This is a genomic window from Roseovarius azorensis, from assembly GCF_900109455.1.
Taxonomy (GTDB): Bacteria; Pseudomonadota; Alphaproteobacteria; order Rhodobacterales; family Rhodobacteraceae; genus Roseovarius; species Roseovarius azorensis.
Genome location: NZ_FOAG01000001.1, coordinates 392,337 through 506,613, shown reverse-complemented (window position 1 = coordinate 506,613; position 114,277 = coordinate 392,337). Strand labels below are relative to the sequence as shown.

Annotated in this window: 109 protein-coding genes (1 of these 109 running past the window's edge); 57 read left to right on the top strand and 52 right to left on the bottom strand. The window is 64.2% G+C overall.

Translation table 11 applies throughout. From position 1 onward, the window contains the following. Both BSG08_RS02535 and BSG08_RS02530 read right to left on the bottom strand, forming a co-directional pair. Positions 1-406, bottom strand: partial view of an EcsC family protein gene (locus BSG08_RS02535; RefSeq protein ID WP_093031456.1) — the 5' portion only. Its footprint begins 356 nt before the window's first position; only the first 406 of its 762 coding nucleotides appear in the window; its start codon is at positions 404-406; its stop codon lies off the left edge, out of view. A gap of 54 nt (positions 407-460) precedes the next feature. After that, on the bottom strand, positions 461-943 hold the full coding sequence (locus BSG08_RS02530) for a GNAT family N-acetyltransferase (protein WP_093031453.1): 483 nt from the start codon (positions 941-943) through the stop codon (positions 461-463). 87 nt (positions 944-1,030) lie between these two features. On the opposite strand from BSG08_RS02530, the gene BSG08_RS02525 reads away from it, so the two are divergent. The 4 genes from BSG08_RS02525 (at position 1,031) to BSG08_RS02510 (ending at position 5,472) form a co-directional block, all read left to right on the top strand. Continuing rightward, the gene (locus BSG08_RS02525; protein WP_175544666.1) at positions 1,031-1,642 is read left to right on the top strand and encodes a flavin reductase family protein; all 612 of its coding nucleotides are present in this window, start codon (positions 1,031-1,033) and stop codon (positions 1,640-1,642) included. Positions 1,643-1,740: 98 nt separating this feature from the next. Beyond that, on the top strand, positions 1,741-2,751 hold the full coding sequence (gene pdhA / locus BSG08_RS02520) for a pyruvate dehydrogenase (acetyl-transferring) E1 component subunit alpha (RefSeq protein ID WP_093031447.1): 1,011 nt from the start codon (positions 1,741-1,743) through the stop codon (positions 2,749-2,751). Between the two features lie 15 nt (positions 2,752-2,766). Beyond that, positions 2,767-4,143, top strand: a complete 1,377-nt coding sequence (locus BSG08_RS02515) for a pyruvate dehydrogenase complex E1 component subunit beta (RefSeq protein WP_093031444.1) — start codon at positions 2,767-2,769, stop codon at positions 4,141-4,143. A 12-nt stretch (positions 4,144-4,155) separates the two neighbouring features. Further along, on the top strand, positions 4,156-5,472 hold the full coding sequence (locus BSG08_RS02510) for a pyruvate dehydrogenase complex dihydrolipoamide acetyltransferase (protein ID WP_093031441.1): 1,317 nt from the start codon (positions 4,156-4,158) through the stop codon (positions 5,470-5,472). 111 nt (positions 5,473-5,583) lie between these two features. Here BSG08_RS02510 and BSG08_RS02505 read toward each other — a convergent pair whose 3' ends face one another. Then, positions 5,584-5,937: a DMT family protein gene (locus BSG08_RS02505; RefSeq protein ID WP_093031438.1), complete on the bottom strand. Its 354-nt coding sequence runs from the start codon at positions 5,935-5,937 to the stop codon at positions 5,584-5,586. Between the two features lie 5 nt (positions 5,938-5,942). Continuing rightward, positions 5,943-6,770 (bottom strand): serine O-acetyltransferase, encoded by an 828-nt coding sequence (cysE, locus tag BSG08_RS02500; RefSeq protein WP_093031435.1) that lies wholly within the window; start codon positions 6,768-6,770, stop codon positions 5,943-5,945. A gap of 85 nt (positions 6,771-6,855) precedes the next feature. Here cysE and BSG08_RS02495 point away from each other — a divergent pair, with 85 nt between their 5' ends. Next, complete coding sequence (locus BSG08_RS02495; RefSeq protein ID WP_093031983.1) at positions 6,856-7,194, top strand: TraR/DksA family transcriptional regulator; 339 nt, start codon at positions 6,856-6,858, stop codon at positions 7,192-7,194. Between the two features lie 21 nt (positions 7,195-7,215). Here the strand turns inward: BSG08_RS02495 and BSG08_RS02490 are convergent, their stop codons facing one another. After that, positions 7,216-8,013, bottom strand: a complete 798-nt coding sequence (locus BSG08_RS02490; RefSeq protein ID WP_093031432.1) for a helix-turn-helix transcriptional regulator — start codon at positions 8,011-8,013, stop codon at positions 7,216-7,218. Between the two features lie 93 nt (positions 8,014-8,106). Between BSG08_RS02490 and speB the strand changes: the two genes are divergently transcribed. Both speB and BSG08_RS02480 read left to right on the top strand, forming a co-directional pair. After that, the gene (gene speB, locus BSG08_RS02485) at positions 8,107-9,069 is read left to right on the top strand and encodes an agmatinase (protein ID WP_093031428.1); all 963 of its coding nucleotides are present in this window, start codon (positions 8,107-8,109) and stop codon (positions 9,067-9,069) included. Between the two features lie 41 nt (positions 9,070-9,110). After that, the gene (locus BSG08_RS02480) at positions 9,111-10,205 is read left to right on the top strand and encodes an extracellular solute-binding protein (RefSeq protein WP_093031426.1); all 1,095 of its coding nucleotides are present in this window, start codon (positions 9,111-9,113) and stop codon (positions 10,203-10,205) included. A gap of 146 nt (positions 10,206-10,351) precedes the next feature. Here the strand turns inward: BSG08_RS02480 and BSG08_RS02475 are convergent, their stop codons facing one another. Continuing rightward, positions 10,352-11,038, bottom strand: coding sequence for a response regulator transcription factor (locus BSG08_RS02475; protein WP_093031423.1), 687 nt, complete (start codon positions 11,036-11,038; stop codon positions 10,352-10,354). 159 nt (positions 11,039-11,197) lie between these two features. On the opposite strand from BSG08_RS02475, the gene ribA reads away from it, so the two are divergent. Further along, positions 11,198-12,289 carry a GTP cyclohydrolase II gene (gene ribA, locus BSG08_RS02470; protein ID WP_093031420.1) on the top strand — a complete coding sequence of 364 codons (1,092 nt, stop codon included), beginning with the start codon at positions 11,198-11,200 and terminating at the stop codon, positions 12,287-12,289. Positions 12,290-12,307: 18 nt separating this feature from the next. Here ribA and BSG08_RS02465 read toward each other — a convergent pair whose 3' ends face one another. Beyond that, positions 12,308-13,087: an SDR family oxidoreductase gene (locus BSG08_RS02465; RefSeq protein WP_093031417.1), complete on the bottom strand. Its 780-nt coding sequence runs from the start codon at positions 13,085-13,087 to the stop codon at positions 12,308-12,310. A 196-nt stretch (positions 13,088-13,283) separates the two neighbouring features. Here BSG08_RS02465 and BSG08_RS02460 point away from each other — a divergent pair, with 196 nt between their 5' ends. Continuing rightward, a complete protein-coding gene (locus BSG08_RS02460; RefSeq protein WP_093031414.1) occupies positions 13,284-14,297 on the top strand; it encodes a Hint domain-containing protein in 1,014 nt (337 codons plus the stop codon). 51 nt (positions 14,298-14,348) lie between these two features. Beyond that, on the top strand, positions 14,349-15,956 hold the full coding sequence (locus BSG08_RS02455) for a peptide chain release factor 3 (RefSeq protein WP_093031412.1): 1,608 nt from the start codon (positions 14,349-14,351) through the stop codon (positions 15,954-15,956). A gap of 57 nt (positions 15,957-16,013) precedes the next feature. Here the strand turns inward: BSG08_RS02455 and BSG08_RS02450 are convergent, their stop codons facing one another. The 3 genes from BSG08_RS02450 to BSG08_RS02440 all read right to left on the bottom strand — a co-directional run bounded on the left by BSG08_RS02450 (position 16,014) and on the right by BSG08_RS02440 (position 20,465). Beyond that, positions 16,014-18,371, bottom strand: a complete 2,358-nt coding sequence (locus BSG08_RS02450; RefSeq protein WP_093031409.1) for a TRAP transporter large permease — start codon at positions 18,369-18,371, stop codon at positions 16,014-16,016. Between the two features lie 14 nt (positions 18,372-18,385). Further along, the gene (locus BSG08_RS02445) at positions 18,386-19,276 is read right to left on the bottom strand and encodes a TRAP transporter small permease subunit (protein ID WP_093031406.1); all 891 of its coding nucleotides are present in this window, start codon (positions 19,274-19,276) and stop codon (positions 18,386-18,388) included. Between the two features lie 106 nt (positions 19,277-19,382). Continuing rightward, positions 19,383-20,465: a TRAP transporter substrate-binding protein gene (locus BSG08_RS02440; RefSeq protein WP_093031403.1), complete on the bottom strand. Its 1,083-nt coding sequence runs from the start codon at positions 20,463-20,465 to the stop codon at positions 19,383-19,385. Between the two features lie 234 nt (positions 20,466-20,699). Between BSG08_RS02440 and BSG08_RS02435 the strand changes: the two genes are divergently transcribed. The 4 genes from BSG08_RS02435 to BSG08_RS02420 all read left to right on the top strand — a co-directional run bounded on the left by BSG08_RS02435 (position 20,700) and on the right by BSG08_RS02420 (position 25,004). Beyond that, on the top strand, positions 20,700-21,962 hold the full coding sequence (locus tag BSG08_RS02435; protein ID WP_093031400.1) for a SulP family inorganic anion transporter: 1,263 nt from the start codon (positions 20,700-20,702) through the stop codon (positions 21,960-21,962). A 40-nt stretch (positions 21,963-22,002) separates the two neighbouring features. Continuing rightward, the gene (locus BSG08_RS02430; RefSeq protein ID WP_093031397.1) at positions 22,003-23,451 is read left to right on the top strand and encodes a cache domain-containing protein; all 1,449 of its coding nucleotides are present in this window, start codon (positions 22,003-22,005) and stop codon (positions 23,449-23,451) included. Next, the gene (locus BSG08_RS02425) at positions 23,448-24,095 is read left to right on the top strand and encodes a response regulator transcription factor (RefSeq protein ID WP_093031394.1); all 648 of its coding nucleotides are present in this window, start codon (positions 23,448-23,450) and stop codon (positions 24,093-24,095) included. Before BSG08_RS02430 ends, BSG08_RS02425 begins: the two co-directional genes overlap by 4 nt. A gap of 99 nt (positions 24,096-24,194) precedes the next feature. Next, positions 24,195-25,004 (top strand): DUF2189 domain-containing protein, encoded by an 810-nt coding sequence (locus BSG08_RS02420; protein ID WP_093031392.1) that lies wholly within the window; start codon positions 24,195-24,197, stop codon positions 25,002-25,004. 29 nt (positions 25,005-25,033) lie between these two features. Here BSG08_RS02420 and BSG08_RS02415 read toward each other — a convergent pair whose 3' ends face one another. From BSG08_RS02415 to BSG08_RS02390, 6 genes are all read right to left on the bottom strand, one after another. Next, a complete protein-coding gene (locus BSG08_RS02415; protein WP_093031389.1) occupies positions 25,034-25,246 on the bottom strand; it encodes a hypothetical protein in 213 nt (70 codons plus the stop codon). Continuing rightward, positions 25,243-26,400, bottom strand: a complete 1,158-nt coding sequence (locus BSG08_RS02410; protein ID WP_093031386.1) for an aromatic ring-hydroxylating oxygenase subunit alpha — start codon at positions 26,398-26,400, stop codon at positions 25,243-25,245. The genes BSG08_RS02415 and BSG08_RS02410 overlap by 4 nt, the downstream gene beginning before the upstream one ends. 96 nt (positions 26,401-26,496) lie before the next feature. Further along, positions 26,497-27,057 (bottom strand): acetolactate synthase small subunit, encoded by a 561-nt coding sequence (ilvN, locus tag BSG08_RS02405; RefSeq protein ID WP_093031383.1) that lies wholly within the window; start codon positions 27,055-27,057, stop codon positions 26,497-26,499. 88 nt (positions 27,058-27,145) lie between these two features. After that, positions 27,146-28,900: an acetolactate synthase 3 large subunit gene (locus BSG08_RS02400; RefSeq protein WP_093031381.1), complete on the bottom strand. Its 1,755-nt coding sequence runs from the start codon at positions 28,898-28,900 to the stop codon at positions 27,146-27,148. 327 nt (positions 28,901-29,227) lie between these two features. Further along, positions 29,228-32,680 carry a transcription-repair coupling factor gene (gene mfd, locus BSG08_RS02395; RefSeq protein ID WP_093031379.1) on the bottom strand — a complete coding sequence of 1,151 codons (3,453 nt, stop codon included), beginning with the start codon at positions 32,678-32,680 and terminating at the stop codon, positions 29,228-29,230. Between the two features lie 36 nt (positions 32,681-32,716). After that, entirely contained in the window at positions 32,717-33,244 is a 528-nt protein-coding gene (locus tag BSG08_RS02390; protein ID WP_093031377.1) for a component of SufBCD complex, read from the bottom strand. Between the two features lie 117 nt (positions 33,245-33,361). Between BSG08_RS02390 and hemB the strand changes: the two genes are divergently transcribed. Together hemB and BSG08_RS02380 are read left to right on the top strand one after the other, a co-directional pair. Then, positions 33,362-34,363: a porphobilinogen synthase gene (gene hemB, locus BSG08_RS02385; RefSeq protein WP_093031980.1), complete on the top strand. Its 1,002-nt coding sequence runs from the start codon at positions 33,362-33,364 to the stop codon at positions 34,361-34,363. A gap of 126 nt (positions 34,364-34,489) precedes the next feature. Beyond that, the gene (locus BSG08_RS02380) at positions 34,490-35,050 is read left to right on the top strand and encodes a lipid-binding SYLF domain-containing protein (protein ID WP_093031375.1); all 561 of its coding nucleotides are present in this window, start codon (positions 34,490-34,492) and stop codon (positions 35,048-35,050) included. Positions 35,051-35,063: 13 nt separating this feature from the next. On the opposite strand, the gene arsJ is transcribed toward BSG08_RS02380, so the two are convergent. From arsJ to BSG08_RS02360, 4 genes are all read right to left on the bottom strand, one after another. After that, positions 35,064-36,323, bottom strand: coding sequence for an organoarsenical effux MFS transporter ArsJ (arsJ, locus tag BSG08_RS02375; RefSeq protein WP_093031373.1), 1,260 nt, complete (start codon positions 36,321-36,323; stop codon positions 35,064-35,066). Continuing rightward, positions 36,320-37,318: an ArsJ-associated glyceraldehyde-3-phosphate dehydrogenase gene (locus tag BSG08_RS02370; RefSeq protein WP_093031371.1), complete on the bottom strand. Its 999-nt coding sequence runs from the start codon at positions 37,316-37,318 to the stop codon at positions 36,320-36,322. Before BSG08_RS02370 ends, arsJ begins: the two co-directional genes overlap by 4 nt. Next, complete coding sequence (locus tag BSG08_RS02365) at positions 37,315-38,160, bottom strand: arsenate reductase/protein-tyrosine-phosphatase family protein (protein WP_093031369.1); 846 nt, start codon at positions 38,158-38,160, stop codon at positions 37,315-37,317. Before BSG08_RS02365 ends, BSG08_RS02370 begins: the two co-directional genes overlap by 4 nt. A gap of 76 nt (positions 38,161-38,236) precedes the next feature. Then, positions 38,237-38,506, bottom strand: a complete 270-nt coding sequence (locus tag BSG08_RS02360) for an usg protein (protein WP_093031366.1) — start codon at positions 38,504-38,506, stop codon at positions 38,237-38,239. Between the two features lie 221 nt (positions 38,507-38,727). Between BSG08_RS02360 and gyrA the strand changes: the two genes are divergently transcribed. From gyrA to BSG08_RS02335, 5 genes are all read left to right on the top strand, one after another. Next, on the top strand, positions 38,728-41,448 hold the full coding sequence (gene gyrA / locus BSG08_RS02355; protein ID WP_093031364.1) for a DNA gyrase subunit A: 2,721 nt from the start codon (positions 38,728-38,730) through the stop codon (positions 41,446-41,448). Positions 41,449-41,602: 154 nt separating this feature from the next. Beyond that, positions 41,603-42,187: a hypothetical protein gene (locus BSG08_RS02350; protein WP_139274527.1), complete on the top strand. Its 585-nt coding sequence runs from the start codon at positions 41,603-41,605 to the stop codon at positions 42,185-42,187. A gap of 89 nt (positions 42,188-42,276) precedes the next feature. Next, positions 42,277-43,128: an NAD-dependent epimerase/dehydratase family protein gene (locus BSG08_RS02345; protein WP_245770575.1), complete on the top strand. Its 852-nt coding sequence runs from the start codon at positions 42,277-42,279 to the stop codon at positions 43,126-43,128. Then, positions 43,095-43,811: a sugar transferase gene (locus BSG08_RS02340; RefSeq protein WP_342742580.1), complete on the top strand. Its 717-nt coding sequence runs from the start codon at positions 43,095-43,097 to the stop codon at positions 43,809-43,811. The genes BSG08_RS02345 and BSG08_RS02340 overlap by 34 nt, the downstream gene beginning before the upstream one ends. A gap of 116 nt (positions 43,812-43,927) precedes the next feature. Further along, complete coding sequence (locus tag BSG08_RS02335) at positions 43,928-45,811, top strand: polysaccharide biosynthesis protein (RefSeq protein ID WP_093031356.1); 1,884 nt, start codon at positions 43,928-43,930, stop codon at positions 45,809-45,811. Between the two features lie 6 nt (positions 45,812-45,817). Here the strand turns inward: BSG08_RS02335 and BSG08_RS02330 are convergent, their stop codons facing one another. From BSG08_RS02330 to prfA, 6 genes are all read right to left on the bottom strand, one after another. Further along, on the bottom strand, positions 45,818-47,287 hold the full coding sequence (locus BSG08_RS02330) for a carboxypeptidase M32 (RefSeq protein ID WP_093031353.1): 1,470 nt from the start codon (positions 47,285-47,287) through the stop codon (positions 45,818-45,820). 1 nt (position 47,288) lies between these two features. Then, on the bottom strand, positions 47,289-48,434 hold the full coding sequence (ctaA, locus tag BSG08_RS02325) for a heme A synthase (RefSeq protein ID WP_093031351.1): 1,146 nt from the start codon (positions 48,432-48,434) through the stop codon (positions 47,289-47,291). Between the two features lie 56 nt (positions 48,435-48,490). Next, entirely contained in the window at positions 48,491-49,234 is a 744-nt protein-coding gene (locus BSG08_RS02320) for an RNA methyltransferase (RefSeq protein ID WP_093031349.1), read from the bottom strand. A gap of 157 nt (positions 49,235-49,391) precedes the next feature. Beyond that, positions 49,392-49,979 carry a DUF4167 domain-containing protein gene (locus tag BSG08_RS02315; protein ID WP_093031347.1) on the bottom strand — a complete coding sequence of 196 codons (588 nt, stop codon included), beginning with the start codon at positions 49,977-49,979 and terminating at the stop codon, positions 49,392-49,394. A gap of 225 nt (positions 49,980-50,204) precedes the next feature. Next, entirely contained in the window at positions 50,205-51,041 is an 837-nt protein-coding gene (gene prmC / locus BSG08_RS02310) for a peptide chain release factor N(5)-glutamine methyltransferase (protein WP_093031345.1), read from the bottom strand. Next, positions 51,038-52,084 carry a peptide chain release factor 1 gene (gene prfA / locus BSG08_RS02305; protein WP_093031343.1) on the bottom strand — a complete coding sequence of 349 codons (1,047 nt, stop codon included), beginning with the start codon at positions 52,082-52,084 and terminating at the stop codon, positions 51,038-51,040. The genes prmC and prfA overlap by 4 nt, the downstream gene beginning before the upstream one ends. A 66-nt stretch (positions 52,085-52,150) precedes the next feature. Here prfA and BSG08_RS02300 point away from each other — a divergent pair, with 66 nt between their 5' ends. Beyond that, positions 52,151-52,438 (top strand): hypothetical protein, encoded by a 288-nt coding sequence (locus BSG08_RS02300; protein WP_093031341.1) that lies wholly within the window; start codon positions 52,151-52,153, stop codon positions 52,436-52,438. Here the strand turns inward: BSG08_RS02300 and BSG08_RS02295 are convergent. From BSG08_RS02295 to BSG08_RS02285, 3 genes are read right to left on the bottom strand one after another with little or no spacing between them, the layout of a single operon-like run. Then, a complete protein-coding gene (locus tag BSG08_RS02295) occupies positions 52,373-52,774 on the bottom strand; it encodes a DUF1499 domain-containing protein (protein ID WP_093031339.1) in 402 nt (133 codons plus the stop codon). The two genes, BSG08_RS02300 and BSG08_RS02295, sit on opposite strands and share 66 nt — an antisense overlap. Positions 52,775-52,790: 16 nt before the next feature. Further along, positions 52,791-53,186, bottom strand: a complete 396-nt coding sequence (locus BSG08_RS02290) for a cell division protein ZapA (RefSeq protein WP_093031337.1) — start codon at positions 53,184-53,186, stop codon at positions 52,791-52,793. Beyond that, a complete protein-coding gene (locus BSG08_RS02285; RefSeq protein ID WP_093031335.1) occupies positions 53,186-53,689 on the bottom strand; it encodes a hypothetical protein in 504 nt (167 codons plus the stop codon). The genes BSG08_RS02290 and BSG08_RS02285 overlap by 1 nt, the downstream gene beginning before the upstream one ends. A 202-nt stretch (positions 53,690-53,891) precedes the next feature. On the opposite strand from BSG08_RS02285, the gene tkt reads away from it, so the two are divergent. Continuing rightward, positions 53,892-55,907, top strand: a complete 2,016-nt coding sequence (tkt, locus tag BSG08_RS02280) for a transketolase (RefSeq protein ID WP_093031977.1) — start codon at positions 53,892-53,894, stop codon at positions 55,905-55,907. Positions 55,908-56,585: 678 nt separating this feature from the next. On the opposite strand, the gene BSG08_RS02275 is transcribed toward tkt, so the two are convergent. Beyond that, positions 56,586-57,548: a DUF808 domain-containing protein gene (locus BSG08_RS02275; protein WP_093031333.1), complete on the bottom strand. Its 963-nt coding sequence runs from the start codon at positions 57,546-57,548 to the stop codon at positions 56,586-56,588. 201 nt (positions 57,549-57,749) lie between these two features. Between BSG08_RS02275 and gap (BSG08_RS02270) the strand changes: the two genes are divergently transcribed. From gap (BSG08_RS02270) to gap (BSG08_RS02260), 3 genes are all read left to right on the top strand, one after another. Beyond that, on the top strand, positions 57,750-58,748 hold the full coding sequence (gene gap / locus BSG08_RS02270) for a type I glyceraldehyde-3-phosphate dehydrogenase (RefSeq protein ID WP_093031331.1): 999 nt from the start codon (positions 57,750-57,752) through the stop codon (positions 58,746-58,748). Between the two features lie 75 nt (positions 58,749-58,823). After that, complete coding sequence (locus BSG08_RS19400) at positions 58,824-58,967, top strand: hypothetical protein (RefSeq protein ID WP_093031329.1); 144 nt, start codon at positions 58,824-58,826, stop codon at positions 58,965-58,967. 107 nt (positions 58,968-59,074) lie between these two features. Then, the gene (gap, locus tag BSG08_RS02260) at positions 59,075-60,136 is read left to right on the top strand and encodes a type I glyceraldehyde-3-phosphate dehydrogenase (protein ID WP_093031326.1); all 1,062 of its coding nucleotides are present in this window, start codon (positions 59,075-59,077) and stop codon (positions 60,134-60,136) included. A gap of 10 nt (positions 60,137-60,146) precedes the next feature. Here gap (BSG08_RS02260) and coaD read toward each other — a convergent pair whose 3' ends face one another. From coaD to BSG08_RS02245, 3 genes are all read right to left on the bottom strand, one after another. Continuing rightward, positions 60,147-60,638: a pantetheine-phosphate adenylyltransferase gene (gene coaD / locus BSG08_RS02255; protein ID WP_093031323.1), complete on the bottom strand. Its 492-nt coding sequence runs from the start codon at positions 60,636-60,638 to the stop codon at positions 60,147-60,149. Positions 60,639-60,700: 62 nt separating this feature from the next. Beyond that, positions 60,701-61,135 (bottom strand): CBS domain-containing protein, encoded by a 435-nt coding sequence (locus BSG08_RS02250; RefSeq protein WP_093031321.1) that lies wholly within the window; start codon positions 61,133-61,135, stop codon positions 60,701-60,703. 60 nt (positions 61,136-61,195) lie between these two features. Beyond that, entirely contained in the window at positions 61,196-62,092 is an 897-nt protein-coding gene (locus BSG08_RS02245) for a LysR family transcriptional regulator (RefSeq protein WP_093031318.1), read from the bottom strand. A 102-nt stretch (positions 62,093-62,194) separates the two neighbouring features. On the opposite strand from BSG08_RS02245, the gene BSG08_RS02240 reads away from it, so the two are divergent. From BSG08_RS02240 to BSG08_RS02225, 4 genes are all read left to right on the top strand, one after another. Then, on the top strand, positions 62,195-63,694 hold the full coding sequence (locus tag BSG08_RS02240) for a CoA-acylating methylmalonate-semialdehyde dehydrogenase (RefSeq protein ID WP_093031315.1): 1,500 nt from the start codon (positions 62,195-62,197) through the stop codon (positions 63,692-63,694). Positions 63,695-64,054: 360 nt separating this feature from the next. Further along, positions 64,055-64,612 (top strand): VPLPA-CTERM sorting domain-containing protein, encoded by a 558-nt coding sequence (locus BSG08_RS02235; RefSeq protein ID WP_093031312.1) that lies wholly within the window; start codon positions 64,055-64,057, stop codon positions 64,610-64,612. A 136-nt stretch (positions 64,613-64,748) separates the two neighbouring features. Continuing rightward, positions 64,749-65,879: a carboxylate-amine ligase gene (locus BSG08_RS02230; RefSeq protein ID WP_093031310.1), complete on the top strand. Its 1,131-nt coding sequence runs from the start codon at positions 64,749-64,751 to the stop codon at positions 65,877-65,879. Between the two features lie 118 nt (positions 65,880-65,997). Then, positions 65,998-66,561 (top strand): L,D-transpeptidase, encoded by a 564-nt coding sequence (locus tag BSG08_RS02225; protein ID WP_425439256.1) that lies wholly within the window; start codon positions 65,998-66,000, stop codon positions 66,559-66,561. 123 nt (positions 66,562-66,684) lie between these two features. Here the strand turns inward: BSG08_RS02225 and BSG08_RS02220 are convergent, their stop codons facing one another. From BSG08_RS02220 to BSG08_RS02205, 4 genes are read right to left on the bottom strand one after another with little or no spacing between them, the layout of a single operon-like run. Then, entirely contained in the window at positions 66,685-68,817 is a 2,133-nt protein-coding gene (locus tag BSG08_RS02220; RefSeq protein ID WP_093031304.1) for a molybdopterin-binding protein, read from the bottom strand. Next, positions 68,814-69,305: a molybdopterin-guanine dinucleotide biosynthesis protein B gene (mobB, locus tag BSG08_RS02215; protein ID WP_093031301.1), complete on the bottom strand. Its 492-nt coding sequence runs from the start codon at positions 69,303-69,305 to the stop codon at positions 68,814-68,816. The genes BSG08_RS02220 and mobB overlap by 4 nt, the downstream gene beginning before the upstream one ends. Further along, entirely contained in the window at positions 69,302-69,937 is a 636-nt protein-coding gene (gene mobA, locus BSG08_RS02210) for a molybdenum cofactor guanylyltransferase MobA (RefSeq protein WP_093031298.1), read from the bottom strand. The genes mobB and mobA overlap by 4 nt, the downstream gene beginning before the upstream one ends. Further along, a complete protein-coding gene (locus tag BSG08_RS02205; RefSeq protein WP_175544665.1) occupies positions 69,934-70,824 on the bottom strand; it encodes a formate dehydrogenase accessory sulfurtransferase FdhD in 891 nt (296 codons plus the stop codon). The genes mobA and BSG08_RS02205 overlap by 4 nt, the downstream gene beginning before the upstream one ends. 57 nt (positions 70,825-70,881) lie before the next feature. On the opposite strand from BSG08_RS02205, the gene BSG08_RS02200 reads away from it, so the two are divergent. Next, complete coding sequence (locus BSG08_RS02200; RefSeq protein ID WP_093031295.1) at positions 70,882-71,604, top strand: AzlC family ABC transporter permease; 723 nt, start codon at positions 70,882-70,884, stop codon at positions 71,602-71,604. Next, positions 71,601-71,927, top strand: coding sequence for an AzlD domain-containing protein (locus BSG08_RS02195; protein ID WP_093031292.1), 327 nt, complete (start codon positions 71,601-71,603; stop codon positions 71,925-71,927). Before BSG08_RS02200 ends, BSG08_RS02195 begins: the two co-directional genes overlap by 4 nt. A 250-nt stretch (positions 71,928-72,177) precedes the next feature. Here the strand turns inward: BSG08_RS02195 and BSG08_RS02190 are convergent, their stop codons facing one another. Beyond that, the gene (locus tag BSG08_RS02190) at positions 72,178-73,125 is read right to left on the bottom strand and encodes an L-threonylcarbamoyladenylate synthase (RefSeq protein ID WP_425439255.1); all 948 of its coding nucleotides are present in this window, start codon (positions 73,123-73,125) and stop codon (positions 72,178-72,180) included. Positions 73,126-73,251: 126 nt separating this feature from the next. Between BSG08_RS02190 and BSG08_RS02185 the strand changes: the two genes are divergently transcribed. The 5 genes from BSG08_RS02185 to BSG08_RS02165 all read left to right on the top strand — a co-directional run bounded on the left by BSG08_RS02185 (position 73,252) and on the right by BSG08_RS02165 (position 77,364). Further along, a complete protein-coding gene (locus BSG08_RS02185; RefSeq protein ID WP_093031286.1) occupies positions 73,252-74,970 on the top strand; it encodes an acyl-CoA dehydrogenase in 1,719 nt (572 codons plus the stop codon). Further along, positions 74,970-76,013, top strand: a complete 1,044-nt coding sequence (locus tag BSG08_RS02180) for an MBL fold metallo-hydrolase (RefSeq protein WP_093031283.1) — start codon at positions 74,970-74,972, stop codon at positions 76,011-76,013. The genes BSG08_RS02185 and BSG08_RS02180 overlap by 1 nt, the downstream gene beginning before the upstream one ends. A gap of 15 nt (positions 76,014-76,028) precedes the next feature. Then, on the top strand, positions 76,029-76,481 hold the full coding sequence (locus BSG08_RS02175) for a hypothetical protein (RefSeq protein WP_093031281.1): 453 nt from the start codon (positions 76,029-76,031) through the stop codon (positions 76,479-76,481). 86 nt (positions 76,482-76,567) lie between these two features. Beyond that, positions 76,568-76,702, top strand: a complete 135-nt coding sequence (locus tag BSG08_RS02170) for an aa3-type cytochrome c oxidase subunit IV (protein WP_093031278.1) — start codon at positions 76,568-76,570, stop codon at positions 76,700-76,702. 38 nt (positions 76,703-76,740) lie between these two features. Then, positions 76,741-77,364, top strand: a complete 624-nt coding sequence (locus BSG08_RS02165) for a hypothetical protein (protein WP_093031276.1) — start codon at positions 76,741-76,743, stop codon at positions 77,362-77,364. 38 nt (positions 77,365-77,402) lie between these two features. Here BSG08_RS02165 and BSG08_RS02160 read toward each other — a convergent pair whose 3' ends face one another. From BSG08_RS02160 to BSG08_RS02145, 4 genes are read right to left on the bottom strand one after another with little or no spacing between them, the layout of a single operon-like run. Then, positions 77,403-77,882 (bottom strand): DUF6505 family protein, encoded by a 480-nt coding sequence (locus tag BSG08_RS02160; RefSeq protein ID WP_093031273.1) that lies wholly within the window; start codon positions 77,880-77,882, stop codon positions 77,403-77,405. Further along, the gene (locus BSG08_RS02155) at positions 77,879-78,586 is read right to left on the bottom strand and encodes a biotin/lipoate--protein ligase family protein (RefSeq protein WP_093031270.1); all 708 of its coding nucleotides are present in this window, start codon (positions 78,584-78,586) and stop codon (positions 77,879-77,881) included. Before BSG08_RS02155 ends, BSG08_RS02160 begins: the two co-directional genes overlap by 4 nt. Then, complete coding sequence (locus BSG08_RS02150) at positions 78,583-79,647, bottom strand: Mrp/NBP35 family ATP-binding protein (RefSeq protein WP_093031267.1); 1,065 nt, start codon at positions 79,645-79,647, stop codon at positions 78,583-78,585. The genes BSG08_RS02155 and BSG08_RS02150 overlap by 4 nt, the downstream gene beginning before the upstream one ends. A gap of 1 nt (position 79,648) precedes the next feature. Further along, positions 79,649-79,843 carry a DUF6494 family protein gene (locus tag BSG08_RS02145; protein ID WP_093031264.1) on the bottom strand — a complete coding sequence of 65 codons (195 nt, stop codon included), beginning with the start codon at positions 79,841-79,843 and terminating at the stop codon, positions 79,649-79,651. Positions 79,844-79,959: 116 nt separating this feature from the next. On the opposite strand from BSG08_RS02145, the gene BSG08_RS02140 reads away from it, so the two are divergent. After that, complete coding sequence (locus BSG08_RS02140; RefSeq protein WP_245770573.1) at positions 79,960-80,676, top strand: hypothetical protein; 717 nt, start codon at positions 79,960-79,962, stop codon at positions 80,674-80,676. On the opposite strand, the gene BSG08_RS02135 is transcribed toward BSG08_RS02140, so the two are convergent. After that, positions 80,670-82,625: a 4Fe-4S binding protein gene (locus BSG08_RS02135; protein ID WP_093031258.1), complete on the bottom strand. Its 1,956-nt coding sequence runs from the start codon at positions 82,623-82,625 to the stop codon at positions 80,670-80,672. The genes BSG08_RS02140 and BSG08_RS02135 overlap by 7 nt on opposite strands. Before the next feature lie 350 nt (positions 82,626-82,975). Here BSG08_RS02135 and BSG08_RS02130 point away from each other — a divergent pair, with 350 nt between their 5' ends. The 10 genes from BSG08_RS02130 to BSG08_RS02090 all read left to right on the top strand — a co-directional run bounded on the left by BSG08_RS02130 (position 82,976) and on the right by BSG08_RS02090 (position 92,835). After that, positions 82,976-83,566, top strand: a complete 591-nt coding sequence (locus BSG08_RS02130) for a DUF3305 domain-containing protein (RefSeq protein ID WP_093031255.1) — start codon at positions 82,976-82,978, stop codon at positions 83,564-83,566. After that, on the top strand, positions 83,563-84,189 hold the full coding sequence (locus tag BSG08_RS02125) for a DUF3306 domain-containing protein (protein ID WP_093031252.1): 627 nt from the start codon (positions 83,563-83,565) through the stop codon (positions 84,187-84,189). The genes BSG08_RS02130 and BSG08_RS02125 overlap by 4 nt, the downstream gene beginning before the upstream one ends. Then, positions 84,186-84,815 (top strand): TorD/DmsD family molecular chaperone, encoded by a 630-nt coding sequence (locus BSG08_RS02120; protein ID WP_093031250.1) that lies wholly within the window; start codon positions 84,186-84,188, stop codon positions 84,813-84,815. The genes BSG08_RS02125 and BSG08_RS02120 overlap by 4 nt, the downstream gene beginning before the upstream one ends. A 53-nt stretch (positions 84,816-84,868) precedes the next feature. Further along, positions 84,869-85,060: a ubiquinol-cytochrome c reductase iron-sulfur subunit N-terminal domain-containing protein gene (locus BSG08_RS02115; RefSeq protein ID WP_093031247.1), complete on the top strand. Its 192-nt coding sequence runs from the start codon at positions 84,869-84,871 to the stop codon at positions 85,058-85,060. A gap of 107 nt (positions 85,061-85,167) precedes the next feature. Further along, positions 85,168-88,053 (top strand): formate dehydrogenase subunit alpha, encoded by a 2,886-nt coding sequence (locus BSG08_RS02110; protein WP_093031245.1) that lies wholly within the window; start codon positions 85,168-85,170, stop codon positions 88,051-88,053. Between the two features lie 12 nt (positions 88,054-88,065). After that, positions 88,066-88,662, top strand: a complete 597-nt coding sequence (fdh3B, locus tag BSG08_RS02105; RefSeq protein ID WP_093031242.1) for a formate dehydrogenase FDH3 subunit beta — start codon at positions 88,066-88,068, stop codon at positions 88,660-88,662. 143 nt (positions 88,663-88,805) lie between these two features. Continuing rightward, entirely contained in the window at positions 88,806-90,020 is a 1,215-nt protein-coding gene (locus BSG08_RS02100) for a formate dehydrogenase subunit gamma (RefSeq protein WP_093031239.1), read from the top strand. Between the two features lie 2 nt (positions 90,021-90,022). Next, positions 90,023-91,333, top strand: a complete 1,311-nt coding sequence (locus tag BSG08_RS02095) for a c-type cytochrome (protein ID WP_093031236.1) — start codon at positions 90,023-90,025, stop codon at positions 91,331-91,333. 3 nt (positions 91,334-91,336) lie between these two features. Then, positions 91,337-91,474, top strand: a complete 138-nt coding sequence (locus BSG08_RS19395; RefSeq protein WP_175544664.1) for a hypothetical protein — start codon at positions 91,337-91,339, stop codon at positions 91,472-91,474. Continuing rightward, positions 91,471-92,835: a sigma-54-dependent transcriptional regulator gene (locus BSG08_RS02090; RefSeq protein WP_093031233.1), complete on the top strand. Its 1,365-nt coding sequence runs from the start codon at positions 91,471-91,473 to the stop codon at positions 92,833-92,835. Before BSG08_RS19395 ends, BSG08_RS02090 begins: the two co-directional genes overlap by 4 nt. A gap of 27 nt (positions 92,836-92,862) precedes the next feature. On the opposite strand, the gene BSG08_RS02085 is transcribed toward BSG08_RS02090, so the two are convergent. The 5 genes from BSG08_RS02085 to BSG08_RS02065 all read right to left on the bottom strand — a co-directional run bounded on the left by BSG08_RS02085 (position 92,863) and on the right by BSG08_RS02065 (position 98,087). Next, positions 92,863-94,833, bottom strand: a complete 1,971-nt coding sequence (locus BSG08_RS02085; RefSeq protein WP_093031230.1) for a sensor histidine kinase — start codon at positions 94,831-94,833, stop codon at positions 92,863-92,865. A 79-nt stretch (positions 94,834-94,912) separates the two neighbouring features. Then, positions 94,913-95,929, bottom strand: coding sequence for a Fe(3+) ABC transporter substrate-binding protein (locus BSG08_RS02080; protein ID WP_093031227.1), 1,017 nt, complete (start codon positions 95,927-95,929; stop codon positions 94,913-94,915). A 123-nt stretch (positions 95,930-96,052) separates the two neighbouring features. After that, a complete protein-coding gene (locus BSG08_RS02075) occupies positions 96,053-96,865 on the bottom strand; it encodes a metal ABC transporter permease (RefSeq protein WP_093031971.1) in 813 nt (270 codons plus the stop codon). Beyond that, positions 96,865-97,608, bottom strand: a complete 744-nt coding sequence (locus BSG08_RS02070) for an ATP-binding cassette domain-containing protein (RefSeq protein ID WP_093031224.1) — start codon at positions 97,606-97,608, stop codon at positions 96,865-96,867. The genes BSG08_RS02075 and BSG08_RS02070 overlap by 1 nt, the downstream gene beginning before the upstream one ends. After that, the gene (locus BSG08_RS02065) at positions 97,599-98,087 is read right to left on the bottom strand and encodes a Fur family transcriptional regulator (protein ID WP_093031221.1); all 489 of its coding nucleotides are present in this window, start codon (positions 98,085-98,087) and stop codon (positions 97,599-97,601) included. The genes BSG08_RS02070 and BSG08_RS02065 overlap by 10 nt, the downstream gene beginning before the upstream one ends. Positions 98,088-98,186: 99 nt before the next feature. Here BSG08_RS02065 and BSG08_RS02060 point away from each other — a divergent pair, with 99 nt between their 5' ends. The 6 genes from BSG08_RS02060 (at position 98,187) to BSG08_RS02035 (ending at position 105,700) form a co-directional block, all read left to right on the top strand. After that, positions 98,187-99,245: a zinc ABC transporter substrate-binding protein gene (locus tag BSG08_RS02060; protein WP_093031968.1), complete on the top strand. Its 1,059-nt coding sequence runs from the start codon at positions 98,187-98,189 to the stop codon at positions 99,243-99,245. Between the two features lie 112 nt (positions 99,246-99,357). Beyond that, positions 99,358-101,250, top strand: coding sequence for an acyl-CoA synthetase (locus BSG08_RS02055; RefSeq protein WP_093031219.1), 1,893 nt, complete (start codon positions 99,358-99,360; stop codon positions 101,248-101,250). Between the two features lie 4 nt (positions 101,251-101,254). Further along, the gene (locus BSG08_RS02050; protein WP_175544662.1) at positions 101,255-101,602 is read left to right on the top strand and encodes a cupin domain-containing protein; all 348 of its coding nucleotides are present in this window, start codon (positions 101,255-101,257) and stop codon (positions 101,600-101,602) included. Positions 101,603-101,708: 106 nt separating this feature from the next. Beyond that, positions 101,709-103,223 (top strand): 2,3-bisphosphoglycerate-independent phosphoglycerate mutase, encoded by a 1,515-nt coding sequence (gene gpmI, locus BSG08_RS02045; protein WP_093031213.1) that lies wholly within the window; start codon positions 101,709-101,711, stop codon positions 103,221-103,223. Beyond that, the gene (locus tag BSG08_RS02040) at positions 103,220-104,356 is read left to right on the top strand and encodes a murein hydrolase activator EnvC family protein (protein WP_093031210.1); all 1,137 of its coding nucleotides are present in this window, start codon (positions 103,220-103,222) and stop codon (positions 104,354-104,356) included. The genes gpmI and BSG08_RS02040 overlap by 4 nt, the downstream gene beginning before the upstream one ends. Positions 104,357-104,359: 3 nt before the next feature. Beyond that, positions 104,360-105,700, top strand: coding sequence for a S41 family peptidase (locus tag BSG08_RS02035; RefSeq protein WP_093031207.1), 1,341 nt, complete (start codon positions 104,360-104,362; stop codon positions 105,698-105,700). A 145-nt stretch (positions 105,701-105,845) separates the two neighbouring features. On the opposite strand, the gene ispG is transcribed toward BSG08_RS02035, so the two are convergent. The 3 genes from ispG to hemA form a co-directional block, all read right to left on the bottom strand. Further along, positions 105,846-106,973, bottom strand: coding sequence for a flavodoxin-dependent (E)-4-hydroxy-3-methylbut-2-enyl-diphosphate synthase (gene ispG, locus BSG08_RS02030; protein WP_093031204.1), 1,128 nt, complete (start codon positions 106,971-106,973; stop codon positions 105,846-105,848). Between the two features lie 86 nt (positions 106,974-107,059). After that, positions 107,060-108,304: a helix-turn-helix domain-containing protein gene (locus BSG08_RS02025; protein ID WP_093031201.1), complete on the bottom strand. Its 1,245-nt coding sequence runs from the start codon at positions 108,302-108,304 to the stop codon at positions 107,060-107,062. Positions 108,305-108,418: 114 nt separating this feature from the next. Further along, positions 108,419-109,642, bottom strand: a complete 1,224-nt coding sequence (hemA, locus tag BSG08_RS02020) for a 5-aminolevulinate synthase (RefSeq protein WP_093031966.1) — start codon at positions 109,640-109,642, stop codon at positions 108,419-108,421. 232 nt (positions 109,643-109,874) lie between these two features. Here hemA and BSG08_RS02015 point away from each other — a divergent pair, with 232 nt between their 5' ends. Both BSG08_RS02015 and BSG08_RS02010 read left to right on the top strand, forming a co-directional pair. Continuing rightward, positions 109,875-111,251, top strand: coding sequence for a M20/M25/M40 family metallo-hydrolase (locus tag BSG08_RS02015; protein WP_093031199.1), 1,377 nt, complete (start codon positions 109,875-109,877; stop codon positions 111,249-111,251). Beyond that, positions 111,248-112,102: an alpha/beta fold hydrolase gene (locus BSG08_RS02010; protein ID WP_093031196.1), complete on the top strand. Its 855-nt coding sequence runs from the start codon at positions 111,248-111,250 to the stop codon at positions 112,100-112,102. The genes BSG08_RS02015 and BSG08_RS02010 overlap by 4 nt, the downstream gene beginning before the upstream one ends. 166 nt (positions 112,103-112,268) lie before the next feature. On the opposite strand, the gene BSG08_RS02005 is transcribed toward BSG08_RS02010, so the two are convergent. Then, entirely contained in the window at positions 112,269-113,180 is a 912-nt protein-coding gene (locus BSG08_RS02005) for a LysR substrate-binding domain-containing protein (protein ID WP_093031194.1), read from the bottom strand. Between the two features lie 106 nt (positions 113,181-113,286). On the opposite strand from BSG08_RS02005, the gene BSG08_RS02000 reads away from it, so the two are divergent. Further along, positions 113,287-113,727 carry a cupin domain-containing protein gene (locus tag BSG08_RS02000; protein ID WP_175544661.1) on the top strand — a complete coding sequence of 147 codons (441 nt, stop codon included), beginning with the start codon at positions 113,287-113,289 and terminating at the stop codon, positions 113,725-113,727. Positions 113,728-114,277 lie beyond the last annotated feature (550 nt).

Here is a 114,277-nt window from a genome sequence, read left to right as displayed (position 1 = left end):
CCGGCTCGTTCGGGTCGAACCCATGCTCGACCGCGACATCCTGAATGGCGCGCAACAGCACCGTCGTGGTCACCGGCAATTCGGCCAGCGCCGTGGGCAGGCCGCCCATGCCGCCCGCCGCCCCCATCACCGTGGTCAGCGCACGCATCCGCCAGCCGGGCATCTCGCCCAGCGTGCCGCGCGAGCGGTGCGCCGCCTCTGCAGCATAGGTCAGCGCCTCCTGCGTCGCGGTATCGAGCCGGGCGCGCACCTGCCCCGGCAGCCGGTCCAGCAGCCCCTCCGCGTGCCCGCCGATCAGATTGAGCAGATCAATCGCCGCATTGCCCGCCTGCGCATTGCGCCGCACCAGCGCATCAAGCCGCGCGTCCAGCGCGCGCTCGTCAATCGGTCGGCCCAATAGCTCCATTTCCCTGCCCCGCATCCATGTCCGGGATCAAACTGACCACGCACCGCGCCGAATTCAAGCTGCGCGCGTCACTTTGCCGGTGACATCCTCCCACGCGCCGGGTTGCAACTCCAGCCCCAGCACACGCTCGGGGTTGGTCGGCGGCGGCATCTCGACGCCATCCAGCCTGGCGAACCCGAACCGCCCGTAATAGGGCGCGTCGCCCACCAGCATGACCCGCTCGCAACCCAGACCCCTTGCCCGCTCCACGCTCTCGCGAATGAGCCACGCGCCCAGCCCCTCGCCCTGATGGGTTGGGTGCACCGCCACCGGCCCCAGCAACAACGCCCCTGCCCCGCCGACCCGCACCGGCCAGTAACGGATCGCACCCGCGACGACACCCTGCTCTCGCGCCACAAGACACAACGCCGCCACGGGTGCCACGCCATCCCGCAGGCGATACGATGACAATGCCTCGCGCCCCGGTGCGAAGCACAGGTCGTAGAGGGCTTCAACCTCCCAGTAATCCTCGGCTTTTTCGGGCCTCAACTCGAACATGGCGCGGTGGACCTTTGCGAAAATCGACTGGCCAAGCGCCTAGCACGACGCTAGGTCTGGCACAAACCGATGATGCAGGAGAGGCAGATGTTTTACAGACCCGAGGACGGCCACGGCCTGCCGCACAACCCGTTCAACGCCATCGTGACGCCGCGGCCCATCGGCTGGATCTCGACCCGCGATGCGCAGGGCCGTGACAACCTCGCACCCTATTCGTTCTTCAACGCCGTGGCCTATGTGCCCCCGCAGGTGATGTTCGCCTCGACCGCGGCCAAGCCCGACCGCGGCGATACCAAGGACAGTGTCGCCAACATCCGCGAGACGGGCGTGTTCTGCGTCAACATCGTCAGCGAGGCGCTGCGCGATGCGATGAACCAGACTTCCGGCCCGTGGGACCGCGAGGTGGATGAATTCGCCCATGCCGGGCTGGACAAGACGGAGTGCGAAACGATCCCCTGCGCCCGTGTCAGCGCCGCTCCCGCCAGCCTTGAATGCCGGCTGACGCAGATCGTGCAACTGCCCGGTGCCGCGAATTACGTCGTCTTCGGTGAGGTGACCGGCGTGCATATGCAGGACGATTGCATCATCGACGGGGTGTTCGACGTGCTGCGGTTCAATCCGCTGACCCGGCTCGGTTATCAGGATTATTCGGTGATCCGCGAAAAATTCGCTCTCAGGCGACCGGGCGAGAAAGCATAGCCCAAATTCATACTCGCAACCGGGGCCCGATTGGTGTATTGGATAGTTTAACGCTAAACTATATTTGCCAACAAGGACCAACAAGGAGTCGCTCGCCCATGGTTGCCCGGAAAAGCACAAAAAAATCAAATATTTCCGCCGATGACCTCAGCAAATATTACCGTGACATGCTGCTCATCCGGCGATTCGAGGAAAAGGCCGGGCAGCTTTACGGGATGGGTCTGATCGGCGGGTTCTGTCACCTCTACATCGGGCAGGAGGCCGTCGTCGTCGGGCTCGAAGCCGCTGCGGACGAAGGCGACCGGCGCATCACCACCTACCGCGATCACGGTCACATGCTGGCCTGCGGCATGGATCCCAACGGCGTCATGGCCGAACTGACGGGCCGCGAGGGCGGGTACAGCCGCGGCAAAGGCGGTTCGATGCACATGTTCTCGACCGAAAAGCGGTTCTACGGCGGTCACGGCATCGTGGGCGCCAACGTGCCGCTGGGCGCCGGGCTGGCCTTTGCAGACAAGTATCTGGGCAACGATCGCGTGACCTTTACCTATTTCGGCGACGGGGCCGCCAATCAGGGGCAGGTCTACGAGACCTTCAACATGGCGGCCCTCTGGGCGCTGCCGGTGATTTTCGTGATCGAGAACAACCAGTATGCGATGGGAACCTCGCAGAAACGCTCGACCTCCTCGCCCGACATCTACACGCGCGGGCAGGCATTCGGCATTCCCGGCGAGGCGGTCGATGGCATGGACGTGCTGGCCGTCAAGGAGGCGGGCGACAAGGCCGTCGCGCACTGCCGCGAGGGCAAGGGGCCATATATCCTGGAAATCAAGACCTATCGCTATCGCGGCCACTCGATGTCCGACCCCGCCAAATACCGCACCCGCGAGGAGGTGCAGAAGATGCGCGAGGAGAAGGACGCCATCGAACATGTGCGCGAATTGCTGATTTCCGGCGGCCATGCGAGCGAGGATGACCTCAAGGCGATCGACAGGGAGATCAAGGAAATCGTCAACGCCAGCGCCGAGTTCGCCAAGGAAAGCCCCGAGCCTGCCGTGGATGAACTCTGGACCGACATCATCGCCGACGTGGCGCCGCAGAACGCCTGAAGAGGAGAGACGACAATGGCAACCGAAATCCTGATGCCCGCCCTCTCCCCCACCATGGAAGAAGGCACGCTTGCGAAATGGCTGGTCAAGGAGGGTGACACCGTCAAGAGCGGCGATATCCTGGCCGAGATCGAGACCGACAAGGCGACGATGGAATTCGAGGCGGTCGATGAAGGCGTGATCGGCAGGATCCTGATCGCCGAGGGCACCGAGGGGGTCAAGGTCAACACCCCCATCGCCATGATGCTGGAGGAAGGCGAAAGCGCGGATGACGTCGACGCCGCCCCGGCCCGCGAGCCAGCGCCCCAAAAAGCCAGCACCCCGACAGAACCCAAATCAACCCCCGCCGCCGCAAAGGCCCCCGAGGCGCCCAAGGCCGACACCAGCCCCGACTGGCCCGAGGGCACCGAAATGCAGACCATGACGGTGCGCGAGGCGCTGAATTCCGCCATGGCCGAGGAAATGCGCCGCGACGAGACGGTCTTCATCATGGGCGAGGAGGTCGCCGAATATCAGGGCGCCTACAAGATCACCCAGAACCTTCTGGATGAATTCGGCGCGAAGCGCGTGATCGACACGCCGATCACCGAACATGGCTTTGCCGGGATCGGTGTCGGGGCCTCATGGGGGGGGCTGCGCCCGATCGTGGAATTCATGACCTGGAATTTTGCCATGCAGGCGATCGACCAGATCATCAACTCCGCCGCCAAGACGCTCTACATGTCAGGCGGGCAGATGGGCAGCCCCATCGTGTTCCGTGGTCCGAACGGCGCCGCGGCGCGGGTCGGCGCACAGCACAGCCAGGATTACGCGGCATGGTATGCGCAGGTGCCCGGCCTGCGCGTGGTTCAGCCCTATTCGGCTGCCTGCGCCAAGGGTCTGCTCAAGACCGCGATCCGCGACCCGAACCCGGTGGTGTTCCTTGAGAACGAGATCCTCTATGGCCGCTCGTTCGAGGTGCCCAAGATGGATGATTTCACCATCCCCTTCGGCAAGGCGAAGATCTGGCGCGAGGGCACGGATGTCACCATCGTCAGCTTTGGCATCGGCATGACCTATGCGCTGGAGGCGGCGGACAAGCTGGCCGAGGATGGGATCAGCGCCGAGTTGATCGACCTGCGCACCCTGCGCCCGATGGATACCGACACGGTGATCGCCAGCGTGATGAAGACCAACCGCTGCGTGACGGTTGAAGAGGGCTGGCCGGTGGCCTCGATCGGCAACCACATTTCGGCGGTGCTGATGCAAAAGGCCTTCGACTATCTCGATGCGCCGGTCATCAACTGCACCGGCAAGGACGTGCCGATGCCCTATGCCGCCAATCTCGAAAAGCTGGCGCTGACCTCGACCGCCGAGGTGATCGACGCCGTGCGCCAAGTGACCTATCGCTGAGGGAGAGACGCGATGCCAACCGAAATCCTGATGCCCGCCCTCTCGCCCACCATGGAAGAGGGCACGCTTGCGAAATGGCTGGTCAAGGAGGGTGACACCGTCGCGGCGGGCGACCTTCTGGCCGAGATCGAGACCGACAAGGCCACGATGGAATTCGAGGCGGTGGATGAGGGTGTTGTCGGCAAGATTCTGGTGGCCGAAGGCACCGAAGGGGTCAAGGTCAACACCCCCATCGCGGTCATGCTGGAAGAGGGCGAGAGCGCCGAGGATATCGCGAGCGATGCGAGCGCCCCGGCCCCCGAGCCAGAGCCTCAGGCTGCCAAAGCCACCGAGGGAAAATCGTCACAAGGTCCAGCATCGGGCACGTCCGAGGCCCCCGCCGCGCCTAAATCCGCCGATGGTGGCCGCGTTTTCGCTTCGCCGCTCGCCCGCCGGATCGCGGCAGACAAGGGCCTTGATCTCACGCGGATCAAGGGTTCCGGTCCGCATGGCCGGATCGTCAAGGCGGATGTCGAGGGGGCCAAGCCCTCTGCCGCCCCTGCCAGGGACGCCGCAAAACCTGCCGACAAGGCCCCTGCCCCGGCGGCGGCGCCCGCCGGCCCCTCCGCGGATGCGGTCGCCGCCATGTATCAGGGCCGCGATTACGAAGAGGTCAAGCTAGACGGGATGCGCAAGACCATCGCCGCGCGCCTCACCGAGGCCAAGCAGACCGTGCCGCATTTCTACCTGCGCCGCGAAATCCGTCTGGACGCGCTGATGAAATTCCGCGCCGAACTGAACGCGCAGCTTGAATCGCGCGGTGTGAAACTCAGCGTCAACGATTTCATCATCAAGGCCTGCGCGCTTGCCCTTCAGGCGGTGCCGGACGCCAATGCCGTCTGGGCGGGCGACAAGGTGCTGCGGCTCAAGCCGTCGGATGTGGCGGTGGCCGTGGCCATCGAGGGCGGGCTGTTCACGCCCGTGCTCAGGGATGCGGAAATGAAATCGCTCTCGGCACTCTCGTCCGAGATGAAGGACCTCGCCAAACGCGCCCGCGACCGCAAGCTCGCGCCGCAGGAATATCAGGGCGGGACATTCGCCATTTCCAACCTCGGCATGTTCGGGATCGAGAATTTCGACGCGGTGATCAACCCGCCGCATGGCGCGATCCTCGCCGTGGGCGCGGGGCTGAAAAAGCCGGTGGTCGGCAAGGATGGCGAGCTGACGGTGGCCACGGTCATGTCGGTCACGCTGAGCGTGGATCACCGGGTGATCGACGGCGCGCTCGGTGCGCAGCTGTTGGAGCAGATCGTCGGAAACCTCGAAAACCCGATGGTGATGCTGGCCTGATCCTCATGCCCCGGCGTTTGGCCGGGGCGATTTGGCCTGAAGATGCGGTCGATCACCGGGCGAGGTGCCGCGCGATTGGCAGGCGCAAGGCCGCGCCGTACCAAGCCTCCCTCACAACGGCGCGCGAAAGATCACGAATGCCCCCGCCGCGATCAGCGAGAACCCGAGCGCATGGTTCCAGGTGATCGGCTCTTTTAGCCACATCACCGAAAACCCGGCAAAGACCACCAGCGTGATCACCTCCTGCATGGTCTTGAGTTCCGCCGCCGAATAGACCCGGTGGCCCAGCCGGTTGGCCGGCACCGCGAGCATGTATTCGATCAGCGCGATGCCCCAGCTGATCAGCACCACGGCCCAGAGCGCGACATGGGGAAATTTCAGATGCCCATACCACGCGAAGGTCATGAAGATGTTGGAAATGCTCAGCAGGACGACCGGCGCGAGCCACAGCCAGAGGCTGCCCATTCAGGTCAATCGCTCTCTTCCGCCGCGCCGCGCACACCCAAAAGCTGATCCATGCTGACCGACGGCTGATCGCATCCCGCCTCACCGACGATCTTTGCCGGCACGCCGGCGACCGTCTTGCAGGGCGGCACCTCCTGCAGCACGACCGATCCCGCCGCGATGCGGCTGCAGTTGCCGACCCGGATATTACCCAGCACCTTGGCCCCAGCCCCGATCAGCACGCCATTGCCGATCTTGGGGTGGCGGTCCTCTTCTTCCTTGCCGGTGCCGCCCAACGTCACCGAATGAAGCATCGAGACATTGTCCCCCACCACCGCCGTCTCGCCGATGACGATGGAATGGGCGTGATCGATCATGATGCCCTTGCCGATCCGTGCGGCGGGGTGAATATCGACGCCGAAGACCTCGGAGCAACGCATCTGGAAGAACCGCGCCAGATCGCGGCGCCCGCTGACCCAGAGCCAATGCGCGATGCGATAGGCCTGGATCGCCTGAAAACCCTTGAAAAACAGCAGCGGCAGGATGAAACGGTCACAAGCCGGGTCGCGGTCGTTGACCGCCACGATATCGGCGCGCGCGGCCCGTCCGATCTCGGGATCGCTGGCCAGTGCCTTGTCACAGATTTCACGCAGGATCTGTTCGGGCATCTCGTTCGAGGCGAGTTTCAGCGAAATCCTGTAGGCCAGCGCCGATTCGAACGTCCCGTGATGCAGAACGCTGGAATGAATGAGACCGCCCAGAAGCGGCTCGTCGGAGATTGCGGCCTTGGCTTCCTGGGCGATCTGCGCCCAGACCGGATCAAGTTCGGCCAGTTTTGTTCGTGTATGCGCCACGGGTCATGCTCCTCTGGATCGGATCGAGTATAACAGATAGGCAGAGAGGGTAAAATGCCAAGCGGTGATCGGGAGCATCATCAAAATGAATGACACGGCACAGGCCCGGTTCCGGACGCAGATCGAGGCGCTGCTGGCCGGTCTCGATGCCGAGGATACGCGCGGACGCGACGGCCAGGCGACGGTAGAGCTTGACCAGCAGGCGATCGGACGTCTCAGCCGGATGGACGCCCTGCAGAATCAGGAAATGGCCAAGGCGGGGCATGCCCGGCGGCAGGCACAGCGCAGGCGGCTGATTGCTGCGCTGGCGCGGTTGGATGAAGGCGAATACGGATATTGCGAGGATTGCGGCGAAGCCATTGCCGAGGGGCGGCTGGCGCTCGATCCGGCGGCGACGCGCTGCATTTCCTGCGCCAACGGCTGAAACCGCAGGGCAACGGATGACTCAGTCTGTATCCGAGACCAGATAGCGCGTCGCCATCGAGAAGAGTTCGCCTTGCGAGGATATGCCCAGCTTTGCATAGGCGTTGCGGCGATGCACCTTGACCGTGCCCTCAGCCAGCCCCAGCGAGGCGGCGATGGTCGGGCTGGAGTGGCCGCGCAGCACCAGATGGATGATCTCGGCCTCTCGCGGGCTGAGGCTGACCGCCCCCAGAAAACCCAGCAGATCCTGCGCCCGGCCCGGTCGCGCATCGGCATCGGACTCCGGCCTGCCCCAATGGCGCCGGATCGCGGCCGCCAGCGGCGGCAGACCGCTGCGCACGCATGCAAGGGCCGCTTCGTCAAACTCCGGGCTGCGCAGGCTGCGCGCCAGCGACAGGATGATCCAGCCCTCCGCCCCGTCGGGCAAGAGCAGGCCCAGTTCGTCCCGGATGCGCACCCGGCGATAGAAACGCCGGTAATATTCCGACAGCAGGAACGACGGCGGAACCAGATCCTGCAACCGCCAGACGCCCGGCGTGCGCCCCTCGCGGCAGGCCAGATAGAACGGATCCAGCAGGAAAGGCCCGGTCGCGTAGAACGACACCGAGATCGCCGCCTGAACGTCGTCGAGATCGTGAAACAGGCAGACGGGTTCAGAGGTGCCGCGGTAGCGGGTGACAACCATCGACTCGAACCCAGTGCAGACCGACAGCGCCCGGCGCAACGTCAGGGCAAATCCCTCCTGTCCGATCTGCCCGATCAGATCGCCCAGCGCTGCGTTCCAATCCGCCAGCGTCGCGTCGCCTACCACTTTAGACATACCTCTTTGGATGAATTTACAGCGTTATACGTTATGCGCATCCTGCGCCGCAACGTCTGATTTCAACCAGAACCATCCCCGAAAGGACCGCCGATGACCGATACCACCAGCGTCAACCCCGTCGCCTCTGATCTTGCCTTTACCCGGCGCGACCCGCGCGGCAGCATTTCCGAGCCAAGCTATGCCGGCGCGCTCAGCTTCATGCGGCGGCGCTATACCAAGGATCTGACCGATGCCGACGTGGCGGTGATGGGCGTGCCGTTCGATCTGACCGTCTCGGGGCGGTCGGGTGCGCGGCTGGGGCCGCGCGCGGTGCGTGCCGCCTCGGCGCATATCGCCTGGTCGGCGCCCTGGCCATGGGCATTCGATCCCTACGAGAAACTGGCGGTGGTCGATTACGGCGACTGCTTCTTCGATCCCGGCTATCCGGCGCGGATCCCCGATGCCATCGCCGAGGCGGCGCGCACGGTGCTGGCCACCGACACCGCCCTGCTGTCGGTCGGCGGCGATCATTTCATCACCTACCCGCTGCTCAGGGCGCATGCCGAAAAGCACGGACCGCTCAGCCTGATCCAGATCGACGCCCATTCCGACACATGGCAGGACGAACCGGGTCGGATCGACCACGGCACGATGCTCTGGCATGCGGTGCGCGAGGGGTTGGTGGCGCCGGACCGTTCGGTGCAGGTGGGCATCCGCACCCATAACCCCGATCCGCTGGGGTTCCACGTGATCGACGCCCGCGAATTCCATCGCAGCGGGCCCGAGGCTGTGGCCGCCCGTGTCCGGCAGATCGTGGGCGACAGCCAGACCTATCTGACCTTCGACATCGACGCGCTCGACCCCTCGGCGGCACCGGGCACCGGCACGCCGGTGATTGGCGGGCTCAGCACCTGGCAGGCACAGGAATTCCTGCGCGGGCTGGAGGGGATCCGCCTCGTCGGTATGGACATCGTCGAGGTGGCCCCGGCCTATGACACCGCAGAGATCACCGCATTGGCGGCGGCAACGCTGGCCAATGACCTGTTGTGCCTCTACGCGGCGGCCCCCGCCTAAACGGGCGGCTGCGCATCACACCGGCAGCAAGGGAGAAACCGATGACAGCCAACCGATTCACCCGCACCCTGCGGGCGGCGGCGCTTTGCGCAATGACCGCAGGCGCGGCCCCGGCCGGGGAACTGGCGATCTACAACTGGGCCGATTATTTCGGGCCGGACACGATCAACAACTTCGAGGCCGAAACCGGCATCCGCGTGACGCTCGATCATTTCGACTCCAATGAAATGCTGGAAACCCGGATGCTCACGGGCAGGTCGGGCTATGACGTGGTGTTTCCCGCCGCCTCCAACGCGGCGCGGCAGTTCAGGGCCGGAGCGTTGATGCCGATCGACCCTGCGCGGCTGACCAACCACGGCAATCTCGACCCCGAGGTGCTGTCCGCCCTGAACCGGGTCGAGGGCGGATCGCACCTGGGCGTGCCCTATACCTGGGGCACCATCGGCATCGCCTATAACGTCGCGTCGGTCGCCGAACGGCTGGGTGATCACCCGATGGACACGCTCGACGTGCTTTTCGATCCCGAGATCGTCGGCAAACTCGCGGGATGCGGCATCGCGGTGCTCGATTCGCCGGTCGAAATGTTGTCGGTCACGCTGAACTATCTCGGGGCCAATCCCTATTCCGGCGAAGAGAACGATCTGGCGCGCGCCCGCGACCTGCTGAGCGCCGCCGCACCCCATATCCGCTATTTCAGCAACCAGAGGGCCACGGGCGATCTGGCGGCGGGCAATATCTGCGTGGCGCTGATCTACAGCGGGGATGCCGGCATCGCACAGGCGCGCGCGGTCGAGGCAGGCAATATGGTCGAGATCGCCTATGCCATCCCGCGCGAAGGCACGTTGATGTGGATCGACCTCATGGCAATTCCGCATGACGCGAAAAATACAGAGGCCGCCTATCGTTTCATCGATTACATGCTGCGCCCCGAGGTGATCGCCGAGGTGACCAACACGGTCTATTTCGCCAATGCCAACAGGGCGGCGGCGGCGCATGTCGCGGCGGACATCCTGTCCGATCCGGGCATCTATCCCGATGCCGAAACCCGTGCACGGCTGTTTCCCGATCTCGATGTGGACGCGCGCATGCTGCGTCAACGCACGCGGGCCTGGACAGCGGTCAAGAGCGGGCAGTAAGCCCTTATCGACGAAAAAGACCCCGGCGCGATGCCGGGGCCAGTCCAACAGGGAGGTACATGCGTCAACCGCACATATTCATAAGGATAGCAGAATAATCGCGACTCGCGGATAGGGCTGTGATCGAGGCCGCTCAACCGTGTCCTTTAAACCACAAGGCGATACCCCCCCGATTCCGTCACCAGCAGGCGCGCGTTGCCCGGATCGGGTTCGATCTTCTGCCGCAGGCGGTAGATATGGGTTTCGAGCGTATGGGTTGTCACGCCCGCGTTATAGCCCCAGACCTCATGCAGCAGGATATCGCGCGGCACCACACCCTCGGTGGCGCGATAGAGGAATTTCAGGATGTTGGTCTCCTTTTCGGTGAGCCTCACCTTGCGTTCGTTCTCGGTGATCAGCATCTTCATCGCCGGCTTGAACGTGTAGGGCCCAAGCTGGAACACCGCGTCCTCGGACTGTTCATGCTGACGCAACTGCGCGCGGATCCGCGCCAGAAGCACCGGGAACTTGAACGGCTTGGTGATATAGTCATTGGCCCCGGCATCGAGCCCCAGGATGGTGTCGGCGTCGCCGTCATGACCCGTCAGCATCATGATCGGCGCCTTGACCCCCTGCTTGCGCATCAGCCGGCAGAGTTCGCGCCCGTCGGTATCGGGCAGGCCAACGTCAAGAATGACCAGATCGTAAATCTGGTCCTTGATCTTGGACATCGCGCCACTGCCGCTGGAGGCCTCGAACACATCGAAATCCTCGGTCATCACCAGTTGTTCGCTCAGGGCCTCGCGCAGGTCGTCGTCATCGTCGACGAGAAGAATTTTCTTGACTTGTGCCATCTCGGTTTCCCCTTCCTTTACCGGAACATGAGCTACAAGCGGGCTTGCGGCAAGATGTGCAACACAACCTTCACGCCCACGTGTTGCCATGCGAGCGTTTCTTTCAATTCGTTACAAAAACATCTACATGAGGTTGAACAGTTCCGGAAATCCACCGTCATGACCCTTGCCCCTGACATAACCGAGATTCTCGCCCGCGCCCGATCCGATCTGAGAATGGGGGTGCCGGTAATGCTCGCGGCGCCGCAGGGCGTGGCGCTGGTCATGGCCGCCGAGACGCTCGACCCGCAGCGGCTGGCCGATCTGCGCGCGCTTGGCGGCGCGCCGGTGCTGGCGATCACCGCGCGCCGCGCCGAGACGCTCAAGGCGCGACCCTATGACGGCGATCTGGCGCGGATCGTAGTGCCGCCCGACGCCACCCTGCCCTGGGTGCTGGGGGTGGCCGACCCGGCGGATGATCTGAAAACCCCGATGAAAGGTCCGCTGATCAGTGAACGCGACGGCGCGGCGGATCTGCACCGGCTGGCGATTACGCTGGTGAAATCCGCGCGGCTCTTGCCGGCGGCGCTGGTCCTGCCGCTGTCCGGCGGCCCGGGGTTTGCCATGCGCAATGGCCTCACGATGGTTGATACCCCACGGGCGGCGGAATACCTGATGCAGGCCAGCCCGCTGCACCCGGTCGTCAGCGCCCGCCTGCCGCTGGAGGTCGCCGAGGCGGGCCGTCTGCATATCTTTCGTCCCGAGGATGGTGGCGAGGAACATTATGCCATCGAGATAGGCCAGCCCGACCGCGACGCGCCGGTGCTGGCGCGGCTGCATTCGGCCTGTTTCACCGGCGATCTGATGGGCAGCCTGAAATGCGACTGCGGCCCGCAACTGCGCGGCGCGCTGGCGCAGATGGGGGCCGAGGGCGCGGGCGTGCTGCTCTATCTCAACCAGGAGGGGCGCGGCATTGGTCTTGCCAACAAGATGCGCGCCTACAGTTTGCAGGATCAGGGTTTTGACACGGTCGAGGCCAATCATCGCCTTGGCTTCGAGGATGACGAGCGCGATTTCCGCATCGGCGCGCAGATCCTGGCGCAAATGGGCTTTTCAGCGGTGCGTCTGCTCACCAACAATCCCGCCAAGATCACGATGATGCGCCACAACGGAATCGAGGTGGCAGAGCGCGTGCCACTGAAACTGGGCGGCAACGCGCATAACCATGCCTATCTGGCGACCAAGGCGGCAAAATCGGGACATCTGCTGTAGCCCCGCGCGGATGGCGCGTCAGAGCGTGCTGTTCATCGCGCCGCCATCCAGAAGCAGGTTCTGGCCGATGATGAATCCCGCATACTGGCTGCACAGGAACGCGCAGGCGGCACCGAATTCCTCGGGCGTGCCATAGCGGCCTGCGGGGATGCTGGCACAGCGCCGCGCCCTGGCCTCTTCCATCGTGATGCCCTGCGCCTCTGATACGCCCTTGTCCAGCGACACGGCCCGATCCGTGGCGTGGATGCCGGGCAGCAGGTTGTTCATCACCACCCCCTTGCCCGCCACCTGCCGTGAGGTGCCCGCAACATAGCCCGTCAGCCCCGCGCGCGCCGTGTTGCTGAGACCCAGCACCGCGATCGGCGACTTGACAGATTGCGAGGTGATGTTGACCACCCTCCCCCAGCCGCGCGCCATCATGTCCGGCACCAATGCCTTGATGAGCGCAATCGGCGTCAGCATGTTGGCATCGAGCGCGCGAATGAAATCCTCGCGCTCCCAGTCGGTCCACATCCCCGGTGGCGGGCCGCCCGCGTTGTTGACCAGGATATCGACGCCCTGTGCGGCCTGCAGTATCCGCGCGCGCCCCTCGTCGGTGGTCACATCGGCGGCGACGGTCACAACGTCCACGCCGAAATCGCCGCGAATGGCCTCTGCCGCCGCCTCCAGCGCCTCGGCTCCGCGCGCGTTCATCACCAGATCCACGCCCGCCTCGGCAAGCGCCCGCGCGCAGCCCAGCCCCAGCCCCCTAGAGGACGCACAAACCAACGCCCGTTTTCCCCTGATCCCCAGATCCATGTCGCGCTCCCTTGCTGTTTCAACCCCGAATTAACACTGACCTGCGCAGAATGGCCAGAGAGCCGGTATTCCACGGTGGCCGGAATGCCACCGGGCCGGACAACCGATTGTCCGCTCGTTGACCACATACTGCCGCAATTCTAGACTATACTATCACCCGGCCACGGTTGCCGAACTTGTCAGGAACGCCCCCGCGATGCACCACAAAAGCCCGCGCAACGCCCATTCGCTGCCCGTCTACCTGGCGCAGGATTTCTGCGTCTCGAACGGCGCGAACCTGGGAGATTGCCTGTCTTTTGCCGATGAACTGGACCTTCACGACACTTATGAACTGCGCGGCACCGCGCGGCTGCACCAGATCTCGCTGACGATGGACGGGGCGGGACCGTTCACCATCGCCCGCGATAGCGCGGTGGGCCGTCCGGGCGCGCAGGTTCATCTGGATTGCTGCCTCACGCTGATGTCGGCGGCCGGGCGAACCAAGGAAATGCTGGTGCTGGTCGAAATCGACGCGACCGGCCATGTGGCCGAGATCTACGCCATGCCGCTGGCGTCGCTGCATCCCAAGACCGGCTATGCGCTGGTGGGCATCGACCGCGAAGCGGCGTTGCAGAAATTCGCGCAGGCGGCCTGTGTGTCCTTCACGCGCGGCACGCATATCACAATGGCCTCGGGCGCGCAGCGCCGGGTCGAGGAATTGCAACCCGGCGACCTGGTGCTCACCCGCGACGACGGGGCGCAACCCGTCCGCTGGATCGGCCAAGCCACCCTGCGCGCGGTGGGTGAATTCGCCCCCATCCGTATAAAGGCTGGTGCGTTGAACAATGAAAACGACCTGCTGGTCTGTCCCGATCACCGGCTCTTCATCTATCAGCGTTCCGATGCGCTCGGGGTCGGGCGGCACGAGGTGCTGGTGCGCGCCCGCCACCTGATCAACGGCGGCACGGTGCAGCGCGAAAGCGGCGGGTTCGTCGATTACTATCAACTCCTGTTCGACGCCCATCAGATCATCTATGCAGAGGGTATCGCCGCCGAAACGCTGCTGATCGATCCGCGCACCCGCGCCGCACTGCCCGCCGATCTGGGCGATGACCCGATCCCGGATGCAGAGGCGCATGGCTCGCGCGCGCATCTGCGCTATGAGGTGGGTCCGGCCCTGCTCGATCATCCCGACACCGCCGCCCTGCTCAAGCGCGCATCAACCCGTTAGCACCACAGAGCCGTGTTGCGCGCGCACGCGCACGGCTCTATATGCGGCCTCATGTTGGACATTCGCACAAACCGCCCCGATCTGCCGGTCGAGATCGCCCGTCGCCGCACCTTTGCGATCATCTCGCACCCCGACGCGGGCAAAACCACGCTGACCGAAAAATTCCTGCTCTATGGCGGAGCCATCCAGATGGCCGGACAGGTCCGCGCCAAGGGTGAGGCGCGGCGCACGCGCTCGGATTTCATGCAGATGGAGAAGGATCGGGGCATATCCGTCTCGGCTTCGGCCATGTCTTTCGATTTCAAGGATTTCCGCTTCAACCTCGTGGATACGCCCGGCCACTCGGATTTCTCCGAGGACACCTATCGCACACTGACCGCCGTCGATGCCGCCGTCATGGTGATCGACGGGGCCAAGGGCGTCGAGAGCCAGACGCAGAAGCTCTTTGAGGTCTGCCGCCTGCGTGACCTGCCGATCCTGACCTTCTGCAACAAGATGGACCGCGAGGCGCGCGACACTTTTGATATCATAGACGAGATTCAGCAGAACCTGGCCATCGACGTGACCCCGGCAAGCTGGCCCATCGGCATGGGGCGCGATTTCGTCGGCTGCTATGACATGCTGAACAACCGGCTGGAACTCATGGACCGCGCCGACCGCAACAAGGTGGCGGAATCGATCAAGATCAACGGGCTCGATGATCCGAAACTGGGCGAACATGTCCCCGCTGATCTGGTCGCCAAACTGCGCGAAGAGATCGAGATGGCGCGCGAACTTCTACCCGCGCTCGATCCGCAATCGGTGCTCGAGGGGCACATGACGCCCATATGGTTCGGCTCCGCGATCAATTCCTTTGGCGTCAGGGAGTTGATGGACGGAATTGGCTCCTATGGCCCCGAGCCGCAGGTGCAAAAGGCCACCCCCCGCGCGATTGCACCCGAAGAGACGCAGGTAACCGGCTTTGTCTTCAAGGTGCAGGCCAACATGGACCCCAAGCACCGCGACCGCGTGGCCTTTGTCCGGCTTGCCTCGGGACATTTCCGCCGGGGGATGAAACTCACGCATGTGCGATCGAAGAAGCCGATGACGGTCTCGGCGCCGGTGCTCTTTCTGGCGGCTGACCGCGAACTGGCCGAAGAGGCCTGGGCTGGCGACATCATCGGCATCCCCAACCACGGGCAATTGCGCATCGGCGACACGCTGACCGAGGGCGAGGCGCTGCGCGTGACCGGCATCCCGTCCTTTGCCCCGGAATTGCTGCAACAGGCCCGCGCCGGCGATCCGATGAAGGCCAAGCATCTGGAAAAGGCGCTGATGCAATTTGCCGAAGAGGGCGCAGCCAAGGTGTTCAAGCCCGCCTTCGGCTCGGGCTTTGTCGTGGGCGTCGTCGGCGCGCTGCAGTTCGAGGTTCTGGCCAGCCGGATCGAGCTGGAATACGGGTTGCCGGTGCGCTTCGAGGGGTCACAATTCACCTCTGCCCGCTGGGTGAGTGGACCGAAGGACAAGGTGGACGCCTTCACCGCCGCCAACAAGGCGCATATCGCGCATGACCATGACGGCGACGTGGTCTATCTCACGCGCCTGCAATGGGACATCGACCGGGTGGTCCGGGATTATCCCGACATCAGGCTGACCGCGACCAAGGAGATGATGGTCTGACGGAAAAACGCCGGGGCATCGACCCCGGCGTTTTCATTCGTCCCCGTGTCCGACCGTTCAGTTCGGCATCAGCGCGGGCAGGATGGTCACGATCTGCGGGAAGAACCACAGGATCGCCAGCCCCGCAACCTGGATGAGCACGAAGGGCACCACGCCACGGTAGATATGGCCCGTCGTCACCTCTTTCGGGGCGACCCCTCTCAGATAAAATAGCGCGAACCCGAATGGCGGCGTCAGGAACGACGTTTGCAGGTTGACCGCGATCATGATCGTCACCCACTTCGGATCGAACGTGCCGCCATAGATCACCGGGCCCACGATCGGGATGACGATATAGATGATCTCAAGGAAATCGAGCACAAAGCCGAGGATGAACAGCACCAGCATCACGATCAGGAAAACCTTGACCTCGTTGTCAAAGCTCTTGAGGAACTCCTGAATGTAATGCTCGCCGCCAAAGCTGATGACCACGAGGTTCAGCAGTTGCGAGCCGATCAGGATGGTAAACACCATCGAGGTGACCTTGGCCGTCTCGCGCACCACAGGTGTCAGAACCCCGCCAGTGTAGAGCACCCAGCAGGCAAACAAGAGACCGAAGACGGCATAGAGATAGGCCGCATAGGCGATAAAGAACGCCAGCCAGGATTCAAAGCTGACGCCCGACTGATTGATCCGCAGGTCGAAATTGATCCCCATCAGGATGGCCAGCCCCACCGCCAGCGTGGCGATGATGATGATCCTGGGCGAGCGGTCCTGATCGCGCAGCTTGCGATAGGCCGCCAGCATGATCGCGCCGCCCGCACCAAGCGCGGCGGCGGGCGTCGGGTTGGTGATCCCACCGAGGATCGAGCCGAGAACCGCCACGATAAGAACCAGCGGCGGAAAGACGACGCGGATCAATTCGTTCTTCGCCATGCGCACCGCGCCATGGGCGCAGCCATAGAATGTCATGCCGAACGGAATGAGCAGCAACAGAAACGTGGCCCCGGAGGAGGTCGAGGGCTGGATCAGCAGGATATCGACCAGCAGGGCCAGAACGATCCCGAGACCGCCCACAAGCAGCGGCGCCCGAGAGGCCGAAGGTGCGACGCCGCGCGCCACGACCAGCACCAGGCCCAGCATCACGGCGATCGTGGCGACGCCGGTGCCGATGGGGGCGGCATTCGCCTCTTTCTCGATGCGCAGCTGCGCGATCTCTTCGGCGGTGAGGCGCACGCTTTCCACCACGCCACCAGCGGCGTCGATCGCCGCCTGTTGCGCTACCGCCGCATCCCATGCCGACTGTCCGTGCAGTTCGATCATCGCGGCCTTGCACATTTCGCTCACATTGGTGCGCAGCGACGCCGACTCACCCTGATCGGTAAAGCTGTCGATGATCAGATCCTGCGGGCCAACGATGCCGAGCGACGACAGCAGGATCACCCCCGCAATGATCGCCACCGGCACGCCGAGGAACCAGGTGAAGCTTTCGGAGCGTGTGATCACCTCGCCACGAACCCCGGCCGCTATCTGCACCGCAGGGGCCTTGGACGGGTTCACCAGCGCATAGCCAAAGGCATAGAGCCCGTAGAGCAGCGCCAGCAGAACACCCGGAAGCAGGGCCGCCTGAAACAGCGTGCCGACGGAAACGACCGCGGGCTCGCCCAGATAGGTCAACGCATCGGTGCAGCCTGCCAGTTGCGCACGGTTTTCCTGCGCGACGGAATAAAGGTCTGCCGCCAGCGTGCCAAGCAGGACGATCACAATCGACGGCGGGATGATCTGGCCCAGGGTCCCGCTCGCCGCGATCACGCCGGTGGCGAGTTGCGGCGAATATCCCGCACGCAGCATGGTGGGCAGACTGAGCAGGCCCATGGTCACAACGGTTGCGCCGACAATCCCGGTCGACGCCGCCAGGAACGTGCCCACGACCACGACCGACACGGCAAGTCCCCCTGGCAGCGGGCCAAAGACCCGCGCCATGGTGGTCAACAGATCATTGGCGATCTTGGAGCGTTCCAGAGTGATCCCCATCATCACGAACATCAGAACCGCCAGCAGCGTCTCGATCGACGTGCCTGCCAGCACCCGTTCGTTGATCCGGTTCACAACGAACGACACATTCCGGTCAAGCGCGACTTCCCAGCCCAGCGGAAATACCGGTTGTGCCACGCGTGGCAAATCCGGGTATCGGAAAATCGAGATTGCATCGGGTCTCACGCCGCTTGCGACGACGGATCTGTAGCCCTCGCTGCCGGTATCTATCGCCTGATGGACCAGGATTCCCGCGCTGTCGAGCCCGGCGATGATGGCAAAGGCCACAACCCCAGCCCCGCCAATAGCAAAGGCCACCGGAAACCCCGAGAGAATGCCCCCGAAGAGGCAGAGAAATACGATGATCAGCCCGATCTCGACGCCGTCAAGTCCGAATAGCATTGGTTCCTGCCCTTTTAATGGGTGCCTTCATAGGCTTGTTCGCCCTCGCCCAGCGTATCGCGGTCGAGGTATTTTCCTGCGCTCTCCGGTCCCTCTTTCCATTCGAGATAGGACCGCCAGAAGAACGCAATCGCATGCACAAAAACCATTCCTGCAAACAGCACCAGCAGCACCTTGAAGAGGAAATAGCCGTTGAAACCGCTAGGGCTGAAGCCGATGGTTTCCACGTTCCAGCGCAACGCACGCGATTTCATCAGCAGTTTCTCAAGCGACTCGCTGGCCGAGGGGTTGGGAACGATCAGATGCCGCCACATGAAGAACCAGCCATACATCCATGTCAGCACCGCCATCGGCATCATGAAAATCAGGCTGCCAAACATGTCGATGATCCGCTTGGTGGCGTGGCTGACCGACGCATAGATCAGATCGACCCGCACATGACCGCCCTGAACGAAGGTATAGGTCGCGCAAAGCGTCACGATCAGCGCGTTGTAGAGCTTGAGTTCCTCGCTCCACCAGCTCATATCGAATTGCAGCGGGATGCCAAAACCCAGCGTGATATCCGGCCGGGCAAAGATACGCTGGATAAAGACGATGATGATCTGCTGGACCACCATGATCAGACCGGCCCAGGCGGTGAAACGTCCGACCGTATTGGCAAACCCTTCAAGCACGCGCGCACAGCCCCACATGAAGCTGTTTCTCCACATGCCGATGCCGGTCAGAACCAGAAAGGTGGTGAATACGACAAAGAATAACTCGACCGACCCGCCATAATAGACGACCCGCGTGATCGCCTCTTTGTCGGACCAGTCGAGCCAGAGGCCCGGATGGCTGATGGCGTAGGCCAGATTGTAAAAGGCCATACCGATATTCTGAAAAATCCAGAGGATTGCGTCGAGCATATCTTCCCCCCAAGCGCGCCGGTTCGGCAGGGGCTTCTTGGCCCCTTTTGGTTATACGTGCAGGCCCCGGCGAACCGGGGCCTTCGTCGTAACAGGCAGGACGATCTCAGGCCTGCGTGCGGTCACGTTGCGCGGTATAAGCCCCGTCCGACATCTTGATCCATGCCGAGGAGGATTTCATCGACGCGTTGTAGCTGTCATAGACGCGCTTGTAGAGGTCATCCCCCATGTTCTCGTCATGCACTTCCTGCGTGGCGCGGGCAAAGGCATCCCAGACGTCATTGGGGAATTCGAGCGTCTTCACACCGCCCGCGCGCAGCCGGTCGAGGGCCGCGCCGTTGTTGGCGAGGAATTGCGCAAGGTTCCACTGATGCGCCTCGGAACAGGCGATGTCGACGATCTTCTGCTGCGCAGGCGTCAGGCTCTCGAAGACTTCGCGGTTCATGCCGACCGCCAGACCGGCGCCCGGCTCGTGGAAGCCGGCGGTATAGTAGACCTTGGTGATTTCCTGAAAGCCCATCTTCTCGTCAGCCCACGGACCGATCCACTCGGTTCCGTCGATGGCCCCCGAGGACAGCGCCTGATACACTTCCGCCCCGGGCAGGTTCTGGATTGATGCACCCAGCTTGCCAAGCGCCTTGCCACCCAGACCGGGCATGCGGAACTTGAGTCCGTTGAAATCTGCGGCAGAGTTGATTTCCTTGGCGAACCAGCCGCCAGCCTGCGCGCCGGTATTGCCCGCGAGGAAGGATTTGAGACCGAAGATCTGCCCCAGTTCGTCGTGGAAATCCGCACCACCATCGTGGTAGTACCAGTTCACCAGCTCCTGCGCGGTCATGCCCATCGGCACACAGGTAAAGAACGCATAAGCCGGGTGCTGACCCACAAAATAGTAATCCGCCGCATGATACAGGTCGGCCTGACCGGCGGTCACGGCATCGAACACCTCGAATGCGCCCACCAGTTCGCCAGCGCCCTTGACGTCGATCGTCAGGCTGCCGTCCGACATGGCGTTGATGCTGTCCGCCACGCGCTGAGCCGCGTCAAACACGCCCGCCAGACCGCGACCCCAGGTGGTGACCATGGTCAGCGTGCGAGCGCCCTGCGCATAGGCCGGCGCGGCCAGCGCGGTTGCAGCGGCAGCACCGCCACCCAGAGTCGTGTTTTTCAGAAAAGAACGGCGATCCATATGGTATCCTCCCCATTTTATCAGATGCCGTCCTCTCTCCGGCGGCATCCGGATCATTAAAGTGCGCAGACCTTAGACGCGGATTTTTGATCTGCAAATACCGATTACTGCGTAGGCAAGGCCTTTCGCAGGTAAAATTGTTGTGCGCCGGTTTTTCGGCGCGGCTGCGTTCTTCCGTGTCCGGAACGATAATCCCCTTGAACGCGGCATGGCGCCGGTGTTGAGATTTGCCGCATGACGCCCAAGATTCTGTCCACCCTGCCCCATTATACCGGCGCTCTCCTGCGCGCCGATCTCTTTGCCGGGCTGACCGTCGCCATGGTTGCGCTGCCGCTGAGCATCGCCATTGCCATCGCCTCGGGGGCGGACCCGGCAACGGGGCTGACCACGGCCATCGTGGGCGGATTCCTGATCTCGGCGCTTGGCGGCAGCCGGGTGCAGATCGGCGGGCCGACAGGGGCCTTCATCGTGGTGGTTTATGGCGTCATCGCCGATCACGGCCATGACGGGCTGATCCTGGCCACGCTGATGGCGGGCGCAATCCTGCTTGTCGCGGGGTATTTCCGGGCAGGCAATCTGGTGCATCACATCCCCGAAGCGGTGATCAGCGGCTTTACCATAGGTATCGCGATCATCATCGCGACCAGCCAGATCAAGGATATCTTCGGCCTGAGCATCGAAACGCTGCCCGGCGACTTTCTGGAAAAGGCCGAAGCGCTCTGGCAGGCGCGCGACACGCTCAATCCGCTGGCGCTGCTGCTCGGGCTTGCCACAATCGCGCTGATCGTCGCGCTACGCCGGGCGGCACCGCGATATCCGGGGCTGATTCTCGCCGTGGCAGTGACCTCGACGGCGGTGGCGATCTGGACGCTGCCGGTGGACACGCTCCAGTCCCGCTTTGGCCCGCTGCCCAGAACGCCGCCCCTGCCCGCGCTACCCGCGCTCAACCTTCAGCGGATGATCGACCTGCTGCCGTCGGCAGTGATCATCGCGTTTCTGGCCGGGGTGGAATCGCTTTTGTCCGCGTCGGTGGCGGACCGGATGATTGGCGGCCGCTATCGCCCCAATGCCGAGATTGTTGCCAATGGCGCGGCCAATATCGGATCGGCTCTCTTTGGCGGGCTGCCCGCGACGGGCGCCATCGCCCGCACCGCCACCAACGTGCGCGCGGGCGGCAGGACGCCGGTGGCGGGCATGATCCATGCGGTGACGATCCTGCTGGTGATGCTGCTGGCCGCCCCGCTGGCGGGATATTTCGCCATGCCCGCACTTGCCGGGCTGTTGCTGCTGACCGCATGGAACATGAGCGAGCCGCACAAATGGCGCGGCTACCTGCGCGAGCGGACCTCGGACAAGGTGCTGCTGGTGTTGACGCTGGTGCTGACCGTGCTGGCCGATCTGACGGTGGCGATCGGCGTGGGTGTGGCGCTGGGGCTCGCCATACGCCTGCGCCGCCGCAAGGTACCGGAGGCCGAGTGGCACCCGCCGGACGCCTGAGACACTGGATATCGCGCGCGTTTGGCCGTATCGCTAGGGAATGCGACACCTGCTTGACCGCGTCCGGCTGAACTATGGCCAAAAAATCTTTCTGGTCGCCACCCTGCCGCTCATCCTGACGGCGGTGGCGATTTCACTCGTGGTCACCCTGCAATCGCGGCAATTGGCCGAGCGCGAGATCGAGACGCTGGAGGCGCAGCTGATCGAGGCAAAGCGCGCGGAGCTCAAGAATTACCTGTCCATCGCACGCACGGCCTTTTTCAACATATATGGCCGGGCGGCCCCCGACGACGAGGGGGCGATGCTGCATGTGAGCCAGATCCTCGCCGGCATGATCTATGGCCAGGACGGATATTTCTTTGTCTTCGACTACGACGGCACCAACCTTGTCAGCCCACGTCATACGGCGCTGATCGGCAGGAACTGGACCGGACTGGAGGATCCCAACGGACAGCCGATCACCGACACGCTCATCCAACTGGCGCGCACGGGCGGGGGTTATCACAACTATGAATGGCCCAAGCCCTCGACCGGCGAACGCGCGCAGATGGTCACCTATGTGATCGGCCTGCAGGACTGGCGATGGGCGATCGGCACCGGCGTGTTCACCGACGATGTGGTCGCCACCGTTGCCGCCTCGCGCGAAAAGGTCGAGGCGCGGGTGCGACGGACATTTCTCTATATCGGCGGGGCGATGCTGACGGCGCTTCTGCTGGTCTTTGTCTCGGGCATGTTCATCAACATCCGCGAACGGCGGCTGGCCGATGCCAAGCTCAAGAAGCTGACTCAGCGGGTGTTTGACGCGCAGGAGGAGGAGCGCGGTCGGGTGGCGCGCGAACTTCATGACGGGATCAGCCAGATCCTCGTCGGCGTGCGCTATGCGCTCGACACCGCCAAGCGGCGACTGGCGGCAGGCGATGCGCGCGCCGCCGATACGCTGGAACGCGGCATCGAACACCTCTCGGGCGCCATTCAGGAGGTGCGCCGCATCAGCCGCGACCTGCGCCCGGCGGTGCTCGACGATCTGGGGCTGGGTCCGGCGCTCAAGGCGCTGTCCGAGGATTTCGGCAAGCGCACCGGGATCAGGACCGACTTCAGCACCGTCGTGTTTCGCAACCGTCTGGATGACGAGGCCAAGATCGCGCTCTACCGCGTGGCACAGGAGGCGCTGACCAATATCGAGCGGCATTCCGGCGCGACCCATGTCGGCATCGACCTTCGCGGCCATGCGCGCGGCGCAACACTGAAGATATCGGACAATGGCTGCGGGCTTGACCATGCCCAGGCGATGCAGGGCAGCGGCGGCGGACTTGGCCTGCGCAACATGCAGGAACGTATCGACCAGATGGACGGCACGTTGCGCATCCTGTCGTCGAAATCCGGCACGCTGATCGAAGCCTCGGTGCCGCTCAGCCACCTGTTGCAACCACAGGGCCAGGCGGATAACGCACCCCTGCACCAGCCCCAAGAGAAAAAGGCCCAGGCATGACGCCCTCGCCCATCCGTATCGTGATTGTCGACGACCACCCGATGGTGGCCGAAGGCATCCAGTCCATTCTCGAAAGCTATGACGATGTCGAGGTGATCGCTGTCTTTGGCACCGGGCAGGAGGTCATCGACCGGGTTGAAGAGTTGCAACCGGATGTGATCCTGCTCGATCTCAACATGCCGGGTATCGGTGGCCTCACCACCACCGAGATCCTTCTGGAGCGCCGCCCCGACACGCGCATCCTGATCCTGAGCATGCATGACAGCCCCGAATATATCTCGAGCGCACTTAGCCACGGCGCTGCGGGCTATGTGCTCAAGGATGTGCCCACCGATGAAATCAAGCGCGCAGTCGACGCGGTGATGGCCGGTCAGCGCTATCTGTGCACCGGCGCGCAGGGTTCGCTCGCCCCGTTTCGCCCGGGCGAGCGCGAGCAACTGACCAACCGCGAGCAGACGATCCTGCTTCAACTGGCGCAGGGCAAGTCCAACCGGGACGTGGCGCAGGCGCTCGACATCTCGGTGCGCACGGTAGAGACGCACCGCAAGAACATCAAACGCAAGCTGGGCATTTCCTCGACCGCCGGCCTGACCCGCTATGCGCTGGAGCACGGCGTGTTGCAGGGCACCGGCGTCCGGCTCTGAGCGGTCACGCCTGCGGAGAGGACATTAGATGAGTCTCAGTTAGATATTTGCGCCCGGCCACACCTTGGGTAACCTCAGGGCGGAACGGGAGGGACGAACATGCCGCAGATCGAGACGAGGCCACTGGGTGTGCCGGAAATGGGTGAGGTCAGACTGGCCATGCTGGCCGAGGCACTGCGTCGGGGTTGGGCGGACATGCGTCGCGCACCCGGTTATGCGGTGCTGTTCGCAGGCGTCTACGTGGTGATCGGGCTGATTCTGGCCGCGATCACCTGGACCACGGGCAAGACCTACTGGCTGATCTTCGCGGTCGTGGGCTTTCCTCTGGTGGGGCCGTTCGCCGCCGTGGGCTTTTACGAGGTGAGCCGCCGCCTGTCGCAGGGCCGTGCGCTGGTGGCCTCTGAAATCTTCACCGTGATCGCCCATCAGCGGCGCAGACAACTGCCTTCGATCTGCACGATCATCATCATGGTGTTCCTGTTCTGGTTCTTTCTGGCGCATATGATCTTTGCGCTGTTTCTGGGCCTGTCGGTGATGACCAACGTATCCTCCTCGCTGGAGATCTACTTCACCCCCGAAGGAATCAGGATGCTGGCCGTCGGCACGCTGGTCGGCGCGGCCTTTGCGCTCTTGCTCTACAGCATCACGGTGGTCGCCCTGCCGCTCCTGCTGGACCGCGAGGTCGATTTCGTGACCGCCATGCTGACGAGTTTGCAGGTGGTGACCGAAAACCCGGTGCCGATGCTGATCTGGGCGGCGCTGATCGCCGGGCTGACATTCCTGGCGATGCTGCCAGGGTTTCTGGGACTGTTTATCGTGCTGCCGCTTCTGGGGCACGCGACATGGCATCTATATCGGCTGATCTGCGAGGCGGGGGGCGCTGCCCCCCGGACCCCCCGGGGTATTTGAACCAAGAAGAAACGGGAAAACCCGCTATCTCATGCCTCGCGCCCATGCGCCACAAGGCGGGCGTGCAGCGTTTTCGCCTCCAGCGCCCCGGCCTCCAATGCAAAGACATAGGCATGCGTGAGGTAAAAGCAGGCCGCGTCCAGATCCTGCGCGCCACCCGCCGCCTGGGCATATAGCGCGATCAGCGCGGCGCGGTCGCCCATCTCATGCGCGCGGATCATCGCCGTGTCGAGGTCGTTCATTCCGCCGCCCTGGCCCGCGCGCGGTGCGCCTCGACCTTGCCCGCCACCCAGTCGTGAAAGCAATGCGTCGGGCTATCCATCACCGGCGAAAATCGCCCGCCGTCGAAATAGGTGGCGTGCCGCCCCCGCTGCATGCCCTCGACGACAAAGATATCCTCTTCGAACACGGTCTTCCAGAGCTGGGTGTTGCGCGCGCGCAGCCCCTCGTCGCTGTCGGGCACGGCATAGTAGAGATGGATATGCTCGACCGTGCGCTCGGGTCCCTTCGGCTCCAGAATGATCGCAAAGGCATGGTCGCGATGCACCCCAAGAAGGACATTGGGATAGGCCGCGATATATTCGGCCTGTTCGTTCCACTTCGCCCCGACCTCTTCGAAATCGGGGAACTTCTCGCCGTTCTCGTTGGTCAGTTGCCGGTAGACCCTGGTGCCCTGCCCGGAAAACGCGCCGGGCTTTTCGATGTGATAGTGATCCTCCAGCTTGGAATAGCTGTTCAGGCCCGGATGCACCCAGGGCAGGTGATAGCTCTCACAGTAATTCTCGACCGCGAGTTTCCAGTTGGTCGCCACTTCCAGCGTGAACCGGCTGTCATGCCCGCCGTGATGGACCGGCAGTTCTAATTCGCGCCAGCGCGCGATCAGATCCGCCATCGCGTCATCAAAGGCGGGCGCATCGCCCGAGACGTTGATCCAGACCACGTCACGCCAGATGTGGCTGCGAATCTCGGTCAGGCCCAACTCGTCGCGCCTGATGCTGGCGTGGGTGTTATGCCCCGGCCCGCCAACATGCGGGGTGCTTACCAATGCGCCCCTGGTCGAATAGCACCATGAATGATAGGGACAGCGGATCGCGCCCTCGATCCTGCGCGGTTCGGTGACAAGGATCATGCCGCGATGTCGGCAGATGTTTTGGAACACCCGCACATCGCCATCCTTGTCCCGAATGAGCAGGAGCGGCATGCCGAGAAATTCCAGCGGCCTGGCGTCGCCCGGTTCGGGCACGTCGGCGGCCACCGCAAGACCCGCCCATTGCGAGAACAAAAGCGCGTGCTTTTCCTCCTCGAATACCGCGGGGTCGATGTAATGGGCATTGGGCAGACCGTTGGCGATCTCGACAGCGGTACGGACATTCGACAGGTCGGTCAGCGCGGGCATCTGGCATCTCCGGGGTGTGAGGGCTGGCGATCACTCTGCCACAGCCCGGCCCCGGCACGCGCCCGTCTGCGACGCGCGCCGTCGATCCAGCGACTCTCAGACCCCGCGCGGCAGCGCGGCAACCCCGGTACGCGCCATTTCCACGAGGCCAAGCGGGCGCATCAGCTCTGCAAAGGCGTCGATCTTGTCCGGCGCGCCGGTGATCTCGAACACGAAACTGTTGAGCGTGCTGTCCACCGCATTGGCACGGAATATATCCGCAAGCCTGAGCGCCTCGACCCGTTTGTCACCCTCGCCCTGCACCTTGAGCAACGCCAGTTCGCGCTCGACGCTCGGTCCCTCGACGGTCAGGTCGTGGACCTCATGCACCGGCACGATACGGCCCAGCTGCGCCTTGATCTGCTCGATCACCTGCGGCGTGCCGGTGGTGACGATAGTGATGCGACTGGTATGGCCGGTATGGTCCACCTCGGCCACCGTCAGGCTGTCGATGTTGTAGCCCCGACCGGAGAACAGACCGATCACCCGCGCCAGAACGCCCGGCTCGTTATCCACGATCACGGCAAGCGTGTGGGTCTCCTGCACATCCGAGAAATTCGGGCGCAGGTTATAGGCGGAATGCTTGGACGAGCCTTTTTTGATTTTCAGGGGGGACATCGTGGTTTCCTTGTTATTGTCGGGCGTTGGAGGGTGGTGGGTTGGCACCCACCCTACGGGGCGTGCGTAGGGTGGGTGAAACCCACCATCACACCAACACCGCGCCGCCTGCCTTGATGGCGTCCTTGGTGCTGACCTCGCCCAGCAGCATCTTGTTATGCGGTTCGCCCGACGGGATCATCGGAAAGCAGTTCTCGTGCTTTTCCACGAGGCAGTCAAAGATCACCGGCCCGTCATGGGCCAGCATCTCCATGATCGCATCATCCAGATCGACGGGATCCTTGCAGATGATCCCCTTGGCCCCGAAGGCCTCGGCCAGCTTCACGAAATCGGGCAGGGATTCCGACCAGCTTGACGAATAGCGCTCGCCATGCAGCAGTTCCTGCCATTGACGCACCATGCCAAGGCGCTCGTTGTTGAGGATAAACTGCTTGACCGGCAGGCGGTATTGCATTGCCGTGCCCATCTCCTGCATGTTCATCAGCCACGACGCCTCGCCCGCGACGTTGATCACCAGCGCCTCGGGGTGCGCGATCTGCACACCGATGGAGGCCGGAAATCCATAGCCCATGGTGCCCAACCCGCCACTTGTCATCCAGCGGTTCGGATCGTTGAAGCCCAGGTATTGCGCCGCCCACATCTGATGCTGACCCACCTCGGTGCAGATATAGCGGTCGTGATCCCGCGTCAGCGCCTCCAGCCGTTGCAGCGCGTATTGCGGTTTGATCACCCCGCCCTTCTGGGTGAATTTCAGGCAATCGACCTTTTTCCACTCGGCGATCTTCGCCGTCCACTTGCCGATCGCCTCGCGATTGACCTTGCGGCCGCGCGCGGTCCAGATCTCCAGCAATTCCGCCAGTACCGTGGCGATATCGCCGACAATCGGGATATCGGCGCGGATCACCTTGTTGATCGACGACGGGTCGATGTCGATATGCGCCTTGACCGAGTCGGGGCTGAACGCATCGACCCGCCCGGTGATCCGGTCGTCGAACCGCGCCCCGATATTGATCATCAGATCACAGTCATGCATGGCCATGTTGGCCTCGTAGAGCCCGTGCATCCCCAGCATGCCCAGCCAGTGCGGCCCGTTGGCGGGATAGGCCCCCAGCCCCATCAACGTCGAGGTGGTCGGAATTCCCGTCGCATCGACCAGTTCCCGCAACAGCCGCGTCGCCTCGGGGCCGGAATTGATCACGCCGCCCCCGGTGTAGAAAATCGGGCGTTTCGCGGTTTCCATCGCGGCCACCAGATCGGTGATCGCGCGGGTGTCGCCCTTGGTCTGTGGCTGGTAATGCGAGATGCGCGCCTTTTGCGGCGGGATGTAATCCGCGCTGGCGAACTGCACGTCCTTGGGAATGTCGATCAGCACCGGGCCGGGGCGGCCCGAGGTGGCAACATGAAACGCCTGATGAATCGTGTCGGCAAGGCGCGCGGTATCGCTCACCAGCCAGTTGTGCTTGGTGCAGGGGCGGGTGATACCGACGGTATCGGCCTCCTGAAAGGCGTCGTTGCCGATCATGAAGGTGGGCACCTGCCCGGTCAGCACCACAAGCGGAATGCTGTCCATCAGCGCATCGGTCATCCCCGTCACCGCATTGGTGGCGCCGGGGCCAGAGGTGACCAGCACGACGCCCGGCTTGCCGGTCGAACGCGCATAGCCCTCGGCGGCGTGGACCGCGCCCTGTTCGTGGCGCACGAGGATGTGGCGAATGTCGTTCTGCTGGAAAATCTCGTCATAAATCGGCAGCACCGCACCGCCGGGATATCCGAATACGACGTCCACGCCCTGATCCCTGAGGGCCTGAACCACCATTTTCGCTCCGGTCATCTGACGTGTCATGTGCTCGTGCTCCGTATATGACGTCAATTCAATCCGCATAAAAAAGCCCCCGGTCGGGTCCGGGGGCGCATGGGGGGTCAGTATGGTTGCCCTACCGGCCCATGCGCCACTTGCCTTCGATTACGACTAGCATTGCCACTGGGGCGACTCCCTTTCTGCGTCCGCGAGACATTAGGTCCGGGGACAGGGGGCGTCAAGGCGGTTTGCCGGATAAAATGTCGCAAACAATGGGGCAATCTTTGCATTTATTGCGCGAATTGGCGTGATAGCGGGTCTGTGGCGGGTGAGACGGGCATACGATCCCACCGGGCACCCGCAAAATGCGCCCTACCCCCGCTTGCGTTTCTCCTCGGCCACAACCTTCTCCGCCAGATCGCGCGCAAGGGCAAAGGCGCCCTTGATCCGGTCGCCCTCGGCCTTCCAGTCGCGGCGTACGACGATCCTGTTGTCGCGGACCTTGGCCAGTCCGCGCTGAGCGTTGAGAAACTCCACCAATCCCTGCGGCGAGGCAAACTTGTCGTTGTGAAACTGGATCGTTGCCCCGCGCGGTCCGCCATCCAGCCTGGCAATGCCGGCCCGCTTGCACATCGCCTTGATCCGAACCACCAGCATCAGCATGTTGACCTCGCGCGGCAGCTTGCCGAAACGGTCGATCAGTTCGGCGGCAAAGCCCTCCATCTCGACCTTGCTTTCCAGCCCGCTCAGGCGGCGGTAGAGGCCAAGGCGCACATCGAGATCCGGCACATAATCCTCGGGAATCAGCACCGGCACGCCCAGATTGATCTGCGGCGCCCATTGCCCGTCCTCCTCGGTCAGCCCCTCCATCTGGCCTGATCTGATCTTGGCAATCGCCTCTTCCAGCATGGATTGGTAAAGCTCATAGCCCACATCGCGCATCTGCCCGGACTGTTCCTCGCCCAGCAAATTGCCCGCCCCGCGAATGTCGAGATCCTGGCTGGCCAGCGTGAATCCTGCCCCCAGGGTATCGAGACTGCCCAGCACCCGCAGGCGCTTTTCAGCCCCCGGCGTCAGCGGCACGCGCGGCTTTGTCGTCAGATACGCATAGGCGCGGGTTTTCGAGCGCCCGACCCGGCCCCGGATCTGATAGAGCTGCGCCAGACCGAACATATCGGCGCGATGAATGATCATCGTGTTCGCGGTGGGGATGTCGAGACCCGATTCCACGATGGTCGTGGCCAGCAGCACATCATACTTGCCATCGTAAAAGGCGTTCATCCGGTCGTCGAGTTCCCCCGCCGCCATCTGCCCATGCGCGATGACATAGGACACCTCCGGCACCTGGGTTTTCAGGAAATCCTCGATCTCGGCTATGTCGCTGATGCGAGGGACCACATAGAACGACTGCCCGCCGCGATAATGCTCGCGCAGCAGCGCCTCGCGCACGGTCACCGTGTCGAACTCGCTGACATAGGTGCGGATCGACAGGCGGTCGACGGGCGGCGTGCCAATGATCGACAGATCCCGCACGCCCGACAGCGACAGTTGCAGGGTGCGCGGAATCGGCGTAGCGGTCAGGGTCAGCACATGCACGTCCGAGCGCAACTGCTTGAGCCGCTCCTTGTGCGCCACCCCGAAACGCTGCTCCTCGTCGATGATCAGAAGGCCAAGGTTCCCGAACCGGATCCCCTTGGCCAGGAGGGCGTGCGTGCCCACTACAATATCGGCCTCGCCCTTGGCCATCGCCTCGCGGGTGCGCGCTGCCTGACCCGCCGACACGAAGCGCGACAAGGGATGCACCGACACCGGAAAGCCACGGAACCGTGAGGCAAATTCCTGATAATGCTGCCGTGCCAGCAGCGTCGTGGGCGCGATCACCGCCACCTGCATTCCCGACATGGCGGCGGCAAAGGCCGCACGCATCGCCACCTCTGTCTTGCCGAATCCCACATCGCCGCAGATCAGACGATCCATCGGGCGACCCGAGCCGAGATCGCTCAGCACATCCTCTATGGCGCGCAGCTGATCCTCGGTCTCCTGATAGGGAAAGCGTGCGGCAAATGCCTCCCATGCGTGATGTTCCGGCTCCACCACCGGGGCGCGGCGCAACACGCGTTCGGCAGCCACGCGGATCAGCCGGTCGGCCATCTCGCGGATGCGTTCCTTGAGCCGCGCCTTCTTGGCCTGCCAGGCGCCGCCGCCCAGCCGGTCCAGCAGCCCCTCATCATGGCCGTATCTGGACAGCAGTTCGATATTCTCGACCGGCAGGTAGAGCCTTGAACCTTCGGCATATTCCAGCACCAGGCATTCATGCGCGGCCCCCGCCGCCGTGACCACCTCCAGCCCCAGATAGCGCCCGATACCGTGATCGACATGCACGACCAGATCGCCCGCGCTGAGCGCCTGCGCCTCGGTCAGGAAATTCTCGGCGCGGCGGCGGCGCGGTGCGCGGATCAGACGCTCGCCCAGCACATCCTGTTCGGCGATCACCGTCAGATCCGGCGACTCAAACCCGTGTTCCAACGGCCAGACCGCCAGATGCAGGCCACGTTTGCCGATCCGGCGGGCGTCGCGCACCGTGACGGCCCCGATCAGCCCCTCATCGGCCAAGAGCCCCTCCAGCCGCTCGCGCGCGCCCTCGGAATAGCTGGCCAGCAGCACCGGCCCCTGCTCCAGCCTAACATCAACATGCCCCTTCAGAGCGCTGAAAAGGTTTATGTTTTCCTGTTGTCGCTCGGGCGCGAAATTGCGCCCGATCCGCCCGCCTGCGTCGGTCACCCCCGGTCCGGTAGGCTGCGGCAGCGCCATGAACTGCAACACGCGGCGATCCGCCACCGCCGCCTGCCAACCCGCATCGTCGAGATAGAGCAGACCGGGCGGCACCGGCTTGTAAACCGTATCGCCGCGCGATTTCTGACTTAGCGCCAGATGCCGCGTCTCGTATTGGTCCGCGATGCTCTCCCAGCGTGCCAGCCGTGCGGGCATCGCCTGATCGTCCAGCGTGACCGTCGCGCCCGGCAGATAGTCGAACAGCGTCTCAAGCCGTTCGTGAAAGAACGGCAACCAATGCTCGACGCCAGCGTGCTTGCGCCCCGCGCTCACCGCCTCGTAGAGCGGATCATCGGTGCCCGCCGCGCCGAACTCGATCCGGTAATTCTGGCGGAACCGGCGGATCGCGTCATCGTCCAGGATCACCTCGGATACCGGGGCAAGTTCCACCCGGTCGAGTTTCTCGGTGGTGCGCTGCGTGACCGGATCGAACCGGCGCACCCCGTCCAGCACATCGCCAAAAAGATCGAGCCGCACCGGCCCGCCCTCGCCCGGCGGATAGATGTCGATGATCCCGCCGCGCAGCGCGTAATCGCCGGGCTCTGTCACCGTCGGCGCCTGGCTGAACCCCATGCGCACCAGAAAACCGCGCAGCGCCGCCTCGTCGATCCGTTCCCCCACAGTGGCGGCAAAGGCAGCACCCCGCAGCACCGCGCGCGCCGGAATCCGCTGTGTCGCCGCATTGAGCGTGGTCAGCAGGATGAACCGCCCCGGCACGCCATGCACCAGCCCCGCCAGCGTCGCCATCCGCGTGGCCGAAATATCGGCATTGGGCGACACCCGGTCATAGGGCAGACAATCCCAGCCCGGAAAGGTCAGCACCGGCATGTCGGGCGCAAAGAACCGCAGCGCCGCCGCCATCGCCGCCATCCGTTTGTCGTCGCGCGCCACATGCAGCAGGGGTGCCGCGGATTTCTCCGCCTCGACAAGGACAAGCCGCGCGTCGAACCCCTCGGGCGCACCGCTCACGGTGATATGCTGCGTTCCGTTCATTCCGGTTCCCGTGCCCGTCCGCATCCGCCGCCGGACCTAGCCCAGAACATGACTGGTGATGTTCTGATACATGCCCCAGAGCACGGTGACGAAAATCGACAACATGCCGATGATCTGCGTGGCCAGGCGCTGAACCTGCATCCGCCGGATCAGATCCCTTCCGCCGAGCGCGCGGTCCTGAATCACCTGCGCGGTATGCAACGACAGCCCCCCCACCAACGTCAGCGGAAAGCCCAGCAGAAACAGCGCCTGCGAGAATTCGTTGCGGTAGACAAACCCCAAGAGCGCCAGCGAGGTCAGCACAAACGCCACAATTCCCGCCAGCACCAACCCCGATTCCCGCGCTACGTAAAGCAGGCGGTTGGTGTTGATGCGCACCATATCCTCGAAATCCGTGACCGCCTGCGCGCTCTTGCCCCGGCGCGCCCGCATCGCCATGTCCCAGGGCACACCCAGAACCCAGTGGCTGGCCGATGACCATGTCACCGCCAGAGCGATCCAATACCAAAGGTTGCTGAACGAGCGCATATCGATCAGTTCGAAAATGGTGCTATACCAGGTCAAGGCGGAGTTCCTGTCTTGCGTCACCGCCCTCTTAGCCTTGGCGCGCGGCAATTCCTACCCTTGAGATGCGCCAATTTCCATGGCACTCAATCGCAACCAATGACAGGACAGACCGCCATGCGCCCGACCCAAGCCGCCTTTCCCGCCACCCGCCTGCGCCGCACACGTCAAACGTCCGCAATCCGGGCGCTGGTAGCGGAAAACACGCTGTCGCCCGCCGACCTCATCTGGCCGGTATTCGTGCGCGACGGCGAGGGCGTCGAGGAACCCGTGCCCTCGATGCCCGGCGTGCTGCGCCGCTCGATCGACCGCGTGGTCGAGGCGGCGCGCGAGGCGGCCGATCTGGGCATTCCGGCCATCTGCCTGTTTCCCTACACCTCTGCCGAAAATCGCACCGCCGATTGCGCCGAGGCATGGAACCCCGAGAACCTCTCCAACCGCGCCACCCGCGCGATCAAGGCGGCGGTGCCGGGCATTGCCGTGATGACCGATGTGGCGCTCGACCCCTATTCCGACACCGGCCATGACGGATTTGTCGTGGATGGCGAGATCGTCAATGACGCTACCGTCGAGGCGCTGGTCAAACAGGCGCTGTCGCAGGCCGAGGCCGGGGTCGATATCATCGGCCCATCGGACATGATGGATGGCCGCGTGGGGGCCATTCGCACGGCGCTTGAGGCGCATGGCCACCACAACGTGATGATCATGTCCTATGCCGCCAAATACGCCAGCGCCTTTTACGGTCCGTTCCGCGATGCGGTCGGCGCGTCGTCGGCGCTCAAGGGCGACAAGAAGACCTATCAGATGAACCCCGCCAACAGCGACGAGGCGCTGCGCCTGATCGAGCGCGACCTGCGCGAGGGTGCCGACATGGTGATGGTCAAGCCGGGCATGCCCTATCTCGACATCTGCCGCCGCGCCAGGGAAACCTTTGGTGCGCCGACCTTCGCCTACCAGGTCTCGGGCGAATACGCGATGATCATGGCGGCGGTGCAGAATGGCTGGATCGACCACGAGCGCGCGATGCTCGAAAGCCTCATGTGTTTCAAACGCGCGGGCTGCGACGGGGTGCTCAGCTATTTCGCTCCCGACGCGGCACGCCTGCTGGCACGCGGCTGAGGGCGGGCGGCATCCCGCCCAAGACCACAATCCCTAGTGACAGACGCGCCCCCTGCCTCTATACTGCGTAGCAGAACCGGGATCGCACTGAATTCCGGCACCCCGAGGCAACGAACAGGTAGCGACATGAACATTCTGACACGACGCGCATTCACTCTAGGCATACTGGCGGGAACCCCGCTCCTCGCGGCTTGTGGCAACGGCGTGGGCAGCGACGGCGCGGCAAAGATTGATGCGCGTGTGGATTCGACGCTGAGCCATATGTATTCGACCTATCCCAACACCCGCCAACTGGCCGAGAAATCCACCGGCATGCTGGTCATGCCCGTGGTCACGCAGGCCGGACTGGGACTGGGCGGCGGGTTTGGCCGCGGAGCGCTGAGGATCAATGACGTTACCGTGGATTATTATTCAGCCACCAAGGGCAGCATCGGATTGCAGATCGGCGCGCAGCAGTTCGCCCATGTTCTGTTTTTCATGACCGATGACGCATTACAGAATTTCCGCCGCTCCTCGGGCTGGGTCGCCGGGGCCGATGTCGGATATGCCTTCAACGATTACGGCGAGAACCTGCGCGCAGACACCACCACCGCAAGTTCACCGATCGTTGCCGTGATCTTCGGGCAGGCCGGCGCCATGATCGGTGCTTCTGTCGAAGGCATGAAATACACCCGCATCATTCCCTGATCCGGCGGATGCCTCATAGGGTGGCAGGCACGGCTCTGAGCCGTCCCGCCGCCAGTGCCGACAGGGCCACCATTGCCGCCGCCGTGCCCAGCATCAGCGCAAGCCCCCCCGCCTGATAGGTCAGCCCCGACAGGAGCGTGCCCAGAAGACGCCCCGCCGCATTGGCCATGTAGTAGAACCCCACATCCATCGTGACCCGTTCGGCACGCGAGAACGCGAGGATCAGGTAGGAATGAAGCGCGGAATTGACCGCAAAGACGACGCCGAACACCAGCAGCCCCGCCACCAGAACAACCGTGAGCCAGGGCCCGGGCCCGCCCGCGATCAGCGCCACCACCGCCAGGCAGGCGGGCACCCCGAACAGCCCCGCCGCCCATCCGCGCGCCTCACCGATCAACTCCGCCTCGGGGCGCGTCGCGGCGCGCAGGATGCGCGGGGCCATGGCCTGCACCGCGCCGTAAAGGATGATCCAGATCGCCATGAACGCGCCGATCAGGAAAAACGCCGCCCGGTTGCCCGCCTCACTGCCGTCCGACAGCACGCTGTAGAAATAGATCGGTATCCCAACCACGAACCACACGTCGCGCGCGCCGAACAGGAACACCCGCGCCGCGCTCAGCCAGTTCACATTGGCAGAGCGCGAGAATATTTCCGAGAATTTCGCCCCCCTGCGCCCGCGCGGCAATCCCGGCGGCATGGCAAGGACCACCGCCACTAGGATCGCCGCCAGCCCCCCTGCCATGATCCAGATCGCCCAGACAAAACCCAGCGCCGCCAACAGCCCCGCACCGACCAGAAAACCCGCCCCCTTGACCGCGTTCTTCGATCCCGTCAGCACCGCCACCCAGCGGAACAGCCCTGCCTTCTCCGCTGGCGCCAAAAGCTTTACGGCGGATTTAGACGACATCTTGGCCAGATCCTTGGCCACGCCAGAGACCCCCTGCACGACCATCACATAGGCCACCGAGACGCCCACGGCCCAGCCGGGGTCAAGCTGCGCCAGCGCCACCAGCGCCACCACCTGCAAGCCAAGCCCGGCATATAAGGTTGCGGTCAACCCGAACCGCGCCGCGACCCAGCCTGCCAAAAGATTGGTCACCATCCCCGCCATCTCATAGAGCACGAAAAGATAGGCAAGCTGGATCGGGCTGAAGCCAAGCGTGTGAAAATGCAGCAGCACCAGCATCCTGAGCGCACCATCGCTCAGCATGAAGGCCCAGTAGGCCGCAGTGACCGCGATATAGGCCGACAGGCCCTCGGGGCGGTCGTTCACAGCCTCTCGCCCACCATCAGCGCCACATCGACGAGGCGATGCGCATAGCCCATCTCGTTGTCATACCAGACATAGACCTTCACCTGCGTGCCGTTCACCACCATGGTCGAGGGCGCATCGACAACGCCCGACCTTGTGTCATTGGTATAATCCGCGCTGACCAGCGGGCGTTCTTCATAGCCCAGAATGCCCTTGAGCGGCCCCTCGGCGGCCAAGCTGAAAAGGGCGTTCACCTCTTCCACGCTCGTCTCGCGCTCCATCTCGAACACGCAATCGGTGATCGAGGCGTTCAAGAGCGGCACCCGCACCGCATGACCATTGAGCCGCCCCTTGAGTTCGGGGTAGATCAGCGTGATCGCCGTGGCGCTGCCGGTGGTGGTCGGGATCAGAGAATTGAGCGCCGAGCGCGCCCGCCGCAAATCCCTGGCGGGCCGGTCCACGATCACCTGCGTGTTGGTCACGTCATGGATCGTGGTGATCGAACCATGCCTGATCCCGATCGCCTCATGCAGCACCTTGACCACCGGCGCGAGACAGTTGGTGGTGCAACTCGCCGCCGTGACGATTCGGTGGCGCGCGGGATCGTAGATGTCGTGGTTGACGCCATAGACGATATTCGCCGCGTTGCCATCCTTGACCGGGGCGGACACCATGACCTTGCGGACCCCGCCCGCGAAATAGGGGGCGAGTTTGGCCTCGGTCCTGAACACTCCGGTGCAGTCGATCACCACATCGACGCCGCCGAGCGGCAGATCGCGCAGGTCGCGCGCGCCGACGAATGGCAGGCGCACCCCGTCGATGATCACGCTATCTGGATCATGGGCAAAATCCGCGTCCCAGCGCCCGTGAACCGTATCGAACTCGAACAGATGCGCATGCATCGCCGGATCGCCCACCGCGTCGTTGATCCATGCGATTTTCGCCCCCCGCTCCAGCAGCGGCCTCAGGATCAGCTTGCCGATCCGCCCCAGGCCGTTGACCGCATAGACCGTCATGCGTCGGCCCCGTCACCCTGCCGCGCAATGTCATCCACCGCCGCCTGCAGGCTGACCCGGTCCAGCGTCTCGAGGGGCAGCGCCGCAAAGGCGATGATCCGGTTGCGCAACGCGCCATATGCCTGCTGGAACGCCAGGCTCCTCTGCGCCTCGGTGCCCTCGGCCCTGACCGGATCGGGCATGCCCCAATGGGCGCTGATCGGTTGCCCCTGCCAGGGCGGACATTCCTCGTTCGCGGCCCGGTCACAGACGGTAAAGACGAAATCCATCCTCGGCGCACCCGGCGAGCTGAATTCGCTGACATTCTTGGCGCGCAGCGGCGTCACATCATGCCCCTTGGCCCTGAGCACCTCGATCGCAAAGGGGTTCATCTCCGAATAGGGGCGCGTGCCGGCGGAATGGACATTGAACCGATCACCGGCGATATCGCGCAGCAGGGTCTCGGCAAAGATCGAGCGCGCGGAATTGCCCACGCAGATGAACAGAACATTGTATTTCCGGTGCGTCATGGCGGCGGCTCCTGTCTGAAGGGACGAAACGACGGGCACGCAGATATCCGGGCGCCCGCGACAGCAATCGTTGAGCAGGTAGTCCAGGGTCCGCCGCAGTTCGATCATCTCGACGGAGTATCGCAACGACGTGCCCGCCCGTTCCTGTGTGACCAGCCCCGCCTGCATCAGCGCCGCCAGATAGGCCGACAGCGTCGAGGGCCTGAGCGCCAGCGCCTCCGCCAGCTCTCCGGCGGGCACCCGGTCGGGATAGCGCCGCATCAACAGCCGGAAAATCGCCAGCCGCTGCGGATGGCCCAGGGTGGACAGACGGGAGGGAATCAATTTTTCCATATTTCCAGAATATACGAAATATGAAAATGCGCAAGGATCCCATCCGACCGCACCGGGTCAGAATGCCGTCGCCACGTCAGTGCAGGGTGAATTCACCCACCACGTTGCGCCATTCGCCGGGCGCAATCATCTTGCGGTGCGTGAAACGCACCGAATGCAGCGGGCCGTCAAGCTCGCGCTGCCAGAATTCGATGAAGCCAAAGAGTTTCGGATGATCCGGCGCGATGTCGTAATCCTGCCAGAGATAGCTGTTCAGCACATTGCGGTAATCGGGCATCCGGTAGAAGAATTCCGCCGTGGTCAGCCCGTATCCGCGCAGCATCAGTTCGGTTTCAGACATCTCCATTTTCTGCTCCTGTATCTGCCTGATGGTTCGATCATGCCCGAAAGAAATTACTTTTCAATAAAAACAGTGTGTTATCACTCCGATTTGATGGCTGACAAATGTGGTGGCGCTGGCCCATTGCACCCCATATCCTGCCTCTGATATAGTCTTTCCAACAATATATAGCGCCAGATCACAGGACGGTAAAAATCGTGAGCGACACGCCTCAACCCCCTGAAAACATGGATGAAAATATGCCTGAGCGCCCCGAATACGACGGGCCGGTGGTCTCGATCGAACACGAGATGAAAACATCCTATCTCGATTACGCGATGAGCGTGATCGTCAGCCGCGCGATTCCCGATCTGCGCGACGGGTTGAAACCCGTGCATCGCCGCATCCTTTACGCCATGCACGAGGGCGGCAATACCCATGACAAGCCTTACCGCAAATCCGCCCGCGCGGTCGGCGACGTGATGGGGAAATACCACCCGCACGGGGACTCCGCGATCTATGACGCACTGGTGCGCATGGCGCAGGATTTCTCGATGTCGCTGCCGCTGCTGGACGGTCAGGGCAATTTCGGCTCGATGGACGGCGATAACGCGGCCGCCATGCGCTATACCGAGGTGCGCATGGACAAGCCGGCCGCCTTTCTGCTGGCCGATATCGAAAAGGAAACCGTCAACTTTCAGGACAATTACGACGGCAAGGACCGCGAGCCCACCGTCCTGCCCGCGCGTTTTCCCAACATGCTGGTCAATGGCGCGGGCGGTATCGCCGTCGGCATGGCCACCAATATCCCGCCGCACAACCTGGGCGAGGTGATCGACGCCACGCTGGCGCTGATCGACAACCCCGACCTCGAGAGCGAGGATCTGATCGCCTATGTTCCAGGCCCGGATTTTCCCACCGGCGGCCTGATGCTGGGCCGTTCGGGCGCGCGCAAGGCCTACCTGGAGGGGCGCGGCAGCGTCATCATTCGCGCGCGCACTCACACCGAGGAAATCCGCAAGGACCGCTTCGCCATCGTCATAGACGAGATCCCCTATCAGGTGAACAAGGCCACGATGATCGAGCGCATCGCCGAGGCCGCCCGCGACAAGCGGATCGAGGGCATCTCCCATGTGCAGGACGAGAGCGACCGCAACGGCGTGCGTGTGGTGATCGAACTCAAACGCGACGCAACCGCCGAGGTCGTGCTCAACCAGCTTTACCGCTTTACCCCGATGCAGACCTATTTCGGCTGCAACATGCTGGCCCTTAACGGTGGCAAGCCCGAGCAGTTGACACTGCACCGGTTCCTGTCGCTCTTCATTACCTTCCGTGAAGAAGTGGTCGCACGCCGCACCGCCTATGACCTGCGCAAGGCGCGCGAGCGCGCGCATGTTCTTTGCGGTCTGGCGGTCGCCGTGTCCAACGTCGATGAGGTGGTGGCCACGATCCGCGCCTCCGCCGACGCCGCCGAGGCCCGCACAAAACTGATGGAACGGCGTTGGCCCGCTGGAGATATCCTGCCCTATATCGCGCTGATAGATGACCCGAGCCACCGGGCCAACGAGGACGGCACCTATAACCTCTCCGAGGTGCAGGCCCGCGCGATCCTTGACCTGCGTCTGCAACGCCTGACGCAACTCGGCGTCAAGGAAGTCACCGACGAGCTGCAGGACCTCGCGGGCAAGATCAAGGAATACCTCGCCATCCTCGCCAGCCGCGAGCGGATCATGCAGATCATCGCGGATGAGTTGCGCGAGGTGAAGGAACTGTTCGCCGTCCCCCGCCGCACCGAGATCGTCGACTGGTCCGGCGACATGGAGGACGAAGACCTCATCGAGCGCGAGGACATGGTCGTGACCGTCACGCAGGGCGGCTATATCAAGCGCTCGGCGCTCGCCGATTTCCGCGCGCAGAAACGCGGCGGCAAGGGCCTGAGCAGCATGTCCACCAAGGACGAGGACGTGGTGACCACGCTGTTCGTGGCCAACACGCACACGCAGCTTCTGTTCTTCACCACCGACGGAATGGTCTACAAGCTCAAGACGTGGCGGCTGCCGCTTGGCGGACGCACTTCCAAGGGCAAGGCGATCGTCAACATCCTGCCGATTCCCTCTGGCGTTTCCATCGCCGCGATCATGCCCGTGGACCGCGCCGAAGAGGAATGGGACGACCTGCAGATCGTGTTTGCCACCTCCGCAGGCGATGTGCGGCGCAACGCGCTCAGCGATTTCACCAATGTCAAACGCAACGGCAAGATCGCGATGGATCTGCCCGAGGGGGTGGAACTGGTGAATGCGCGCATCTGCACCGAAGAGGATGACGTGATGCTCGTCACCGACTCGGGGCGCGCGATCCGGTTTTCCACCAACGATGTGCGTGTCTTCAAGGGGCGCAAATCGACCGGCGTGCGCGGGATCAGGCTGCTCAATGGCGATCGGGTCGTCTCGATGTCGGTGATCCGCCATTTCGAGGCGACGCCGGAGGAACGCGCCGCCTTCCTCAAGCGCTTCCGTGCCGAATTCGGGGCAGAGCCCGAGGACGAGACCAGCGCGGGCGACCCCGACAGCGAGGGCGTGACAATCACCGACACCGCCCTGCCGGAAGAGCGTTACCAGGACATGCTGGCGGCGCAGGATCTGATCCTGACGATCACCGCGCGCGGCACCGGCAAGCTGAGCTCCAGCCACGATTACCCGGTGCGCGGGCGCGGCGGCATGGGCGTGACGGCAATCGAGAAATCCATGCGCGGCGGCAATCTCGTGGCCTCTTTCCCGGTCACGCGCGAGGATCAGATCATGCTCGCCACCTCCAAGGGGCAGTCGATCCGGGTACCGGTCGAGGGCATTTCGTTTCGCTCGCGCAGCGCGGGCGGGGTCAAGGTATTCAACACCGGTGCCGGCGAAGAGGTCGTGTCGGTCGCCTGGATCGCGGAACAGGCCGATGAGGATGAAACCACCGAAAGCTGAACGCGCGCTCGGCTGAGGCCACAGGAAAGCCGCGGAAAATCACGCTTTGGCCCGATTTTAGCCAGAGTGTCCGGGGAAAGTCGGACAGCGAAAGTCGCTCAAAGGTTGTAAAAGTGCCACCTTGTTTCCCGCACTCCAGGAATGGCTGACGTCCGTGACCGCACGACGCAATGAAACCACTAATCAGGTCGCCCGGAACCTGATCCGCGTCGTGACCGGATCCTATTTCATGGCGCTTGCACTCGATCTGGTGACGGGTCTCGACAAGGCGGTCCTGTTCGCGGCCTTTCTCGACCCGAGAACCGCCGACATCGCCGGATCGACCATATTGCTGTGTCTCTCGGCCACATTCATGATCGGCTACCATCTGCGGCTGTCAGCGCTCAGCCTCGCACTTTTCATCTTTGCCAGCAGTCTGGCGCAGCACATGGTGCATGTAGAACCCGGTGCTGTCTCGGCCTTCTGGCGCGATATCACCCTGATATGCGCCATCATGCTCAGCTACATGACCCTCAGCCCCCACGAAATCCGCAGCGCCTCGATGCTGGGGTCGCGCGCACGTCGCAGCGCCTTGGTGCAAAAACCCGTAAAGCCGCGGCGTATCACCCCGACGGCCAGTCACAAACGCCCCGTCCAGCTGGAAATCCGGCGGGCGCTCAAAACGGTCGAGACCGCCCCCAGACAGCCGCGCGTGGCCGAGGATGAGCGCGAAGTGCTCAACATCTTCGCCAATATCTGACCGGCACCAGCCCCGTCCCGCGAACTTTCGCTCCGCCAGCGGATATGCTAGCCATGCGCGTGTTTCCGTCACGCCGCAAAGAGCCGCTCTTGGACAGGTCATCCCGCGCAGACCGATGCCTTTTCACAGGCAGCAACGGCCGTCTCGGGCGGCTGCTGCAGCGCGCATGGCCAGACCTGCCGGACGCACCGGATGCGCTGTGGCTGGCGCGCCGGGCGCCTGCGGACATCCTGTGGTCCCCTGGCATGCCGCTACCTGCGCTGCCCGCCTGCGGCACGCTGGTGGCGCTCTGGGGCCGGACCTCCGGCGATGCGGCGGATCTTGCGATCAACAGCGCGCTGCTCACCGACACGCTGGCGCTGGCCCACGCCTGCGGGGCGCAGCGCGTCTTTCACCTGTCCTCGGCGGCGGTCTACGGGCCGGGTCAAGATCTGCGCGAGACTGACCCGCCCGCCCCGGTCGGCGCCTATGGCGCGGCCAAGCTGGCGATGGAGGAAACGATCCGCGCCCTGCCGCCCGAAGGCATCCGCCACACCATCCTTCGGCTGGCCAATGTGGTGGGTGCCGACAGTCTGGCGCCTGCCCTTCTGCCGCAGATGGCACCGGTGACACTGGACCGCTTTGCCGACGGCGCCGGACCGCTGCGCAGCTATATCGCCCCCGGCGATCTGGCCCGGGCTCTGGCCGCTCTGGCCGTATTGCCGTCCGAGACGCTGCCCGACTGCCTGAACGTCACCGCCCCCGAACCGGTTGGAATGCAGGATCTGGTCGAGGCCGCAGACCGCCCCATCTACTGGCGCGCGGCGTCGGCACAGGCGATTCAGATAGTCACGCTTAACGCTTCTTTAATCACGTCCATATTACCCCTGATGGAATGGCACAGGACTGCATCCGAAATGATTTACGATTGGCGCGGACTGGCGCGCCGCTCAAGCGGCTGACGGATGTGGTTCTGGCGCTCGCCCTTGCGGCGCTGCTGGCCCCCGTCATGCTGGTTATCGCGCTGCTGATCCTGCTGGTGGACGGCGCGCCGGTGTTCTATCTCTCCGAACGGATGAAGACCGCGCAGACACCGTTCTGCCTCTGGAAATTCCGCACCATGCGCCACATTGATGCGGATAGCGGCGTGTCAGGCGCCTACAAGCAGGACCGGATCACCCCGCTCGGTCACTGGCTGCGCCGCTATCGTCTCGACGAACTGCCGCAATTGTTGAATATCCTGCGCGGCGACATGAGCTTTGTCGGACCAAGGCCGCCGCTGCGCGCCTATGTCGAGATGTTTCCCGATCTCTACGCCCGCGTGCTCGACCACCGCCCCGGTGTGACCGGGCTGGCGACGCTGGTCTATCACCGAACCGAGGCACGCCTGCTGGGCGATTGCCACACGCGCGAGACCTCGGAGGATATCTATGTGCGCCGCTGCATTCCGGTCAAGGCGCGGCTCGATCTGATATGGGCGCGGCACCAGAGCCCCGGCTACGACCTGGCGCTGCTGTGCCGCACGGCGTTCGACGTGTTCGCCCCGAGGCTCCCACGCGATCCTGGTGCGGAATTGCGGCGGTTGCCCTTGCAGATAAGGCGCCGGGACAGATTATTTCTTGCGCGGCGCTCAGGCTCCGACTAGCAAATGACAGAGTTCTGACAGCAACGTGACCAGACGTGGCTGGAGCCCTCACTGAAAAATATTATTTTCGTAACAGACCCTGAGGATATTCAGCCCCGGCATGTTGAGGACTGGCAATGTTTTACCACCTCGTCGCAACTTTGCGGCCTTCGCACAGATACGCTGTCTTTCTTGCGCTTGATGTCCTGCTTCTGGCTGTTGCCTGGTTTCTGGCGCATACGCTGACTCCCGGCGCGGACTGGTCCGCAGATGCGGCGGATATCCGGTTTTGGGATCTGGGTCTTCTGCTTGCGGCGACGGGTCTGCTCAATGTGGTTCTGGGCCTGCCCAGGGTCCGTCTCAACTCCTATGCGGGGCGGGACATGCTCGCTTCCGCCTTTGTCGCCATGGCGCTCATGGTGATCGGGCTGGCGGCCTCACGGCTCTTGCAGGGTCACGCGGCGCATCCCGGTGCCCTTGTGATAACTGGCCTGATCTACCTGATCCTGACGGTCACGGCGCGGCTGGTGCTGCGGGCCGCCCTGTTGCGGATCCAGCGCCGCGGCACCCCCCGGCTGCGGGTGCTGATCTACGGTGCGGGCCAGACCGGCCAGCAGCTTGCCGCGGCGCTGACCACCGATGACGCCGTGATGCCGGTGGCCTTTGTCGATGACGAACCCCGTCTGCAATCGCTGCAAATTGGCGGGCTGCGGGTTCACAAGCCCGACGACATCGCGCAACTGGTCGCCCAGCACAACGTGCAGCGCATCGTGCTGGCAATGCCGAGCGCCCCCGCCGCCACGCGCGCCGCGATCACCCGCAGACTGACCGATCTGGGCTGCGAGGTGCATGCCCTGCCCTCCTTTGCCGATCTGGTGACCAATGACGCACGCACGCTTTACGAGAGCCGTCCCGTGGGCCTCAGCGATCTCCTCGGGCGCGACGGGCTGGAGGATCAGCTGCCCGGCGTGAACGAAACCTATGCCGGGCGGCGCATCCTGGTGACCGGGGCCGGCGGCTCGATCGGGTCGGAACTGTGCCGTCAACTGATCCGCTCGCGCCCTGGACATCTGGTGCTGCTCGATCACAGCGAAATCGCTCTCTTCGATATAGACCGCGAACTGCGCGCCCTTGCGCCCGACCTGACCATCACCCCGATCCTCGGCTCGATCAACGACAAGGCGCTCGTCACCGTCCTGATGCAGGCCAAGAAGATCGACATCGTGCTGCACGCGGCGGCCTACAAGCACGTTCCCATGGTCGAGGCCAACGCCATCGAGGGGATGCGCAACAACGTGATCGGCACCCGAACGGTGGCCAACGCCGCCCGCGATGCGGGCGTCGAGAGATTCATCCTCGTCTCTACCGACAAGGCGGTGCGCCCGACCTCTGTCATGGGCGCGTCAAAGCGCTTTGCCGAGATGATCATTCAGGACATGGCCACGCGCAGCACGAAGACGCGGTTTTCCATGGTGCGTTTCGGCAATGTCATCGGCTCGTCCGGCTCGGTGATCCCGCTCTTCGCCGAACAGATCGCCCGCGGCGGCCCCGTCACCCTGACCCATCCCGAGGTGACGCGCTATTTCATGACCATCCCCGAGGCGACGCGCCTCGTGCTGCTCGCGGGCACATTCGCGCGCGGCGGCGATGTCTTCGTGCTCGACATGGGCAAACCTGTCGCGATGCGCGATGTGGCCCGCAAGATGATCGAAGGCTCGGGTCACACCGTGCGCGACGCGGAAAATCCGCAGGGCGACATCGAGATCCGGATCACCGGCCTGCGCCCCGGCGAAAAGCTGCACGAGGAACTGCTGATCGGTTCGGACATGCTGACCACACCGCATCCCCGGATCCTGCGCGCGCAAGAGGGGCATCTGTCAGAGATCGAACTGGCCAAGGCGCTCAGATCCCTGTCCGAGGCGATCGAGACGCGCGATGTGGCGCTGCTGCGCTCGATCCTCACGCAATGGATCGAACAGACCGAACCGGTCGAACCGGTCGAGGCGACCGTGAACGAGTGATCCCGATCACTCCGCGAGCGCGCCGAATTTCTCTTCCAGATAGCTCAGCAGCGGTTCCGCGGCGAGAGCCTGCCCGCAGGCATTCCCGATCACCTCGTCCGGTTCATGACGCCCGCCATGCCGCTGCACCCCGGCGCGCAGCCAGGCGGTCGCGACACCCGGATCGCCCTGCGCCAGCCGCTCGTCCAACTCCGGCACTGCCCGACGCATCGCCGCATGCAGACACCCGGCATAGACATTGCCCAGACTGTAGGTCGGAAAATAGCCGAACAGCCCCACCGACCAATGCACATCCTGCAGCACGCCGTTCGACGCCCGGTCCACCGGATAGCCGAAATCGGCGACAAAGCGGTCGTTCCACGCCGCCTCCAGATCGTCCGTGACCAGATCGCCCGCGATCAGCGCCCGCTCCAGATCATACCGCAGCATGATGTGCAGGTTGTACTGCACCTCATCGGATTCGGTGCGTATATAACCGCGATGCACGCGGTTCACCGCGCGGTAAAACGAATCCTCATCCGTCACCCCGACATCGTCAAATATCTCGCGCATCCGGCGATACAGCCAACCGCAGAACGCCCGCCCCCGACCCAGCTGATTCTCGTAGATCCGGCTCTGGCTCTCATGCACGCCCATCGACACGCCCTGCCCCAGCGGCGTAAACCGATAAGCCGGATCAATCGCCTGTTCATAGCAGGCATGACCGACCTCGTGGATCGTCGAATAGATGCAGTTGAACGGATCGCTCTCGCTCACCCGCGTGGTGATGCGTACATCGTCGCCGCTGCCGGAACTGAAGGGATGCACCGCCATGTCGAGCCGCCCGCGCGCGAAATCATAACCGAAGCGGCGCGCCAACTCGCGCGCGAGGCGCAATTGCGCCTGCTCGTCGAAATGCGCGTCCAGCATCGGCCATTCCGCCGCAAGCGCGCGAGCGCGCAGCGACACCAGCCGGGGCCGCATTTCCGCAAACATCGCATCGAGCCGCGCCACGGTCATCCCCGGCTCGTATTCGTCAAGCAGCGCCTCGTAGAGATCGCCGCCCCTCGCCAGCGCCGCCGCCTCCTCGCGTTTCAGCCGCACCACCTCGGCCAGCACCGGGGCAAAGGCGGCGTAATCGTCCGCCGCCCGCGCCTCGGCCCATTGGCCCTGTGCCCGGCTGGTCAGCCGCGCCACCGCCACCGCCAGATCTGCGGGCACGCGCGTGGCGCGATCGAAATCGCGTCGGATACGGCGCAATTGCGCGCGCGCAATGTCGTCCGTGGCCTCACCTTCGGCAGCGGCCAGCAGGTCTCCGCGTCGCGCATCGGTGCGACGCGCATGCAGAACCGCTTGCATCGCACCCGATTCCTCGGCCCGCTGATCGGCGGCGCCGCGCGGCATCATCGTTTCCTGATCCCAGCCCAGCCGCCCGGCCACCTGCGCCAGTGCCTGCGTCTCACGCTCCAGCGCCATCAGATCGTCACAGGCCGTCATCTCATCCCCCCCGGATCGACGTCGCGCGCGGATACTGGCTCAGGAACCGCGCCCGCAGGATCAGCACCCAGAGCAGCACCGCCACCAGCTGATGCACGATCGCCAACTGCCAGGGCGCGATATAGAGCACCGTCATGATCCCCAGCACGATCTGCAACAGCAGCACCGCAAAGACCGCCGTGAACGCCCCGCGCGTCGCGGCATGCGCGCTGCGCCGTCCACGCAGCCAGACCACCACAGCAAAGGCCAGCAGCAGATAGCCGCTGACCCGGTGGATGAACTGCACCATGCCGGGATTCTCAAAGAAATTCCGCCACCAGGGCTGCAACTCCATCATCCCCGGCGGCAACACGCCCCCCGCCATCAGCGGCCAGTCGGTAAAGGTGCGCCCGGCATCGATCCCCGCCACCAGCGCCCCCAGCAGGATTTGCAGAAAGGCGAAGTGCATGAGCCCGGTCGAAAGACCGAACAGCCGCGCCTCGCGCGCGCGCCGCGCCTGCATCAATTCGCGGTCCTCGCGGCCAAGCAGGAACACATACCACGCGATCAACCCGAGGATCACAAAGGCCAGCCCCAGATGGGTGGCCAGCCGGTAAGAGGCCACCGCCACCATGTCGCCGGTAAGGCCCGACGCCACCATCCACCAGCCGATGGCCCCCTGCGCCCCACCGAGCGCGCCCAGCAGCAAGAACCGCCCGGTCCAGCCCACCGGCACCTGCCGCGCCAGCAAAAAGCCAACGAATCCGACCGCCCAGACCAGCCCGATCACCCGGCCCAGTTGCCTGTGGCCCCATTCCCACCAGTAGATCACCTTGAACTCGGCCAGACTCATGCCCTTGTTGATGATCTCGTATTGCGGAATGGCGCGGTACTTGTCGAATTCCTCCATCCAATGCGCCTCGGACATCGGCGGCAGCGCGCCGGTGACCGGCTTCCATTCGGTGATGCTCAGCCCGCTGTCGGTCAGCCGCGTCAACCCCCCCACCGCGATCATCGCCACGACAAGCGCGAAAAGCACCATCAGCCAGAGCCGGGTCGCCCCGCGCGCGCCGCGTCTGCCGGCGTCGATCATGCCGCCCCTGGGGGTCGATCTGGCCTTGGTATCGGCGCTGTCCACCTCTTCAAAAATACTGCGCTTGCCACTCATTTCCCTGCCTCGTCCGCTCTGGCACCTGTCAACACTAGGGCGCGCACCCCCAGCCTTCAACCGCGCTCTTTCCAGCGCACCATCTGCCGCAGGACACCGTGCAGCGTCTGCACATCGGCGCGCGTCAGCGGCATCCTGCTCCACATGTTGCGAAGGTTGAGTCGCATGCTGTCAGCCTTGTGTTCTGGGAAAAAGAAACCCGCCTCGGCCAGGCGCGCCTCGTAATGCTCCGAGAGCTTCTCGATCTCGATCTGCTCGGCCCACTCGGCCCCGGCCATATCGACCCGCTCATGCATGATCCCGCCGCCCGCCCGCTGCCACTCATAGGCGGTCAACAGCACGCATTGCGCCAGGTTGAGGCTGGCGAATTCCGGATTCACCGGCACATTGATCACCGCATTGGCACGCGCGATATCATCGTTCTCCAGCCCCGCCCGCTCGGGACCGAAAAGCACCGCCACCCGCTCGCCCGCCGCGATCCTTTCGGCCGCCAGCGCCATCGCGCGCTCGGGGCTGAGCACCGGCTTGGTCAGACCGCGCGCCCGCGCCGTGGTCGCCAGAACGAAAGAACAGTCGCCCACCGCCGCGCTTGTCCCGTCGACCAGCACCGCCTCGTCCAGCAACCGCCCCGCGCCGCTTGCCATCGCCACCGCGCGCGGATTTGGCCAGCCATCGCGCGGCGCCACGATCCGCATCCGGTCCAGGCCGAAATTCCACATCGCCCGCGCCGCCGCGCCGATGTTCTCGCCCATCTGCGGGCGCACAAGCACAAATACGGGCTGTGGTCGGTCAGTGGGCATCGGCTCTCTCATCTTTCCTGCGGCGGGCCCGCGTCCCCGGAAAGACCAGAGCGCAGCCCCCTGCTTTCATCATTCCAAAAATACTCGATCATCCCGGCCAGCAAAAAGGCGCGCGGCCAATGCGGCCCCGCGCCCTCTTCAACTCATACCGTGCGGTTTACTCCGCCGCCTCGGCAGGCCCGGACGGGGCGACCACAGGCTCTTCGGGCTGCACCTGCTCCTGCTGCGCCTCTGCCTTGGGGGGGCGTTTGGCGCGCGGTTTGCGCGGCGGCTTGAGCGGTGACGGCTCCTGGCTCTCTGGCGTCTCGACCAGACCGCTTCCGGTCTCGTCGCCGCTGTCGATCACATCGGGCTGCGGCGCGCGCGCCGGATCATGTCCGCCGCCACTCTCGCCCGAATCACGCTCGCGGTAGGGTTGTCGTTCGGGCCGCTCGCCACGGTCCCGCTCGCCCTGACGCTCGCGGTTCTGGCGCTCCTGCTCGTCGCGGCGGGCGTCCTGCTCTTTCTGGGCCTCGCCCAGCAGGCGCAGATAATGCTCGGCATGCTGCTGGAAATTCTCGGTCGCCACCCGGTCGCCCGACAGTTGCGCATCGCGCGCAAGCTGGTTGTATTTCTCGATGATCTGCTGCGGCGTGCCGCGCACCTTGCCTTCGGGGCCGGAACTGTCGAACACCCGGTTTACGACATTCCCGACCGAACGATTGCGGTTCGGCTTGTTCCGCTGACGTGACTTCGATGATCTCATATGGTGCTGTCCAGCCCTGTGCTCGAATGTTCGCTTGACCCGATTGGCGCCCCTTGCGCCGAATGTTGAAACGGGTCGGACATGTTCTGGCATGATATCAAGCGGGACCGCCCATCGGGCATCCTCCGTCTTGATACTACTCACTAAGCATGTGCCGCCCCGTCATACAAGAGCAAACCGGCATTTTTCCGCATTTCGCGCGGATTATGCCGGAAATGTGCTCATTCATCCGGGCCAGACCGCGCCAATCACCCTATCGCGCCCCTCCAGATCGGGCAGGATCGCGACCTGCGCGAATCCCTCCGCGTCGAACAGCGCGGCCACCGCCGCCCCCTGCCGCCAGCCGGTTTCCACCAGGATCCGACCGCCCGGACACAGACAGGCCCCCGCCTGACCGGCAATGACACGATAGGCCGCCAGACCGTCGCCCTCGTCGGTGAGCGCGGCGCGCGGATCATGCCCGCGCACCTCTTCGGCCAGCCCGGCCATTTCATCCGCCGCGATATAGGGCGGGTTCGACGCGATCAGATCGAACCGGCCCCGCACCGCCCCGAACCAGTCCGACACGATCAGATCAAGGCGCCCCGACACCCCGTGGCGCGCCGCGTTCCGCACCGCCACCTCCAGCGCCGCTGGCGATATGTCGCAGGCCACGCCCCGCGCGTCGGGCCATTCCGCCAGCAGCGTCACCGCGATGATCCCGCTGCCGGTGCCCAGATCCAGCAGGCGCTGCGGCACCGGCCCACCCAGCGCTGCGGCGATCAGGCATTCGGTCTCGGGGCGCGGATCGAGCACTTCGGGCGTCACCGCGAAATCGCGCCCCCAGAACGCGCGCCGCCCGATGATCCGCGATACCGGCGCGCGGTCCGCGCGCCGCGCGATCATCGCCTCGAACCGCGCCTGCACTTCCGGCGGCAGATCATCCGCCAGATGCAGCGTCAGCCGATCCCGCGTCACCGCCATCGCCTCGGCCAGCAGGATCCGCGCATCGCGCGAAGCGCCCTCGATCCCCGCAGCCTCCAGCGCGCGAACCGCCGCGCTCAGGGCGGCCTGCGCGCTCACGACATCTCCGCCAGCAGCGTGGCCTGCGCATCGGCGGTCAGCGCGTCGATCACCTCGTCCAGATCGCCGTTCATGACCTGATCCAGCTTGTAGAGCGTCAGGTTGATCCGGTGATCGGTCATGCGGCCCTGCGGGAAATTATAGGTGCGGATGCGCTCGGAACGATCCCCCGACCCGACTTGCGCCGCGCGATTGGCGCTGCGTTCGCTGTCCGCGCGCTGCCGCTCCAGATCAAAGAGCCGCGACCGCAGCACCTCCATCGCGATCTCGCGGTTGCGATGCTGCGATTTCTGGCTGCTCGTGACCACGATCCCGCTGGGGATATGGGTGATCCTGACCGCCGAATCGGTGGTGTTCACATGCTGACCGCCCGCGCCGGAACTGCGCATCGTGTCGATCCGCAGATCGCCCGGATCAATGCGGATGTCCACATCCTCCGCCTCGGGCAGCACCGCCACCGTCGCCGCCGAGGTGTGGATGCGCCCGCCGCTCTCGGTTTCGGGAACGCGCTGCACCCGGTGGACCCCCGATTCGAACTTGAGCCGGGCAAAGACCCCATCCCCCTTGATATGCGCGACCAGCTCGCGGATGCCGCCCAGGTCGCTCTCCTGCTCCTCGATCACGTCGAACGACCAGCCCCGGCCTTCGGCATAGCGCTGATACATCCGCATCAGGTCGGCGGCGAACAGCGCCGCTTCCTCTCCGCCGGTGCCGGGTCGTATCTCCAGAATCGCGGGCCGCGCATCCGCCGTGTCCCGCGGCAACAGCGCCAGTTGCAGAGCGTGTTCCATGCCGGGCAGGCGCGCCTCCAGCGACTCAAGCTCCTCTCGCGCCAGATCACGCATCTCGGGATCGCCCAGCATGGCGCGCGCGCTCTCGATATCCGCCAGCGCCTGACGATAGGCGCGGATCTCCTCGACCACGGGGCGCAGTTCGGCATATTCGCGCCCCAGCCGCGCGATATCGCCGCCGCCCTGCGTCATCTGCGCCTCGATATATTCGAAGCGCTGCGTGATCTGTTCCAGTCTGTCCAGCGGCACCATGGGAATGATCCTCTGTCGCATCCTTGTGTATTGGTCAAGAGCGCAGACCTGTGCTAACATCTGGCCATGAAACGATTGATCGCTCTTCTGATCCTTGCCGCGACGCCGGCGCTGCCTGATGGCACCATCGGCGGCAAGACGATAGACTGCTATTGCACCGACAAGAGCGGCGCGCGCGTCGAATTGGGCGAGATGACCTGCCTTCAGGTTGATGGCAAGATGTTCATGGCGCAATGCCAGATGTCGCTCAACGTGCCGATGTGGCGCAAGGTCTCGGACGGCTGCCTGTCATCCGGCCTGATCGAGACGCCGCAGCCAGCCGTCGATTCGGGCGGCGTTGACGCCCAGATCTGACGCGCCAAAGCGCAGACGGCCATAAATCTCCAGCCGCTCGCCCGCCTGCCGCACCGTGGTATAATCCGGAAAGCCAAAGACACGAGAGCGCGTGACATAGGTGACCATCCCGTCCTCGACCGAACCGGCCAGAACCGTCGTGCGCGGCGTGTCGCGGATGATCGCGTCTAACGCGGCCAGATCGCCCCTGACCCGCCGCATCGCCCCACTCTCGAGCGTCTGATCGCTGATCCCGTCCGGCAGGTCATGCCAGCGCGCCACATCAGACGGCGCGAGGCGGATATAGGCCAGCCCCGCCGCAATCAGCACAAGCAGGGCAAACCCGATCCATTTCATCGCATGACCTGCCCCGTCACCCGGCTCGCGTGCCGTCTACCGTTTCCGCCAGCGCCTCGGCGCGGGCCGCGATCTCGGCCAGTGTCTCGATGACCGGTTCGGGCACGACCGGCACTTCGATCCGCTGCGCCTCGGGCGCGGGTGCGTTGCGCAACTGCGCAAGCTCGGCCTCCTTTTCCGCCAGCCGATCCTCGGCCTCGCGCAGCCTGTCCTGCGCGCCTGCGGTCTTGTCCGCCAGCATCAGCCCCGCCATCAGCAACATCCGCGCCTCGGGGATGCGCCCGACCTGCGTGGTCAGCACCGTGGCCTCCTCGTCCAGCATTCTGGCCGCGGTGCGCAGGTAATGTTCCTCGCCCTCCTGACAAGCAACCTCGAACGACCTGCCCCCGATCTGAATCTCGACGTCCGGCATTATGCTTCCTCCGTTTCGTCCCGGGCATCCTCGGCCCTACCTGCCCCGGCAATTGCCTTGCCCAGCTCGGCAAGCACCGCATCGACCTCGCTGCGGTCGGCGGCGCGGGCGGCGCGCAGGCCTTCCAGTTCGATCATCATGGATTTGTTGATCAGATGCGGCTCGGCCACGCCGGCCTGATGCGCCTCGCGCAGCGCCTGATTGTTATCGCGCAACTGCTGGTTGGCCTGACGCAGCGCCTGCAGATCCCGGTCGAACCTGCCCAGCGTTTCCGAGTGCTCCTCCTGCAGGCGGGCTATCCTGGTCTCGCGCGCCGCGATCTTCTTGCGCAGCGCCCTCACCCGTTCCTCAAGCTGCGCATTGGCCAGCCGCTCTTCTTCGATCTGCGCCCGGAGGGCCTCAATCTCTCCTGTTCCAGCCCCGCCGGGCCGCGCCTCCAGCCCTTCGGCGATCCGGTCGAGGGCAACGGTGATCCGCGCCTGCAACTCGTCTATCTGGCTCATTTCCTCGGCCCTCGCTTGTCTTGCCCCATGCTGCCCCACGAATCGCATGGCGGGCGGGGTTTTTGCAAGTCTATCTAATGCGACCGGAAAATGCGCCCCCTTTGGCGCATATCGCAGGGGCATGGCAGACCCACGCTTGATCTTCTGGACCGGGCTGTTATGCAGCGCGCATCTGTTGCCATTTCCAAAGGATGCTGACCCCGTGGATATCGCCGCCCTGCGCTCTGCCAGTCCCGATCACTGGTCCAAGGCCACCGCCATCCGTGCGCTGACCCTCGATGCTGTCGCCGCCGCCAACTCCGGCCATTCCGGCATGCCGATGGGCATGGCCGATGTCGCGACGGTCCTGTTCGGGAAACACCTGAAATTCGATGCCGCCAATCCCGACTGGCCGGACCGCGACCGCTTCATCCTCTCGGCGGGACATGGCTCGATGCTGCTCTATTCGCTGCTCTACCTCACCGGGTATCAGGACATGACCCTGGGCGAGATCCGCAATTTCCGCCAGTGGGGCGCGAAAACCGCCGGGCACCCGGAATACGGCCACGCCAAGGGGATCGAGACCACCACCGGCCCGCTGGGTCAGGGCATCGCCAACGCCGTCGGCTTTGCCATGGCAGAGGAAATGCTTCGCGCCCGCTTTGGCGCCGGTCTGATGGATCACCACACCTATGTGATCGCCGGCGACGGCTGCCTGATGGAGGGCGTCAGCCAGGAGGCGATCGGCCTCGCCGGGCGGCACCAGCTTTCGCGCCTGATCGTGCTGTGGGACAACAACAACATCACCATCGACGGCAGGGTCGATCTGGCGGATCGCACCGATCAGGTGGCGCGCTTCCGCGCCTCGGGCTGGCATGTGCTGGAAATCGACGGTCACGATCCGGCGGCGATTGATGCAGCGCTGAGCGGGGCGAAAACCACCCGGCAGCCGACGATGATCGCCTGCAAGACGCATATCGCGCTCGGGCACGCGGCGCAGGACACCTCCAAGGGGCACGGCGCGCTGACCAATCCCGATCAGCTCATCGCGGCCAAGGAGGCCTATGGCTGGCCGCACGGCCCCTTCGAGATCCCGGCAGACGTGAAATCGGCATGGGAGGCCATCGGCAGGCGCGGCGCCGCCGATCACGCGGCCTGGACAGCCCGGCTGAGCGGGGCATCGTCCGCCCGCCAGGCCGAGATCGCCCGCATCTTCAGCCGCGATGTGCCAGCCAGACTCACCGCCCGCATTCGCGCCCTTAAAAAGCAGATCAGCGCCGAGGCTCCCAAGGTCGCAACCCGGCAATCCTCGGAAATGGTGCTGGAAATCGTCAACCCGATCATGCCCGAAACGGTGGGCGGCTCTGCCGATCTCACCGGCTCGAACAACACACGCTCGGGCGATATGACGGTGTTCGACGTGGACAACCGCAAGGGCCGTTACATTCATTACGGCATCCGCGAACATGGCATGGCGGCGGCAATGAACGGCATGGTGCTGCATGGCGGCATCCGGCCCTATGGCGGCACCTTCATGTGCTTCACCGATTACGCACGGCCCGCCATGCGTCTGGCGGCGCTGATGAAGATCCCCACCGTGTTCGTGATGACCCATGACAGCATCGGTCTGGGCGAGGACGGACCGACCCACCAGCCCATAGAGCATCTGGCGATCAGCCGCGCCACGCCCAACACCTGGGTGTTCCGCCCCTGCGACACGATCGAGACGGCAGAGGCATGGGAACTGGCGCTACAATCGAAACAGACGCCCTCGGTCCTGTCGCTGACCCGTCAGGGCCTGCCGACGCTGCGCCGAGAACACAAGGCCAGGAACCTGACCGCGCAGGGTGCCTATGTGCTGGCCGATGCGACAGGCAAGCGTCAGGCGATCCTGCTGGCCACCGGATCTGAGGTCGCCATCGCCATGGCCGCGCGCGATCTCCTGCAGGCCGAGGGCATCGGCACGCGCGTCGTTTCCATGCCCTGCTGGGAGCTGTTCGAGGAACAGGACGAGAGCTACCGCAAGCGCGTCCTGCCCGCGGGCCCGGTGCGCGTCGCGGTCGAGGCGGCGACCCGCTTTGGCTGGGATCGCTGGCTCTACGGCGAGCGCGGCAAACGTGAAAAGGGCGGCTTTGTCGGGATGCACGATTTCGGTGCCTCTGCCCCGGCGGACGTGCTCTACAAGGAGTTCGGCATCACCGCCGAGGCGGTGGCGGAAAAGGTGAAATCCCTGCTCTGAGACGGCCCGTCCCTGCAACAGATCCCCCCGCCCGCGCCCGACGCTTCTGGCAGGTGGCGGACAGGCGGGGGCACCGAATGTTCGGGCATCCGGGGACGAACGGGCAGGAGACAGGCGACGGATTTCTGGCGCATCATCCCCCTGCCCAAGGTGGCGGGGGCTATGACCACGCTCCGATGACATGTCATGGCCGGGATATGTTGGAGACCGGGGTTGAAACATCCGGGCCGGGGTTGCCGGACATTTCCGGCGCCGGGAGGCGGACGGGATTCAAAAGGCGGTTTCTGACGCGCCCTCTGCCGGGGACAGGGGGAAACATGACCCCTCCCCGATGACAGGGGCCAGAGCCAAAAGGTCCGGGCGGGATTCACCGAGTGCTCCGAAGCCTGAGGTCGAACGGGCAGGATTCAAGCGGCGGACGTCTGACGCGCCACCCCCTGCCGAAAGTGGCGGGGGTTATGACCTCTCCCGGATGACATGTCTTATATGACATGTCATGGCAGACAAGTGACAAAAGTCAGGGCCAAAAGGCCGGGGCAGGATATGCCGAAAGTTCCCGGATCCCGGAGGGAACAGACAGGACTCAGACGGCAAACGTCGGATGCACCTGCCGCTCACCGGGAAAGCAGGGGCTTTGTCAACAGTCTTAGCCCCCGCGCCCGGCACAGGGGTATCATGTCATGCGCCCGCCTGCAGCCGCAGCCAGAGCGGCTTGACGACCTTCACCCCCAGCGGAATGAGCAGCAGGCCAAGGGCAAATCCCATCATCCCGTCCAGCGCCGCCGTCACCGCCCAGTTCACCGCCGCCGCCCAGTCGCCCATACCTCCCGCCGCGCCTTCGGCAACGTGATGCACCCAATCATACAGAACCGGCCAGCCCATCTGATCCAGCGCATGCAGGATGATCGATCCGCCGACCCAGATCATCGCCGCCGTGCCCACCACCATGAGCCCCGTCATCATCCCCGGCATGGCTTGAACGATCCCGCGACCAACGGCGCGCGTGACGACCAGACGCCCCGACTGCGCCATGTATAGCCCGATGTCATCGGCCTTCACGATCAGCGCGACGGCACCGTAGACCAGCACGGTTATCCCGATCGCCACCACCGCCAGCGTCGCCGCCTCCATCCAGATATTGCTCTGCGGAATCTCCGACAGCGCAATCGTCATGATCTCGGCCGAGAGAATGAAATCCGTCTTGATCGCCCCGGCGACCTTGGTTTCCTCCAGATGGGCGGCATCGCCCTCGGCATGGCTGCCGTCAGGCCCGCCACGCCCCTTGCCCGCGCCCAGCGCATGCGCCACCTTCTCGGCGCCCTCATAGCACAGATAGGCACCGCCAAGAATCAGCAGCGGCGGTATCAACCATGGCGCAAAGGACGACAGCAACAGCCCCGCAGGCAACAGAAACAACAGCTTGTTGATCAGAGACCCCCGCGCGATCCGCCAGACGATCGGCAATTCGCGTGCCGGGGAAAACCCCCGCACATATTTGGGCGAGACCGCCGCATCGTCGATCACCGCCCCCGCCGCCTTGGATCCCGCCTTGACCGCCTGCCCAGCCACATCGTCAATCGAGGCCGCCGCCACTTTCGCCAGGCTGGCCACATCGTCCAGCAGCGCCATCAAGCCGCTCATCTGTCACCTCATGGAATCGCCGCATCGCGGGCATAGGGAAGACGTTAGCGCAACCATGTCAACCCGCCATTCACAGCCCGGAGGTTTGCGATAACGGTTATCGCTAACATTATGAAAAATCACTCAAAAACCACATTTTTACCTTTCCGCAACCGACCCTCCCGGCTATATCGGCAGCAATTCACGTAGCAGGAGCACCCCATGACCATCTCCGTCGGCATCAATGGTTTTGGCCGCATCGGTCGCGCCACCCTCGCCCATATTTCCGAGAGTCTGCGCAATGATATCAATGTGGTCAAGGTCAACGCCACCGGCCCGATCGAGACCGCGGCGCATCTGATGCGCTACGACAGCGTGCATGGCCGCTTTGGCCATCCCATCGTGGTCGAGGGCAAGACGATGGACCTGGGGCGCGGCCCGATCGAGATGTTCTCGACCTACGACATGAACGAACTGGACTGGGACGGCGTCGATGTGGTGCTCGAATGCACCGGCAATTTCAATGACGGGCACAAATCGCGCACCCACCTGGAACGCGGCGCGCGCAAGGTGCTGATCTCTGCCCCGGCCAGGAATGTTGACAGAACGATTGTCTACGGCGTCAACCACGAAACGCTGCGCGCCGACGAACGGATGATCTCGAACGGATCCTGCACCACCAACTGCCTTGCGCCGCTTGCCAAGGTGCTCAACGACGGTATCGGCATCGAGAGCGGCATCATGACCACGATCCACGCCTACACCGGCGATCAGCCAACGCTGGACCGCCGCCATGACGATCTCTACCGCGCCCGCGCTGCGGCGATGTCGATGATCCCCACCTCGACCGGTGCAGCCAAGGCGCTGGGCGAGGTGCTGCCGGAACTGGCGGGCCGTCTTGACGGATCGGCGATCCGCGTGCCCACGCCCAACGTCTCGGCGGTCGATCTGACCTTTGTGGCGCAAAAGGACGTGACCAAGGCGGATGTCAACGAGGTCGTCGCCGCCGCCGCCGCAGGCCCGATGAAGGGCATCCTCGGCTATGATCCCGAACCCAAGGTCAGCATCGACTTCAACCACACCGAAGAAAGCTCGATCTTCGCGCCCGATCTGACCAAGGTCATCGGCAAGCGCCTGGTGCGGGTGCTGGCCTGGTATGACAACGAATGGGGATTTTCCTGCCGCATGGCAGATGTCGCCGTCACCATGGGCCGACTTTAGGAACACGCAGTCTCTTGCACAGCATGGTCCCGTCGGGCATACCCGGCGGGACTTTGGTTTCGGATGCAACAGACCATGAGCAATCGGATCGCAATCATCTTGGGGGCAACCTTGTTTGTGCTCATCGGGGCCGACATTACCATGAACGAGAGCGCGGGACTGGTCTTTGCCGGGCGTAAACTGGTCGATCTGATCGAATACCTTGCATTCTGGCGCTGATCCGCGCCGCCATTCACCAAATCGTCAAACCCCGCGCATTGACTATTTACGAAATTCGTTTATTTTCGCTAAGGATGTTAGCGCTAACAAATCATGTGGAGACTCCCATGACCCTCAAAATCGCCATAAACGGATTTGGCCGTATCGGCCGCAACGTGTTGCGCGCCGTCATCGAATCGGGGCGCCGCGATCTTGAAATCATAGCAATCAACGATCTCGGCCCCGTCGAGACCAATGCCCACCTGCTCGAATTCGACAGCATCCACGGGCGTTTTCCGAATCGTATCACCACCACGGCGGACACGATTGACGCCGGTCGCGGGCCGATCCGCGTGACCGCCGTCCGCGAACCCGAGGCCCTGCCCTGGAGCGACATCGACATCGTTCTGGAATGTACCGGCATCTTCACCGACCGCGACGCGGCGGCACGCCATCTGGAGAACGGTGCGAAGCGCGTGCTGGTCTCGGCCCCGTCCAAGGGCGCGGACCGCACCGTGGTCTATGGCGTCAATCATGCCGATCTGACACCGCAGGACGTGATCGTCTCGAACGCCTCCTGCACCACCAACTGCCTCGCCCCCGTAGCCAAGGTACTGCATGAGACCATCGGCATCACCCGCGGCTTCATGACCACGGTTCACAGCTATACCGGCGATCAGCCCACGCTCGACACGATGCACAAGGATCTCTACCGCGCCCGCGCCGCGGGCCTCAACATCATCCCCACCACGACCGGCGCTGCGCGCGCCGTGGGGCTGGTGCTGCCCGATCTCAACGGGCGGCTTGACGGGACAGCGATCCGCGTGCCCACCCCGAATGTCAGCGTCGTCGACCTGACATTCGAGGCCGCCCGCCCCACCACCGTTGACGAAATAAACGACGCCATCGCCGGGGGCGCCGCCGGTCCGCTCAAGGGCGTGCTCGATATCACCGGCCGCGAACTGGTCTCGTCGGATTTCAACCACAACCCGCACAGCTCGATCTTTGCCACCGATCAGACCCGGGTGATGGACGGCACGCTTTGCCGCGTGCTGGCCTGGTATGACAACGAATGGGGCTTTTCCAACCGCATGGCCGATGTCGCCGTGGAAATCGGCAGGACGCTGACCGCGCGCAGCGCCTCGGGTGGGACCGACAGCCGCCCGACCCGCGCCGCAGAAACCGTCTGAACGCGCCGCGTCAGCGGAATTTTGCGAGCAGCGCCTGTTTCACCGACGGGGTAACGAATTTCGTCACATCGCCGCCGAGGCGGGCGATCTCCTTGACCAGTTTCGAGGCGATCGCCTGATGACTGGCGTCGGCCATCAGAAACACCGTCTCGACCGAATTGTCGAGCGCGCGGTTCATACCGACCATCTGGAATTCATATTCGAAATCCGCCACCGCCCGAAGACCGCGCACGATCAGCTGCGCGCCCACATCATGAGCGCAATTGATCAGCAGGTTTTCAAACGGATGCACCACCATCTCGGTGCCGGTCTGCGCGCTCAGCTTGGCGGCCTCTGCCTCGATCATCGCCACACGTTCGTCAAGGTTGAACAACGGCCCCTTGTCGCGGTTGATCGCAACCCCGATCACCAGCCGGTCAACCAGCACCGCCGCGCGCCGGATGATGTCGATATGGCCCAGCGTGATAGGATCGAACGTGCCGGGATAGAGGGCTATGCGCATCGGGCCGCTCCGCTATTGCAATTGCCCGCCACGCAACAATAGTGCGCGCCGGAATGCAAGACCTAGTAGCCCATGATCATCCCTTCGAGGGCGCTCTTCTCCATCGACAATTCTTCCAGACGCGCCTTGACCACATCGCCGATGGTGACAATCCCCACCAGCTTGCCATCTTCGACCACCGGCATATGGCGGAACCGGCCCTCGGTCATCCGCGCCAGCACCGCATCCGAGGTATCCTGCCGGGTGCAGCAGACCGGATTGCGGGTCATCAGTTCGCTCACCCGCTCGGTCATGCAACTGATCCCGCGCACCGCCAGACTGCGCACGATGTCCCGTTCGGAGAAAATGCCGTCCGCCGTTTCACCGTCCTTTGACACCACGACGCCACCGATCCGGCGTTCGGCAAGGATCTGCGCGGCCTCCGAGACGAGCGTTTGAGGCGTGACGGTGATCACACCGCTGTCGCCCTTCGATTTCAGAATCTGCTGCACCAGCATGGCCCGATCCTCCGAAATAAAAAGCCCCTCAAATGACCGTGATCCATAATAAATTTTGTGTCAAGCCTGCGCCTCCAGCCGCGCCACTTCCTGCCGCAACCCCTCGTTCAACGCGGTCGCAAAGCGGTTCTGCCGTTCCAGCCGCCGGTCATCGGCATGGCGCACCAGGTAAAAGCTGCGGGTCAGCGAAAACACATCCGCCAGCACCCTTTGCACCCCCCGCGCCCAGGGCAGCGAGAAATCGTGCAGCACACCGATGCCGCCGCCCTGCCGTACCCAGTTGAGCTGCACCGAGACGGAATTAGACGCGAGACTGACCCGCTCTACCCCCGCCTCGCTCAGGTAATCCAGTTCCTTGTCAAAGATCATGTCCTGAATATAGCCCACCATCCGATGCCCGCGCAGATCGGCAAGACTCTCTATCGGCGCATGGTGGCGCAGATACCCTGCCGACGCCGCCAGATGCAGCCGGTAATCGGTGATCTTCTGCACCGTCAGCCGCCCGGCGGTGGGCGGGCTGACGGCGATCACCATATCCGCCTCGCGCCGGGTCAGGTTGAACACGCGCGGCAGCGCCACGATCTGAATCTCCAGATCCGGGTTGTCCACGCCGATTGCCGCGCAGACCTGCGGCAGCAGGAAATTCGCGCAGCCATCCGGCGCGCCGATGCGGATCTGCCCAGCAATGCCGCCCGCCTGCCCCGCCATTTCGTCGGCGGCATCCTCCATCGCCTGCTCGGCGCGCATCGCATGCCCCATCAGCCTTTGCCCGGCCTCGCTCAGCGCATAGCCGGTGGGCGATTTGGCGAACAGCGGCGCGCCGGTCTCTTCCTCCAGCCGCGCGATGCGGCGGCCCACGGTGGCCGGATCAATCCGCAGGACACGCCCCGCGCCCGACAGGCTCTCGGACCGCGCCACGGCCAGGAAAATGCGGATGTCGTCCCAATGTGGCTGCATCGCGGCCCCCTTTGCAAAAATGCAAATTCCTTTTGGAACATTGCCTCTTTTCGCCTGAGTTTTGCAAGACTACCCTGTCGCCAACCCATAGGAGGATCTCAGATGCAAGAGCTGACCCATTACATCAACGGCCAACATGTCAAAGGCACGTCCGGCCGTTTCTTGGACGTCTTCAACCCCGCCACCGGCGAAGTGCAGGCCAGATGCCCGCTGGCCAGCGCGGAAGAGCTGGATCAGGCGGTGCGTGCCGCTGCCGCCGCACAGCCCGCCTGGGGCGCCACCAACCCGCAGCGCCGCGCGCGGGTGATGATGGAATTCGTCCGCCTGCTCAACCGCGACATGGACAAACTCGCCGAGGCGCTGAGCCGCGAACACGGCAAGACCCTGCCCGACGCCAAAGGCGATGTGCAGCGCGGGCTGGAGGTGGTGGAATACTGCATCGGCGCGCCGCAGATGCTCAAGGGCGAGTTCACCGACAGCGCCGGTCCGGGCATCGACATGTATTCCATGCGCCAGCCGCTTGGCGTGACGGCGGGCATCACCCCCTTCAACTTTCCGGCCATGATCCCGATGTGGATGTTCGCCCCCGCCTTGGCCTGCGGCAACGCCTTCATCCTCAAACCGTCAGAACGCGACCCCTCGGTGCCCCTCATGCTGGCCGAACTGATGGAAGAGGCGGGGCTGCCCAAGGGCCTGCTGCAGGTCGTCAACGGCGACAAGGTGGCGGTGGATGCCATCCTCGACCACGACGTGATCCAGTCCATCGGCTTTGTCGGCTCGACCCCGATCGCGCAATATATCTATGGCCGCGGCTGCTCCAATGGCAAGCGCGTGCAGTGCTTTGGCGGCGCCAAGAACCACATGATCGTCATGCCCGACGCCGACATGGATCAGGCCGCCGACGCCCTCATCGGCGCAGGCTACGGCGCGGCGGGCGAACGCTGCATGGCGATCTCGGTGGCCGTGCCGGTGGGCGACGAGACCGCCGATCGCCTGATCGACAAACTCGTCCCGCGCATCGAAAAGCTCAAGGTCGGCCCCTATACCGCAGGCAATGACGTGGATTACGGCCCCGTCGTGACCGGCGAGGCGAAAAAGCGCATCCTCGGCCTGATCGAATCCGGCATCGCGCAGGGCGCGGATCTGGTCGTCGATGGCCGCGACTTCAAATTGCAGGGCTACGAGGATGGTTTCTTTGTCGGCCCTCACCTCTTTGACCGCGTGACGCCGGATATGGACATCTACCGTCAGGAAATCTTTGGCCCCGTGCTCTCGACCGTGCGCGCAGGCAGCTACAAAGAGGCGCTGAAACTGGCGATGGACCACGAATACGGCAACGGCACCGCGATCTTTACCCGCGACGGCGACGCGGCGCGCGATTTCGCCGCCCGCATCAACATCGGCATGGTCGGCATCAACGTGCCCATCCCCGTGCCGCTGGCCTATCACACCTTTGGCGGCTGGAAGAAATCCGGCTTTGGCGACCTTAACCAGCACGGGCCCGATGCGTTCAAATTCTACACCCGCACAAAGACCGTCACCGCCCGCTGGCCGTCGGGCATCAAGGAAGGCGGCGAATTCAACTTCAAGGCGATGGACTGAACCGCGCACGCGAAAGGGGCGGCCTCGCCCAGAGGACGCCCCTGGCATTTCCGCCGAATCAAGCCAGCGACCGGACAACAGCCCCGAATCCCGTTGACCTTATCGACAGGGATTTCATGATTTTAGATGCCTTCGGAAACAATGCCACCTGATTTCGGTCTTTGTTGCGCCGGAATGGCATCAACGCATTTCTCAACAAAACTTGCACAATCATGGGCTGCAAAATGAATATCGGCAAGCGAAAACATTACCGGAATTTGCCAGAATGTGTCATTACTATGGCCAATGTGCGGTGATTCCTTTGCAGGATTACCTTGTTGCGGCCCGGCGACAGCCGAACCATTAAAACGGTAGATTATTATGAAAATGCGTAACCTTCTTGTTCTAGCCGTATTGGCCACTGCCGGGACTACCGGCGCAAAGGCCGCCACCCTCAATTTCTTCAACTCCGTCGATCCGGACACGACCCTGCGCTTTACCGTGGAATGTTCCCTGGGCTGCGAAGGTGCCTTGTTCGATGGGGTGCCCACGACGTGGAGCACGGAAAAGGGTTCTCTCATCACCTTCCCGACCGGCGCCGACACGCTGACCACCTTGAACACACTGACCGGCGAAAACTTTACCAGTGAAACCGAAACCGATCGTGGCGGCGTGGATACGGCCACGTTCACCTCCTCGGCCAAATACATCGCCTTCAAGATCGGCGGCGGGCTTGAGGATAGCTGGGCGGTCATCAGGAACCTCTTTGAGAACAACGTGTTTACCTTCACCAAGGAAGCACCGAGAAGCGGTTTCAGCAACACCCGCGAATATCAGTACGGCAGCGTCACACCCATCCCGCTGCCCGCAGCCGGCTGGCTGATGCTTGCCGGTATCGGTGGCCTCGCTCTCCTGCGCCGCCGGAAACGCGCAGCCTGAGCGCATCTGATCCTCTGACAAGCGAAAGGGTGGCCCAAAAGCCGCCCTTTCGTCATTCTGACAGACCGTCAAAGCCTTGTCCGATGTCGCCGCATGGTGTTTCCTGAGCGGCAGGGCTGCGCAAGGGACGTGAGGAATGGAACCACCACCCGAATTCACCATCGGCATCGAAGAGGAATATCTGCTCGTCGATCTCGACAGCCTGGCGCTGGCCAACGCCCCCGAGGCGCTGATGACCGCCTGCCAGCAGGATTTGCAGGATCAGGTCAGCCCCGAATTCCTCAACTGCCAGATCGAGATCGGCACCTGTGTCTGCCGCACCGTGGCCGAGGCGCGCGACGACCTCAGACGCCTGCGCAGCACCGTGGCCAGACACGCAAAGGCGCATAACCTCGCCCCCATCGCCGCCTCCTGCCACCCGTTTTCCGACTGGCGCAGCCAGACCCATACCGACAAGGAGCGATACAATCACCTCCAGCACGATCTGGCGGGCGTCGTGCGGCGGATGCTGATCTGCGGGATGCATGTGCATGTCGGCATCGGCCTGCCGGACCGGCGGGTCGACCTGATGAACCAGCTTGGCTACTTCCTGCCGCATATGCTGGCGCTCAGCTGTTCCTCGCCGTTCTGGCAGGGACAGGATACCGGCCTTGCCTGCTATCGCCTTACGGTGTTCGACAACCTGCCACGCACCGGCCCGCCGCCCCGGATGGAAAGCTTTGGCGAATTCGAACGCTCTGTCGCGGCCCTGGTCGATCTGGGGGTAATCGAGGATGCCTCGAAAATCTGGTGGGACCTGCGCCCCTCATCGAAATTTCCCACGCTGGAATCGCGCATCTGCGATGTGCAGCCCCGGCTCGAGCACGCGCTGACGCTCGCGGCGCTGACCCAGACGCTGACCCGCATGCTCTGGCGGCTGGCGGTCAGGAACCAGCGCTGGCGTATCTATGACAGCTTTCTGGTCTCCGAGAACCGCTGGCGCGCGCAGCGTTACGGCACCACCGAGGGGCTGATCGACTTTGGCCGGGGCGAGATCGTTCCGATGGCCGATCTGGCCGAAGAGATCATCGAACTGGTCGCAGAGGATGCGGCGGTTCTTGACTCCCTCGCCGAAGTGGAGAACATCCGCGACATCCTGCGCCACGGCACCAGCGCCGAACGCCAGCGTGCCGCCTTTGCCGCCGCCCGCGACACAGGCCAGACCGAGGCCGAGGCGCTGCAATCGGTCGTCCGCCACCTGATCGAGGAATATCATGCCGATCTCTGAATCCGCCGCGATGACAATTCCGTGAGGCCCCTGCGCAATTTGACGCGCCCCCCTCACACCGAGCCCAGTTTTTTGCTATATGCACCATAATACAATCCTGACGAGAGGACCGAGCACAGTGAAACCCAGCCTACTGACCCGACGCCACGCGCTTGTCACCGGACTTGCCGCTCTCACAATACCCGCCATCGCCCGCGCCGAGGAACGCCCCGGCGAAGCCGTGCGCCGCAACGCCTCGGCCTTTGTCACGCGCCACTGGCGGGATCATTTCGACAGCCTGGGCAAGGGCTGCATGGTGGCCGATATCGACAGCCGCGCGCTGCATTACTGGGGACCGGACGAAAGCTATGCGCTCTATCCCTCATCGGTCCCGATGAGCGAGGAACTGACCCGCCGCGGCTATACCGAGGTGGTGCGCAAGAAGGTCGGCCCCGACTGGACGCCAACCCAGTCCATGCGCGAACGCGATCCCTCGCTGCCCGCCTATATGCCGCCGGGGCCGGGCAATCCGCTTGGCACCCATGCACTCTATCTCAGCTGGCCCGCCTACCTGGTGCATGGCACCCATGACACCCGCAAGATCGGGCGTCAGTCGTCATCGGGCTGCATCGGCCTCTACAACCAGCACATCGAAGAGCTGTTTGCCAAGGTTGCGGTCGGCACGCAGGTGCTTCTGCTCTGACCTGTTCCGGCATCCCCCATCCAACACCCCGAAGCACCGTTTCGGGGTGTTTCTGTTTCATTCGTCCGTTCCGGTATTGGCGCTAATTTGAACGACAGCGCGCCGCGCGGGCAGATTGGCCGGTCAGCCGCCCAGGAAACTGCCAAAGGGGATATAGCGCACCGGATCGCCAGGCCGGATTTCCGCCGCATCTTCAGACAGTTCGACCAGCCCTTCGGCCCAGCTCAGCCCGCTGATGCGGCCCGAGCCTTCGGATTTGAACACCTCGGCACAGCCGTCCCGCATCCGGGCGCGCAGATATTCGCGCCGCCCCGGCTTCTTGCTTTTCGCAAATCCCGCGGGCACGTCGAATCCCTGCGGCTCGGACCAGTTCGCGCCGGACAGCACCGCCATCGCCGGGCGTGCAAAGATCAGCGTGCAGACCAGCGCCGCCACCGGGTTGCCCGGCAGGCCAAAGACCGGCACGCCGCGCCACATCCCCAGCGCCAGCGGCCGCCCCGGCTTGATCGCGATGCGCCACTCTGCCATCGCCCCCGCCTCGTTCAAGAGCGCCGAGACATGATCCTCATCGCCCGAGGAAGCGCCGCCCGAGGTCAGGATCGCATCCGCCTCCGCCGCACCCCGGTCCAGCGCGGCGCGCAGGGCGGCCCGGTCATCCGCCACCCGCCCCAGATCGAGCGGATCATGCCCCATCTGCCGCACCAGCGCCGCCAGCATGGGGCGGTTCGCATCGTATATCTGCCCCGCCCGCGCCGCCGCGCCCGGCTCCACCAGTTCATCCCCGGTCGAGATCACCGCCACCCGCAGCCGCGCCTGCACCGGCAGATCCGCCAGCCCCACGGCGGCACAGAGCGCCAGATCGGCAGGCGTCAGCACGCGGCCCCGCTCCAGCACGACGGCCCCCGCCGCCACATCCTCGCCGGCGCGCCGGGTGTTGGCCCCCTTCTTCAACCCGCCACGAAACGCGATGCGCCCCTCGCCTGGCGTCACATCCTCCTGCAGGATGACCGTATCCACCCCCTCGGGCAGCGCCGCCCCGGTCAGCACGCGCAGGGCATGCCCCTTGGGCACCAGCCCCGCAAACGGCACCCCCGCCGCCGCGCGCCCCTCGACCAGCGGCAGAACCTGATCGCCCGCGCCAAGGCCGGCATGGGCAAAACCATAGCCATCCACCGCCGTATTGGCCTCGGGCGGGTTGGCGCGCCGCGCCGTGACCGGCGCGGCCAGCACCCGGCCCGCCGCCTGCGCCAGCGGCACCCGCTCCTGCCCCACGACACTGCGCAACCGTTCCCGCAAGAGGTCCAGCGCCGCATCCACCGGCGTCCAGTCCACGCCCGCAGGCAAGGCGAAACAGTCGTCGCGCAGGGGGGGCGGTTTCAGCGGATCGTCGCAGGCGGCCATCAGTTCCTCTTCATGTCCAGCTCCCAGAACCCACGCCTCTTCTAGAGCCTCAGGTGGCAGATCCGTCATCATGCGGTCAAGACGCGCGGCAGACAACCGCGAGAGTGCGCATGAGAGAAGACGCACTTGTTCGCGGTCCCGGATCACCTCGACCCCGCGCTGCGCCACCGCCTGCTTAACTTGACTCTCAATGGTGCCCGGCCAGATTTCAGCCAGCACAACGCGCGCATCCCGCCAGTCCTCGAACGGCCACACAGCAACCCCCTCGATCCGCCGCAGGCGCGACAGCATCGGCAGTCCCATCAGCACCTGACTGCCAACGGTGGGATTGTAGCATAGCTGGAAGCAACTGCTCGACGTCCCCCCGACGCGATCGCATGTCCGCTTCTCCGGCACCTCGGTGTAATGGATACCATCCTTGCGATAGGGGATTCCCGGCCAGCGATCCCTATGCGTCTTGCCCCAGAGCGGGCCAGGGCCGTCAAAGGCCGCGTTCATGTCCTGCGCCACATCGAAGCGATTGTTTGCGCCACTCTCAGAATCCTCGATCCGCTCGGCAAGCCAGTCCCACAACAGCAAGGGATTATCAGATCCGATGATCCGCCGCGCAAAGCCGCGCGGATAGCCAAAGGGAAAATCGAAGGCAGCCAGCAATCGCCGTCCAGCCTGCATCTCCTCCCTGAATATCGCGGCTATGCGTTCCTCCGCCTCAATCCGGCTGCGGCAATAGATCGGCTCCTGCGGCTTGTCCTCGCTGACGAGCCCCATCCAGATGGCGTCCTTGGACGGCGTTTTGGGAGCGCGCTTGCTCGCCGCCGACCAATCAACCACCAAGACAGTGTCGAATCCCGTCACAGACCTACCTCGCCCAGAATGAAATCCGCAATCGCGCGGGTATCGTTCAGATCGAACACCGGCCGGTCCAGATCGAGCGGCACGTCGCTCGCCACCGCCCGGATCGTCGCATCCTCCGGCGCGATCAGCGCGTTGCCGGTCCCGGCCCGGAACGCCTCGATCTTGGGATGCCGGTCACGCTTGTAGCCCTCGATCAGCACAAGATCGACCGGCGCGAGTTTCTCCAGCAGCGCCGCGAGCGGCCATTCCGCCTCGTCGCGCATCTCGTGCATCAGCGCAAAGCGGTTGCGCGAGGACAACAGCACCTCGGTCGCGCCCGCGGCCCGGTGGCGGTAACTGTCGCGACCGGGATGATCCACATCGAACGAATGATGCGCATGTTTCACGGTCGAAACGGTATGACCCCGCCCGACGATCTCGGTCACCAGCCGCTCCATCAACCCGGTCTTGCCCGCGTTCTTCCAGCCGGTAACGCCGTAAACCCTCATACCCCTGCCCTCTTGCGTGCCTCTGCCAGATCCTCGGGCGTGTTCACGTTGAAAAACGGATCATGCGCATCGTCGAACACCGCCTCGCGCCCGCCGTGCCTGTCGGTCCAGATGACCACCTTGCGCAGCCCGCTCACAAGCGCCCCCCGCAGATCGTCGCGCAGCGCCACCGGCCAGAGGCCAAAGGTCGGATGCCGGATCAACCCGCCCCGGCTCATGGATTTCGTCTCCTCCTCCCCGCGTGGCGTGGCCGCCAGAACCAGCGGATGCGCCATCCCCTCGGCCGCCAGCATCAGGCGCGGCACCAGATCGCAGGGAAAGAACGGCGTATCGGCGGCGACAGTCACGATGGTCTCGGCGCCCTTCTCTGCCGCCCAGTCCAGCCCGGCCAGCACGCCGACCAGCGGCCCGGCATAGCCCTCGATCGGATCGGCCAGCACCGGCAGGCCCAGCGCGGCAAACCGCGCCGGATCGCCATTGGCATTGAGCGCCAGCGCGCCGACCTGCGGCGCCAGCCGGTCGATCACATGCCGCAGGATACTCCGGTCCCCAAGTGGCAGCAGCCCCTTGTCGCCGCCCCCCATCCGCGTGGCCTGTCCGCCCGCGAGAATCACCCCCAGCGGCGGCATCATTCGCGCGCACTCTTGCGGCGATGCCTGGCGTCCTCATCGCCCACCGCCTCGGGGTCCGCATCGCGCAGCACCCGTTCCTCACCGCTCAGGCAGACGAACCGCTTGCCGCGCATCCGCCCGATCAGCGTCAAACCAACCTGCCGCGCGATCTCGACCCCCCAGGCGGTAAAGCCCGAGCGCGAGGCCAGCACCGGGATCCCCATCATCGCGGTCTTGATCACCATCTCCGAGGTCAGCCGCCCGGTGGTATAAAGCAGCTTGTCACCGGCGCTGACGCCTTCGCTCAGCATCCAGCCGGCGATCTTGTCCACCGCGTTGTGGCGGCCCACATCCTCCATATAGACCAGCGGGCGGTCGCCCTGACACAGCACCGTGCCGTGAATCGCCCCGGCCTCGAGATAGAGCGACGGGGTGCGGTTGATGAGACTGGCAAGCGCATAGAGATCCGATGTCCTGACCTCAACCTGCGGCAGCGTGACACCCTCCAGCCCCTCCATCATGTCTCCGAATACCGTGCCCACGGCGCAGCCCGAGGTGCGCGTCTTCTTCTTCAGCTTTTCCTCATAACTCGTCTGCCCGTCGGTGCGCACCACCACCGTCTCCAGCTCTTCGTCGTAATCGACGCCCAGAACCACCTCTTCGGGCCCCAGCATCCCCTGATTGCGCAGGAATCCCAGCGCCAGATATTCGGGATAATCGCCGATGGTCATCGCCGTCACGATCTCCTGCGCATTGAGGAAAATCGTCAGCGGTCGCTCCTCGACCACCGAGATGCGGGTGCGGTTGCCCTCGTGATCCACCCCCTCCACCGCGCGCGTCAGCCGTGGCGCGGCGGGGTCGGGCGCGATCAGGTAGTCTGTAGAGGCGTCGCGCGTGGCCAATTGCATCTCCTCCTCGCATTGGATAGGCGGTGTCACAGCACAGGGGCAACTTAGGGGCAAGCAGTGCCAAGACCAACCACCAATTCAACCTATTGGCAAGGCGTCCGGGACGGTGCGCCCTTCATCCTCGTGATCGTGCCCTTTTCCCTGCTCTTCGGCGTGGTGGCGACAGAGGCGGGGTTGAACGTTCTGGAAACGCTCAGCTTTTCCGTCCTTGTTATCGCCGGTGCGGCACAGTTCACCGCCCTGCAACTGCTGACCGACGGCGCGCCCACGGTGATCGCGCTCATCTCGGCGCTCGCGGTCAACCTGCGCATGGCGATGTATTCCGCCTCGCTGACGCCCTATATCGGCGGCGCCAGCCTTGGCCAGCGGGCGCTCGCGGCCTATTTCACCGTCGATCAGAGCTATGCCTGCGCCATCGTGAAATTCGAACAGAATCCCGGCTGGTCGGTCCCGCAGCGGCTGGCCTATTTCTTCGGCGTGGTCACGCCGGTCTGTCCGCTATGGTATCTCTTCACGCTGGTGGGCGCGCTGGTGGGCGCCTCGATCCCCGAGGGACTGGCGCTGGATTTCGCGCTGCCGATCACCTTTCTGGCGATGATCGCGCCGATGCTGCGCACGCCGGCGCATCTGGCGGCGGCCTTCGTGTCGGTCACGCTGGCGCTGATCTTTGCCTTCCTGCCCTACAACCTGGGGCTTCTGGTGGCCGGGCTGGCGGGAATGATGACCGGCGCGCAGACCGAGGTGATACTGGCCCGCCGCAACGAGGCGCGGCTGTCATGATCGACAAGACAAGCCTCTGGATCGTCATCATCCTTCTGGGTCTCGGCAGCTTTGGCCTGCGCTTCGTCTTTACCGGGCTGGTCGGCGACCGGCCCCTGCCGCCCTGGCTGCTGCGGCACCTGCGCTACACGGCGGTGGCGGTGCTGCCGGGACTGGTGGCACCCCTTGTGGTCTGGCCCGCCGCCACCGGCGGCGCGCTCGACGCGCCGCGCATGATCGCTGCCCTGGTCACGCTGGCTGCGGGATATTTCCTGCGCAACGTGATCCTCGCCATCGTGCTGGGTGCGCTGACGCTCTATGGCGGGCTGGCAGTTTTCGGATAACAGGGTCTTCCAGACCGAAGCAGTGGTTTATCAAAGACTGGAGAGCCGCGCAGCGCCCGTCCGCCGGGTGGGCGCTGCAACAGATTTGGATGGCAGTTTATATCTGCCAGATACTTCCGCGCCATCAAGAGACTGAGACGTTGAAAAAGCGCCCGCCCGGTGGGGCGGACGGGCGCTGCGCGGCGGCGCGTTCCGCGCCTTGTTCCGCGCATGGGTGCCTGACCTCGACAAGCCACGGGGGCAGCGCCCCCTACTCTTTCTCGGCCGCCGCCCGGCGTAGCCGGTCGTTGATCGCACGCCCCAGCCCTACCTCCGGAATAGGCGCAACGGCAATGCCCGCCGCCCCTTTCGCATCCAGCGCATGCAGATACCCAAAGAGATTGGCCGCCGCCTCGGTCAGATCGCCCGCCGCCGACAGGTTCAGATCACCACCCACCGCGCCAAAGCCCAGCATGACCTCGCCCTCACGCCGCCCGGTGGCGTTCAGCCGCACGCGCGCGCCCGGCGCGTAATGCGATTGCATCTGTCCCGGCGCGCTCAGCGGATCCTCCGCCCCATGCCGCGCCAGCGGCGCACGCAACGCCGCCTCCAGCGCTTCGGCCGGCAATCCGCCGGGGCGCAGCAACACGGGCTGATCCGCCAGCCCCACAATGGTCGATTCCACCCCGACCGGACAGGCCCCACCATCGACCACCGCGTCGATCCGCCCCTCCAGCCCCGCCAGCACATGCGCCGCCGTGGTCGGGCTGATCCGGCCCGAAGGGTTGGCCGAGGGCGCGGCCACCGGCCCGCCGAACGCGGCCAGCAATCCCTGCGCCACCGGATGCGCGGGCACGCGAATCGCCAGCGTCGGCAGCTCCGCAGTTACCAGCGGCGACAGCCCGGCCCCGGCCCTGAGCGGCAGAACCAGGGTCAGCGGCCCAGGCCAGAAGGCGCTCGCCAGAATCTCTGCGTCATGGGACCATTCGACACAGGCCCGCGCCGCCTCGGCGCTCGCCACATGCACGATTAGCGGATTGAATCGCGGCCGCCCCTTGGCCTCGAAAATCCGCGCAACCGCCAGATCGTTGCGCGCATCCGCGCCCAGCCCATAGACCGTCTCGGTCGGAAAGGCCACCAGCCCGCCCGCCCGCCAGATCGCTGCGGCCCTTGCAAATCCTGCCGGATCGGGGGAAAGAGAGTGCGTTTGCAAATGCACTGGCCTTTCTGACGCGGCGTTGCTGTTGAAGGCGGGCCGCGATTGATTACGCTCGGGTTCAGAACAGATTTCATACAGGGGCCAGCCCACAGTGCCAAGACGCCCCGGCAGCATCAGGAGATTTCAATGCCGTATCGCGCACCGGTTGATGAGTATCGGTTCCTGTTCGATCATATCGTGGGCCTTGGGCAGGTCACCGCCACCGACCGCTTTGCCGAGGCCACGCCGGACATGACCGCCGCGATCCTCTCCGAGGCGGGCCGCATGTGCGAAGAGGTGCTCTATCCCCTGCAGCGCCCGGGCGACATGACGCCCGCACGGCTGGAAAACGGCGTCGTGCGCACCTCGCCGGGCTATGCCGAGGGCTACCGCGCCATTGCCGACGGCGGCTGGGTCTCAATCAGCGCGCATCCCGATCATGGCGGCATGGGTCTGCCGATGACCCTGACCACGGCAGTGAACGAGATGATGTCCTCGGCTTGTCTCGCGCTGCAACTCAACCCGCTGATGACTCAGGGCCAGATCGAGGCGATTGAGCATCACGCCAGCGACGCGCTCAAGGCGATCTACCTGCCCAGGCTGGTCAGCGGCGCGTGGTCCGGCACGATGAACCTGACAGAGCCGCAGGCGGGATCGGACGTGGGCGCACTGCGCACCAGAGCCGAGCCGAATGGCGACGGCACCTATGCGATCACCGGGCAGAAAATCTACATCTCCTGGGGCGACAACGATTTCACCGAGAATGTCTGCCACCTCGTGCTGGCCCGCCTGCCCGACGGCGTGCCGGGTACCAAGGGGATCAGCCTGTTTCTCGTGCCCAAGTATATTCCCGACGATAACGGCGATCCGGGCAGACCCAACGGCCTGCACGTCGTCAGCCTCGAACACAAGATGGGCCTGCACGGCAGTCCGACGGCGGTGATGCAGTATGACGGCGCGACCGGCTGGCTGGTGGGCAAACCGCATGACGGCATGCGCGCCATGTTCACCATGATGAACAACGCCCGTCTCGGCGTCGGCGGTCAGGGCATCGGCGTGGCCGAGGCGGCGTTCCAGCATGCGCTTGCCTATGCAACGGACCGCAAACAGGGTCGCACCCCGGTCAGGGGCGGCACGGGCGCGATCATCGACCATGCCGACGTGCGCCGGATGCTGGCCACGATGCGCGCCGACACCTTTGCCGCCCGCGCCATCGCCCTCGCCTGCGCGCAGGCCATCGACATGCAGACCGCCACCGGCGAGGCGCACTGGGCCGCACGCGCCGCATTCCTGACACCCATCGCCAAGGCGTTTGGCACCGACACCGGCATCGCCGTTTCGGACATGGGGATTCAGGTGCATGGCGGCATGGGCTTCATCGAGGAAACCGGCGCCGCGCAATACCTGCGCGACGTGCGCGTCACGGCGATCTACGAGGGCACCAACGGCATTCAGGCGATGGACCTCGCATCGCGCAAGCTGATGGACGGCGGCGAGGCCGCGCATGCCATGCTCGACGAGATCGAGGCACAGGCCGAGACCGCGCGCGGCACCCTGCCCGATCTGGCCGAACCCGTCTGGCAGGCCTCCGAGACGCTGCGCGAGGCGGTGGAATGGATGGTGGCGCAACAGGATACGACCCAGCGTTTCGCGGGTGCGGCCCCCTTTCTGCGCGGCGTGGCCCGTGTGCTGGGCGGGCATTTCCACCTCAAGGCCGCGCTGGCCGAGGGTGGCGATGGCCCGCGTAGCCGCCTGGCGCGGTTCTACATCACGCGCCTGCTGCCCGAACATGCGGGCCTGCTGGCGCATGCCACCCAGGGGGCCGATGACCTCTATGCGCTGACGCCCGAGGACTTTGCCGCCTGATGGACGGTGCCGCGATCATACGCACCCCATGGCAGGATCCCCCCGCAACCGGGACCGCGACCGTGATCGCCCCCGGCCTCCTCTGGCTGCGCCTGCCGTTGCCCATGGTGCTCGATCACGTCAATGTCTACGCGCTCGACGAGGGCGACAGCTGGACCATCATCGACACCGGAATCCACTCCCGGCGCAGCGTCGCGCTGTGGGAGGAGATCCTCGCAGGCCCCCTTCAGGGCCGTCCCGTCTCGCGCGTGATCCTGACCCACCACCATCCCGATCATATCGGCATGGCGGGCTGGCTGATGGAACGCTTCAACGCCGCCCTCTGGGCCACCCGCACCAGTTGGCTGATGGCGCGGATGCTGATTCTGGATGTCGAGGACGCCCCCACCCCGCAGGCCCTCGCCTTTTCCCGCGCCGGCGGCATGGACCCCGCGATTTACGAGATCCGCAAAGCGGAACGCCCCTACAATTTCGCGGACATCTGCCATCCCATCCCCGTCGGCTATACCCGCGTGCAGGAGGGCGACGTGATCCGCGCCGGCGGGCGGGACTGGGATGTGCGGTTGGGCGGCGGACACGCCCCCGACCACCTCACCCTCTGGAGCCGCGACGACAACCTGGTGATCGCAGGCGATCAGATCCTGCCCTCGATCAGCCCCAATATCGGCGTCTACCCGACCGAACCCGAGGCCGACCCGCTCTCCGACTGGCTCGCCGCCTGCGACCGGCTGGCGCGGCATGCGCGCGACGATCACCTTGTGCTGCCCGGCCACAAGCTGCCCTTTACCGGCCTGCCGCTCAGGATGCAGCAACTGCGCGACAACCACCACGGCGCGCTCGACCGTCTGCGCGCGTTTCTGCAAGAGCCGCACACCGCCGCCGACTGCTTCCCGCATCTCTTCAAGCGCCGGATCGACCAGGGCACCTACGGGCTGGCGCTGGTGGAATCCGTTGCGCATCTCAACCATTTGCTCCACGCTGGCGAGGTGCGACGCTGGCGGCGAGAGGACGGGGCGTGGCTCTGGCAGATCAAGGATCGGTAACGCGAGGGATGCGCCATGGCTGACAGGATCGAAACATCGGCAGAGATCGCGGAAGACCACGCCATGCCCCGCGCGCACGAGGTGCATACCAACCCCGATCAGCCCTGTATCGAAACTGCCGCCAACACCCTGCCGCGACAACCGGTAAGCCAGAAAAGCCCCGCACAATGGGCCTATGAACGCCTGATTCTCTACATCCAGAATTTCGAGAAGACGCTGGACGAGGAACACGAGGTCGCCATGGGCTTCGCCGGCAGCGATATCGGCGTGATCCGGATCGAGGGGATGGGCTATTTCGAGCCGGACATCATCACCTTTTACGGACAGGACCAGATGGGCATGCGCACGCAACTGGTGCAGCATGTCAGCCAACTCGGCGTCATGCTCCGCGCCCTGCCGAAACAGCCAGATGCGGCAGACCCCAACCGCATCGGCTTTCGGCTGGCCGAAGACCTGAACAAAGACTAGCCCCGAAACCGCTTGGGGCGTGACAGGCCGGGGCAAATACGGTATCCAGCCGCTGAATTATATCAGTTAACGAAGGACTCTCACATATGGCCGACCACAAGCATGGGGAAATGAATACCGAGGTTCAGGAAAGGACCTTTGAGGGCTTTGTCAGGGCCGTCACCTGGTCGGTGATCGTGATCATCGGCGTGCTGATCTTCATGGCCCTGGTCAACAGCTGAGGCCGCCCCTTTTAAACGCCGGATATGTGGAGTTCGTGATGCGCGCCTGGGTTCTTGGCATTGCGGCCGTGATGCTGCTGGGGGCCTGCGCCGCCGAATCGGTCTGGGCCCCGGATGAGGCGGTGGCGCGCGCCGCCTATCGCCATGACGGGCCGCCGCGTTTGACCGTGTTCACCATGATCAACAACAAGACCGGCGCGGGCGCGCATACCTCGCTGATGATCAACGGCTCGCAGCGGGTGATCTTTGACCCGGCCGGATCCTTCAAGCACGAGACGATCCCAGAGCGCAACGATGTGCTGTTCGGCATCACCCCGCAAGTGGCGGATGTCTATACCCGTTATCACGCCCGCAAGACATTTCATGTAAAGATTCAAGAGCTTGACGTCTCGCCGGAACTGGCGGAGCGGGCCATTCAATTGGTCAAGGCCAACGGCCCGGTGCCCAACGCCGCCTGCTCGGTCGCCACCTCGCGCATCCTGGCAGAGCTGTTCCCCGGCCAGGTGCGCAGATCCTGGTCGCCGCGCAAGACCGCCGAGGATTTCGGCAATATCCCCGGCGTGCGCGAACAGGAACTCTACGAATACGACAGCGACGACAATTCCAGGGTGCTGGCGGCGTGGACGCCGGGCCAGACCACGGCAGCGACGGGATCGGAATAGCGCGACGGGGGCGCAACGCCCCCGCCCCCGACCGACACCTACTCTTCCAGAGAACCGTGAATCGCGAATTGCTCGATTCCAGCTTCCTGCGACTCGATAACGCTGTAGGTTTCACGCACACCCGCCTCGGTCAGTTCCCGCAGGACGGTGAGCAGCGTGTTGGATGCGTGATCCTCGCAGAGATCCGCCATATGGGCGATTTCCTCTCGTGCGACCGGCAGGGCGACGTCGAGACCGGGGGCGCCGTAGAGATCGACGAAATGCTGCGCGAGGGCCTGCGTCAGCGCCGCGACCTCAGCCTCCTCGGCCTGCGTCACCGCGACGAAGGTCACCCGGCCAAAGGTCTCGATCCCCAGCCAGCCGTTGGCGAACGCCTGCCGGGCCTTGCCGGTCAGGTCCGCCTCGGACCAGTTGGAAAATTCGAACCCGCCCGAGATGCACCATTCCCCGGTGCGCGCCGGGCTGTGATAGACGCGGGTATCGCTCTCGTCGAAATGGATCGCGCGGGCCAGTTTCATGCTTGGGTCTCCAGCAGGGTGGTGAGCGGGATGAGATGGGTCGTGTCGTCGGCGCGCAACAGCATGCCAAAACGTTCGTCGACCCCCATATAGGTGCCGGTCAGCGCGCCTTGGGTGACCTGCTCGCCGACGGCCCAGGCGAGACCGCTCCATTCGGCATGCAGCGGGCGATTGCCGTCGTCTTCCCAGCGGTTGATCCAGACGAGGGTATGACGCGCCCAGGCTTCGAGCAATTGCGTGGCGTCCACCTCAGCGCAGCCCTCGTCGTAGAGAGAGGTTTGATCGAGCCGGTCGCCGGGTCGCTCGGTGATCTGCATCAGCCGCAGTTCCAGCCCGATCACAAGCCAATCCGGCTCTGCCTCGGGATCGCTGCCGCCCGCCGCCGCACGCAACCGCCCGCAAGAGGCGCCGTTGATGCGCAGACCCCCCGCCCATTCCAGATGCACCGCGACCTCGGGCGGAGCCAATGCGCCAAGCGCGTTCTGAAAGCCGACGCCGCAGGCGGGCAGCATCACCATCGCCTCCTTGAGCGGCACCTCGGGGGCCATGACCAGTGCCGCCATGAGCCGGTTGGCGGTGACGTTATGCACGATCAGCCCCGCGTCACAGCCAAGTGCGGCCATGGCGCGGGCCTTGTCGAACGGGTCGACGGGGCCGGCGACGGCCAGACCCGACATGAGCGGCGGAAAGCTCGGTTCGGTCATGCCAGCCCTTCGTTGATGAGGTGGCGGGCCACCTCGCGGAACGCCTGCGCCTGCGGGCTGTCGGGTTTCGAGACCACGATCGGCGCGCCGCCGTCCGAGGCGAGGCGGATATCCAGATGCAGCGGAATCTCCGCCAGAAGCGGCACGCCCAGTTTCGCGGCCTCTGCCCGCACCCCGCCATGGCCGAAGACATGTTCCTCATGCCCGCAGTTCGAGCAGATATGCGTGCTCATGTTCTCGATCATGCCCAGCACCGGGACATGCAGCTGGTTGAACATGTCGACCCCCTTGCGCGCATCCAGCAGCGCCACATCCTGCGGGGTGGAGACGATGATCGCGCCATCCACCTGCGCCTTTTGCGCTAGCGTCATCTGCACGTCGCCGGTGCCGGGTGGCAGATCGACCAGCAGGCAGTCGAGCGCGCCCCACTGCACCTGCATCAGCATCTGCTGCAGCGCCCCCATCAGCATCGGACCGCGCCATACGACGGCCTGGCCCTCGTTGGTCATCAGGCCGATGGACATCATCGTGACGCCGTGATTGCGCATTGGCAGGATGATCTTGCCGTCGGGGCTGGCGGGGCGGCCCGACACACCCAGCATGCGCGGCTGGCTGGGACCGTAAACGTCCGCGTCGAGCAGCCCCACACGCCGCCCCTCGGCGGCGAGCGCACAGGCGAGATTGGCCGAGACGGTGGATTTCCCCACCCCGCCCTTGCCCGAGGCGATGGCAATCAGATGCGCGACCCCCGGCACCTTTTCGGGGCCTTTCGGCTCCGCCTTGCGAGCGGGCTTGAGATCGGGCGGCGCCTTGGCCGAATGCCCGGTCAGAACGACCGAAACGGTATCCGCCCCCGGCAGCGCGTGCATCGCCGCCTCTGCCGCGTCGCGCACCGGGGCGTAGACCTCGGCCTTGGCCGGGTCGATTTCCAGCACGAATCGCACCGTGCCACCCTCTACTGTCAGCGCGCGCATCACGCCTGCCGCTACGATATCCGATCCGCTGACCGGATCGGTGATGGTCTTCAGCGCCGCAAGAACGCCGTCTCTGGTCAATGCCACGTCAGTTCTGTCCCTTGATTGTGCCGGTGACGGTATGTTCCACGTCAAGCCCCTCGACGGTCAGCACCACCTTGGCCTTGAATTCCTGACCGGCGGCTGCCCCCTTGCGGCGCAGCCCCTCCTCGATGGCCTGCTGCGAGGTGACGCCCACCTGCTTGAGGAATTTGCGCATCGACATGTTGAAATCGTCGCTCATGGTCTTCTCCTTGTTTCATCAAGATGGTTGACGCAGCTACGGGTGCTTTTCTAACGTGGCGCATGCGCAAGCGAAAGCCAGCCCTGCACCCTGTCCTGCGGATGATTGTTGTCTGCATGGCGCTGCTTTGGCCGGGCGGCTCCCTTGCGGAAGAGCGTCACTTTCGTCTGAGCGTCCCGACAGCCTTGCTGGACAGCGGATTGATGGATTATCTGCTGCCGCGGTTCTCGTTGAAAACCGGCGTGCGGATCGAAATCGTGCCGGACGGGACCGAGGCCGAGATGACGCTCGGCCCCGGCGAGGGCCGCGCGGTGTTTCAGGGTGAGGACACGCTCTGGCGGATGCGGCTGACAGGGGATCATCCGGGCGCGGCGCGCTTTGCCGACTGGCTGACCTCTGACGTGGGGCAGCGCACCGTCACCAGCTACGAGATCGCCGGACACGCGCCGTTCAGCCTGCCGGAGATCACCGAGAAGGTGGTGGCATCCCCGGTCTTCGATGGCGATGCCACAGAGGGCAAGCGGGTCTCGCTTCTGCATTGCGGGCGCTGTCATGTGGTCGCGCCCGAGAACCGGATGGGCACCATCGGCTCCACGCCCTCGTTCGCGGTGCTGCGCACCCTGCCGGACTGGGGCGCGCGCTTTCAGAGTTTCTACGCGCTCAAACCGCATCCCGCCTTCACCCAGATCACCGGCATTACATCCCCTTTTCCGGCCAATCTGCCCTCGCCCATCGTGCCTATAGAGGTTACGCCAGAGGAACTGGAGGCGATCCTCGCCTATGTCGCGGGGATCGACCCCGCCGATCTGGGTGCCCCGATACAAGTTCAGTGATCCTTGCGCTTGCTGAGGTAGTCGTCGGTCGTGCGCACGCGCGGGCGCTCGGTTCCGGCAAACGGGTTGTCGGTGGAATGAAACTGCGCGTTGATGCGGCAATTCTCGCACATCTGAATCATCCGGGCGGCCTCTGACGAGGCGAACATCGCATGTTTGCCTGCCAGTTTCTCGGTGATCCGCTCGATGGTGGATTTCGAACCAAACAGCACGCCGCATTCGATGCAGGCGAACGGTTCTTCCTCGTTGAGCACCACTTGCGCGAGGGCCGAGTCAGCGAGATTCATGCGCGGCTCCAGGGCGATGGCCTTTTCCGGGCAGATCGTGGCGCAGATGCCGCATTGCAGACAGGCATCCTCCTGAAAGCGCAATTGCGGCAGGTCGGGATTGTCCATCAGCGCGCCGGAGGGGCAGAGCGACACGCAGGACAGGCAGAGCGTGCAGGCATCCGTATCGACCAGCACCGCGCCATAGGGGGCGGCGGCGGGCAGCGGCAGGATCTCCGCCTCGGAGTTGAGCGCCTTGGCCGCCAGCCGCGCGATCTGACGGCGGCTGCCCATCGGCAGGACCGGGCTGGCCAGCGGCGCGGGGACATCCACCCCATAGAGCGCCTCGCAGAGCGCGTCGGGGTCCGTGAGGTCGAGCAAATGAACCTTGCCCGCGCCCGACATGGCCTGCGCCAGCGGCACCTCCTGGTCGAGCGCGTCACGCTCTGTCGTGGGCGCGAGCAGGATCGACACATCGGCAAAGCCCGAGGCGAGCGAGGCGAGGATCTCGGCATGGCCAAAGCCCGACAGCGCGCCCACCTCCAGCGGGATCACATCGGCGGGCAGGCCGCGACCGTGGCGCGCGGCAAGGCGGATCATTTCCGCGCCATGCTCCCGGTCATGCACCAGCAGGCGCGGTGCAGCGCCACCGGCCTTGCGATAGGCCTGCGCCATGGTCTGTATCCGGCGGAATGTCATGTCGGGTGGCGGTGCGTCATAGGTGATCGCGCCCGACGGGCAGCGCGCCGCGCAGGCCCCGCAACCCGCACAGATCATCGGGTCGATGCTGACCTGATCGCCATCGGGACTGATCGCGCCGGTCGGACATATATCCAGACATTTGCTGCACCCTGTCTGTTCGGCGCGGGAATGGGCGCAGATCAGCGGATCGAGCGCCACGTAGAGCGGCTTTTCAAACGTGCCGATGAGTTGCGCGGCCTCGAACACGCAATCCGCGACCGCCGTCAGGCTGCCGGGATCGGCGCGCAGATAGCCCTCGCGCTTGTGCGGGGCGGGAAACATCGGCGTGCCGCCCGAGAGGTCGAGGATCACGTCGCATTGCGTCTGCCCGCCGTCTTTTGGGGCGGTCCAGCGCAGCGCGCCACGCCCGCCGGGATTAACCTGCTGCAGCGCGTCGATGCTCAGGTCGAACCGCCCGAGCGCGCCACGGGCGCTGACGATGCGCCCTTTGATAGCATCGAAATTGCGATTTTCGGGCGGGTCGGTCGCGTCCGTCAGCAGCACGGTCACACCCAGCACCGGGGCCAGTTTCTCGGCGGCGGGCAGCACCACATCGGACGCGCCGACGATCAGGCAGAGACCTTCTGAAACGACGTCGAGTGTCTTTTCCGGGGCTGCGGGCAGCGTCGCCTCGGCCAGCAGGGCGGCCATTTTGGGTAGTTTCGATGTCGGATCAGCGGACCATCCGGCCCGATCGCGCAGGTCGGTGAACGCCGGGATATCGACCCCCAGTTCAGCGGCCAGTTCCTCGAATACACGGGTCTCCTGACGGCAGCAAATAATCGCATCGCCCCTCTCGATCAACTTGGAGGCCTGCCCCAGCTCATCGGTGCAAAGCGCACTGTGCAGTCGCGAGCATGCCAGTCCGGTGGCTTGCGCGATGGCATTGCGGTCCAGTGTCTGACTGCCGGAACAGTCACACAATATCAGCTGCTTAGGCATTTCCACCCCGATTGTTTTGCACTGTTCAGAAGAGTGATTTTGCGTCGGTCTGCGCCAAGAGTAGGCATGATTCGAAGCCCCCGTAAACAGGAAACCGAAACGCGGCAGGGTCAGGGCGAGCCCGGAAAGCCGCCATTTCAATCCTGATTGATTCTGTTTGTTTTCAGGCGCTTGCGATGCGGCGCTGCAGCATTGATTATCCATGTCTGGACAATCTGTCCCTGCCAACCTCTCGGGCGCACAGGGGTGGTCCAAAATGTCCGGGATACCCCGTTCGTGAACCATGCTGCACAGAAAATGCTTTGAGTGGTCAGAAAACTGCACCAATCTGAATGAAGACAAGCCAGGGGATGACGGCAGACGTGACCCATAGCCACGACAGACAGGTTACTATACCCCTTGGGGTGGTGATCCGCAAAACGCCGGGGATGACACGGTGGGCGGCGTGGTCGTGGCGGGCCGTTGCGGTCCTGCCCGGTGCAGGTCCGGCAGAGTGGCGCGAACTGCGCCGCGATGGCGAGGCGATCGAGTATCACGCTGCGACCGTGACGCTGGAACTGCATCATACGCAGACAGAGGCCTATCTTGAGGGGATTTCGGCCAGGGTGCCTTCCGTCTATGTCGTGATGCGCGCCACGAGCGGCGGCGCAGACGGGGCCCCGCCCTACAAGGTGGTGCTGGCCACCGCCTCGCCGTTCGAGGCGCAGCATTACACCGATAGCGGCGAAGAGATCGTGGACAAGGTGCCGATGCCCGAGGGGCTGGTCGCCTGGGTGCGCGATTTCATCGAGGCCCATCACGAGGAAGAGGTGTTCAGGAAACGCCGCCGCGACAGCGTGACGGAGGAGGTTGTCCAGAACGGTATCGGCGATCCGCGCATTCCGCAGACAAGCGATGTCTATCGCGCACCGTCCATGGCGCGCAGAGGGAGGGTACATTGACCCGACCATCCGATTTCTGGTCGCGCCGCAAGGCGCAGGTCGAGGCCGAAGCCGCCACCGAGGCCCGCGCCGCAGAGGTCGAGGCGCAGGCTGCGCGCGAGGCTGAACTGGCCACGAAATCCGATGCCGAGATTCTGGAGGAACTGAACCTGCCCGACCCTGACACTCTGGTGCAGGGGGATGATTTCCGCGCCTTCATGGCGCGGGCGGTGCCCGAGCGAATCCGGCAGCGCGCGCTGCGTCGGCTCTGGGTCAGCAATCCTGTACTCGCCAATCTGGACGGCCTGCTGGATTACGACGCGGATTACACCGACAAGGCCTGCGTGATCGAGAACATGAAGACCGCCTATCAGGTGGGCAAGGGTATGCTCGCCCATGTCGAGGAAATGGCCCGTCAGGCCGAACTTGAGGCCAATCCCCTCGCCGCAGAAGAGGCGCGGCCCGAGGCCGAAGAGATTGCGCAGGCCGAGGATCACGCGGACGAGACCGAACAGACAGCGACCGGACTTCAGCCCGAGACCGATCAGTTCCAGGCGGTCGCGACCATGGACGAGACACCAGCCGCCCCGCCGCGCCGGCGGATGAGTTTTCATTTTCAGGATCGTGCCGGAGTATCGGCATGAGCAACCAAGAGGCCCTCATGCAGCAACAGACCGCCGCGCACGACATTGCCGAAGAGGATCGTCTGCGCGCCGATCTTTACGATTACCTGAGCGCCATCCTGGCACGTCCCCCCGCGCAGCCGCTGCTGGATCAGACGGCGCAGCTGACCGGCGACGACACCGATCTGGGACAGGCCATTTCGTCGCTGGCGCGGGTCGCCGCCGTCAGCAAGCCGCGCGCCGTCGAGAGCGAGTTCAACGCGCTCTTCATCGGGCTTGGGCGGGGCGAGCTTTTACCCTATGCCAGCTATTATCTCACCGGTTTTCTCAATGAAAAACCGCTCGCCAGCCTGCGTCGTGACATGGCGGTGCGCGGCATGACGCGGGCACAGAACGTCTATGAACCCGAGGACAACATCGCATCGCTGATGGAGATGATGGCCGGAATGATCCGCGGCCGCTTTGGCGCGCCCGCCAGCCTCGCCGATCAGAAGCTGTTTTTCGCCAAGCATATCGGCCTGTGGGCCGGGCATTTCTTCACGGATCTGGAGGGGGCTCGGAATTCGGTTCTCTATGCCTCGGTCGGCGCTGTCGGGCGGGTCTTCATGGAGATAGAGGCCGAGGGCTTTCGAATGACTGCGGAGTGATCCGCATGCAACCGGCGGACCTGTCCGCCACCAACCAGGGGAGGGAAACCCTAATGACCAGAAAAACCGATGACGGCAAGAGCCGCCGCGATTTTCTGAAACTGGCCGCCACCGGCGCGCCCGCGATCGCGGTCGCAACGGCCGTGACCGGGGGCAAGGCGGATGCCGCCGAGCCTGATCTTGCGTCCGACCGGATGCAGGACACCGCGCATACCCGCGCCTATTTCGAGAGCGCCCGGTTCTGAGGGAACCGGACGAGATCACCCACCGCTGACGACTGGTTGCGTGACGCCCGACTGTCAGCGGAAACCGCAGTACCCAGCCCCAGAGGGCCCAGGGAGGAGAGAGAAACATGCTGAGGAAAAAGACCAACGGGGTTGCGCGACGCCCCCAGCGGACCAGTATCCTGTCCGAGGTTGGCGGTGCATCCGTCGACCGCCGTGCATTCCTGCGCGGCAGCGGCCTGGCCATCGGTGGCCTTGCTGCGATAGGTGCCATGGGTGGCACCGTTACACGCGCGAGCGCACAGAGCGCCGCCAATGAGGCGGTACAGACGATCAAATCCGTCTGCACGCATTGTTCGGTCGGCTGCACGGTCGTGGCCGAAGTACAGAACGGCGTCTGGACCGGGCAGGAACCCGGCTGGGACAGCCCGTTCAACCTGGGCGCGCATTGCGCCAAGGGTGCGGCGGTGCGCGAGCACGCGCATGGCGAGCGCCGCCTGAAATACCCGATGAAGAAAGAGGGCGGCGAGTGGAAACGCATCAGCTGGGAACAGGCGATCAACGAGATTGGCGACAAGATGTTGCAAATCCGCGAGGAAAGCGGCCCGGATTCGGTCTACTGGCTGGGCAGCGCCAAGCATAACAACGAACAGTCGTATCTGATCCGCAAGTTCGCCGCTTACTGGGGCTCGAACAACGTGGACCATCAGGCGCGGATCTGTCACTCGACCACCGTTGCGGGCGTTGCGAATACATGGGGCTACGGCGCCATGACCAACAGCTACAACGACATTCACAACTCAAAGGCGATATTCCTGATCGGCGGCAACCCCGCCGAGGCACATCCCGTCAGCCTGCTGCACATGCTCAAGGCCAAGGAGGAAAACAACGCGCCGTTCATCGTCTGCGATCCGCGGTTCACCCGCACGGCGGCGCATGCCGATGAATATGTGCGCTTTCGCCCCGGCACCGATGTGGCGCTGATCTGGGGCATCCTGTGGCACATCTTCGAAAACGGCTGGGAGGACAAGGAATTCATCCGCACCCGCGTCTGGGGCATGGACCAGATAAAGGACGAGGTGAAAAAATGGACGCCCGAAGAGGTCGAGCGCGTGACCGACGTTCCGGGCAGCCAGTTGCGCCGCGTGGCGCATACCTTGGCCAACAACCGTCCCGGCACCGTGATCTGGTGCATGGGCGGCACGCAGCACACCAATGGCAACAACAATGTGCGGGCCTATTCGATCCTTCAGCTTGCGCTCGGCAACATGGGCGTTGCGGGCGGTGGAACCAACATCTTCCGCGGCCATGACAACGTTCAGGGCGCGACCGACTTCGGGGTTGTTGCTGACTCGCTGCCTGGCTACTACGGTCTCGCCGAAGGGTCCTGGGCCCATTGGGCGCGCGTCTGGGAAGAGGATCTGGACTGGCTCAAGGGCCGGTTCTCGGATGCCTCCTTTGGCGATACCAAGATGATGAACCTCACCGGCATCCCGGTCAGTCGCTGGATCGACGGTGTGCTCGAGGACAAGGACAACATGGACCAGCCCAACAACCTGCGGGCCATGGTGTTCTGGGGTCATGCGCCCAACAGCCAGACACGCGGCAAAGAAATGAAAACCGCGATGGAAAAGCTGGACTTGCTGGTCGTGGTCGATCCGTTCCCGACGGTCTCCGCCGTCATGCACGACCGCACAGATGGCGTGTATCTCTTGCCAGCCACGACGCAGTTCGAGACCCGCGGCTCTGTCACCGCCTCGAACCGGTCGTTGCAGTGGCGTGATCGGGTCATGGCGCCGCTCTTCGAATCCAAGGTCGATCACGAGATCATGGCGCTGTTTGCCGAAAAGTTCGGCTTCCATGATCGCATGTTCCGCAACATCGCGATTGACGAAGGCGGCGAGCCGAATGTCGAGGACATCACCCGTGAATTCAACCGCGGCATGTGGACCATTGGGTATACCGGCCAATCGCCCGAGCGCCTGAAGATGCATATGGCGAACCAGCACACCTTTGACCGCACCACGTTGCGCGCCAATGGTGGGCCGGCGGATGGTGATTACTACGGTCTGCCCTGGCCCTGCTGGGGCACGGCCGAGATGAACCATCCGGGCACTCCCAATCTCTACGACATGTCGTTGCCGGTCTCGCAGGGCGGCCTGACCTTCCGCGCCCGGTTCGGCGTGGAGCGGGATGGCGACAACCTTCTGGCCGAGGGCGTTTATTCGGTGGGTTCGGAGATCCAGGACGGATATCCGGAGTTCACCATGCAGATGCTGATGGATCTTGGTTGGGACAGCGACCTGACTGACGAGGAACGCGCCGCCATCGACGCGGTGGGCGGACCCGCAGCCAACTGGAAAATCGACCTGTCGGGCGGGATTCAGCGGGTGGCGATCAAGCACGAATGCGCGCCATTCGGCAATGCCAAGGCGCGTGCCGTGGTCTGGAACTTCCCCGACCCGGTACCGCTGCACCGCGAGCCTCTCTATACGCCGCGGTACGATCTGGTGGCGGATTATCCCACCTATGAGGACCGGAAGTTCTGGCGTTTGCCCACAATGTACGCCTCGATCCAGAAGAACGACTTTTCGAAGGACTATCCGATCATCCTCACATCCGGTCGTCTGGTCGAATATGAGGGCGGCGGCGACGAGACTCGTTCGAACCCATGGCTGGCGGAACTTCAGCAGGACATGTTCGTCGAGATCAACCCGCGCGATGCCAACAATATCGGCATTCGTGACGGGTCACAGGTCTGGGTCGAAGGTGCCGAAGGCGCCAAGGTCAAGGTCATGGCGATGGTGACCGAGCGGGTGGGAGAAGGCGTGGCCTTCATGCCCTTCCACTTCGGAGGCCATTTCGAGGGCAAGGATCTGCGGGACAAATACCCCGCCGGGGCCGATCCCTTTGTGCTGGGCGAGGCAAGCAACACCGCCCAGACCTATGGCTACGATTCGGTTACGCAGATGCAGGAGACGAAATGTACTCTCTGCAAGATCATGCCAGCGTAAGGAGGAAAGAGAATGGCTAGAGCTAAGTTCCTATGCGACGCCGAACGCTGCATCGAATGCAACGCCTGCGTCACAGCCTGCAAGAACGAGCACGAGGTGCCGTGGGGGATCAACCGCCGCAAGGTGGTGACGATCAACGACGGCAAGCCGGGTGAGCGGTCCATCTCGGTGGCCTGCATGCACTGTTCGGACGCGCCCTGCATGGCGGTCTGCCCGGTGGATTGCTTCTACCAGAACGAGGAAGGCATCGTCCTGCATTCCAAGGATCTCTGCATCGGGTGCGGCTATTGCTTCTACGCGTGCCCCTTCGGCGCGCCGCAATTCCCGCAGGCGGGCAACTTTGGCAGCCGGGGCAAGATGGACAAATGCACCTTCTGCGCCGGTGGACCCGAGGAGAACCATTCGGCCGCCGAGTTCCAGAAATACGGGCGCAACCGGATCGCTGAGGGCAAATTGCCGATCTGCGCCGAGATGTGTTCCACCAAGGCGCTGCTGGCGGGAGATGGCGACGTTGTATCCGCAATCTACCGCGAGCGTGTGGTGGCCCGTGGCTTTGGCTCGGGTGCCTGGGGCTGGGGCAGCGCCTACGGCCAGCAGAGCGGCGGTTGAGGGACCGGCGGGCCAACACCCACCCTGCGAACCTGCGTAGGGTGGGTGAAACCCACCATATCCCGCGATATGCGATTGCGCGGGCGGGCGGCTCTCATGCCGCCCCCCGCCCCTTATTCAACGACCAGACAGGATGATCCGCCATGTCCCGCATGATCTTGACGCTGTTGCTGTCCCTGTTCCTCGCGGCCCCGCTGGCTGCGCAAGAGGCGCCGCAGGGGGCTGGGCCGGACCGTTCCGCCACGGGCGGCGCGCAAACCCTTGAGGATATTCTCGCCCGTCAGCGTGGCGAGAAGATTGACGACAGCTTTCGCCGGGACGCCACCGGCAACCCGGATGACGCCGCCGGAATGGCGGGTCAGTTGGGCACACTGGGCGGGACCTCGGATGCCGAGGTCTGGCGCGCGCTGCGCTATGGGCTGGCAGATGTGAAGGTTTCAACCGGCGGACCCGAGGCGCGGGTGCTGATCCAGGACGCCGGAATGAACTGGCTTGAATTCCGCAAGGGACCGCTGGCCACATATGGCGCGTATCTTCTGGGTGGAACGCTGGCGCTTCTGGCGCTGTTCTACCTCATCCGGGGCAAGATCCGCATCGACGGCGCGAAAACCGGGCGCACCGTGACGCGCTTTCAGGCCATCGAACGGTTTGGCCATTGGCTGATGGCAGGCTCCTTCGTGGTTCTGGCGATCACCGGTCTGTTGGTGCTGTTTGGCCGAACGGTGCTGATCCCGCTCTTTGGGCGCGAGGCATTCTCGACCATCGCGCTGGCATCGAAATGGGTTCACAACAACATCGCCTGGGCCTTCATGCTGGGCCTCGTGATGGTGTTCGTCATGTGGGTGATGCACAACATCCCCAGCCGCACGGACCTGAAATGGCTGGCCGTGGGCGGCGGGATCTTCACCAAGGGCGTTCATCCGCCCGCCAAGAAATTCAACGCGGGCCAGAAGATGATCTTCTGGGCGGTGATCATCCTGGGCGCCTCGATTTCGGCCTCTGGCCTGTCGCTGCTCTTTCCGTTCGAATTGCCTATGTTCGCCAAGACCTTCACAATTCTCAACCAGACCGGCCTGCCGCAGCTTGTCGGTTATGGCGAATTGCCGGTGATGCTCGCCCCGCATGAGGAAATGCAGCTGGCGACGCTCTGGCACACGGTCGTCGCCTTCGTGCTGATCGCGATCATCCTTGCGCATATCTATATCGGCTCGGTCGGCATGGAGGGCGCGTTTGACGCCATGGGATCGGGCGAGGTCGAGGAGCAATGGGCGCGCGAACACCATGGCCTCTGGCTCGAAGAGCTGAAGGACAAGGGGCACACCCAGGATCCCGCCAAGGCCGGCACACCTGCGGAATAGACATGCGGGCATTGATGCTTGGCCTGTGGTGTCTGGGGCTGGCGGGGGCAACCCCGCTGGCGGCCAACGACTTTACCACGCTCAAGGGGCATGGCGGCCCGATCATGGGCCTGGCGGTGCAGCCGGATACCGGACAGGTGGCTTCGGCCAGTTTCGACAATTCGGTCGGTCTCTGGCAGGGGCGTGCGCCACGCTGGTTCGAAGGGCATCGCGCGGCGGTGATCAGCCTTGAGTATCTGGACGCGCGGAAACTGATCTCGGGCGGCGATGATTTCGCGGTGATCCTGTGGGACATGGACACCGGGCAAAGCACCCGGCTGGAGGGGCACCAGGGCAAGATCGCGGCGCTCGATGTCTCGCCCGACGGTGCATGGATCGCCTCCGCCAGCTGGGACGGCGCGATCGGCATCTGGCCCGCCACCGGCGGCGCGCCGCGCTTTCTCAGGGGCCATGATGCGGCAGTGAGCGATGTGGCATTCAGCGCCGATGGCCAGTTGCTCTATTCATCCTCCGCCGATGGCACCGTCCGCGAATGGCGCTGGCAGGACGAGGGCGCGCCGCCGCGCGTGGTGGCCAATCAGGGATTCGGCATCAACCGGATCGTGCTGGGACCAGAGGACGGATGGCTGGCCTATGGCGCGGTGGACGGCGCAACACGGGTGATCGACCCCGCGACAGGCGATGAGATCGCCGATTTCACCCTCGAACGCCGCCCGATCCTGGCGCTGGAACACCACGCGGGCACCGGCCAGCTGGCGGCAGGCGACGGCCAGGGCTACATCATGGTCATCGACACCCTGGCCTGGAAGATCGCGCGCGATTTTCGCGCGATGAACAATGGCCCGGTCTGGGCGCTTGCCTTTTCGCCGGACGGGCAGACGATCTATGCCGGTGGCCTGAGCGAGGTGGTCTATGGCTGGCCGGTCGAATTGCTGGGCGACTATGATCCGGCAGGCGAGGAGGATCATTCCTTTCTGCGACCGGCGGAAGAGATGGACAACGGCGAGCGGCAGTTCATGCGCAAATGCTCGATCTGCCACGCGCTGACCCCACCGCCCTCGCGCAAGGCTGGCCCCACGCTATATGGCCTTTTCGGGCGACGCGCCGGGACGGTGCCGGGCTATGCCTATTCGAGGACGCTGGGCGGTTCGGATATCGTCTGGTCGGAGGACACTATTGATGCGCTCTTTGATCTGGGGCCAGATCATTATATCCCCGGCTCGAAAATGCCGATGCAGCGCATCACGGCGGCACAGGACCGGCAGGATATGATAGACTACCTGCGCGAGGCTACCGCCAAAAGGGAGAACTGATCGATGAAGGCAATGATGACGGCGTTTGTGGCCTGCGTGCTGATTGCCGCCGCGGCACCTACCATACTTGAGACACTTGGCTATACGACTGAGGCCAGACGCACGGGCGATGCGGTCCGGCTGAGTGACACAGTGGAATGACGCTGCGGGCAAACCCAGCCACCGAAGCCCACGACGACTATGGCGAAAACCTTGCTCTTGCCGCGGTGCTGATCATCGACGACGAGCCGGGGATGCGCAACTTTCTGGTCAAGACGCTGGGGCCGCGCTGTCGCCATGTCGAACAGGCGCGCTCCTGCGCCGAGGCGGGCGATATTCTCGATCAGCAACATTTCGATGTGCTGATCCTCGACAACATCATGCCCGACAAGACGGGTCTTGACTGGCTGGAGGATCAGCGCCGCGTGGGGCTGTTCTCCGATACCATCCTGATCACCGCCTATGCCGATCTCGACACCGCGATCAAGGCGCTGCGCGCAGGGGTCACCGATTTTGTGCTGAAACCGTTTCGCGCCAACCAGATCCTCAATGCGGTGGCGCGGGCGCTCGACCGCAAATATCTGGCGCGCGAGAATTATCTTCTGCGCCATGAGCTGTCCGAGAGCGGGCAGACGGCGCGCGGGCGCCTGCTGGGCAATTCCGCGCCGATCCAGGCGGTGCGCGAAATGCTGGTCAAGCTGGCGCCGATGCCCACATCCGTGCTGTTCACCGGCGCCAGCGGCACCGGCAAGGAAATCGCGGCCCGCACCCTGCACGGCCTGTCCGATCGCGCGGACAAACCCTTCGTGGCGGTCAACTGCGCCGCGATTTCCGAAGAGCGGATCGCCGAGGAACTCTTTGGCGTGGTCGAGGACGGACGACCCCGCAAGGACGGGCTGCTGCTGCATGCCGATGGCGGCACGCTGCTGCTGGACGAGGTGGCGCAACTGCCCGATCATGTGCAGGCCGCATTCCTGCGGGTGCTCGAGGACAAACGCATCCGGCCGCTGGGTTCCGAGCGCGAGATCCCGCTCAACCTGCGCTTTCTCTTTGCCACCAATGCCGATCTGCAAGAGGCTGTGCGCGAGGGGCGTTTTCGCGCCGATCTCTATCATCGCATCAACATCGTCAATATCGAGATGCCCCGCCTCAAGGAGCGGTCAGAGGATATCGTGGCGCTTGCCTCGCTGTTCATGAGCGACTTTTCCCGCGCGCTCGGCATGCCTGCGCTGGAACTGAACGAGGCGGTCCTGCTGAAACTCAGCCGTTATGACTGGCCCGGCAATGTGCGCGAATTACGCAACCTGATCGAGCGGTCGGTGATCCTGGGCGAGTTCCCGCCGGAATTCGCGGGTTCGGGCCGTGTCACCGGCACGCAGGCGATCGAGACGCTGGAACTGGTCGAACAGCGTCACATCATGGCGGTGCTGGATGCCTGTGGCGGCAACAGGGCCGAGGCCGCGCGGCGGCTGGGTGTGGCGCGCAAGACGGTGGACCGCAAATGCGCCGCCTGGGGGATATGACACCGGCTGCCGCCCGCTCGCCTGCCTCTATTGCTCAGGTGTCTGCGCCGGCAGCCAGACGGTGAACTCCGCCCCGCCCGCATCGCGGTTGCGCGCGGTGATGATGCCGCCTGCCTGGCGGATCAGGGTCTGGCTGACCGAGAGGCCCAGTCCGGTGCCCTCGCCCAGCTTGGTGGTGAAAAACGGATCGAACACCGCGCCCAGCTTGTCCTCGGGAATACCCGATCCGCTGTCTGCCACGATGAGCGCCGCCCCTGCCCGATCATCGCGCAGCGCCGGACCGATGGTAATATCCAGCCGCCCGCGCCGTTTCATGGCCTGCACCGCGTTGGTCACGAGATTGATGATCACCTGCTGCAACTCGCCGGGATTGATCCGCACCGGCGGCGTCTGCGGATCGGTCCTGATCCGCACCCGGATCCTGGCCCTGGAGATCACATGATCGACCAGAACCAGACAATCGCGCAGCACGGCGGCGATCTCGACATCTTCCTCGAAGCTGCCGAATTCGGTGGGGCGGGCGAATTGCAGCAGCTTGCTCACGATGGCGCTGATCCGCCCGACCTGCCGGTCGATCAGCCCCAGTTCGGTCTGCACCGGTGCCGCCGCATCGCCCAGAGTTTGGCGGATCACGTCGATATTGCCCTGAATGACGGCTGCCGGGTTGTTGATCTCATGTGCCACGCCCGCCGTGATTTCGCCGATCGAGGCCAGTTTCTCGGCCATGACCAGTTGCTGATAGGTGGATTCGAGCTTGGCATTGGCCTCGCGCAGTTCGGCTGTGCGCTCCTCCACACGAGTGTTCAACTCGTCGGCCCAGGCGCGCAGCGCGCGGTCGCGTTCCTGCACCTGATCGAGCAGGCTGTCGAGATGGGCGGCCACCGTGCCGATCTCGTCGCGTGATGCGACAGGGCCGATGCGCGCCCTGAGGTGACCCGCCTCGACCTGTTCCATGGTGCGCGTCATCCGCTCGAGCGGCGCAAAGATCGCCCGCGCCAGTCGCAGAAAGAGCGGCACGGTCAGCGCCAGCACCACCAGAAAGGCCGCGAGGGTCAGCAGATAGGCATTGCGCTTGGCGGCATCGAACGGCGCTTGCAGGAAACCCACGTAGAGCATGCCAACCCGCTCTCCGAAACTGTCGGTCAGCGGCTGATAGGCCGAGATATACCAGTCGTTGACCACGAACGCGCTGTCGAGCCAGACCTGCCCCCGGTCGAGGACAGTGTCGCGAACCGCCGCCGATACCCGTGTGCCAAGCGCCCGTTCACCCTCGAAGAGACGGACATTGGTCGAGATCCGCACATCTTCGAGAAAGAGCGTGGCGGTGCCCTGCCGTGCGCCCGGACCGCCGGTGTCGCGATAGACCAGCGCGTTGATCGTGTCGATGAAATCGAGATTGCGGTTGAGCAGGATCCCCCCCACCAGCACGCCCTCGTGGCCCGGTGTCGTGACCGGCGTGGCGGTATGCACGACCATGCCGCGATCCTCGGTGCTGCGGTGGGTGGGCACGGCTGCGCGGGTGGCGATGATCGCAACCCGCGCCCGCGCCGCCAGATCCGGACCGGTTTCGGGCAGGACGGCCAGATTGGCCGGGGAAAATATGTCGATCTCGGTGGCGTTGCCGCCGCGGACCGCGACGCCGATGACGGGCCATGTCTCGGCCAGTCCGACGGCCCTGGCCTGTGGCAGGAAATACAGGAAATCGAGTCCGTGGGCTCTGCGATGCTGCGCCAGGAACTCCGACACCGCAGCGGGCCGGTCGCGGATCACCTGATCGAACTGCCGCGATTGTGCAAGGCTTTGCACATCCTTGCCGGTGGTGGTCAGGATACGTTGCAGATACTGATCGGCGATGCGCAGATCGCTTTCGACATTGGTGATCAGCAGATTGTCGAAATTGGCCGACCAGCGATTGACCGCCAGCAACAGCAGCAGCGGCATCAGCACGACCAGCGGCAGCAGGGCAAGGATCAGCAGTCGCAGCCGGACGGATGTCATGAAAATGTCGGGTCCCCGTTGAGGAACCCGACCATAGGTCATTCACATGCGCCACGCAATAATGCGCGGCGATACCGGGTCAGTCCCAGCCGACCGCGTTGAAGATTGCCTGCGCCTTGGCGGCATTGGCGCCATAGGATGCGGTGGGTGTCGTGCTGTCGGGCTTGAACTCGCCCAGCTTGGCGGCGTGCTCGCCGATGTCGACCCCGGCCAGAACCGGGAATTCGTTGTTGGCATTGGCGAATTGCGCCTGCGCGGTTTCACTGGCGAGGAATTCCAGCAGGGCGAGCGCCTCATCCTTGTTGGGGGCATGGGTGGCGATGCCCGCCGCCACAAGGTTCATGTGAGCGCCGCGATCTTCCTGGTTCGGCCAGACCCAGCCAATGCCGTCGATGCCGCTGGTCAGACCGTCCACGTTACCGGCCAGGCCACGGGCATAATAGTAGGTGTTGGATACGGCGATGTCGCATTCACCCGACACGATGCCACGCAGCTGATCGGTGTCTCCACCCTCTGGCGCGCGCGCCATGTTGGCAACGATGCCCTGCGCCCATTCCATGGCCGCTTCCTCGCCATGAACCTCGATCATCGAGGCCAGAAGCGACTGGTTGTAGACATTGGTCGAAGACCGGATGCAGATCTGGCCCTTGTATTTAGGATCGGCCAATTCCTCGTAGGTCTGGGGCGGGTTCTCGACCCGGTCCCTGGAATAGAAGATGATGCGCGAGCGCTGCGACAGGCCGGTCCAGAGGTTGTCGGGATGACGCAGGTTCGCGGCCACGTTGGCCTCGATCAGGTCGGACTCGAAAGGCTGCAACAGACCCTCATTCACCGCGCGCGAGATGTTGCCCACGTCCACGGTCATGAACACGTCCGCCGGGCTGTTGGCGCCTTCAGCCTTCATGCGTTCGATCAGTTCCGCTTCCTTGCCCTCGATCCGGTTGATCTTGATGCCGGTTTCGCTGGTGAACGCATCGTAGAGCGCATCGTCGGAATCGTAGTGACGGCTGGAATAGAGGTTGACCTCCTGCGCAAAGGCCGGCGCGCTCAACGCCAGAAGGGCGGTCAGGCTCAGGGCAGCTTTGATCGGGTGCATCTGGGATCCTTTCAGGTTTCCGAGTGAATTCATAGGGTATTCCTCGGGTTTCCGACAAAAAGAGTCAATAGTAAATTCCGACAAAAAAGATCGGTTGTTTATCGTGCCGCTATCAGGCACGGTTCAGAGCGCAGAGGAGCCCTTGCGGCGGTGCAGGAGGCTATTGCCAATGGTAGTGGCGGCAAAGATCAGCGCCGCCACGCAGACGATGGTTGGCCCGGTCGGGGTGTCGAAATGAAACGACGCGCGCAACCCGCCAAGCGCCGAGGTGGCGGCAATGAGCGTCGCCATCACCGCCATCCGTTCGGGCGTGCTTGCGAGCGGCCGCGCGGCGGCGGCGGGCACGATCAGCATGGCCGCGATCAGCAGCACCCCCACCACCTTGATCGCCACCGCGACCACGACCGCCAGCGCCAGCGTCAGCACCAGTTGCTCGCGCCGGGGGTCGATCCCGGCGGACCATGCCAGATCGGGGCTGATCGTCGCGGTCAGCAATGTCTGCCAGCGCCACGCCAGAAGCCCCAGCACAAGCGCCGCACCGCCCCAGATCACCGCCAGATCGCCCCGGCTTACCGCGAGGATGTCGCCAAAGAGATAGGCCATCAGGTCAATCCGCACGCCGGTCAGGAACGAGACCGCCACCAGGCCAAAGGCCAGCGCGGAATGCGCCAGCACGCCCAGCATCGTGTCCATGGCAAAGCCGCGCCCCGAAAGCGTCGAGACAGTGGTGGCCATGATCAGCGACATCGCCAGCGCGCCGATGAAGATCGACATGGAGAAAGCCAGCGCCACCGCCACGCCCAGGATTGCCGCATGCGCCGTGGCATCGCCGAAATAGGCCATGCGCCGCCAGACCACGAAACTGCCAAGGGGGGCGGCGGCCAGCGCCACGCCAAGCCCCGCCAGCGCGGCACGGATCAGGAAATCGTCCAGCATCATTCGGCCGCCTCGTGACTGTGGTCATGGTCATTGTCATGCGCATGTGTGTGCTCGTGCCGGTAGAGCGCCAGCGCGCCCTGCGTGCCAGTGCCAAAGAGCGCACGATATTCTTCGGCCTGCGCCACGATCTCGGGCCGCCCCTCACAACAGACATGGCCGTTGAGACAGATCACCCGGTCAGAGGCGCTCATCACCACGTGCAACTCGTGGCTGACCATCAGCACGGCGCAGTTCAGCTCGCGCCGCACCTCCTCGATGCGCCGGTAAAAGGCAGCCGAGCCGGGCTGATCCAGCCCCTGCGTGGCCTCGTCGAGGATCAAAAGATCGGGTTTCTCCAGCAGCGCCCGCGCCAGCAGAACCCGCTGGAACTGCCCGCCCGAAAGATCGGCCATCTGCCGGTCGCGCAGGTCGGGCAGCCCGGCCTGCTCCAGCGCGGCGCGCAGGTCCGTCGCGGGGTGGCGGCGCGGCAGACCGAGAAAACGGGTGACCGTGATCGGCAATGTCGGGTCGATATGCAGCTGCTGCGGCACATAGCCGATGCGCAGCCCCGGCGCGCGGCGGACACTGCCCGCCGCCAGACCGACCGCACCGATCATCGCCCGCAGCAGCGTGGATTTGCCCGAGCCGTTGGGCCCGACGATGGTCACGATCTCGCCCCGGTCCAGCGTGAGGTTCACGTCGAACAGGACGGTTGCGCCGCCGAGCCTTACGCTCAGACCCTCGGTCTTGATCAGGCGCATGGGTGCGCGCCCTCACGGCATTGCGGGCAGAGCCCCACCGCCTCGACCACCGCCTGCTCGATGGAAAAACCGGTATCGATCGCCGCACGGCCCAGCATGCCCCTGGTGGGTTCGGCATGGGTCTCGGCCACCGAATCGCACAGGCGGCAGATCAGAAAGGCCGGAGTATGCTCCTGCCCCGGATGGGTGCAGGCGATAAAGGCGTTGAGCCGCTCGATCTTGTGCGCGAATCCGTGGCTGACCAGAAAGTCGAGCGCCCGGTAGACGACGGGCGGCTGCGATCCCAACCCCTCCCCGCGCAGCGTGTCGAGAATTTCATAGGCCCCCATCGCGCGGTGGCGCTCCAGCAGGATCTCCAGCACCCGGCGACGGACGGGCGTCAATTGCAGCTTGTGCTCCCGGCAATAGGTCTCGACCGCCGCAATGGCGGTCCGCACACATCGTTTGTGGTCATGCTGTTCAAAGCCGATCATGTCCATGGCGTTCCTCCGGGGGCGCGGCATTTGGGGTTGATATGTTATATAGTTACGTTTATCAAGCACCTCAACAATGTTATGATATCACATATGAGGGTCGTCATGCCGATACGTTTTCTTGCATCCTTGAGTGCCACGCTGGGGTTGGCCGGAACCGCCTTGGCCGATGTGCCGCAGGTGGCCACCGACATCGCTCCGGTGCATGCGCTGGTGGCGCGGGTGATGCAGGGCGCAGGGGAACCGGCGCTGATCGTGCCGCCCGGCGCCTCGCCGCATGGCTATGCCATGCGCCCCTCCGAAGCGGCGGCACTGCAACGCGCCGATCTGGTGGTCTGGATGGGCGAGGATCTGACACCCTGGCTGGAGGGCGCGATAGGGGCGCTGGCGGGCAAGGCGCATGTCATCGAATTGCTGGGGGTTGAGGGCACCCGGATTCTGCCATTCCGCGAGGGCGTGGCGTTCGCGGCGCATGATCATGACGCGGCGAATGAAGAGAATCGTGACCACGAGGATCATGCCGACAAGGAGCATGACCATGATGCGCATGACCATGATGCGCATGATCACAACGAACACGCACATGGTGACAAAGACCATGATGACCATTCGCACGACGCGCACGACCACGACCACGCCCATGATGGCGCTGACCCTCATGCCTGGCTCGACCCGGCGAACGCCCGTGCCTGGCTGGCCGTGATCGCCGGGGAACTGGCCGAACACGACCCCGCCAATGCCGCGCTCTACATGGCCAACGCCACCGCCGCGCAGGCCGAACTTGACGCGCTCTCCGCCGAGATCGCGGCACAGATCGCTCCCGTGCGGGGCAAACCGTTTCTGGTCTTTCACGACGCCTATCAGTATTTCGAGGCGGCCTTTGGAGTGAATGCCGCTGGTGCGATCGCCCTTGGCGATGCCGCCGATCCGGGACCGGCGCGGATTGCCCAACTGCGCGATCTGGCGCGGGATCAGAACATCGCCTGCGTTTTCTCCGAGCCGCAATTCGATCCCAAGCTGGTGCGCACGGTGTTTGGCGATGTGGTCGGGCACGGCGTGCTTGATCCTCTCGCGGGCGACGTTGACCCCGGTCCGGACCTCTATCCGACGCTGCTGCGCAACATGACCGCTGCGCTGACCGGATGCCTGGCCACCAACGGCTGAAACCTGCGTGAATACGTAGCGTAAAACTTGCGTCATCCCGGTTTCGCGCACATTCTGGCGCGTGAGGAAGAGAACCGCGCCAGAAGGCGGGCGATCAGGGGAGGACATACCGATGGGATTCACGTCGCGGCAGGATGCGCTTGAGATTCAGAACGAAATGCCATGGGAGGCGCGCGAGAAACCGGCCACGCTTTATCAGATGCTGAGCCATACCGCGCGCACCTTTCCCAACCGGCCCGCGATCAGCTATCAGTTGCTGTCCGGCGCCACCGAAAAGGCGCAGACCCTGACATGGCAGCAATTCCATGACCAATGCTGTCAGGCGGCCAACCTGTTTCGCAGTCTCAAGATCGACGAGGGCGACGTGGTGGCCCTGGTCCTGCCCAATTGCCTCGAGACCGCGGCAGCCACCATCGGCGGCGCGATTGCGGGGATCGTGAACCCGATCAATCCGTTGCTGGAGCCCGAACAGATCGCCGCCATCCTGCGCGAGACCGGGGCCAAGGTGGTGGTCACGCTCAAGGCGTTTCCGAAAACCGACATCGCGCAGAAAACCGCCGAGGCGGTGCGCCACGCGCCTAATGTCCATACGGTGCTGGAGATCGACCTCAATCGCTATCTCAGCCCGCCCAAGAGCTGGATCGTGCCGCTGGTGCGCCCCAGGAATCCGACCGGCCACCATGCCGATCTGCGCGACTATAACAAGGCGGTGGCGGCGCAGAAGACGACGCTGGAATTCCCCGACAGCGCGGGCGACCGGGTTGCGGCCTATTTTCACACCGGCGGCACCACCGGCATGCCCAAGGTCGCGCAGCACAAGTATTCCGGCATGATCTACAACGGCTGGCTGGGTCACAGTCTGCTCTTTACCGAGGCGGACAACGTGATGTGCCCGCTGCCGCTGTTTCATGTCTTTGCCTGTCACGTGATCCTGATGGCGATGATCAAATCGGGGGCGCATGTGATCTTTCCCACCCCGGCGGGCTATCGCGGCGAGGGGGTTTTCGACAATTTCTGGAAGCTGTGCGAGCGTTGGCGGATCAGTTTCATCATCACCGTGCCCACCGCCGTCTCGGCGCTGATGCAGCGCAAGGTCGATGCCGATCTGTCGACCGTCAAGAATGCCTTTTCGGGTTCCGCCCCGATGCCGCTGGAACTGTTCAACCGGTTCGAATCGGCCACCGGCATCGCGGTCATCGAAGGCTATGGCCTGACCGAGGCGACGTGCCTTGTCTCTGCCAACCCGCCCGAGGGGACCAAGAAGGTGGGATCGGTCGGCGTGCCGTTCCCCTACACGGACGTGCGCATCTACAAGACCGATGCCGATGGACAGCCGGTGGAATGCGCGGTGGACGAGGTGGGCGAGATCTGCATTTCGAACCCCGGTGTTTTCGCGGGCAACACCTATACAGAGGCCGACAAGAACAAGGACCTCTATCACCATGAGGTCTATCTGCGTACCGGCGACCTGGGGCGGCTGGATGGCGACGGGTATCTCTGGATCACGGGGCGGGCCAAGGATCTGATCATCCGTGGCGGCCATAACATCGACCCCGCAGAGATCGAAGAGGCGCTTATGGCGCATCACGACGTGGCCATGGCCGGTGCAATCGGTCAGCCTGACGCGCATTCGGGCGAAATGCCCTGTGCCTATGTCGAACTGGTCGCGGGCGGCACGGTGACGGGCGAGGAATTGCTGGAACATTGCAAGGTGCATGTGCATGAGCGCGCGGCGATCCCGAAATATGTCGAGGTGCTGCCGGAACTGCCGAAAACCGCTGTCGGCAAGGTGTTCAAGCCCGATCTGCGCAAGCGCGCGATCACCCGCATCTACAATGCCGCGCTGGAAGAGGCCGGTATCGCCGCGCGGGTGAGCGAGGTCGTGGACGACAAGAAGCGCGGCCTTGTGGCGCGGATCACCCGCACCGGGACGGTGGACGAAGCGGCTCTGGGCCATGTTCTGGGCCGCTTCACCCGGCCCTGGGAATGGGCCGGGGCGGTGTAGCGCGATGCGGTTTCGTCTGTGCCCCGATCCCGCAACGATGGACCCGTCTGACCTGACGGCCCCCGGCGCCTTTACCACCGCTGACCGGACCGAGCGGAATTTCACCGCCTTTGCCACCGAGGACGAGGCCGTGCTCTCGGGAGTCTGGGAATGCGCGCCCTGCCGCGAGGAAATCGCGGCCTGGCCCGTGCATGAAATGATGACGGTGATTTCCGGTGCGCTGACTCTCACCCATCCCGACGGGCGGGTCGAGACATTCGGCGCAGGCGACAGCCTGTTCATCCCCAAGGGCGTCCCGGTGATCTGGGAGATCACCGAGACGCTGCGCAAGTTCTACATGATCGTGACCTGAGCGGCGGAAACTGTCCGCTGCCGGAGTGGGCAGGGTTTGCGGCAAACCGCTTCACCCCGGACGCGCAACGCGCTAGAAGGCGGACATGTCAACCTGCGGAGAAAGCATGCCCAAGCCCGTCGCCTTGTGTATCCTCGATGGCTGGGGCCTCAGTGACAGCCCTGTGGCGAACGCACCGCATCTGGCGAACACGCCGGTTTTCGACGGGCTGATGGCATCCTGCCCCCATGCGACACTGATCACCCACGGCCCCGATGTGGGGCTGCCGCGTGGGCAGATGGGCAATTCCGAGGTCGGCCATACCAATATCGGCGCGGGCCGGGTCGTGGCGATGGATCTGGGCCAGATCGACCTTGCGATCGAAGATGGGTCTTTCCTCGAGAACAGGGAATTTCAGGACTTCATCGCAACCCTTCAGAAAACCGGCGGGCGGGCGCATCTGCTGGGTCTGGTGTCGGATGGTGGCGTACACGGGCATCTCAACCATATGGCGGCGGCGGCCCGCGCCATCACGCAAGCAGGTGTTCCGGTGCTGCTGCACGCGCTCACCGACGGTCGCGACGTGGCCCCGAAATCGGCGAGGGAATACCTTGAAAAACTAAGCAAAACAAAGCCTGTAGAGGCCAAAATTGCCACCGTGGTCGGGCGCTATTTCGCGATGGACCGCGACAATCGCTGGTCCCGCGTGCAAGAGGCCTATGAGGCGATTGTCATGGGTCGCGGTCTGCGCTGCGCGGATCCGCAGATGGCGGTGACCAATGCCTATGCGCGGTCCGAGACGGACGAGTTCATCACCGCGACGGTGATCGGCGACTATGCCGGTGCGCGCGACGGCGACGGCGTATTCTGCCTCAACTTTCGGGCCGACCGGGCACGGGAAATCCTGCAGGCGATTGCCGATCCGGACTTTTCCGCCTTTGAGCGCGGCACGCCGCCGCATTGGGCGGCGCGTCTGGGCATGGTGGAATATTCGGATGCGCATAATGCGTGGTTCGCCACGGTCTTTCCCTCCCGCGATATCGTAAACACGCTGGGCGCCTGGGTCGCCAGGCACGGGCTGCGTCAGTTCCACCTTGCCGAGACCGAGAAATACCCGCATGTCACCTTTTTCCTCAACGGCGGCAAGGAAGAACCCGAGACCGGCGAAGAGCGCTATATGGCCGCCTCGCCCGATGTGGCGACCTATGACCTGCAACCCGAGATGTCCGCCGCCGAAGTCACCGATCAGTTCGTGGCGGCGATCCGGGCAGGCTATGACCTGATCGTGGTAAATTACGCCAACCCGGACATGGTGGGCCATACCGGCGATCTCAGGGCGGCGATGACCGCCTGCGAGGCCGTGGATCAGGGGTTGGGACGTGTTCTGGACGCGCTGAAAGAGGCCGGCGGCACGATGATCGTGACGGCGGATCATGGCAATTGCGAGCTAATGGTCGATCCCGAGACCGGCGGGCCGCATACTGCCCACACGCTCAACCCGGTGCCCGTCATCCTCGTGGGCGGACCAGAGGGTGCAGGGCTGCGTCCGGGCGGCCGCCTCGCCGATCTGGCACCTACCGTGCTGGCGCTTATGGGCCTTGAAAGGCCGCCGGAAATGACCGGGGAAAGCCTGCTGGAATGAAGCCGGGCGCGGCGCTCATAACCCTGGCGTTGTTGCTGGCAAGTCCCGCGTCGGCGCAGACCCCGGCCGACCCGACCGAGGCGGCCCGCGAGGCGTCGCTGCGGCTGAGTCGCGCGGCTGACGCCCTGTCCGAGGCAACGGGCGCGCAGAACCGCATCAGGGCGCTGGCCGAAGTGATCACCGCCTTTGAGCAGGGGCTGGAGGCGATGCGCGCCGGGCTGCGCGGGGTGGCAGGCCGCGAACAGGCGCTGAGCGCGGAACTGCGCGCCCGCGAAGACGAGGTTGCCCGCCTTCTGGGCGTCCTGCAGCGGATCGGTCAGACATCCGGACCGCTGGTCCTCCTGCATCCGACCGGGGCGCTGGATACCGCGCGCGCCGGTATGATCCTGTCCGAGGTGGCCCCGGCGCTCGATATGCGCGCGGAGGATCTGCGCCGCGACCTGCAGGAACTGACTGATCTTCGCCGCTTGCAGCAAAGCGCCATAAATACGATGCAAAGGGGGCTGGAGGGGATCCAGCAGGCGCGCACGTCGCTGAGCGAGGCAATGGCCGAGCGCACCGATCTGCCGCGCCGCTTTACCGAGGATCCGGTGCGAACCGCGCTGCTGATCGCCTCGACCGAAACGCTCGCGGCCTTTGCCGACGGGCTGAGCGAGATTGCGGTGAATGAGGCCCCCGGCAGTCTGCCGGACATCAGCGGGCGCAAGGGGGATCTGCCGATGCCGGCCGAGGGTCTGATCCTGCGTCGCGCGGGTGAGGTGGACGCGGCGGGAATCACCCGACCGGGCATCGTTCTGGCCACCCGCCCGCGCGCCCTGGTGACAACTCCGGCTGCGGCGACAGTGCGCTATCGCGGTCCCTTGCTCGACTACGGAAATGTGATCATTCTGGAACCGCAGTCCGGGATTCTGCTGGTGTTCGCCGGCCTCGATGTTGTTTATGGTCAGGCAGGCGAGGTATTGCCCGGCGGCAGCCCGGTTGGCCTGATGGGCGGGAGCGACGGCGACCTGCTGATCACCGCCGATGCGCAGGATACGGGTGCCCAAAGAACCGAGACGCTCTATATTGAAGTGCGGCAAGACAATTCTCCAGTGGACCCGCTCGCGTGGTTCAAGACCGACAAGGAAGAGTGACATATGAAAAAATTTCTGATGGCCGCTACGGTTGGCGTTCTGACCGGCACTCTGCTGACGACGCAGGTAGCGGCGCCGCTGCTGGCGCAGGAGGCGAGCAAATCGAGCAATGTGTACGAACAGCTTGATCTCTTTGGCGACATCTTCGAGCGGATTCGCGCGCAATATGTGGAAGAGGTGGATACCAAGGATCTGATCGAGGCGGCGATCAACGGCATGCTGACCTCGCTTGATCCGCATTCCAGCTATCTGTCGCCCGATGACGCCGAGAACATGCAGGTTCAGACCCGTGGCGAATTCGGCGGTCTTGGCATTGAGGTCACGCAGGAGGACGGTTTCGTCAAGGTGGTCTCGCCGATGGACGGCACGCCCGCCGATCAGGCCGGGATCGAGGCGGGCGATTTCATCACCCATGTGGATGGCGAGAGCGTGCTGGGCCTGACGCTGGATGAGGCTGTGGATCTGATGCGCGGCCCGGTGGGCAGCGAGATCGTGATCACCGTGGTGCGCGAGGGCACGCCGGAACCGTTCGATGTGTCGATCATCCGCGACACGATCAAGCTGACCGCCGTGCGCGCCCGCACCGAACAGAATGCCGTGGTGCTGCGCGTGACCACCTTCAACGACCAGACCTATGCCAATCTTGCAAGCAGCCTGGCCGAAAAGGTCGAGGAACTGGGCGGCGAGGACAAGGTGAGCGGCATCGTTCTGGACCTGCGCAACAATCCCGGCGGGTTGCTGACGCAGGCGATCAAGGTGTCGGATGCCTTCCTCGACAAGGGCGAGATCGTCAGCACCCGTGGCCGCAATCCGCAGGATGGCGAGCGCTTCAACGCGACCGAGGGTGATCTGGCCAATGGCAAACCCATCGTGGTGCTGATCAACGGCGGGTCGGCCAGCGCGTCCGAGATCGTGGCCGGGGCCTTGCAGGATCACCACCGGGCGATCGTTGTGGGCACCAAGAGTTTCGGCAAGGGGTCGGTGCAGACGGTGATGCCGCTGCGCGGCAATGGCGCGATGCGGCTGACCACCTCGCGCTACTACACGCCCTCGGGGCGCTCGATCCAGGCGCTTGGGGTCAGCCCCGATATCGTCGTGGAACAGCCCCGCCGCAATCCGGTGAGCGAAGAGGATGAGAATGCCGCAAGCCCGCCCAGCCGGTCCGAGGCCGATCTGCGCGGACGGCTGAACAACGACAGCCTGAGCGAGGACGAGATCAAGCAGATCGAACAGGACCGCGCCCGCGCCGAAGCAGCCGCCAAACTGCGCGAGGAGGATTACCAACTGGCCTATGCGATCGACATCCTGCGCGGCCTGGCGGTTATGGGCGGCAGCCAGAACTGAGCCCCGCCGGCCTGAAATGCTCTCCCCGCCCGTGCATCACGGGCGGGGTTTCTTCTGTCCGGGAACGTGATGTACCCCTGCGGTCGGAACCCGCTACAGCCGCCTTTTCGTGCCGGAGAACCGCCAGGAACCTCGCCCCCGGTCCTCACTCCGCCGCCTGCGCAGCCCCTTCCGCCTCGATCTCGGCGGCGCGCTTTTCCACCTGCTCGACGATGTGGTCGATCATCTGCGCATTATCCATCCGGTGGCTTTGCTTGCCCGCGAGATAGACCATCCCGTTGCCCGCACCGCCGCCGGTGAATCCCACATCGGTCATCAGCGCCTCGCCGGGGCCATTGACCACGCAGCCGATAATGCTGAGGCTCATCGGTGTCTTGATATGCTCCAGCCGCTTTTCCAGCGCCTCGACCGTGCGGATCACGTCAAAGCCCTGTCGCGCGCAGGACGGGCAGGAAATGATATTGACGCCGCGATGCCGCAGCCCCAGCGATTTTAGGATTTCGAAACCGACCTTGACTTCCTCCACCGGATCGGCGCTCAGGCTCACCCGGATCGTGTCGCCAATCCCCATCCACAAGAGATTGCCCAGACCGATCGCGCTCTTGATCGTGCCGGACATCAGCCCGCCCGCCTCGGTGATGCCCAGATGGATCGGGGCATCGGTGGCCTCGGCCAGTTGCTGATAGGCCGCCGCCGCCATGAACACGTCCGACGCCTTCACGCTGATCTTGAACTCGTGGAAATCGTTGTCCTGCAGGATGCGGATATGTTCCAGACCGCTTTCGACCATCGCATCGGGGCAAGGCTCGCCGTATTTCTCCAGCAGATGCTTTTCCAGCGATCCGGCATTGACTCCGATGCGCATCGAACAGCCGTGATCGCGCGCTGCCGCGATCACCTCGCGCACACGCGCCTCGGATCCGATGTTGCCGGGGTTGATCCGCAGGCACGCCGCCCCCGCTTCTGCCGCCTCGATGCCGCGCCTGTAGTGGAAATGAATGTCCGCGACGATGGGCACCGGGCTTTCGCGCACGATTTCCTTCAGCGCGCGGGCAGAGGCCTCATCCGGTACCGAGACGCGCACGATATCCGCCCCCGCCTCTGCCGCCGCCTGCACCTGTGCCACCGTGCCCGCAACATCGGTGGTCAGCGTGTTGGTCATGGTCTGCACTGAAATCGGCGCGTCGCCCCCCACGGGGACGTTGCCCACCATGATCTGTCGGCTCTTGCGACGATAGATATTGCGCCACGGGCGGATATGGTTCAGCGACATCGCGTCTTGCCCCGTTCGATCTGGAAATGGCTGTTACCGCCTAGATAATACGATAACCGCTCCGGGGCAATCGCGCCTGCGGTGGCTCAGTCCTGCGTGGCGCCGGGAACTGCCTGAAGCTCGGCCACATAGCGCATCAGGTCCTGATCCGCCTCGATATCGGCCAGTTCATAACGCCCGGTCAGCGCCTCCGGTGTCATCGCCAGATTGGACGTGACCGAACCGCGCGCGCCCGCCGGTCCGTAATGCTTTCCGTTCACGGCAAAATAGACCGCACCGGATTCACCCACCCGCAACATCGCGGGCTCTTCGGTCGCGGGCACGTCGTAATCGTCCCCGGCGTTCAGGATGCCCTCGAAAATCACGCTTCCATCAGCAGCTTGCACCCGAACCCAGGCCGGTCGCACCGCAACCAGCCGCACATCGGGCATGTCATTTTCCACCACCTGCGCCACCTGCGTCTGCGCCGGGGGGACGCTCTGGTCGGTATCAATCACCCGCCCGGCCTGCGCAATACCGCTGTCGCGATCCGCCCGAGGTGTTCCGGGACTGAGCGTGCCCACCTCGCGCGGATCCAGGGTCGAGATCGGCGCATCACGCGCCACCATCACCGGCACGTCCAGCGCCTTGGGTCGGTAAAGGCGGTTCAGGCGCTCGTCACGCGGCGGTTGAAACACGCCCGATGCAGTATCCTCGCCCGTGCCGGAATCACCCACCGGAGCGGTGGCGCTCACCAGCGGATCCAGATCGGCCAGCACGATGGGCGTATTCTCGACCGGGGCGAGCTGTACCTGCTGCACCTGCCGCAGCACGCTCCACCCGCCATAACCGATCGCGCCGATCAGTGCCACCAGCACCAGCGCTGAACCTATGGCGCCGGGTTCGATCCGGGCCAGAAAACTCTCGCTTGCAGGAAGAAACGGCGTATTGGGCGTCAGCAGTGGATCGCCCATCGACGCCTTGCGCCGCACCGCAGCACCGGACTTGCGGATCGAGGACGCCTCCTCCGACATGCCATGCGCGATCGAAAATCCCGATTCCGCGCAGAATGACTTGAATGCCTGATCGGGATCCATGCCCAGATAACGCGCATAGGACCGCACATAGCCGGGAATGAAACCGGGGGTGTCAAAGGCTGCGGGATCGGCGTTTTCGATGGCCGCCACATAAGCGGCCTTGATCCTCAGATCGCGTTCTACATCCAGAAGGGATTTGCCAAGCGTCGCACGCTCGCCGCGCATCACATCGCCAAGACGCAACTCATAGGCGTCAAAGCCGCGGGCTTCGACCTCTTCAACTTCGGCCTTGCGCGAAAATCGCCGCCCGATCATGCGACCCTGCCTCTTCTTACACCTGTCCTCTCGCACAAACCTCCCGATTCGAGCGATGTCCTTTTGTTTCGTTAACTGTAACACAAGGCAAGGTTTAATGCACGCGCAGAGCGATCATCCGGCGAGTTCGGCGCGATTCAGCGCACAATGACTCCACAAATCATCCATTGCCCGCACCAGCGCGTCCATTTCATCGGGTCCATGCACCGGCGAAGGCGTGAAACGCAGCCGTTCGGTGCCGCGTGGCACGGTCGGGAAATTGATCGGCTGAACGTAGATTCCATAGCCTTCCAGCAGCATGTCGCTCAGCTTTTTGGTGTGTACCGGATCGCCCACGATCACCGGCACGATGTGGCTGCCGTGGTCGATCAACGGCAGGCCCAGCCCCTTCAGACGAGTCTTGAGGATCCTGGCCTGCGTCTGATGCTGCGTCCGCAATTCGTTGTCACCCTTGAGATGCGCGACGCTCGCCGCCGCGCCGGCTGCAACCGCAGGTGGCAGCGAGGTGGTAAAGATAAAGCCCGGCGCATAGGACCGGATCGCGTCGCACATCCTGGCGCTCGCCGCGATATAGCCGCCCATCACGCCATAAGCCTTGGCCAGCGTGCCGTTGATGATATCCACCCGGTGCATCAGCCGGTCGCGCTCGGCCACACCGCCGCCACGGGGTCCGTACACGCCCACCGCATGCACCTCGTCGAGATAGGTCAGCGCCCCGAACTCATCGGCCAGATCGCAGATCGCCGCAATCGGGCCGAAATCGCCGTCCATTGAATAGACGCTTTCAAAGGCAATCAGCTTGGGCGCGTCCGGATCATCCGCCGCCATCAACTCGCGCAGATGTTCCAGATCGTTATGCCGGAATATCCGCTTGGCCCCGCCATTGCGGCGCACCCCCTCGATCATGCTGGCATGGTTCAGCGCATCCGAATAGATGATGAGACCGGGAAACAGCCTGGGCAGCGTGCTGAGCGTCGCGTCATTAGCGATATAGGCAGAGGTGAACAGCAACGCCGCCTCCTTGCCATGCAGATCGGCCAGTTCCGCCTCCAGCCGCTTGTGATAGACCGTGGTGCCGGAAATGTTGCGCGTGCCGCCCGATCCGGCGCCGGTGGCGTCGATCGCCTCATGCATGGCCCGCAGCACGACCGGATGCTGACCCATGCCCAGATAATCATTGCCGCACCAGACCGTGATCGGCCGCTCGCTGCCATCCGGCCGCCGCCAGATCGCATGCGGAAAATTGCCGTTACGGCGCTCGATATCAATAAAGGTGCGGTAACGCCCCTCCTGATGCAGACGGTCAATCGCCTGATCCAGCTTTGCAACGTAATCCAACGGCAGTTCCTTCCCGATCGTCACCGAGCAACGGCCAGGGCCGTCTTTCGGGTCTTTGCAGCGCGCGCGCACCACCTATTCAATATTAAGAATGGTTATAGAATCCACCCCATGCAAGCAACAGGTTACAAATTGCCGCTCCCCCCGACCTTGATCTGGGTCAAGTCTCTGGACAGCGCCGCCCGGCCTGTTACGCTCGCCTCAAACCATAATCCAGACCCGAAGGCCAGCCATGTCCCTTTCCGCCATTCTCGCCCGCATTGACGACCAGTTGCCCACCGCTCTCGACCGGCTCACGGGGCTGTTGCGCATCCCTTCGATCTCGACCGATCCGGCCTATGCCGCGCAATGCGACGCCGCTGCCGATTGGCTTGTCACGGATCTGCAAAGCCTTGGTATTAAGGCACAAAAGCGCAGAACGCCGGGCCGGCCCATGGTCGTGGGCCATGCTGACGGCCCCGGCCCGCACCTGCTGTTCTACGGCCATTACGACGTTCAGCCGGTGGATCCGCTTAACCTCTGGCACACCGATCCCTTCGCGCCGGAACTGCAGGACACCGATCAGGGCAAGGTGATCCGCGCGCGCGGCGCCTCGGATGACAAGGGCCAGCTGATGACCTTCGTCGAGGCCTGCCGCGCTTACAAGGATGTGAACGGCGCGCTGCCCTGCAAGATCACATTTTTCTTCGAGGGCGAGGAAGAATCAGGGTCTCCCTCGCTCATCCCCTTCATGAAGGACAACGCCGCCGAACTCGGCGCGGACCTCGCCCTGATCTGCGATACCTCGATGGTCGCCCCCGGCGTGCCCTCCATCGCCTCGCAACTGCGCGGCATGCTCAAGGACGAATTCACCATCCACGGCCCCCGCATCGACCTGCATTCCGGCCATTACGGCGGCCCCGCGCTCAACCCGCTCAGGGAAATCTCGCGCATCATCGCCTCGTTCCACGACGCTGAGGGTCGCGTCGCCGTCGACGGCTTTTACGAGGGCGTCCACGAAGTGCCCGACGACTTGCTGCGGCAATGGGAAAACTGCGGCTTTGACGAGCACGACTACCTCTCATCGGTGGGCATGACGCAGCCGCATGGCGAGAGGGGCTATTCCACCCTCGTCCAGCAATGGGCGCGCCCGACGCTGGAAATCAACGGCCTCTGGGGCGGCTATCAGGGTGCGGGCACCAAGACCGTGATCCCCGCCGAGGCGCATTGCAAGATCACCTGCCGCCTCGTCGGCGACATGGACCCCGACGCGCTGCGCGTGAAAATCCGCAAACATGTCGAGGACCGGTTGTCGCCGGATGCAAAGATCACCTGGAATCAGGATCTCGACGGCTCGCCTGCGGCGGTCATGAACATCAACCGCCCCGAATTCGAGGCCGCCCGCCAGGCGCTTTCGGATGAATGGAACCGCGAGGCGGTGTTTACCGGCATGGGCGGCTCGATCCCCATCGCGGGTTACTTCAAGGAAATCCTCGGCCTCGACGCCATGCTGATCGGTTTCGCGCAAGAGGATGACGCCATCCACTCGCCCAACGAGAAATACAACGTCCAGAGCTTTCACAAGGGCATCCGCAGCTGGGCGCGGGTGCTGGACGCGCTTGCGAAATGATCCCCGGCTTCTCCGACCACACCACCCCCACCCTCGCCTGCAGCATCGGTGGGGACGGCCCGCCGCTGCTGCTGCTGCACGGCTTCCCGCAGACCCGCGCCATGTGGGCGCATATCGCGCCCGCCCTTGCCGAAACCCATAGCGTCATCTGCCCCGATCTGCCCGGCTATGGCGCCTCGGCCAAGCCGCCGGACCCCGCCGCCTACAGCTTTCGCGCGATGGCCCGGGAAATGACCGCGCTCATGGACAGCCTCGGCCACGAGACATTCCATCTCGCAGGCCACGACCGGGGCGCGCGCGTGGCGCACCGCCTCGCGCTCGACAATCCCGACCGGGTGCAAAGCCTGACGCTGATGGACATCATCCCCACCCATACCCTGCTTTCAGACCTGCGCTGGCAGGTGGCGAAATCCTACTACCACTGGTTCTTTCTCGCCCAGCCCGCCCCCTTCCCCGAGCGCATGATCGCCGCCGACCCGGACGCCTATTACGAATCCTGCCTGCTCGGCTGGGGCGGCGCACGACTGACGGATTTCGACGCGGACCAACTCGCCCGGTATCGCGCCGCATGGCGCGACCCCGACACGATCCGCGGCATGTGCAACGACTACCGCGCCACGCTCAGCCACGATATGGCTGACGACAGCGCCGACGCCGATGCGCGCATCACCTGCCCCGCACTCATCCTCTATGGCGAGACCGGCGCCATGGCGCGGCACTACGACGTATCCGCCACATGGGCGCCCAAATGCGCGCACATGCAGGCACAGCCGATCCCAGGCGGACATTTCTTCCCCGACACCGCCCCGGCGCAGACCCTCGCGGCGCTCAGCGGCTTTCTGCATGAATAGGCTTCTTCTTGGGTAGATACCCTTGTCGTTCCTGGAAGCATTTAAACTTTGTGTGTTTTCTTTGTGTGTGTGTCGCCTCCAGCAGGAATGAAGGCGCTCATGGATGACATGGGCATGCTGGAGCAGACACGAGCATAGTGATGAAACACCAGCTCGCGTGCGCCTTTCATAAAGGGGTACCGAGGCGACGCGGCGCAGTCCCATCCGCAGCCACCTCGGCAAATATCCAGTCGTGGAATTCCCGGATCATCGGGTCGTCCGCGCGGGCTTCGGGGCACGCCAGAGAATAGATCACGATCGGCATGGTGACGGTGTCGAACAGCCGCACCAGGCGCCCCTCGGCCAAGGTGTCGCGCACCAGTGCGTTATATGCCAGCGCCACCCCTTGGCCGCGTTCTGCCGCCGTCGTGGCCAGTTCGCAATTGGGCAGCACCGGTCCACGCGGCATAGCAGGCGGCGATATTCCAGCAGCACCAAACCATTCAGCCCAGGCATCCTGCACCTCGTCATGCATCAGCGTGACCCGCAGCAGATCTTCCGGTGTGCGGATGTTTTCGCGCCGCTGCAGAGCCGGGCTGGCGACCGGATAGCGGTTTGATGTCATCAGCACGTCGGTGCGGACCCCGGCGATCGGACTATCAGACCACTGGATCACCACATCGGCGTCATTGCTGGCAAAATCAGTCGAAGGCGCGCCGGTCGAAACCCTCAGCCGCACGCGGTCGGCAAAATCTAACCGGTCGAGCCGGGGCACCAGCCAGCGTGCGGCGAAACCCGGGGTGCAAAGCAGACGGAACGGTCGACTGCCGGCCTCGCGCACCGCCCGCGTGCTTTCGTCAAATGTATCGAGAAGGTCGGTCAGCTTGCCGGCATAGCCGCGCCCGGTCAGGGTCAACACCAGCCGGTTGCCCTGACGCTCGAAAAGCGCGGTATCCAGATAGGTCTCAAGGGCGCGGATCTGATGGCTTATCGCTGAAGGTGACAGACATAGCTCGTCGGCGGCCTGCTTGAAGCTCAGATGCCGGGCAGCGGCCTCAAAGGCCCGCACGGCCGAGAAGGATGGCAGTTTGCGCGCCATCGCATGAATTCCTTTCATCCGGGCATGAATAACCGCCTTTTGCCCGCATTCTCGCAGCAGCCTATGCTTGCATTATAACGCAATCAATCCCATGGGAGAATACAAGATGACCGGAACAAAACAAGTGAAACGCCCAACTGCCTACCGCGCCCTGCTCTGCGCAAGCAGCGCCATGCTCACCTTTGCTGGCGTTCCGGCGCTGGCAGACGAAGTTTATCCAACCGAACACGCCGGACTGAAGGTCGAACAACTCGGAGTCGTTCCCGCCGTCTCGATGGCAGCGCAGGTCGGGCTGAGTAAACATATCCTGTTGCTGCGGCGGATCACAATTGAACCCGGTGGCCAGATCGCCCGCCACAGCGCGGACAAGACGCCGGCCGTGGTTTATATGGAAAGCGGAACTTGGACCGAGGGACGCGACAGTGGCGAAACCGTGCATTCAGCGGGTGAAACTTTCATTGAGGATGCCGATACCGTGCACTGGTTTTTCAATCGCGGCGATGAATCTGCCAGTGCGCTTGTCTGCGACATCAAGCCCGCATCATAAGGCGCGCTGACAAAATAGCGCGCCTGATCCACGCCCATACCGTGCGGCATCGGATGGCGGCGATATATTCTTCGTCGCCATCCATCATTTCCTTCGCTCTACAACTACTCGCATGAAAGTGGAGAAAGACGCATCTGTCGGCCAATACAGCGTACTGGGACGAATTTCAGCGTAAGAGTGGCTGGGGGGGCGCATGAAATCCGGAACGGTTGCAGAGCCCCCTCAGACCGCCCCCCCCGATGCTCCCGGCAGAAGCAGGCGCGCCGGAAATCCGCCTCTTGCGTCCTGCCCGGCTCTTCTCGGGGTCTGGACCGTTCAGCGACGCCTGACCGGACTTTTGCCCCGCCCCTTGTAGCAGCCTCCCATGACATGTCATCCGGGACAGGTCACACCCCACCGGCCATTTCCGGCAGAGCGGCCCGCGGGGCAGAACCCTCATCTGTGCACGCCCGAACGGGAATCGTACCGCCCGCAGGCTTTGTTAGCGCCACCACGATTGCACGGCGCGCGCCCCTCACCTAAGACGCGCACAAAGAGTTAGCGGTTCAGC

Bases quoted from the DNA above. Each gene is read 5' to 3' on its own strand.
- BSG08_RS02145 (WP_093031264.1), bottom strand. From the start codon at position 79,843: ATGAGCGACGATTTCAACATGTCGATGCGCAAATTCCTCAAGCAGGTG.
- BSG08_RS02285 (WP_093031335.1), bottom strand. From the start codon at position 53,689: ATGAGCCAGATAGACGAGTTGCAGGCGCGGATCACCGTTGCCCTCGAC.
- BSG08_RS02130 (WP_093031255.1), top strand. From the start codon at position 82,976: ATGACGGCAGACGTGACCCATAGCCACGACAGACAGGTTACTATACCC.
- BSG08_RS02460 (WP_093031414.1), top strand. From the start codon at position 13,284: ATGCACCACAAAAGCCCGCGCAACGCCCATTCGCTGCCCGTCTACCTG.
- fdh3B (WP_093031242.1), top strand. From the start codon at position 88,066: ATGGCTAGAGCTAAGTTCCTATGCGACGCCGAACGCTGCATCGAATGC.
- BSG08_RS02115 (WP_093031247.1), top strand. From the start codon at position 84,869: ATGACCAGAAAAACCGATGACGGCAAGAGCCGCCGCGATTTTCTGAAA.
- BSG08_RS02430 (WP_093031397.1), top strand. From the start codon at position 22,003: ATGCGACACCTGCTTGACCGCGTCCGGCTGAACTATGGCCAAAAAATC.
- BSG08_RS02090 (WP_093031233.1), top strand. From the start codon at position 91,471: ATGACGCTGCGGGCAAACCCAGCCACCGAAGCCCACGACGACTATGGC.
- BSG08_RS02140 (WP_245770573.1), top strand. From the start codon at position 79,960: ATGGCGCTGCTTTGGCCGGGCGGCTCCCTTGCGGAAGAGCGTCACTTT.
- BSG08_RS02000 (WP_175544661.1), top strand. From the start codon at position 113,287: ATGACCGGAACAAAACAAGTGAAACGCCCAACTGCCTACCGCGCCCTG.
- BSG08_RS02480 (WP_093031426.1), top strand. From the start codon at position 9,111: ATGACAGCCAACCGATTCACCCGCACCCTGCGGGCGGCGGCGCTTTGC.
- BSG08_RS02300 (WP_093031341.1), top strand. From the start codon at position 52,151: ATGAAACGATTGATCGCTCTTCTGATCCTTGCCGCGACGCCGGCGCTG.
- BSG08_RS02275 (WP_093031333.1), bottom strand. From the start codon at position 57,548: ATGAGCGGCTTGATGGCGCTGCTGGACGATGTGGCCAGCCTGGCGAAA.
- gyrA (WP_093031364.1), top strand. From the start codon at position 38,728: ATGGATGAAAATATGCCTGAGCGCCCCGAATACGACGGGCCGGTGGTC.
- BSG08_RS02120 (WP_093031250.1), top strand. From the start codon at position 84,186: ATGAGCAACCAAGAGGCCCTCATGCAGCAACAGACCGCCGCGCACGAC.
- BSG08_RS19400 (WP_093031329.1), top strand. From the start codon at position 58,824: ATGAGCAATCGGATCGCAATCATCTTGGGGGCAACCTTGTTTGTGCTC.
- BSG08_RS19395 (WP_175544664.1), top strand. From the start codon at position 91,337: ATGAAGGCAATGATGACGGCGTTTGTGGCCTGCGTGCTGATTGCCGCC.
- BSG08_RS02025 (WP_093031201.1), bottom strand. From the start codon at position 108,304: ATGATCGGGCGGCGATTTTCGCGCAAGGCCGAAGTTGAAGAGGTCGAA.
- BSG08_RS02185 (WP_093031286.1), top strand. From the start codon at position 73,252: ATGCCGTATCGCGCACCGGTTGATGAGTATCGGTTCCTGTTCGATCAT.
- pdhA (WP_093031447.1), top strand. From the start codon at position 1,741: ATGGTTGCCCGGAAAAGCACAAAAAAATCAAATATTTCCGCCGATGAC.
- ribA (WP_093031420.1), top strand. From the start codon at position 11,198: ATGACCCTTGCCCCTGACATAACCGAGATTCTCGCCCGCGCCCGATCC.
- BSG08_RS02425 (WP_093031394.1), top strand. From the start codon at position 23,448: ATGACGCCCTCGCCCATCCGTATCGTGATTGTCGACGACCACCCGATG.
- BSG08_RS02205 (WP_175544665.1), bottom strand. From the start codon at position 70,824: ATGCAATTGGCCACGCGCGACGCCTCTACAGACTACCTGATCGCGCCC.
- BSG08_RS02410 (WP_093031386.1), bottom strand. From the start codon at position 26,400: ATGCCCGCGCTGACCGACCTGTCGAATGTCCGTACCGCTGTCGAGATC.
- gap (WP_093031326.1), top strand. From the start codon at position 59,075: ATGACCCTCAAAATCGCCATAAACGGATTTGGCCGTATCGGCCGCAAC.
- mobA (WP_093031298.1), bottom strand. From the start codon at position 69,937: ATGATGCCGCCGCTGGGGGTGATTCTCGCGGGCGGACAGGCCACGCGG.
- BSG08_RS02170 (WP_093031278.1), top strand. From the start codon at position 76,568: ATGGCCGACCACAAGCATGGGGAAATGAATACCGAGGTTCAGGAAAGG.
- BSG08_RS02495 (WP_093031983.1), top strand. From the start codon at position 6,856: ATGAATGACACGGCACAGGCCCGGTTCCGGACGCAGATCGAGGCGCTG.
- speB (WP_093031428.1), top strand. From the start codon at position 8,107: ATGACCGATACCACCAGCGTCAACCCCGTCGCCTCTGATCTTGCCTTT.
- BSG08_RS02085 (WP_093031230.1), bottom strand. From the start codon at position 94,833: ATGACATCCGTCCGGCTGCGACTGCTGATCCTTGCCCTGCTGCCGCTG.
- BSG08_RS02195 (WP_093031292.1), top strand. From the start codon at position 71,601: ATGATCGACAAGACAAGCCTCTGGATCGTCATCATCCTTCTGGGTCTC.
- BSG08_RS02400 (WP_093031381.1), bottom strand. From the start codon at position 28,900: ATGACACGTCAGATGACCGGAGCGAAAATGGTGGTTCAGGCCCTCAGG.
- BSG08_RS02475 (WP_093031423.1), bottom strand. From the start codon at position 11,038: ATGGCACAAGTCAAGAAAATTCTTCTCGTCGACGATGACGACGACCTG.
- BSG08_RS02165 (WP_093031276.1), top strand. From the start codon at position 76,741: ATGCGCGCCTGGGTTCTTGGCATTGCGGCCGTGATGCTGCTGGGGGCC.
- BSG08_RS02005 (WP_093031194.1), bottom strand. From the start codon at position 113,180: ATGGCGCGCAAACTGCCATCCTTCTCGGCCGTGCGGGCCTTTGAGGCC.
- BSG08_RS02245 (WP_093031318.1), bottom strand. From the start codon at position 62,092: ATGCAGCCACATTGGGACGACATCCGCATTTTCCTGGCCGTGGCGCGG.
- BSG08_RS02035 (WP_093031207.1), top strand. From the start codon at position 104,360: ATGAAAAAATTTCTGATGGCCGCTACGGTTGGCGTTCTGACCGGCACT.
- BSG08_RS02515 (WP_093031444.1), top strand. From the start codon at position 2,767: ATGGCAACCGAAATCCTGATGCCCGCCCTCTCCCCCACCATGGAAGAA.
- BSG08_RS02050 (WP_175544662.1), top strand. From the start codon at position 101,255: ATGCGGTTTCGTCTGTGCCCCGATCCCGCAACGATGGACCCGTCTGAC.
- gpmI (WP_093031213.1), top strand. From the start codon at position 101,709: ATGCCCAAGCCCGTCGCCTTGTGTATCCTCGATGGCTGGGGCCTCAGT.
- BSG08_RS02510 (WP_093031441.1), top strand. From the start codon at position 4,156: ATGCCAACCGAAATCCTGATGCCCGCCCTCTCGCCCACCATGGAAGAG.
- BSG08_RS02040 (WP_093031210.1), top strand. From the start codon at position 103,220: ATGAAGCCGGGCGCGGCGCTCATAACCCTGGCGTTGTTGCTGGCAAGT.
- BSG08_RS02415 (WP_093031389.1), bottom strand. From the start codon at position 25,246: ATGAACGACCTCGACACGGCGATGATCCGCGCGCATGAGATGGGCGAC.
- coaD (WP_093031323.1), bottom strand. From the start codon at position 60,638: ATGCGCATAGCCCTCTATCCCGGCACGTTCGATCCTATCACGCTGGGC.
- BSG08_RS02445 (WP_093031406.1), bottom strand. From the start codon at position 19,276: ATGCTCGACGCAATCCTCTGGATTTTTCAGAATATCGGTATGGCCTTT.
- BSG08_RS02010 (WP_093031196.1), top strand. From the start codon at position 111,248: ATGATCCCCGGCTTCTCCGACCACACCACCCCCACCCTCGCCTGCAGC.
- BSG08_RS02530 (WP_093031453.1), bottom strand. From the start codon at position 943: ATGTTCGAGTTGAGGCCCGAAAAAGCCGAGGATTACTGGGAGGTTGAA.
- ispG (WP_093031204.1), bottom strand. From the start codon at position 106,973: ATGTCGCTGAACCATATCCGCCCGTGGCGCAATATCTATCGTCGCAAG.
- BSG08_RS02360 (WP_093031366.1), bottom strand. From the start codon at position 38,506: ATGGAGATGTCTGAAACCGAACTGATGCTGCGCGGATACGGGCTGACC.
- BSG08_RS02180 (WP_093031283.1), top strand. From the start codon at position 74,970: ATGGACGGTGCCGCGATCATACGCACCCCATGGCAGGATCCCCCCGCA.
- BSG08_RS02370 (WP_093031371.1), bottom strand. From the start codon at position 37,318: ATGACGGTCTATGCGGTCAACGGCCTGGGGCGGATCGGCAAGCTGATC.
- BSG08_RS02290 (WP_093031337.1), bottom strand. From the start codon at position 53,186: ATGCCGGACGTCGAGATTCAGATCGGGGGCAGGTCGTTCGAGGTTGCT.
- BSG08_RS02160 (WP_093031273.1), bottom strand. From the start codon at position 77,882: ATGAAACTGGCCCGCGCGATCCATTTCGACGAGAGCGATACCCGCGTC.
- BSG08_RS02155 (WP_093031270.1), bottom strand. From the start codon at position 78,586: ATGACCGAACCGAGCTTTCCGCCGCTCATGTCGGGTCTGGCCGTCGCC.
- BSG08_RS02235 (WP_093031312.1), top strand. From the start codon at position 64,055: ATGAAAATGCGTAACCTTCTTGTTCTAGCCGTATTGGCCACTGCCGGG.
- BSG08_RS02075 (WP_093031971.1), bottom strand. From the start codon at position 96,865: ATGCTGGACGATTTCCTGATCCGTGCCGCGCTGGCGGGGCTTGGCGTG.
- BSG08_RS02335 (WP_093031356.1), top strand. From the start codon at position 43,928: ATGTTTTACCACCTCGTCGCAACTTTGCGGCCTTCGCACAGATACGCT.
- BSG08_RS02135 (WP_093031258.1), bottom strand. From the start codon at position 82,625: ATGCCTAAGCAGCTGATATTGTGTGACTGTTCCGGCAGTCAGACACTG.
- ilvN (WP_093031383.1), bottom strand. From the start codon at position 27,057: ATGTCCCCCCTGAAAATCAAAAAAGGCTCGTCCAAGCATTCCGCCTAT.
- hemB (WP_093031980.1), top strand. From the start codon at position 33,362: ATGCGCCCGACCCAAGCCGCCTTTCCCGCCACCCGCCTGCGCCGCACA.
- BSG08_RS02320 (WP_093031349.1), bottom strand. From the start codon at position 49,234: ATGCCCACTGACCGACCACAGCCCGTATTTGTGCTTGTGCGCCCGCAG.
- mobB (WP_093031301.1), bottom strand. From the start codon at position 69,305: ATGAGGGTTTACGGCGTTACCGGCTGGAAGAACGCGGGCAAGACCGGG.
- BSG08_RS02100 (WP_093031239.1), top strand. From the start codon at position 88,806: ATGTCCCGCATGATCTTGACGCTGTTGCTGTCCCTGTTCCTCGCGGCC.
- BSG08_RS02465 (WP_093031417.1), bottom strand. From the start codon at position 13,087: ATGGATCTGGGGATCAGGGGAAAACGGGCGTTGGTTTGTGCGTCCTCT.
- BSG08_RS02230 (WP_093031310.1), top strand. From the start codon at position 64,749: ATGGAACCACCACCCGAATTCACCATCGGCATCGAAGAGGAATATCTG.
- mfd (WP_093031379.1), bottom strand. From the start codon at position 32,680: ATGAACGGAACGCAGCATATCACCGTGAGCGGTGCGCCCGAGGGGTTC.
- BSG08_RS02295 (WP_093031339.1), bottom strand. From the start codon at position 52,774: ATGAAATGGATCGGGTTTGCCCTGCTTGTGCTGATTGCGGCGGGGCTG.
- ctaA (WP_093031351.1), bottom strand. From the start codon at position 48,434: ATGAGTGGCAAGCGCAGTATTTTTGAAGAGGTGGACAGCGCCGATACC.
- BSG08_RS02330 (WP_093031353.1), bottom strand. From the start codon at position 47,287: ATGACGGCCTGTGACGATCTGATGGCGCTGGAGCGTGAGACGCAGGCA.
- BSG08_RS02455 (WP_093031412.1), top strand. From the start codon at position 14,349: ATGTTGGACATTCGCACAAACCGCCCCGATCTGCCGGTCGAGATCGCC.
- BSG08_RS02365 (WP_093031369.1), bottom strand. From the start codon at position 38,160: ATGGAAAAATTGATTCCCTCCCGTCTGTCCACCCTGGGCCATCCGCAG.
- BSG08_RS02070 (WP_093031224.1), bottom strand. From the start codon at position 97,608: ATGCGCCTGATCAAGACCGAGGGTCTGAGCGTAAGGCTCGGCGGCGCA.
- BSG08_RS02525 (WP_175544666.1), top strand. From the start codon at position 1,031: ATGTTTTACAGACCCGAGGACGGCCACGGCCTGCCGCACAACCCGTTC.
- BSG08_RS02095 (WP_093031236.1), top strand. From the start codon at position 90,023: ATGCGGGCATTGATGCTTGGCCTGTGGTGTCTGGGGCTGGCGGGGGCA.
- BSG08_RS02420 (WP_093031392.1), top strand. From the start codon at position 24,195: ATGCCGCAGATCGAGACGAGGCCACTGGGTGTGCCGGAAATGGGTGAG.
- BSG08_RS02065 (WP_093031221.1), bottom strand. From the start codon at position 98,087: ATGGACATGATCGGCTTTGAACAGCATGACCACAAACGATGTGTGCGG.
- BSG08_RS02490 (WP_093031432.1), bottom strand. From the start codon at position 8,013: ATGTCTAAAGTGGTAGGCGACGCGACGCTGGCGGATTGGAACGCAGCG.
- BSG08_RS02440 (WP_093031403.1), bottom strand. From the start codon at position 20,465: ATGGATCGCCGTTCTTTTCTGAAAAACACGACTCTGGGTGGCGGTGCT.
- BSG08_RS02505 (WP_093031438.1), bottom strand. From the start codon at position 5,937: ATGGGCAGCCTCTGGCTGTGGCTCGCGCCGGTCGTCCTGCTGAGCATT.
- BSG08_RS02380 (WP_093031375.1), top strand. From the start codon at position 34,490: ATGAACATTCTGACACGACGCGCATTCACTCTAGGCATACTGGCGGGA.
- gap (WP_093031331.1), top strand. From the start codon at position 57,750: ATGACCATCTCCGTCGGCATCAATGGTTTTGGCCGCATCGGTCGCGCC.
- BSG08_RS02080 (WP_093031227.1), bottom strand. From the start codon at position 95,929: ATGCACCCGATCAAAGCTGCCCTGAGCCTGACCGCCCTTCTGGCGTTG.
- BSG08_RS02060 (WP_093031968.1), top strand. From the start codon at position 98,187: ATGCCGATACGTTTTCTTGCATCCTTGAGTGCCACGCTGGGGTTGGCC.
- BSG08_RS02055 (WP_093031219.1), top strand. From the start codon at position 99,358: ATGGGATTCACGTCGCGGCAGGATGCGCTTGAGATTCAGAACGAAATG.
- BSG08_RS02435 (WP_093031400.1), top strand. From the start codon at position 20,700: ATGACGCCCAAGATTCTGTCCACCCTGCCCCATTATACCGGCGCTCTC.
- prfA (WP_093031343.1), bottom strand. From the start codon at position 52,084: ATGGTGCCGCTGGACAGACTGGAACAGATCACGCAGCGCTTCGAATAT.
- BSG08_RS02240 (WP_093031315.1), top strand. From the start codon at position 62,195: ATGCAAGAGCTGACCCATTACATCAACGGCCAACATGTCAAAGGCACG.
- BSG08_RS02450 (WP_093031409.1), bottom strand. From the start codon at position 18,371: ATGCTATTCGGACTTGACGGCGTCGAGATCGGGCTGATCATCGTATTT.
- BSG08_RS02175 (WP_093031281.1), top strand. From the start codon at position 76,029: ATGGCTGACAGGATCGAAACATCGGCAGAGATCGCGGAAGACCACGCC.
- BSG08_RS02250 (WP_093031321.1), bottom strand. From the start codon at position 61,135: ATGCTGGTGCAGCAGATTCTGAAATCGAAGGGCGACAGCGGTGTGATC.
- BSG08_RS02015 (WP_093031199.1), top strand. From the start codon at position 109,875: ATGTCCCTTTCCGCCATTCTCGCCCGCATTGACGACCAGTTGCCCACC.
- BSG08_RS02315 (WP_093031347.1), bottom strand. From the start codon at position 49,979: ATGAGATCATCGAAGTCACGTCAGCGGAACAAGCCGAACCGCAATCGT.
- BSG08_RS02110 (WP_093031245.1), top strand. From the start codon at position 85,168: ATGCTGAGGAAAAAGACCAACGGGGTTGCGCGACGCCCCCAGCGGACC.